This is a genomic window from Citrobacter sp. Cs237 (assembly GCF_030332325.1).
Taxonomy (GTDB): domain Bacteria; phylum Pseudomonadota; class Gammaproteobacteria; order Enterobacterales; family Enterobacteriaceae; genus Citrobacter_A; species Citrobacter_A sedlakii.
In genome coordinates this window covers 228,353-343,292 of sequence record NZ_JAOWIB010000106.1, presented here as the reverse complement: position 1 = coordinate 343,292, position 114,940 = coordinate 228,353, and the positions used below count along the sequence as shown (strand labels likewise).

Annotated in this window: 112 protein-coding genes, 1 tRNA gene and 1 pseudogene (2 of these 114 cut by a window edge); 44 read left to right on the top strand and 70 right to left on the bottom strand. The window is 55.4% G+C overall.

What is annotated here, in order from left to right; all coding sequences use genetic code 11:
* A protein-coding gene (locus tag OGY07_RS15030; protein WP_286601465.1) for a YjgN family protein crosses the window boundary here: on the bottom strand, positions 1-158 show its 5' end (the start). The gene continues 1,042 nt to the left of window position 1, outside the view; the window shows 158 of its 1,200 coding nt (coding positions 1-158); it begins with the start codon at positions 156-158; its stop codon lies off the left edge, out of view.
* 186 nt (positions 159-344) lie between these two features.
* Between OGY07_RS15030 and OGY07_RS15025 the strand changes: the two genes are divergently transcribed.
* Complete coding sequence (locus OGY07_RS15025) at positions 345-845, top strand: GNAT family N-acetyltransferase (protein ID WP_042289390.1); 501 nt, start codon at positions 345-347, stop codon at positions 843-845.
* Between the two features lie 6 nt (positions 846-851).
* Here the strand turns inward: OGY07_RS15025 and OGY07_RS15020 are convergent, their stop codons facing one another.
* The 3 genes from OGY07_RS15020 to rraB all read right to left on the bottom strand — a co-directional run bounded on the left by OGY07_RS15020 (position 852) and on the right by rraB (position 3,031).
* Positions 852-1,682 (bottom strand): topoisomerase II, encoded by an 831-nt coding sequence (locus OGY07_RS15020; RefSeq protein ID WP_286601463.1) that lies wholly within the window; start codon positions 1,680-1,682, stop codon positions 852-854.
* Positions 1,683-1,783: 101 nt separating this feature from the next.
* The gene (gene miaE, locus OGY07_RS15015; RefSeq protein ID WP_269677462.1) at positions 1,784-2,596 is read right to left on the bottom strand and encodes a tRNA isopentenyl-2-thiomethyl-A-37 hydroxylase MiaE; all 813 of its coding nucleotides are present in this window, start codon (positions 2,594-2,596) and stop codon (positions 1,784-1,786) included.
* A 12-nt stretch (positions 2,597-2,608) separates the two neighbouring features.
* On the bottom strand, positions 2,609-3,031 hold the full coding sequence (gene rraB, locus OGY07_RS15010; RefSeq protein ID WP_199957023.1) for a ribonuclease E inhibitor RraB: 423 nt from the start codon (positions 3,029-3,031) through the stop codon (positions 2,609-2,611).
* A 163-nt stretch (positions 3,032-3,194) separates the two neighbouring features.
* Here rraB and argF (OGY07_RS15005) point away from each other — a divergent pair, with 163 nt between their 5' ends.
* Complete coding sequence (gene argF, locus OGY07_RS15005) at positions 3,195-4,199, top strand: ornithine carbamoyltransferase (protein WP_286601460.1); 1,005 nt, start codon at positions 3,195-3,197, stop codon at positions 4,197-4,199.
* 47 nt (positions 4,200-4,246) lie between these two features.
* Here argF (OGY07_RS15005) and OGY07_RS15000 read toward each other — a convergent pair whose 3' ends face one another.
* Positions 4,247-4,699 (bottom strand): YhcH/YjgK/YiaL family protein, encoded by a 453-nt coding sequence (locus OGY07_RS15000; RefSeq protein WP_042289403.1) that lies wholly within the window; start codon positions 4,697-4,699, stop codon positions 4,247-4,249.
* Positions 4,700-5,376: 677 nt separating this feature from the next.
* On the opposite strand from OGY07_RS15000, the gene arcA reads away from it, so the two are divergent.
* From arcA to OGY07_RS14975, 5 genes are all read left to right on the top strand, one after another.
* Complete coding sequence (gene arcA / locus OGY07_RS14995) at positions 5,377-6,597, top strand: arginine deiminase (RefSeq protein ID WP_060570902.1); 1,221 nt, start codon at positions 5,377-5,379, stop codon at positions 6,595-6,597.
* 10 nt (positions 6,598-6,607) lie between these two features.
* On the top strand, positions 6,608-7,534 hold the full coding sequence (gene arcC, locus OGY07_RS14990; RefSeq protein WP_211934875.1) for a carbamate kinase: 927 nt from the start codon (positions 6,608-6,610) through the stop codon (positions 7,532-7,534).
* 123 nt (positions 7,535-7,657) lie between these two features.
* Complete coding sequence (gene argF / locus OGY07_RS14985) at positions 7,658-8,662, top strand: ornithine carbamoyltransferase (RefSeq protein WP_286601457.1); 1,005 nt, start codon at positions 7,658-7,660, stop codon at positions 8,660-8,662.
* A 58-nt stretch (positions 8,663-8,720) separates the two neighbouring features.
* Positions 8,721-10,124: a YfcC family protein gene (locus OGY07_RS14980; RefSeq protein WP_042289414.1), complete on the top strand. Its 1,404-nt coding sequence runs from the start codon at positions 8,721-8,723 to the stop codon at positions 10,122-10,124.
* Between the two features lie 29 nt (positions 10,125-10,153).
* Entirely contained in the window at positions 10,154-10,633 is a 480-nt protein-coding gene (locus OGY07_RS14975) for an arginine repressor (protein WP_042289416.1), read from the top strand.
* 42 nt (positions 10,634-10,675) lie between these two features.
* On the opposite strand, the pseudogene OGY07_RS23485 reads toward OGY07_RS14975, so the two are convergent.
* Positions 10,676-10,753, bottom strand: a pseudogene (locus tag OGY07_RS23485) (hypothetical protein); the annotation flags it as partial.
* On the opposite strand from OGY07_RS23485, the gene pyrL reads away from it, so the two are divergent.
* The 5 genes from pyrL (at position 10,733) to gbpA (ending at position 14,362) form a co-directional block, all read left to right on the top strand.
* Positions 10,733-10,834 carry a pyr operon leader peptide gene (gene pyrL, locus OGY07_RS14970; protein ID WP_042321688.1) on the top strand — a complete coding sequence of 34 codons (102 nt, stop codon included), beginning with the start codon at positions 10,733-10,735 and terminating at the stop codon, positions 10,832-10,834. The pseudogene OGY07_RS23485 and the gene pyrL overlap by 21 nt on opposite strands.
* Before the next feature lie 35 nt (positions 10,835-10,869).
* Positions 10,870-11,805, top strand: a complete 936-nt coding sequence (gene pyrB, locus OGY07_RS14965) for an aspartate carbamoyltransferase (RefSeq protein ID WP_042289420.1) — start codon at positions 10,870-10,872, stop codon at positions 11,803-11,805.
* A 13-nt stretch (positions 11,806-11,818) separates the two neighbouring features.
* Entirely contained in the window at positions 11,819-12,280 is a 462-nt protein-coding gene (pyrI, locus tag OGY07_RS14960; RefSeq protein WP_012907399.1) for an aspartate carbamoyltransferase regulatory subunit, read from the top strand.
* Positions 12,281-12,355: 75 nt separating this feature from the next.
* Positions 12,356-12,742: a 2-iminobutanoate/2-iminopropanoate deaminase gene (gene ridA / locus OGY07_RS14955; RefSeq protein WP_000047541.1), complete on the top strand. Its 387-nt coding sequence runs from the start codon at positions 12,356-12,358 to the stop codon at positions 12,740-12,742.
* A 168-nt stretch (positions 12,743-12,910) separates the two neighbouring features.
* Positions 12,911-14,362, top strand: a complete 1,452-nt coding sequence (gbpA, locus tag OGY07_RS14950; protein WP_042289422.1) for an N-acetylglucosamine-binding protein GbpA — start codon at positions 12,911-12,913, stop codon at positions 14,360-14,362.
* Positions 14,363-14,462: 100 nt separating this feature from the next.
* Here gbpA and mgtA read toward each other — a convergent pair whose 3' ends face one another.
* Together mgtA and mgtL are read right to left on the bottom strand one after the other, a co-directional pair.
* Positions 14,463-17,171, bottom strand: coding sequence for a magnesium-translocating P-type ATPase (mgtA, locus tag OGY07_RS14945; protein ID WP_286601450.1), 2,709 nt, complete (start codon positions 17,169-17,171; stop codon positions 14,463-14,465).
* A 146-nt stretch (positions 17,172-17,317) separates the two neighbouring features.
* Positions 17,318-17,371, bottom strand: a complete 54-nt coding sequence (gene mgtL / locus OGY07_RS23380) for a mgtA regulatory leader peptide MgtL (protein WP_350396681.1) — start codon at positions 17,369-17,371, stop codon at positions 17,318-17,320.
* Between the two features lie 189 nt (positions 17,372-17,560).
* Here mgtL and treR point away from each other — a divergent pair, with 189 nt between their 5' ends.
* From treR to nrdG, 5 genes are all read left to right on the top strand, one after another.
* Complete coding sequence (gene treR, locus OGY07_RS14940) at positions 17,561-18,508, top strand: trehalose operon repressor TreR (protein ID WP_042289426.1); 948 nt, start codon at positions 17,561-17,563, stop codon at positions 18,506-18,508.
* A gap of 145 nt (positions 18,509-18,653) precedes the next feature.
* Positions 18,654-20,072 carry a PTS trehalose transporter subunit IIBC gene (gene treB / locus OGY07_RS14935; protein ID WP_286601883.1) on the top strand — a complete coding sequence of 473 codons (1,419 nt, stop codon included), beginning with the start codon at positions 18,654-18,656 and terminating at the stop codon, positions 20,070-20,072.
* Between the two features lie 48 nt (positions 20,073-20,120).
* Positions 20,121-21,776: an alpha,alpha-phosphotrehalase gene (gene treC, locus OGY07_RS14930; RefSeq protein WP_286601448.1), complete on the top strand. Its 1,656-nt coding sequence runs from the start codon at positions 20,121-20,123 to the stop codon at positions 21,774-21,776.
* Positions 21,777-22,179: 403 nt separating this feature from the next.
* Positions 22,180-24,318: an anaerobic ribonucleoside-triphosphate reductase gene (nrdD, locus tag OGY07_RS14925; RefSeq protein WP_042289430.1), complete on the top strand. Its 2,139-nt coding sequence runs from the start codon at positions 22,180-22,182 to the stop codon at positions 24,316-24,318.
* A 158-nt stretch (positions 24,319-24,476) separates the two neighbouring features.
* Positions 24,477-24,941, top strand: coding sequence for an anaerobic ribonucleoside-triphosphate reductase-activating protein (gene nrdG / locus OGY07_RS14920; RefSeq protein WP_042289432.1), 465 nt, complete (start codon positions 24,477-24,479; stop codon positions 24,939-24,941).
* Between the two features lie 48 nt (positions 24,942-24,989).
* Here the strand turns inward: nrdG and OGY07_RS14915 are convergent, their stop codons facing one another.
* The 10 genes from OGY07_RS14915 to pmbA all read right to left on the bottom strand — a co-directional run bounded on the left by OGY07_RS14915 (position 24,990) and on the right by pmbA (position 34,133).
* Positions 24,990-26,900 carry a BglG family transcription antiterminator gene (locus OGY07_RS14915; protein ID WP_060570908.1) on the bottom strand — a complete coding sequence of 637 codons (1,911 nt, stop codon included), beginning with the start codon at positions 26,898-26,900 and terminating at the stop codon, positions 24,990-24,992.
* A gap of 18 nt (positions 26,901-26,918) precedes the next feature.
* Positions 26,919-27,659 carry a 2-dehydro-3-deoxy-phosphogluconate aldolase gene (dagF, locus tag OGY07_RS14910; protein ID WP_042289437.1) on the bottom strand — a complete coding sequence of 247 codons (741 nt, stop codon included), beginning with the start codon at positions 27,657-27,659 and terminating at the stop codon, positions 26,919-26,921.
* On the bottom strand, positions 27,656-28,774 hold the full coding sequence (locus tag OGY07_RS14905; protein WP_042289439.1) for a DgaE family pyridoxal phosphate-dependent ammonia lyase: 1,119 nt from the start codon (positions 28,772-28,774) through the stop codon (positions 27,656-27,658). The genes dagF and OGY07_RS14905 overlap by 4 nt, the downstream gene beginning before the upstream one ends.
* Complete coding sequence (locus OGY07_RS14900; protein ID WP_286601444.1) at positions 28,758-29,891, bottom strand: amidohydrolase/deacetylase family metallohydrolase; 1,134 nt, start codon at positions 29,889-29,891, stop codon at positions 28,758-28,760. The genes OGY07_RS14905 and OGY07_RS14900 overlap by 17 nt, the downstream gene beginning before the upstream one ends.
* Before the next feature lie 92 nt (positions 29,892-29,983).
* Positions 29,984-30,628: a DUF4310 family protein gene (locus OGY07_RS14895; RefSeq protein WP_042289444.1), complete on the bottom strand. Its 645-nt coding sequence runs from the start codon at positions 30,626-30,628 to the stop codon at positions 29,984-29,986.
* A gap of 11 nt (positions 30,629-30,639) precedes the next feature.
* On the bottom strand, positions 30,640-31,416 hold the full coding sequence (locus OGY07_RS14890; protein ID WP_042289446.1) for a DUF4311 domain-containing protein: 777 nt from the start codon (positions 31,414-31,416) through the stop codon (positions 30,640-30,642).
* 22 nt (positions 31,417-31,438) lie between these two features.
* Positions 31,439-31,738 (bottom strand): DUF4312 family protein, encoded by a 300-nt coding sequence (locus OGY07_RS14885; protein WP_042289449.1) that lies wholly within the window; start codon positions 31,736-31,738, stop codon positions 31,439-31,441.
* Positions 31,739-31,740: 2 nt separating this feature from the next.
* A complete protein-coding gene (locus OGY07_RS14880) occupies positions 31,741-32,103 on the bottom strand; it encodes an SFCGS family glycine-rich protein (RefSeq protein WP_000435389.1) in 363 nt (120 codons plus the stop codon).
* A gap of 10 nt (positions 32,104-32,113) precedes the next feature.
* Positions 32,114-32,452, bottom strand: coding sequence for a glycine dehydrogenase (locus OGY07_RS14875; protein WP_060570912.1), 339 nt, complete (start codon positions 32,450-32,452; stop codon positions 32,114-32,116).
* 328 nt (positions 32,453-32,780) lie between these two features.
* Positions 32,781-34,133: a metalloprotease PmbA gene (gene pmbA / locus OGY07_RS14870; protein ID WP_042289456.1), complete on the bottom strand. Its 1,353-nt coding sequence runs from the start codon at positions 34,131-34,133 to the stop codon at positions 32,781-32,783.
* A gap of 95 nt (positions 34,134-34,228) precedes the next feature.
* On the opposite strand from pmbA, the gene yjgA reads away from it, so the two are divergent.
* Entirely contained in the window at positions 34,229-34,780 is a 552-nt protein-coding gene (gene yjgA, locus OGY07_RS14865) for a ribosome biogenesis factor YjgA (protein ID WP_060570913.1), read from the top strand.
* Positions 34,781-34,883: 103 nt separating this feature from the next.
* On the opposite strand, the gene mpl is transcribed toward yjgA, so the two are convergent.
* Positions 34,884-36,257 (bottom strand): UDP-N-acetylmuramate:L-alanyl-gamma-D-glutamyl-meso-diaminopimelate ligase, encoded by a 1,374-nt coding sequence (gene mpl / locus OGY07_RS14860; protein ID WP_286601435.1) that lies wholly within the window; start codon positions 36,255-36,257, stop codon positions 34,884-34,886.
* Between the two features lie 175 nt (positions 36,258-36,432).
* On the opposite strand from mpl, the gene fbp reads away from it, so the two are divergent.
* Positions 36,433-37,431 carry a class 1 fructose-bisphosphatase gene (gene fbp, locus OGY07_RS14855; RefSeq protein ID WP_042289463.1) on the top strand — a complete coding sequence of 333 codons (999 nt, stop codon included), beginning with the start codon at positions 36,433-36,435 and terminating at the stop codon, positions 37,429-37,431.
* Between the two features lie 63 nt (positions 37,432-37,494).
* On the opposite strand, the gene OGY07_RS14850 is transcribed toward fbp, so the two are convergent.
* The 5 genes from OGY07_RS14850 to ytfQ all read right to left on the bottom strand — a co-directional run bounded on the left by OGY07_RS14850 (position 37,495) and on the right by ytfQ (position 43,247).
* Positions 37,495-38,607, bottom strand: a complete 1,113-nt coding sequence (locus tag OGY07_RS14850; protein ID WP_200035696.1) for a methyl-accepting chemotaxis protein — start codon at positions 38,605-38,607, stop codon at positions 37,495-37,497.
* A gap of 81 nt (positions 38,608-38,688) precedes the next feature.
* Positions 38,689-39,690 carry a galactofuranose ABC transporter, permease protein YjfF gene (gene yjfF, locus OGY07_RS14845; protein ID WP_042289465.1) on the bottom strand — a complete coding sequence of 334 codons (1,002 nt, stop codon included), beginning with the start codon at positions 39,688-39,690 and terminating at the stop codon, positions 38,689-38,691.
* Positions 39,677-40,699: a galactofuranose ABC transporter, ATP-binding protein YtfT gene (ytfT, locus tag OGY07_RS14840; RefSeq protein WP_042289468.1), complete on the bottom strand. Its 1,023-nt coding sequence runs from the start codon at positions 40,697-40,699 to the stop codon at positions 39,677-39,679. Before ytfT ends, yjfF begins: the two co-directional genes overlap by 14 nt.
* Positions 40,700-40,712: 13 nt before the next feature.
* Positions 40,713-42,215, bottom strand: coding sequence for a galactofuranose ABC transporter, ATP-binding protein YtfR (gene ytfR / locus OGY07_RS14835; RefSeq protein ID WP_060570959.1), 1,503 nt, complete (start codon positions 42,213-42,215; stop codon positions 40,713-40,715).
* Positions 42,216-42,290: 75 nt separating this feature from the next.
* Entirely contained in the window at positions 42,291-43,247 is a 957-nt protein-coding gene (ytfQ, locus tag OGY07_RS14830; protein ID WP_042289469.1) for a galactofuranose ABC transporter substrate-binding protein YtfQ, read from the bottom strand.
* 308 nt (positions 43,248-43,555) lie between these two features.
* Here ytfQ and ppa point away from each other — a divergent pair, with 308 nt between their 5' ends.
* The gene (gene ppa / locus OGY07_RS14825) at positions 43,556-44,086 is read left to right on the top strand and encodes an inorganic diphosphatase (protein ID WP_042289473.1); all 531 of its coding nucleotides are present in this window, start codon (positions 43,556-43,558) and stop codon (positions 44,084-44,086) included.
* A gap of 339 nt (positions 44,087-44,425) precedes the next feature.
* Here ppa and OGY07_RS14820 read toward each other — a convergent pair whose 3' ends face one another.
* The 3 genes from OGY07_RS14820 to tamA are packed head-to-tail and all read right to left on the bottom strand — an operon-like array spanning position 44,426 to position 50,282.
* Complete coding sequence (locus OGY07_RS14820; protein WP_042289476.1) at positions 44,426-44,770, bottom strand: gamma-glutamylcyclotransferase family protein; 345 nt, start codon at positions 44,768-44,770, stop codon at positions 44,426-44,428.
* 2 nt (positions 44,771-44,772) lie between these two features.
* Positions 44,773-48,552, bottom strand: coding sequence for an autotransporter assembly complex protein TamB (gene tamB, locus OGY07_RS14815; protein WP_286601429.1), 3,780 nt, complete (start codon positions 48,550-48,552; stop codon positions 44,773-44,775).
* Complete coding sequence (gene tamA, locus OGY07_RS14810; protein WP_060570916.1) at positions 48,549-50,282, bottom strand: autotransporter assembly complex protein TamA; 1,734 nt, start codon at positions 50,280-50,282, stop codon at positions 48,549-48,551. The genes tamB and tamA overlap by 4 nt, the downstream gene beginning before the upstream one ends.
* Positions 50,283-50,497: 215 nt before the next feature.
* Between tamA and msrA the strand changes: the two genes are divergently transcribed.
* Positions 50,498-51,136 carry a peptide-methionine (S)-S-oxide reductase MsrA gene (gene msrA, locus OGY07_RS14805; protein WP_181822111.1) on the top strand — a complete coding sequence of 213 codons (639 nt, stop codon included), beginning with the start codon at positions 50,498-50,500 and terminating at the stop codon, positions 51,134-51,136.
* Position 51,137: 1 nt separating this feature from the next.
* On the opposite strand, the gene OGY07_RS14800 is transcribed toward msrA, so the two are convergent.
* Positions 51,138-52,193 carry a LacI family DNA-binding transcriptional regulator gene (locus OGY07_RS14800; RefSeq protein ID WP_181822112.1) on the bottom strand — a complete coding sequence of 352 codons (1,056 nt, stop codon included), beginning with the start codon at positions 52,191-52,193 and terminating at the stop codon, positions 51,138-51,140.
* Positions 52,194-52,383: 190 nt separating this feature from the next.
* Between OGY07_RS14800 and OGY07_RS14795 the strand changes: the two genes are divergently transcribed.
* The 6 genes from OGY07_RS14795 to paeA all read left to right on the top strand — a co-directional run bounded on the left by OGY07_RS14795 (position 52,384) and on the right by paeA (position 59,936).
* Positions 52,384-53,538, top strand: coding sequence for a Gfo/Idh/MocA family protein (locus OGY07_RS14795; protein ID WP_060570919.1), 1,155 nt, complete (start codon positions 52,384-52,386; stop codon positions 53,536-53,538).
* A 15-nt stretch (positions 53,539-53,553) separates the two neighbouring features.
* Positions 53,554-54,738 carry a Gfo/Idh/MocA family protein gene (locus OGY07_RS14790; protein ID WP_286601424.1) on the top strand — a complete coding sequence of 395 codons (1,185 nt, stop codon included), beginning with the start codon at positions 53,554-53,556 and terminating at the stop codon, positions 54,736-54,738.
* The gene (locus tag OGY07_RS14785) at positions 54,735-55,802 is read left to right on the top strand and encodes a Gfo/Idh/MocA family protein (protein ID WP_205612721.1); all 1,068 of its coding nucleotides are present in this window, start codon (positions 54,735-54,737) and stop codon (positions 55,800-55,802) included. Before OGY07_RS14790 ends, OGY07_RS14785 begins: the two co-directional genes overlap by 4 nt.
* Positions 55,803-55,812: 10 nt before the next feature.
* Positions 55,813-56,835, top strand: a complete 1,023-nt coding sequence (locus OGY07_RS14780) for a Gfo/Idh/MocA family protein (RefSeq protein WP_286601422.1) — start codon at positions 55,813-55,815, stop codon at positions 56,833-56,835.
* 79 nt (positions 56,836-56,914) lie between these two features.
* The gene (locus OGY07_RS14775; RefSeq protein WP_286601421.1) at positions 56,915-58,453 is read left to right on the top strand and encodes an MFS transporter; all 1,539 of its coding nucleotides are present in this window, start codon (positions 56,915-56,917) and stop codon (positions 58,451-58,453) included.
* Between the two features lie 142 nt (positions 58,454-58,595).
* Positions 58,596-59,936, top strand: a complete 1,341-nt coding sequence (gene paeA / locus OGY07_RS14770; protein ID WP_042289497.1) for a polyamine export protein PaeA — start codon at positions 58,596-58,598, stop codon at positions 59,934-59,936.
* Between the two features lie 71 nt (positions 59,937-60,007).
* Here paeA and OGY07_RS14765 read toward each other — a convergent pair whose 3' ends face one another.
* Positions 60,008-60,214 carry a DUF1107 domain-containing protein gene (locus OGY07_RS14765; protein ID WP_004857160.1) on the bottom strand — a complete coding sequence of 69 codons (207 nt, stop codon included), beginning with the start codon at positions 60,212-60,214 and terminating at the stop codon, positions 60,008-60,010.
* 325 nt (positions 60,215-60,539) lie between these two features.
* On the opposite strand from OGY07_RS14765, the gene OGY07_RS14760 reads away from it, so the two are divergent.
* Entirely contained in the window at positions 60,540-61,097 is a 558-nt protein-coding gene (locus OGY07_RS14760; RefSeq protein WP_181822115.1) for a YtfJ family protein, read from the top strand.
* On the opposite strand, the gene cysQ is transcribed toward OGY07_RS14760, so the two are convergent.
* Positions 61,087-61,827, bottom strand: coding sequence for a 3'(2'),5'-bisphosphate nucleotidase CysQ (gene cysQ / locus OGY07_RS14755; RefSeq protein ID WP_042289503.1), 741 nt, complete (start codon positions 61,825-61,827; stop codon positions 61,087-61,089). The genes OGY07_RS14760 and cysQ overlap by 11 nt on opposite strands.
* Before the next feature lie 190 nt (positions 61,828-62,017).
* Here cysQ and OGY07_RS14750 point away from each other — a divergent pair, with 190 nt between their 5' ends.
* Complete coding sequence (locus tag OGY07_RS14750; protein ID WP_286601419.1) at positions 62,018-63,961, top strand: bifunctional 2',3'-cyclic-nucleotide 2'-phosphodiesterase/3'-nucleotidase; 1,944 nt, start codon at positions 62,018-62,020, stop codon at positions 63,959-63,961.
* A gap of 52 nt (positions 63,962-64,013) precedes the next feature.
* Here the strand turns inward: OGY07_RS14750 and OGY07_RS14745 are convergent, their stop codons facing one another.
* The gene (locus OGY07_RS14745; RefSeq protein WP_286601416.1) at positions 64,014-64,394 is read right to left on the bottom strand and encodes a winged helix-turn-helix transcriptional regulator; all 381 of its coding nucleotides are present in this window, start codon (positions 64,392-64,394) and stop codon (positions 64,014-64,016) included.
* A gap of 88 nt (positions 64,395-64,482) precedes the next feature.
* Here OGY07_RS14745 and OGY07_RS14740 point away from each other — a divergent pair, with 88 nt between their 5' ends.
* From OGY07_RS14740 to OGY07_RS14730, 3 genes are all read left to right on the top strand, one after another.
* Positions 64,483-65,349: an SDR family oxidoreductase gene (locus tag OGY07_RS14740; protein ID WP_286601414.1), complete on the top strand. Its 867-nt coding sequence runs from the start codon at positions 64,483-64,485 to the stop codon at positions 65,347-65,349.
* Positions 65,350-65,412: 63 nt separating this feature from the next.
* Positions 65,413-66,237 carry an AraC family transcriptional regulator gene (locus OGY07_RS14735; protein ID WP_286601411.1) on the top strand — a complete coding sequence of 275 codons (825 nt, stop codon included), beginning with the start codon at positions 65,413-65,415 and terminating at the stop codon, positions 66,235-66,237.
* 76 nt (positions 66,238-66,313) lie between these two features.
* The gene (locus OGY07_RS14730; protein ID WP_181822120.1) at positions 66,314-67,279 is read left to right on the top strand and encodes a DMT family transporter; all 966 of its coding nucleotides are present in this window, start codon (positions 66,314-66,316) and stop codon (positions 67,277-67,279) included.
* A 49-nt stretch (positions 67,280-67,328) separates the two neighbouring features.
* Here OGY07_RS14730 and OGY07_RS14725 read toward each other — a convergent pair whose 3' ends face one another.
* Positions 67,329-68,882, bottom strand: coding sequence for a methyl-accepting chemotaxis protein (locus OGY07_RS14725; protein WP_286601408.1), 1,554 nt, complete (start codon positions 68,880-68,882; stop codon positions 67,329-67,331).
* A gap of 245 nt (positions 68,883-69,127) precedes the next feature.
* Between OGY07_RS14725 and ytfE the strand changes: the two genes are divergently transcribed.
* A complete protein-coding gene (ytfE, locus tag OGY07_RS14720; RefSeq protein ID WP_042289519.1) occupies positions 69,128-69,790 on the top strand; it encodes an iron-sulfur cluster repair protein YtfE in 663 nt (220 codons plus the stop codon).
* A 93-nt stretch (positions 69,791-69,883) separates the two neighbouring features.
* On the opposite strand, the gene cycA is transcribed toward ytfE, so the two are convergent.
* Entirely contained in the window at positions 69,884-71,293 is a 1,410-nt protein-coding gene (cycA, locus tag OGY07_RS14715; protein ID WP_042289521.1) for a D-serine/D-alanine/glycine transporter, read from the bottom strand.
* A 322-nt stretch (positions 71,294-71,615) separates the two neighbouring features.
* Entirely contained in the window at positions 71,616-72,236 is a 621-nt protein-coding gene (gene bamJ, locus OGY07_RS14710) for a BamJ family beta-barrel-assembly machinery protein (RefSeq protein WP_042289524.1), read from the bottom strand.
* A 218-nt stretch (positions 72,237-72,454) separates the two neighbouring features.
* On the opposite strand from bamJ, the gene OGY07_RS14705 reads away from it, so the two are divergent.
* Complete coding sequence (locus OGY07_RS14705; protein ID WP_286601403.1) at positions 72,455-73,105, top strand: OapA family protein; 651 nt, start codon at positions 72,455-72,457, stop codon at positions 73,103-73,105.
* A gap of 38 nt (positions 73,106-73,143) precedes the next feature.
* On the opposite strand, the gene OGY07_RS14700 is transcribed toward OGY07_RS14705, so the two are convergent.
* The 5 genes from OGY07_RS14700 to rpsF all read right to left on the bottom strand — a co-directional run bounded on the left by OGY07_RS14700 (position 73,144) and on the right by rpsF (position 75,657).
* Complete coding sequence (locus OGY07_RS14700) at positions 73,144-74,073, bottom strand: DMT family transporter (RefSeq protein WP_286601401.1); 930 nt, start codon at positions 74,071-74,073, stop codon at positions 73,144-73,146.
* Between the two features lie 144 nt (positions 74,074-74,217).
* On the bottom strand, positions 74,218-74,667 hold the full coding sequence (gene rplI / locus OGY07_RS14695; protein ID WP_012907347.1) for a 50S ribosomal protein L9: 450 nt from the start codon (positions 74,665-74,667) through the stop codon (positions 74,218-74,220).
* A 41-nt stretch (positions 74,668-74,708) separates the two neighbouring features.
* Positions 74,709-74,936, bottom strand: a complete 228-nt coding sequence (gene rpsR, locus OGY07_RS14690; protein ID WP_000135199.1) for a 30S ribosomal protein S18 — start codon at positions 74,934-74,936, stop codon at positions 74,709-74,711.
* Positions 74,937-74,940: 4 nt separating this feature from the next.
* Complete coding sequence (gene priB / locus OGY07_RS14685) at positions 74,941-75,255, bottom strand: primosomal replication protein N (RefSeq protein ID WP_042289531.1); 315 nt, start codon at positions 75,253-75,255, stop codon at positions 74,941-74,943.
* A 6-nt stretch (positions 75,256-75,261) separates the two neighbouring features.
* Positions 75,262-75,657: a 30S ribosomal protein S6 gene (rpsF, locus tag OGY07_RS14680; protein WP_001216673.1), complete on the bottom strand. Its 396-nt coding sequence runs from the start codon at positions 75,655-75,657 to the stop codon at positions 75,262-75,264.
* Between the two features lie 280 nt (positions 75,658-75,937).
* Here rpsF and OGY07_RS14675 point away from each other — a divergent pair, with 280 nt between their 5' ends.
* Both OGY07_RS14675 and yjfY read left to right on the top strand, forming a co-directional pair.
* Positions 75,938-78,061 carry a hypothetical protein gene (locus tag OGY07_RS14675; protein WP_286601395.1) on the top strand — a complete coding sequence of 708 codons (2,124 nt, stop codon included), beginning with the start codon at positions 75,938-75,940 and terminating at the stop codon, positions 78,059-78,061.
* Positions 78,062-78,208: 147 nt separating this feature from the next.
* On the top strand, positions 78,209-78,484 hold the full coding sequence (yjfY, locus tag OGY07_RS14670; protein WP_286601393.1) for a DUF1471 family protein YjfY: 276 nt from the start codon (positions 78,209-78,211) through the stop codon (positions 78,482-78,484).
* Between the two features lie 149 nt (positions 78,485-78,633).
* Here the strand turns inward: yjfY and OGY07_RS14665 are convergent, their stop codons facing one another.
* The 6 genes from OGY07_RS14665 to ulaA are packed head-to-tail and all read right to left on the bottom strand — an operon-like array spanning position 78,634 to position 83,045.
* Entirely contained in the window at positions 78,634-79,320 is a 687-nt protein-coding gene (locus OGY07_RS14665) for an L-ribulose-5-phosphate 4-epimerase (RefSeq protein ID WP_211935827.1), read from the bottom strand.
* Complete coding sequence (locus OGY07_RS14660) at positions 79,320-80,174, bottom strand: L-ribulose-5-phosphate 3-epimerase (protein ID WP_181822123.1); 855 nt, start codon at positions 80,172-80,174, stop codon at positions 79,320-79,322. Before OGY07_RS14660 ends, OGY07_RS14665 begins: the two co-directional genes overlap by 1 nt.
* Positions 80,175-80,183: 9 nt before the next feature.
* Complete coding sequence (gene ulaD / locus OGY07_RS14655; protein WP_120714914.1) at positions 80,184-80,837, bottom strand: 3-keto-L-gulonate-6-phosphate decarboxylase UlaD; 654 nt, start codon at positions 80,835-80,837, stop codon at positions 80,184-80,186.
* Between the two features lie 12 nt (positions 80,838-80,849).
* Positions 80,850-81,317, bottom strand: a complete 468-nt coding sequence (gene ulaC, locus OGY07_RS14650; protein WP_286601388.1) for a PTS ascorbate transporter subunit IIA — start codon at positions 81,315-81,317, stop codon at positions 80,850-80,852.
* A gap of 9 nt (positions 81,318-81,326) precedes the next feature.
* Positions 81,327-81,632 carry a PTS ascorbate transporter subunit IIB gene (gene ulaB / locus OGY07_RS14645; RefSeq protein ID WP_042289546.1) on the bottom strand — a complete coding sequence of 102 codons (306 nt, stop codon included), beginning with the start codon at positions 81,630-81,632 and terminating at the stop codon, positions 81,327-81,329.
* A 15-nt stretch (positions 81,633-81,647) separates the two neighbouring features.
* Positions 81,648-83,045, bottom strand: coding sequence for a PTS ascorbate transporter subunit IIC (ulaA, locus tag OGY07_RS14640; RefSeq protein WP_060570933.1), 1,398 nt, complete (start codon positions 83,043-83,045; stop codon positions 81,648-81,650).
* A gap of 359 nt (positions 83,046-83,404) precedes the next feature.
* On the opposite strand from ulaA, the gene ulaG reads away from it, so the two are divergent.
* Positions 83,405-84,469 (top strand): L-ascorbate 6-phosphate lactonase, encoded by a 1,065-nt coding sequence (gene ulaG, locus OGY07_RS14635; RefSeq protein ID WP_286601384.1) that lies wholly within the window; start codon positions 83,405-83,407, stop codon positions 84,467-84,469.
* A 105-nt stretch (positions 84,470-84,574) separates the two neighbouring features.
* Complete coding sequence (gene ulaR, locus OGY07_RS14630) at positions 84,575-85,330, top strand: HTH-type transcriptional regulator UlaR (protein ID WP_042289553.1); 756 nt, start codon at positions 84,575-84,577, stop codon at positions 85,328-85,330.
* Here ulaR and yjfP read toward each other — a convergent pair.
* A complete protein-coding gene (gene yjfP, locus OGY07_RS14625; RefSeq protein WP_286601382.1) occupies positions 85,327-86,076 on the bottom strand; it encodes an esterase in 750 nt (249 codons plus the stop codon). The two genes, ulaR and yjfP, sit on opposite strands and share 4 nt — an antisense overlap.
* Positions 86,077-86,258: 182 nt before the next feature.
* Here yjfP and bsmA point away from each other — a divergent pair, with 182 nt between their 5' ends.
* Together bsmA and yjfN are read left to right on the top strand one after the other, a co-directional pair.
* Positions 86,259-86,588, top strand: coding sequence for a biofilm peroxide resistance protein BsmA (gene bsmA, locus OGY07_RS14620; RefSeq protein WP_042289558.1), 330 nt, complete (start codon positions 86,259-86,261; stop codon positions 86,586-86,588).
* 147 nt (positions 86,589-86,735) lie between these two features.
* Positions 86,736-87,011, top strand: coding sequence for a DUF1471 family protease activator YjfN (gene yjfN, locus OGY07_RS14615; protein ID WP_072197155.1), 276 nt, complete (start codon positions 86,736-86,738; stop codon positions 87,009-87,011).
* 48 nt (positions 87,012-87,059) lie between these two features.
* Here the strand turns inward: yjfN and OGY07_RS14610 are convergent, their stop codons facing one another.
* The 22 genes from OGY07_RS14610 to nnr all read right to left on the bottom strand — a co-directional run bounded on the left by OGY07_RS14610 (position 87,060) and on the right by nnr (position 109,808).
* On the bottom strand, positions 87,060-88,682 hold the full coding sequence (locus tag OGY07_RS14610) for an isovaleryl-CoA dehydrogenase (protein WP_286601380.1): 1,623 nt from the start codon (positions 88,680-88,682) through the stop codon (positions 87,060-87,062).
* 84 nt (positions 88,683-88,766) lie between these two features.
* A complete protein-coding gene (locus OGY07_RS14605) occupies positions 88,767-89,930 on the bottom strand; it encodes a glutathionylspermidine synthase family protein (RefSeq protein WP_286601378.1) in 1,164 nt (387 codons plus the stop codon).
* Between the two features lie 2 nt (positions 89,931-89,932).
* Entirely contained in the window at positions 89,933-90,574 is a 642-nt protein-coding gene (locus OGY07_RS14600) for a DUF1190 domain-containing protein (RefSeq protein ID WP_060570938.1), read from the bottom strand.
* A 9-nt stretch (positions 90,575-90,583) separates the two neighbouring features.
* Positions 90,584-90,982 (bottom strand): DUF350 domain-containing protein, encoded by a 399-nt coding sequence (locus OGY07_RS14595; RefSeq protein WP_042289568.1) that lies wholly within the window; start codon positions 90,980-90,982, stop codon positions 90,584-90,586.
* 17 nt (positions 90,983-90,999) lie between these two features.
* Positions 91,000-91,683 (bottom strand): YjfK family protein, encoded by a 684-nt coding sequence (locus OGY07_RS14590; protein ID WP_286601880.1) that lies wholly within the window; start codon positions 91,681-91,683, stop codon positions 91,000-91,002.
* Positions 91,656-92,726, bottom strand: a complete 1,071-nt coding sequence (locus OGY07_RS14585; protein ID WP_269677427.1) for a potassium channel family protein — start codon at positions 92,724-92,726, stop codon at positions 91,656-91,658. Before OGY07_RS14585 ends, OGY07_RS14590 begins: the two co-directional genes overlap by 28 nt.
* Complete coding sequence (locus tag OGY07_RS14580; protein WP_181823298.1) at positions 92,726-93,424, bottom strand: PspA/IM30 family protein; 699 nt, start codon at positions 93,422-93,424, stop codon at positions 92,726-92,728. The genes OGY07_RS14585 and OGY07_RS14580 overlap by 1 nt, the downstream gene beginning before the upstream one ends.
* Before the next feature lie 17 nt (positions 93,425-93,441).
* Positions 93,442-93,843, bottom strand: coding sequence for a YjfI family protein (locus tag OGY07_RS14575; RefSeq protein WP_286601374.1), 402 nt, complete (start codon positions 93,841-93,843; stop codon positions 93,442-93,444).
* Positions 93,844-93,947: 104 nt separating this feature from the next.
* A complete protein-coding gene (rlmB, locus tag OGY07_RS14570) occupies positions 93,948-94,679 on the bottom strand; it encodes a 23S rRNA (guanosine(2251)-2'-O)-methyltransferase RlmB (protein ID WP_042289578.1) in 732 nt (243 codons plus the stop codon).
* A 64-nt stretch (positions 94,680-94,743) separates the two neighbouring features.
* A complete protein-coding gene (gene rnr / locus OGY07_RS14565) occupies positions 94,744-97,191 on the bottom strand; it encodes a ribonuclease R (RefSeq protein ID WP_248316242.1) in 2,448 nt (815 codons plus the stop codon).
* Between the two features lie 38 nt (positions 97,192-97,229).
* Positions 97,230-97,655, bottom strand: a complete 426-nt coding sequence (nsrR, locus tag OGY07_RS14560) for a nitric oxide-sensing transcriptional repressor NsrR (RefSeq protein ID WP_042289582.1) — start codon at positions 97,653-97,655, stop codon at positions 97,230-97,232.
* Positions 97,656-97,857: 202 nt separating this feature from the next.
* On the bottom strand, positions 97,858-99,156 hold the full coding sequence (purA, locus tag OGY07_RS14555; RefSeq protein ID WP_042289586.1) for an adenylosuccinate synthase: 1,299 nt from the start codon (positions 99,154-99,156) through the stop codon (positions 97,858-97,860).
* A gap of 103 nt (positions 99,157-99,259) precedes the next feature.
* A complete protein-coding gene (locus tag OGY07_RS14550) occupies positions 99,260-99,457 on the bottom strand; it encodes a DUF2065 domain-containing protein (protein WP_042289588.1) in 198 nt (65 codons plus the stop codon).
* Positions 99,458-99,528: 71 nt separating this feature from the next.
* Positions 99,529-100,533 carry a protease modulator HflC gene (gene hflC / locus OGY07_RS14545; protein WP_042289590.1) on the bottom strand — a complete coding sequence of 335 codons (1,005 nt, stop codon included), beginning with the start codon at positions 100,531-100,533 and terminating at the stop codon, positions 99,529-99,531.
* Positions 100,534-100,535: 2 nt separating this feature from the next.
* A complete protein-coding gene (gene hflK / locus OGY07_RS14540) occupies positions 100,536-101,792 on the bottom strand; it encodes an FtsH protease activity modulator HflK (protein WP_042289593.1) in 1,257 nt (418 codons plus the stop codon).
* 136 nt (positions 101,793-101,928) lie between these two features.
* On the bottom strand, positions 101,929-103,209 hold the full coding sequence (hflX, locus tag OGY07_RS14535) for a ribosome rescue GTPase HflX (protein ID WP_042289596.1): 1,281 nt from the start codon (positions 103,207-103,209) through the stop codon (positions 101,929-101,931).
* A gap of 74 nt (positions 103,210-103,283) precedes the next feature.
* Positions 103,284-103,592, bottom strand: coding sequence for an RNA chaperone Hfq (gene hfq, locus OGY07_RS14530; protein WP_042289598.1), 309 nt, complete (start codon positions 103,590-103,592; stop codon positions 103,284-103,286).
* A gap of 81 nt (positions 103,593-103,673) precedes the next feature.
* Positions 103,674-104,624, bottom strand: a complete 951-nt coding sequence (gene miaA, locus OGY07_RS14525; RefSeq protein ID WP_286601368.1) for a tRNA (adenosine(37)-N6)-dimethylallyltransferase MiaA — start codon at positions 104,622-104,624, stop codon at positions 103,674-103,676.
* Positions 104,617-106,485, bottom strand: a complete 1,869-nt coding sequence (gene mutL / locus OGY07_RS14520) for a DNA mismatch repair endonuclease MutL (RefSeq protein WP_286601366.1) — start codon at positions 106,483-106,485, stop codon at positions 104,617-104,619. The genes miaA and mutL overlap by 8 nt, the downstream gene beginning before the upstream one ends.
* A 9-nt stretch (positions 106,486-106,494) precedes the next feature.
* A complete protein-coding gene (amiB, locus tag OGY07_RS14515; RefSeq protein WP_042289605.1) occupies positions 106,495-107,811 on the bottom strand; it encodes an N-acetylmuramoyl-L-alanine amidase AmiB in 1,317 nt (438 codons plus the stop codon).
* Between the two features lie 16 nt (positions 107,812-107,827).
* Positions 107,828-108,289: a tRNA (adenosine(37)-N6)-threonylcarbamoyltransferase complex ATPase subunit type 1 TsaE gene (tsaE, locus tag OGY07_RS14510; protein ID WP_042289607.1), complete on the bottom strand. Its 462-nt coding sequence runs from the start codon at positions 108,287-108,289 to the stop codon at positions 107,828-107,830.
* Positions 108,261-109,808 (bottom strand): bifunctional ADP-dependent NAD(P)H-hydrate dehydratase/NAD(P)H-hydrate epimerase, encoded by a 1,548-nt coding sequence (nnr, locus tag OGY07_RS14505; RefSeq protein WP_286601363.1) that lies wholly within the window; start codon positions 109,806-109,808, stop codon positions 108,261-108,263. The genes tsaE and nnr overlap by 29 nt, the downstream gene beginning before the upstream one ends.
* On the opposite strand from nnr, the gene queG reads away from it, so the two are divergent.
* Complete coding sequence (queG, locus tag OGY07_RS14500) at positions 109,807-110,946, top strand: tRNA epoxyqueuosine(34) reductase QueG (protein ID WP_286601361.1); 1,140 nt, start codon at positions 109,807-109,809, stop codon at positions 110,944-110,946. The two genes, nnr and queG, sit on opposite strands and share 2 nt — an antisense overlap.
* A gap of 267 nt (positions 110,947-111,213) precedes the next feature.
* Here the strand turns inward: queG and OGY07_RS14495 are convergent.
* Both OGY07_RS14495 and orn read right to left on the bottom strand, forming a co-directional pair.
* Positions 111,214-111,289: transfer RNA gene (locus OGY07_RS14495), tRNA-Gly, on the bottom strand.
* A 273-nt stretch (positions 111,290-111,562) separates the two neighbouring features.
* Positions 111,563-112,108, bottom strand: a complete 546-nt coding sequence (gene orn, locus OGY07_RS14490; protein WP_042289614.1) for an oligoribonuclease — start codon at positions 112,106-112,108, stop codon at positions 111,563-111,565.
* A 107-nt stretch (positions 112,109-112,215) separates the two neighbouring features.
* Between orn and rsgA the strand changes: the two genes are divergently transcribed.
* The 3 genes from rsgA to mscM all read left to right on the top strand — a co-directional run.
* Complete coding sequence (gene rsgA, locus OGY07_RS14485; protein ID WP_174435351.1) at positions 112,216-113,268, top strand: small ribosomal subunit biogenesis GTPase RsgA; 1,053 nt, start codon at positions 112,216-112,218, stop codon at positions 113,266-113,268.
* A 91-nt stretch (positions 113,269-113,359) separates the two neighbouring features.
* The gene (asd, locus tag OGY07_RS14480) at positions 113,360-114,331 is read left to right on the top strand and encodes an archaetidylserine decarboxylase (RefSeq protein ID WP_286601358.1); all 972 of its coding nucleotides are present in this window, start codon (positions 113,360-113,362) and stop codon (positions 114,329-114,331) included.
* A gap of 67 nt (positions 114,332-114,398) precedes the next feature.
* A protein-coding gene (gene mscM, locus OGY07_RS14475) for a miniconductance mechanosensitive channel MscM (protein ID WP_199956983.1) crosses the window boundary here: on the top strand, positions 114,399-114,940 show its 5' portion. 2,785 nt of this gene lie beyond the right edge of the window; the window shows 542 of its 3,327 coding nt (coding positions 1-542); it begins with the start codon at positions 114,399-114,401; its stop codon lies off the right edge, out of view.

Genomic DNA, 114,940 nt, shown 5'->3' with positions numbered 1-114,940 from the left:
TAACGGCGGCATTTCATTAGCGCCCAGGGCAAATAAATACCCAGCGTAATTAAAACCAGTAATGAATTGACAAGACAAATAAGAAAATAGCTACCGCCATCGCCGCGAAAATGAAAACGATGAGACGGAGGCTCACTCTTTATAAGATTTTCCTGCATATTAGATCCCTGAAAAATTGTTCCTTAAAAATGCACATAATTAGCAGGCAATAGTTTACCTGTAAAAGAATAATACCTTATTCATGTTTTGATTTACATAATTCCTCCGCGCGATAAGGCGCTTGCATCACTTAGCGGAGGGTGCTATTAGTGCGGATTATTTGCGTAATTTATCCGGATTGTACAATGAATGCTGTCGACTCTTCCCCCACCTTACGTCGCCTGACGGCTAACGATAATCAGGCGATTGCCGCCGTTATCCGCCAGGTTTCCGCCGAATATGGCCTTACTGCTGACAAAGGCTACACCGTTGCCGATCCGAATCTGGATGCGTTATATCAGCTGTATTGCCAGCCGGGTCACGCCTACTGGGTGGTGGAGTGTCAGGGTGAAGTGGTGGGCGGCGGCGGGATTGCGCCGTTGACCTGTAGCGAACCGGACATTTGCGAGCTGCAAAAAATGTACTTTCTGCCGACCATTCGAGGGAAGGGGCTCGCTAAGAAACTGGCGCTGATGGCGCTGGACCACGCCCGTGAGCAGGGATTCAAACGCTGTTATCTCGAGACCACGGCTTTTCTGCGCGAAGCCATCGGCCTGTACGAACATCTAGGGTTTGAGCATATCAGCGAGCCGCTGGGCTGTACCGGGCACGTCGACTGCGAAGTGCGGATGCTCAAACCCCTGTAAGCGCCGCTACTGCATTTCAGGAGATACCGAAAGTCGAATGACGCCAGCGGCGTTGGCTGCTGGTAACGTCAGAACTTCCGTCCACATGTCCTGCACCAGATTGCAGGCAATTTTCTCTTTGCCTATCCCTTTCTGCGGTTCCGCCATAATTTGCAAATCATCGCCATAGCGTTGCGCCAGCGTCGGCACCACGTTGCGCAGGTCCTGCAACGCCTGTTGCTTTTCGGCATCCGTCACCGTGTGTTTATTCGGCCCATAGGCTGCGCGCATCATCGCCACGTCACTGTCCATCCGGCGTTTGATGATCTCGGGTGAGATCATCCGCATCGGATTAATGCCGCCCTTCACCGCCGGAAAGAGGAAACGAAAACACGCGTCATCCCCCTTTTTCTGCACAGCGGCAATCTGCTCCAGATTGATTTTCATGTAGTTAATGACATTATCATCCGGCGCGTTTTGCAGGCGCGCCATCTGGATCTGCAATATCTGCGGTTGCACAGCATCAATTAATTGCTGCTCAGATTTTCCTTCTTTACGCATCTGAACAGCCTGATCGCGGATACGATTCCAGAGTTCAGGCTCCTGCTCTTTCAAAACCTGCATGGTCGGCAGCGTGGTCATCGCCTCATTAAACTGCTGTTCTTCGCTCTGCCCCGTCGCCGCTTTTTCGCGTGGGATCAGATAGTGAACGTCGAATAAATTCCACGCCACGATCGCCACAATAAAAATTACCGCGCCGGAGACTTTCCCGACCCACCCCTTTTTACGAAACAGGCCAATGACGATAGCGAGAATCGCGCCAACGTAGCCTGCGAGTATGACATGTGTCCAGTTCATCGGTATTCCTTGCCTGCGCGTGAGGGATCCGCGCGTAAAAGAGAGCCATTTTTCACGTCTTTCGTTGTGATGTCACCTTACGCCAGACAGAACTACCGAAATTAAGAGGCGACGGGAACACCGCTATGGAAGCGAAACACGCTGTCCGGCGAAGCGATCAACGCCGCCTCCACTTCTCCGAAATAGCGCACGCGGGGCGAAATGTCCTCTTGTGACACCTGTTGCGCCAGCGCCAGATAGTCCTGATAGTGCCGCGCTTCGGAACGCAAAAGCGAAAGATAGAACGTCTGCAGAGCGTCGTCCAGGTATGGAGCCAGCGCAGCGAAACGTTCGCAGGAGCGTGCCTCAATATAAGCGCCGCAAATGAGCTTATCGATAAGCGTAAGCGGTTCATGCGTGCGCACTTCTTTCAGCATCCCTTTGGCGTAACGGCTGGCGGTGATTTTCAAATAGGGAATATTGCGCGCCTGCATCGCTTCCCGCACCTGCCAGAAATGATGCAGCTCTTCTTTTATCAGCAGCACCATGCTGTCGATCAACCGCTGTCCCCACGGATCGTCGGTTTTCGGCATCACGCTTTTACCAATGTGTTTATGCAGCGCGACGAAATCCGGTTCCGGCCCGTCACGGAAGGCAAACGCTTCATAAGGCTGAAGCCAGGCGAGCAGCGCTTGCGCCCCCTGTTTATCCGCGACGTACTTACGCACCAGCAGCATCGCCGTTTGCGCTGCTTTCAGCTCGCAGAGCAGATGGTCGGTCAGTAACAGAGGAAGATGTTGCGGGAGGCGCGCCTGGTCAATCCACGCCTGAGGCGTTGGGCAGTGCAGGAAGCGCAGAATCGGAGCGAGTATTTGCGGGTAATCCATGTGTAACCTGTCAAAACAGTGCGGCAACCAGCGTTGCCGCACGTTCAGCGCATTGTGCGATTAGTGACGCACGCCGTCGTCATCTTCATCGACGAAATCGTCGTCGTCGCCTTCACCTTCTTCGCCGTTCGGATCTTCAAAGTAGGTGCCCCAGCCGTCGTATTCAACATCATATTTTTCCGCCAGGGTCATCAGTTGTTCAACCTGCGCATCAATCAGTTCGGCATTCAGCGCGCATTCACTGAGGATATCGCAGCAGATCACCGTGTCACCTTCTTCCACTTCCAGTTCTTCCGGCTCAGTCACTTCATAGCCGAGTTTAAACGCTTCTACCGCCGCTTTTTCCAGGGTTTCAAAGTCGTCTGCGGAAAGGTGATGCTCGATGGTGTACAGCGCGTCCGGGTCGCTGCCATCTTCCAGTAATTCTTCAATAATCAGGCGCGTCTCTTCACGCTGTTCTTCCAGTAGTTCCGGGTTTGCCATAGCTCGTTCCTCATAATGTCCTGCCGATACTCTTATTGTCACACACCGCCGTCATTGCCTCCACCTTTCCAGGAAAGATTTGTTAAACGGGGTTGCAATTGCATAATCATCCATATAAATTGAATTTTAATTCAATAAGTGGCTTATGCCTCAGGAGGGATCTATGTCAGGTTTTTATCAGAAGCATTTTTTGAAGTTACTCGATTTCACCTCTGCTGAACTTACCGCGCTGCTGCAACTCGCAGTCTCCCTGAAAGCTGCCAGGAAAAACGGCACAGAAGAACAGAAACTGACGGGCAAAAATATCGCGCTCATCTTCGAAAAAGACTCGACCCGTACACGATGCTCTTTCGAAGTTGCCGCATATGACCAGGGCGCGCGCGTGACCTATCTCGGCCCCAGCGGCAGTCAAATTGGCCACAAAGAGTCGATGAAAGACACCGCCCGCGTGCTCGGGCGAATGTATGACGGCATTCAGTACCGCGGCTACGGCCAGGAACTGGTCGAAACGCTGGCGGCCTACGCTGGCGTTCCGGTGTGGAATGGCCTGACTGATGAATTTCATCCGACCCAATTGCTGGCTGACCTGCTGACCATGCAGGAGCATCTGCCGGGCAAAGCGTTTAACGAAATGACGCTGGCGTATGCGGGCGATGCGCGCAACAACATGGGCAACTCGATGCTTGAAGCCGCCGCCTTAACCGGGCTGGATCTGCGTCTGGTCGCGCCTGAGTCCTGCTGGCCGGAGGCTGCGCTGGTGGCAGAATGCCAGGCGATGGCGAAGAAAAACGGCGGGAATATCACTCTTACCGCAGACGTTGCCGCAGGCGTCAAGGGCGCGGACTTTATCTATACCGACGTCTGGGTATCGATGGGCGAACCAAAAGAAAAATGGGCGGAGCGTATCTCGCTGTTGCGCGGCTATAAGGTCAACAGCCAGATGATGGCGCTTACGGGCAATCCGCAGGTGAAGTTTCTGCACTGCCTGCCCGCGTTCCACGACGACCAGACCACGCTGGGCAAGAAAATGGCCGCAGAGTACGGGCTGCATGGCGGCATGGAAGTAACCGACGAGGTGTTTGAGTCTCCGGCCAGCATTGTGTTCGATCAGGCCGAAAACCGGATGCACACCATCAAAGCGGTAATGGTCGCGACGTTATCGCAATAATCCGTTGCCGGAGGCCGGGCGCGCATTCGCCGCCCGGCTCTGGCGTATTACGCTACCAGCAGCTTAACCACCGCTTTACGCACCTGCGCCGGTGCGCCGACGGCGCACAGCGGCTTGTGGACTTCTCCCGGATAAAAGACGACAAAGTCGCCTTCGTTGAGGATCACTGTCTTTTCCTGCTCACCTTCCGGTAAGAAGGCGATATCTTTTTCCGCCAGCCAGTCCGTTTCCGGCGTTCCGGCTGGCAACGTGCTGAAGGTCATCCCTTCCTGCCCTTTTAAAACGATCTGGATGTCCAGATAGCGCGCATGATACTCCGCCCGACGCTTTTCAAACGGCTCGGTCATGTCTTCCGAAATCAAGTAAAACAGTCGGTTACCGTCAATATCGTGCTTACCCTTTTCTGTTGTTTCAGAGACATGGGCTTTTATGTGCTCAATGGCTTCGCGCAACTCCTGAGGAAGCCAGGATTGCAGATGGTGAATATTGCCGACGATCATCTCATACCTCACAATTAAAACAGCGTTTCATTTTAAATTGTTATACGAGAATTTTTAGCGGAGCACCACCCCCGTCTGACGAAGTTTTGCGTCAGCGCATGTTTATCGGCGGACTTGTTGATGGACTGTTAACAGCTAATTGTAATTTATGCGCTTTTTCTGCATAACTGGTAAACCAGCGTTTCCTTAACGCTGCCTAACCTGCTGTTATTAAATTCTTTACAGGAAAAATCAGCAGCCGATCACACTTCATTTTCCCTGCATTAACGAGCAACATTCTCATAATTATCGCATGATTTAATTTTGGTCCTAAATAATATAATTAGCATTACGCATACTTATGCAGTAAATTGTTAGCAACCCTTACAAATCAATCGGTTAGCGGAGATAATTTATATATCGCCCCCAACAAATAATTAACACTGCCGCATAAGCCGCCGCATAATTGCGTAGTAATTCATTTTAGATCTTATTATTTTTGTTATTTCTCAGACCCCCGTCATATATTAATTAAGAAAATACACATATCCCACCTGATGTGAATCCCATCACACAATCCCTCTGAAATTAATTTAATGATGCTTTACGAAAATTATCTGCACTGTCCTGACTGCGAATAACCTGATTATTTGCAGCCACCACCTTTTTATTCCTGAAACAGAGTGGAAGGTATCGTAATGGAAAAACATTATGTCGGTTCTGAAATCGGTCAACTGCGCAGCGTAATGCTGCATCGCCCAAATCTCAGCCTGAAACGCCTCACGCCATCTAACTGTCAGGCGCTGTTATTTGATGACGTGCTGTCGGTTGAACGTGCGGGTGAGGAGCATGACATTTTTGCCAACACCCTGCGTCAACAGGGCATCGAAGTGTTGTTACTGACTGATTTATTAACACAAACCCTGGATATCGCTGACGCCAGACGCTGGCTACTGGAGACGCAAATTTCCGATTACCGACTCGGCCCAACCTTTGCCGCCGACATTCGCGCGTGGCTGGCGGATATGCCGCACCGGGAACTGGCGCGGCATTTAAGCGGCGGACTCACGTACGGTGAAATTCCGGCATCCATTAAAAATATCGTGGTGGATACTCACGATATTAATGACTTTATTATGAAGCCATTACCTAACCACTTATTTACCCGCGACACTTCATGCTGGATATATAACGGCGTTTCGATTAATCCGATGGCGAAACCCGCCCGCCAGCGTGAAACCAATAATTTGCGTGCGATATATCGCTGGCATCCACAATTTGCCGACGGCGAATTTATTAAATATTTCGGCGACGAAAACATTAATTACGACCACGCGACGCTTGAAGGCGGAGATGTACTGGTGATTGGACGCGGCGCGGTATTAATCGGCATGTCCGAACGCACCACGCCGCAGGGCATTGAATTTCTGGCTCAGGCGCTGTTTACCCATCGTCAGGCCGAACGGGTGATTGCCGTTGAGCTGCCCAAACACCGCTCCTGTATGCATCTCGACACGGTGATGACCCATATCGATATCGACACGTTTTCCGTGTACCCGGAAGTGGTGCGTCAGGACGTCAAGTGCTGGACCCTCACCCCGGACGGGCGCGGCGGGCTGAAGCGTACCGAGGAGCGCACGCTGGTGAACGCCATTGAAAAAGCGCTCGGCATCGATCAGGTCCGCTTAATCACCACCGGCGGCGACGCCTTTGAGGCCGAGCGCGAACAGTGGAATGACGCCAATAACGTCCTCACCCTGCGCCCCGGCGTTGTGGTGGGCTACGAGCGCAATATCTGGACCAACGAGAAATACGACAAAGCGGGGATCACCGTACTGCCTATCCCCGGCGACGAACTGGGACGCGGGCGCGGCGGCGCACGCTGCATGAGCTGCCCACTGGAACGCGACGGCATTTAAGGAATCGACCATGACACAGAAACCGACTCTGGTTGTCGCGCTGGGCGGCAACGCGCTGCTTAAGCGCGGCGAACCGCTGGAAGCGGATATTCAGCGCAAAAACATCGAACTGGCGGCCAGTACCATCGCGCAGCTCACCCGGCAGTGGCGGGTGGTGCTGGTGCATGGCAACGGCCCGCAGGTTGGTCTGCTGGCGTTACAGAACAGCGCCTATGACCGCGTTACCCCCTATCCTCTCGACATCCTCGGCGCCGAAAGCCAGGGGATGATCGGCTACATGCTGCAACAGGCGCTGAAAAATCAGTTACCACAGCGGGAAATCAGCGTCCTGCTGACCCAGGTGGAAGTGGACGAGCACGATCCGGCGTTTCGCAAGCCGACTAAATACATCGGTCCGGTGTATGACGCGGCGCAGGCTGATGCGCTGGAGGCGGAAAAAGGCTGGGTATTCAAAGCCGACGGCAACGCGTTCCGCCGCGTGGTGCCTTCACCACAGCCCAGACGCATTGTGGAAAGCGATGCGATTCAGGCGCTGATTGCCCGCGATCATCTGGTGATCTGCAACGGCGGCGGCGGCGTGCCGGTCATTGAAAAAGTGGACGGTTACCACGGCATTGAAGCGGTGATCGACAAAGATCTCTCCGCCGCCCTGCTCGCCAGCCAGATCCGCGCCGACGCGCTGCTGATCCTGACCGACGCCGACGCCGTGTATCTCGACTGGGGTAAACCCACGCAGCGTCCGCTGGCGCAGGTGACCCCGGAATTGCTTAGCGAGATGCAGTTTGACGCGGGGTCGATGGGGCCGAAAGTCACCGCCTGCGCAGAGTTTGTCAGCCGCTGCCATGGCATTGCCGGGATTGGTTCGCTGACCGATGGCCCGGCGATCCTCGCTGGCGATAAAGGCACGTTAATCCGACGCGAAACTGCCGACGCGTAATCCCTTTTATTTCATTCATCTCTTTGTCGACCGGATAACGCAACGCCGTCATCCGGCAACGAAACGCTGACATCGTCTGACGGCGCGGCGCTTGTCAGGCCTACACGATTTAAGGACAGATACATGGCTATTTCACTGAAAAAACGTAACTTTCTGAAACTTCTGGACTTTACTCCGGCGGAAATTCAGTCGCTAATCGATCTGGCAATCGAACTGAAAGCGGCCAAAAAAGCCGGGCGTGAGTTGCAAAAACTGAGCGGTAAAAACATCGCGCTGATTTTTGAAAAAACCTCCACCCGCACCCGCTGTGCCTTTGAGGTTGCAGCCTTCGACCAGGGCGCGCAGGTGACCTATCTCGGTCCGAGCGGATCGCAAATTGGTCATAAAGAGTCGATGAAAGACACCGCCCGGGTGCTGGGACGGATGTATGACGGCATTGAATATCGCGGCTTCGGTCAGCAAATCGTCGAGGAGTTAGGGCAATACGCCGGTGTACCGGTATGGAACGGCCTGACCGACGAGTTTCATCCCACACAGATCCTCGCGGATCTGATGACCATGCTGGAGCATGCGCCAGGAAAAACGCTGCCGGAACTGCGCTTTGCCTATCTGGGCGATGCGCGCAACAACATGGGCAATTCGCTGATGGTCGGCGCGGCGAAAATGGGTATGGACATCCGGCTGGTGGCGCCGAAATCATTCTGGCCCGACGAGGCGCTGGTCGCCGAATGCCGCGCTATCGCCAGCACCACCGGCGCGCGCATCACCCTGACAGAGGATGTGGAAGCAGGCGTCTATGACGTCGATTTCCTCTATACCGACGTCTGGGTGTCAATGGGCGAACCAAAAGAAGCGTGGGCGGAACGCGTCAGTCTGATGACCCCTTACCAGGTGAATCAGCAGGTGATTAACGCGACCGGCAACCCAAACGTCAAGTTCATGCACTGCCTGCCCGCCTTTCATAACGAGCACACCAAAGTAGGACGCGAAATCGAAGCGGCTTACGGTCTGAAGGGGCTGGAAGTGACCGACGAGGTGTTTGAGTCCGACCACGCCATCGTGTTCGACGAAGCGGAAAACCGCATGCACACCATCAAAGCGGTGATGGTAGCGACCCTCGGCGACTAACCCTTGCGGGCAGCGGTCGCTACGACGGCGGCTGCCCGTGATATCCGGAGAGAAAATCATGGGTAAATTCAAGTTTCCCACCGCGTACACCATCCTGTTTATTCTTATCGCGCTGGTCGCCGTCATGACCTGGATTGTCCCGGCGGGCAAATACCAGATGGCGATGAACGCCACGCTTGGCAAAGAGGTTCCGGTGGCGGGAACCTATGCTCCCACCGAGGCGCATCCGCAGGGCATTACCGCTGTGCTGCTGGCGCCCATTGACGGTTTATACAATCACGAAACCTACACCGCAGGCGCAATTGACGTGGCGCTGTTTGTTCTGATCATCGGCGGCTTCCTCGGCGTGGTGAACAAAACCGGCGCTATCGACGCGGGCATTGAGCGGGTGACGGTCAGACTTAACGGCAAAGAGGAATGGATGATCCCCATCCTGATGGCGCTGTTTGCCGCGGGAGGCACGATTTACGGGATGGCGGAAGAGTCGCTCCCTTTCTACACGCTGCTGGTACCGGTGATGATGGCGGCGCGTTTTGATCCGCTGGTTGCCGCCGCCACCGTGTTGCTCGGCGCAGGCATCGGCACGTTGGGCTCGACCATTAACCCGTTCGCCACGGTCATTGCCGCCAACGCCGCCGGGATCCCGTTCACCCAGGGAATGCTGCTGCGCGTCATTCTGCTGCTCGTCGGCTATCTCATCTGCGTGGTCTGGGTTATGCGTTACGCGCGTAAGGTACGCAGCAACCCTGAACTGTCGATCGTGGCGGATAAAATGGCGGAAAACCGCGCCCACTTCCTCGGCAACCGTTCCGATACCCTGCTGGCCTTCACCGCCACCCGCAAATGGATTCTGCTGATCTTCGCCGCCTCTTTCGCCATTATGATCTACGGCGTGGCGGTTCGCGGCTGGTGGATGGCCGAAATCTCTGGCGTCTTTCTGGCGGCGGCGATCGTGGTGGGCGTAATCGCCCGCATGGGAGAAGAAGCGTTTACCAGCACCTTTATCGACGGCGCGCGCGATCTGCTCGGCGTGGCGTTGATTATCGGCATCGCGCGCGGCATTGTGGTCGTCATGGATAACGGCATGATTACTCATACCATTTTGCACAGCGCCGAGAATCTGGTCTCCGGTCTATCCACCACGATTTTCATCAACGTCACCTACTGGCTGGAAGTTCTGCTCTCCTTCCTGGTCCCTTCATCATCCGGACTGGCGGTACTGACGATGCCGATCATGGCTCCGCTGGCCGATTTTGCCCATGTGCAGCGGGATCTGGTTGTTACGGCGTACCAGTCGGCGTCGGGGATCGTCAACCTGATCACCCCGACCTCGGCAGTGGTGATGGGCGGCCTGGCGATCGCCCGCGTTCCCTACGTGCGGTATCTGAAATGGGTTGCGCCGCTGTTGCTGATCCTGACAGTGCTCAACATGGCCGTACTGAGCGTGGGCGCCATGCTGTAGCGTTCGAATAATAAAGATAAGGTGCATTTATGAAGGATTACGATGATTACTCCGCCAAAGAGCAGCAGCAACTGGCGGTCTGTCAGCGCCTGATTACCGAAAAAAGTTACCTGTCGCAGGAGGAAATACGCCGCGACCTGCAGGACCACGGGTTTGAAAGCATCAGTCAGTCGACGGTGTCGCGCCTGCTGAAAATGCTTGGCGTCATAAAAATACGAAATACAAAGGGTCAAAAAATTTATTCCGTGAATCCGCAACTGCGCCCTGCGCCGGATGCCGCCCGTTCGATTGCTGAAATGGTGGTCAGCGTGGAGCACAACAGCGAATTTATCCTTATCCATACCGTTGCCGGATATGGCCGCGCGGTCGCCAGAATCCTCGATTACCACGCCCTGCCGGAGATCCTCGGGGTTATCGCTGGCAGCAGTATTGTCTGGGTGGCCCCCCGGGTCGTGCAGCGCACCGGCCTTGTCCACAAGCAGATTAATTACTTACTCAAAATGAATTAGTATTCATTAAAACCGTTTACTTTGAATAAAATGAGCTTTTTTTTGCTTGATCCGTAAACGGAGCTGAGTATAATCGCGGACAATTTGCCGGGAGGAAGCATGGTTCAGTGTGTACGACATTCTGTCTTACCGCGTCTGAAAACAGACGCTGGCCTGCCGTTTTTCTTTCCGTTGCTCACCTATTCACAGCCCCTCAAATGAGGGGCTTTTTTTTGCCCAGGCGTCAGGAGATAAACATGGCTAATCCGTTGTATCAAAAACACATCATTTCCATAAACGACCTCAGCCGCGATGACCTCAATCTGGTGCTGGCGACGGCAGCAAAATTAAAAGCGAATCCACAGCCGGAGCTGCTAAAGCATAAGGTCATCGCCAGCTGTTTCTTCGAGGCTTCCACGCGTACCCGCCTGTCGTTTGAAACGTCGATGCACCGCCTAGGCGCAAGTGTGGTGGGCTTTTCCGACAGCGCGAACACGTCGCTGGGTAAGAAAGGCGAGACGCTGGCAGACACCATTTCGGTGATCAGCACCTATGTGGACGCTATCGTGATGCGCCATCCGCAGGAAGGCGCCGCGCGTCTGGCGACCGAGTTTTCCGGCCAGGTGCCGGTCCTGAACGCTGGCGACGGTTCAAACCAACATCCGACCCAAACGCTGCTGGATCTGTTTACCATCCAGGAAACCCAGGGTCGTCTGGATAACCTACACGTCGCGATGGTCGGCGACCTGAAATATGGCCGTACCGTCCACTCGCTGACCCAGGCGCTGGCGAAGTTCGACGGCAACCGTTTCTACTTTATCGCCCCGGACGCGCTGGCGATGCCGCAGTACATTCTCGATATGCTCGACGAAAAGGGCATCGCCTGGAGCCTGCACGCCTCGATTGAGGAAGTCATGGCGGAGGTGGACATTCTGTACATGACCCGCGTACAGAAAGAGCGTCTCGACCCGTCGGAATACGCCAACGTAAAAGCGCAGTTTGTTCTGCGCGCCAGCGATCTGGCGGGCGCGCGTGAAAACATGAAGGTGCTGCATCCGCTGCCGCGCATTGATGAAATCGCCACCGACGTCGATAAAACCCCGCATGCCTGGTACTTCCAGCAGGCGGGTAACGGTATTTTTGCCCGCCAGGCGTTACTGGCATTGGTTCTGACCCGCGATCTGGCACTGTAAGGGAGAATAAACGATGACACACGACAATAAATTACAGGTTGAAGCGATCAAATGCGGCACCGTGATCGATCATATTCCCGCCCAGGTAGGCTTTAAGCTGCTGACCCTGTTCAAGCTGACCGAAACCGACCAGCGCATCACCATCGGCCTCAACCTCCCTTCCGGCGAAATGGGCCGCAAAGATCTGATCAAAATTGAGAACACCTTCCTGACCGCTGAGCAGGTTAACCAGCTGTCACTGTATGCGCCGCAGGCCACCGTGAACCGGATCGACAATTACGAGGTAGTAGGAAAATCGCGTCCAAGCCTGCCGGATCGCATTGAAAGCGTTCTGGTTTGCCCGAACAGCAACTGCATCAGCCATGCGGAGCCGGTTTCCTCCAGCTTTGCAGTGAAAAAGCGCGCGGATGACATTGCGCTCAAATGCAAATACTGCGAAAAAGAGTTTTCTCATTATGTGGTGCTGGCCAACTAATTGGGGTTGGTTATAAATTCCCGGCTCCTTATAATTGTCGGGAACTTTCTTTTACCGCTGTATTCAGGAGAAATCATGAGCAAAACTATCGCGACGGAAAATGCACCTGCGGCTATCGGTCCTTATGTTCAGGGCGTAGATCTGGGCAGCATGATCATCACTTCCGGTCAGATCCCGGTTGATCCAAAAACCGGCAGCGTACCGGAAGACGTGTCCGCTCAGGCGCGTCAGTCGCTGGAAAACGTTAAAGCCATCGTCGAAGCGGCTGGCCTGAAAGTGGGCGACATCGTGAAAACCACCGTGTTTGTCAAAGATCTGAACGACTTCGCGACCGTGAACGCCACTTACGAAGCGTTCTTCACCGAGCACAACGCCACCTTCCCGGCGCGCTCCTGCGTGGAAGTGGCGCGTCTGCCGAAAGACGTAAAAATCGAAATCGAAGCGATTGCCGTTCGTCGCTAATTATTCCGGTTATCTCTTTTTAAGGCAGCACACGCTGCCTTATGTTTTTAAAAATAAAATAGGTTTTTATTTTGACCTTTTTTATCCTCGCTATTTCATGACATCACCGTCGGTCCATTAATACACTTCCTGCCGCACTCGTTGTTTTAATACACTAATGGACTAATAATGAAACTTTCCAAAATCGCGCTGGCGGTAGCAACATTGACCGTTGCTTCTTCAGCGTTAGCACACGGTTATATTGAATCCCCTGCCAGCCGCGCATATATGTGCAAGCTGGGGCAAAACGTCGATTGTGGTTCCGTTCAATACGAACCGCAGAGCGTAGAAAAAACCTCCGGCTTCCCGACTGGCGCGATGCCGCCAGACGGACAGCTCGCCAGCGCCGGTATTTCTCAGTATTCTCAACTGGATCGCCAGAGCCTGAACGCCTGGACCAAAAGCCCAATGACAGCAGGTCCACACCAGTTTGTATGGCACCATACTGCGCCGCATAAAACCACGAACTGGCGTTATTACATCACCAAACAAAACTGGGATCCAAATAAGCCGCTGACCCGCGATCAATTTGATTTAACGCCGTTCTGTACCATTAATGGAAATGGCCAGGCGCCGGCGGTCACGCAGTCAATGAACTGTAATGTTCCTGAACGTACCGGTTATCAGGTTATTTACGGCGTTTGGGAAATTGCAGATACGACAAATAGCTTCTATCAGGCCATTGACGTGGATTTCGGTAATAGCGGCAACGTGACTCCGGATGAAACCCCGGGCGTGGTTTCCGAATGGAGCAAAACCCTCAGCGGTCAGATTGCCGGTAATAACCTGAACGCAGGCGATAAAGTCATTGCCCGCTTCTTTGACGCCAATGGTGAAGTAACCTCAATGCGCACTGAAATGACCATTGCCTCCGCTGCTCAGGGCGATGCGAACCAGTGGGCCTTCGATATGGCGCAATTGATCAACAGCACCCACAGCGATGTGCGCGTAGGCGTGAAAGACGAAGGGGGTGAGATCGGCCCGGTACATGGCGCGAATAGCGTGTTCGTAAGAGAAGGCAGCGCGCTGCAGTCTGTCGCCATCTCTTATGAAGAGCAAAAAGCGCAAGTGAACGAAACCATCGCCGTTACCGATCTGCAGTACAGCAAGATTGCGCACGGCAATGCCACCGTGACTTTCCACGTGAATACGCACGGCGATGTGAATTTTGAAGCCCACGTGATGAATCATCACGGCGCGGAAAAAGGCTATCTGAAGCAGGACATGAACAACGCCAACCAGGACGTCACCATGACCCTGACTGACGTGACTGCTGGTCACCATATGCTGAAATACTATGCGACCAACAAAGACGGTACGCTGTTTGCTCAGGACGTGTTGAACCTGATGCTGGAAAGCGACGCGGCGACCGACAACGCCGGTCACCACGACTTTACCTTCCCGGACAGTATCGCGTCTTACAAAGCCGGTACCGTGGTGCTGCAACCGAAAGACGGTAAGACCTACGAATGTAAGCCTTTCCCGTACAGCGGCTACTGCGTCCAGTACGCTCCAGGCGCTAACCAGTTTGAGCCAGGCGTTGGCGCACACTGGAAAGAAGCGTGGGTGCTGAAGCACTAAGCCGACTGCCGGACGGGGTCATGCTCGTCCGGCTTTTTACCGCAGACACCGGAGGGCGGTTTCGCTTTGTCCGACCGGCTCATAAGCGACCCACTGCGCATTACTGCCAACCGTAGCGGCGACTATAGAAGCCTTTCACCAACTGCGTTAACGTCATATAGCCTACCAGAATACCGACCAGCCACGGGAAGTAGCTCAGCGGCAGCGCCTGCAATTGCAGATACCCGGCCAGCGGCGAGAACGGCAGCGCAATGCCCACCATCATCACCACCAGCGTCATCAACAGCAGCGGCCACGCGGCGCGACTCTGAATGAACGGCACGCGGCGGGTACGAATCATATGCACAATCAGCGTTTGCGACAGTAGCCCCACTACAAACCAGCCGGACTGGAACAAGGTTTGCGCCTCCGGCACGTTCGCGTGGAAGACCCACCACATCACGCAGAACGTGATAATGTCGAAGATCGAGCTAATCGGACCAAAGAAGATCATAAAACGCCCCAGATCTGTCGGATTCCAGCGCTGCGGCTTCTGGATCTGCTCATCGTCCACGTTATCAAACGGGATCGCCACCTGCGATACATCGTACAGCAGATTCTGAATCAGTAAGTGTAGCGGCAGCATGGGCAGGAACGGTAAAAAGGCGCTCGCCACCAGCACGCTGAAGACGTTACCGAAGTTGGAGCTGGCGGTCATCTTAATGTACTTCAGCATATTCGAGAAAGTGCGACGACCTTCGATCACCCCTTCTTCCAGCACCATCAGGCTCTTTTCCAGCAGGATAATGTCGGCGGCTTCCCGGGCAATGTCCACGGCGCCATCGACGGAAATACCGATATCCGCCGCACGCAACGCCGGGGCGTCATTAATACCGTCGCCCATAAAGCCCACGACATGCCCTTCGCGCTTAAGCAGTGTGACAATGCGTTCTTTATGCATCGGCGTCAGACGGGCAAACAGCGTGGTACGCTGCGCCAGCGTCGCCAGCTCGTCGTCGCTCAGGCTTTCGATATCGCTGCCAACAACCACTTCACCCGCGTCCAGTCCGACGTCATGGCACACTTTTGCCGCGACCAACTCGCTGTCGCCGGTCAGAATTTTCACCGTGATACCGCTGGCCTTCAGCGCCTTTAACGCAGGCGCCGTCGTCTCTTTCGGCGGATCGAGGAAGGCGATGTACCCTTCAAGGATCAGATCGGATTCGTCGATACGCTGGTAATCGCCTTCTCGCGCAGGCAGATAGCGGGTAGCCACCGCCACCACGCGCAGCCCCTGACGATTCAGGGTATCGGTGACGCGCTTCACGCGGCGCAGCATGTTGTCATCCAGCGGCACGATTTCTCCGTTATGGCGCACATGCGTGCTGACGTTGAGGATTTCCTGCAGCGCGCCTTTGCACACCAGCTGATGCACCTCCGCATGTTCAGCGACCACCACCGACATGCGGCGACGTTCGAAATCAAACGGGATCTCATCAATTTTCTGCCAGCGGGTCGCAAGTTCGCGCGCGGAGGCTTCATCCACGCCCTCCAGCACGGCGGTATCAAGCAGATTTTTCAACCCCGTCTGATAATGGCTGTTCAGCCATGCCGCGTGCAGAACGCGATCGCTGGGTTTGCCGGAAATGTCAGTGTGGTTTTCCAGAACAATTTTGTCCTGGGTCAGCGTACCGGTTTTGTCGGTGCAAAGAATATCCATCGCGCCAAAGTTCTGAATGGCGTCGAGATGCTTCACAATCACCTTTTGCTTCGACAGTTTCACCGCGCCGCGCGCCAGTGTGGAAGTGACGATCATCGGCAGCATTTCCGGCGTCAGTCCGACGGCCACCGAGAGCGCGAACAGCGCCGCTTCCCACCAGTCGCCTTTGGTATAGCCGTTGATCACCAGCACGATGGGCGCCATCACCAGCATAAAGCGAATCAACAACATACTGACGCGGCTGATGCCTTTCTGAAAGGCATTCTGTTCGCTTTCCTGTTCGCTGACGCGGCCTGCCAGTTGCCCAAACCAGGTGTTGGCTCCCGTGGCAATCACAAGGGCCTGCGCCGTACCGCTCACGACGTTGGTCCCCATAAAGCACAGGGTATCGCACTCAAGCGGGTTGTTATGAGCCGGCTCGCGGGTGTTAGCCACTTTTTCCACCGGCAGCGACTCGCCGGTTAACGACGCCTGGGCGACAAACAGATCGCGCGCCTGAAGCACCCGCAGATCAGCCGGGATCATGTCTCCCGCCGCCAGTTTTACGATATCGCCAGGCACCAGTTGATCAATCGGGACGTCGATCCAGCCGTTCTCGCCTTTTTCATTGATCACCCGCAACACCGTCGCGGTATTACTGACCATCGCTTTTAGCGCATCCGCCGCTTTGGTCGAGCGTGCTTCCTGAACGAAATTCAGCAGTGTGGAGATCGCCACCATCAGCGCGATCACTCCCGCCGCAAACAGATCCTCCGTGGCGTAAGAGATGGCCCCCAGAATGGTTAACAGAATATTAAATGGATTGCGGTAGCAGACCCACAGATGTACCCACCACGGCGATGGCTGCTGGGCGGGTAACTGGTTGTCGCCGTGCTTTTCACGCGCCGCATCCACTTCCGTCGGCGTCAACCCTTCCGGGTGGGCGCCGAAAGATTTCCACAACGTCGCGTCATCCATGACGGCCACTTTCAGGCACTGTTCGCTGAGTGATGACGGGATCGGCGTACTGGCAAGCGTCTGCGCGTTCGGTAACGGATCGCGATGCACCAGGCGATCGGGCAAATGGCGGCTGAGCCGGGCAAAAAGCTGGCGAGTGATATTTTTAAACATAGGCAGTCCCTCCGCGCCAAAAGCAGAAAGGCGCAGAAAAAGTGTTCAGGCGTGGCAAAGCCTTACCTGACAGGCAATTTATTTTCTTAACAGGGACGTTAACGCGTCACTGTCTTACGTCGCCGGTAAGACAGCGAAAGGCAGGCTTACCGGAAAAAAGTGTTTCTCCATCGCGGGAGAGGGGTGGGATCGGGATCCATAAAGCCTCCGGTAAGTGAATAATTTAAGACGCAGATTATAAGCCGCAGATCATACTCTTTGTGGCTATTATGGCGATATAATAACACCCTGTGATTAAACCAATGATAAACCAGACTTTGCTCATTGCGGTTCAAATGCGTAAAGTTATCCTCTTTACCTCTTCTTGATGCCTGCTATGGGAAAACGGGATGCAAAATCGGCTGACTATCAAAGACATCGCCCGTCTGAGCGGCGTGGGAAAATCCACGGTTTCGCGCGTACTCAATAACGAAAGCGGCGTGAGCGAGCGCACCCGCGAACGCGTGGAAGCGGTAATGAATCAGCACGGTTTCTCCCCCTCCCGCTCTGCGCGCGCCATGCGCGGTCAGAGTGACAAAGTGGTTGCCATTATGGTCACCCGCCTTGACTCGCTGTCCGAGAATCTTGCCGTTCAGACCATGCTGCCCGTGTTTTATGAACAGGGCTACGATCCCATTATGATGGAAAGCCAGTTCTCCACAGCGAAAGTAGAAGAACACCTCGGCATGCTGAAGCGCCGCAATATTGACGGCGTCGTGTTATTTGGCTTTACCGGCATTACCGACGCGATGATTGCGCCGTGGCAGGCTTCGCTGGTGCTGCTGGCGCGCGACGCGCAGGGCTTTGCTTCCGTCTGTTATGACGACGAAGGGGCGATAAAAATGTTGATGCAGCGCCTGTACGATCAGGGTCACCGCAACATCAGTTTTCTCGGCGTCCCCCACAGCGACGTCACCACCGGTAAGCGCCGCCATGAGGCGTACCTGGCGTTTTGCAAACAGCGCAAGCTGCATCCCGTCGCCGCGCTGCCGGGTCTGGCAATGAAGCAAGGCTACGATCATGCCGCCAGCGTGATCACGCCAGAAACCACGGCGCTGGTCTGCGCCACTGACACCCTCGCCCTCGGGGCCAGCAAGTATTTGCAGGAACAGCGGATCGACGCGCTGCAACTGGCGAGCGTTGGCAATACGCCGTTGATGAAATTCCTCCATCCCGAGATCGTCACCGTCGATCCGGGCTACGCCGAAGCCGGACGCCAGGCGGCTTCCCAACTGATCGATCAGATCACCGGGCGCGGCGAACTGCGCCAGATCGTCATTCCTTCCATGCTTTCCTGATCCGCAACTGACCGCTTTCTGTACGCGAATTTGTGATCTTCGCTGCGTTTCGGGAACGTTCCCATTTTTAAATATTCATCGCGGATATATTCTGTCGCCAGTCCAGCAACACCCATTTTCACAGTCATCGCCATGAGGCTTCATGATGAGTAAAATCAAACAAACGGATATCGACCAGCTTATTGCGCTGGTTGGCGGGCGGGAAAACATCGCGACGGTGAGCCACTGCCTGACACGTCTGCGCTTTGTACTGAATCAACCAGCCATTGCCCGTCCGAAAGAGATCGAACAACTGCCGATGGTCAAAGGCTGCTTCACCAACGCCGGACAATTTCAGGTAGTGATTGGCACTAATGTCGGTGATTACTATAAGGCGCTGCTGGCCACCACCGGCCAGGCCCACGCCGACAAAGAGCAGGCGAAAAAAGCCGCGCGCCAGAATATGAAATGGCATGAGCAGTTGATCTCCCATTTCGCCGAAATCTTCTTCCCGCTACTGCCGGCGCTGATCAGCGGCGGCTTAATCCTTGGCTTTCGCAACGTGATTGGCGATGTGCCGATGAGCAACGGCCAGACGCTGGCGCAGATGTATCCGGCACTGAAAACCGTCTATGACTTTTTATGGCTGATTGGCGAAGCGATTTTCTTCTACCTGCCGGTCGGGATCTGCTGGTCGGCGGTCAAAAAAATGGGCGGCACGCCGATCCTGGGTATTGTGTTGGGCGTCACGCTGGTTTCACCGCAGCTAATGAACGCGTATCTCCTCGGGCAACAATTGCCGGAAGTCTGGGACTTTGGCCTGTTCAGCATCGCTAAAGTTGGTTACCAGGCGCAGGTGATCCCGGCACTGCTGGCGGGTCTGACGCTCGGTTTTATTGAAACGCACCTGAAGCGCATCGTGCCGGACTACCTGTACCTGGTGATCGTACCGGTTTGTTCGTTAATCCTCGCGGTCTTCCTCGCCCACGCGCTGATCGGTCCGTTTGGTCGGATGATCGGCGACGGCGTCGCGTTCGCGGTGCGCCATCTGATGACCGGCAGCTTCGCCCCCATTGGCGCCGCCCTGTTTGGCTTCCTGTACGCCCCGCTGGTGATCACCGGAGTACACCAGACAACGCTCGCCATCGATATGCAGATGATCCAGAGCATGAACGGCACGCCAGTCTGGCCGCTTATCGCGCTGTCTAACATCGCCCAGGCGTCCGCCGTGGTAGGAATTATTATTTCCAGCCGTAAACATAACGAACGCGAAATCTCCGTGCCCGCCGCCATTTCCGCCTACCTGGGCGTTACGGAACCGGCGATGTACGGCATCAACCTGAAATACCGCTTCCCGATGCTCTGCGCAATGATTGGCTCCGGGATTGCCGGTCTGCTGTGCGGCCTGAACGGCGTGATGGCAAACGGGATTGGCGTCGGCGGCCTGCCGGGCATTCTCTCGATTCAGCCCACCTACTGGCAGGTGTACGCCGCCGCTATGGCGATCGCGATTGTTATTCCGATGGTGCTGACTTCGTTTGTGTATCAGCGTAAACACCGTCAGGGCACCTTACAGATTGTCTGACTTCATTTGGGGCGCAGTTGCGCCCCCTCGCATAACCAGGAATTTGCTATGACTACCCTTCCCCATTGGTGGCAAAACGGCGTGATCTACCAGATCTATCCAAAGAGTTTTCAGGATACCACCGGAAGCGGCACCGGCGATTTGCGCGGCGTGACCCGACGTCTCGACTACCTGCAAAAGCTGGGCGTGGATGCCCTCTGGCTGACGCCGTTCTATATCTCCCCACAGGTAGATAATGGCTACGACGTTGCCAACTATACCGCCATCGATCCGGCCTATGGCACGCTTGACGATTTCGACGAACTGGTGGCCCAGGCCAAAGCGCGCGGCATCCGTATCATCCTCGATATGGTGTTTAACCATACTTCCACCCAGCACCCGTGGTTTAACGCCGCACAGGACAAAAACAGTCCGTATCGCGAATTTTATCTCTGGTGCGACGGCTCGCCTGACGCGCCTCCGAATAACTGGCGCTCCAAATTTGGCGGCAACGCCTGGCGCTGGCACGCGCAAAGTGAACAGTATTACCTGCACCTGTTCGCGCCGGAACAGGCGGACCTGAACTGGGAGAACCCGGCGGTGCGCGCCGAACTGAAAAAGGTGTGCGAGTTCTGGGCGGATCGCGGCGTAGACGGCCTGCGTCTGGACGTCGTTAACCTGATCTCCAAAGACCCGCGCTTTCCTGACGACCTGGACGGAGACGGTCGACGTTTCTACACTGACGGTCCGCGCGCCCATGAATTTCTGCATGAGATGAACCGCGACGTGTTCACCCCGCGCGGTCTGATGACCGTCGGCGAGATGTCCTCCACCACCCTGGAACACTGCCAGCGCTACGCGTCACTCAGCGGCAGCGAACTGTCGATGACCTTTAACTTTCATCATCTGAAGGTGGATTATCCCGGCGGCGAAAAATGGACGCTGGCGAAGCCGGACATGGTGGCGCTAAAAGCCCTGTTCCGCCACTGGCAGCAGGGAATGCACAACGTGGCATGGAACGCGCTGTTCTGGTGTAACCACGATCAGCCGCGCATCGTTTCGCGTTTTGGCGATGAAGGCGAATACCGCGTTCCGGCGGCGAAAATGCTCGCGATGGTACTGCACGGCATGCAGGGCACGCCGTACATTTACCAGGGCGAGGAGATAGGCATGACCAATCCGCACTTCTCGCAGATCATCGACTACCGCGATGTGGAAAGTCACAATATGTTTGCAGCGCTGCGCGCGCAAGGGCGCGAAGCGGATGAGTTATTGGCGATCCTGGCGAGTAAATCCCGCGACAACAGCCGCACGCCGATGCAGTGGGACGATAGCCCAAATGCCGGGTTTACCACCGGCGAACCGTGGATTGCGCCCTGCGATAATTACGCCGACATCAACGTGGCGGCGGCAGTGGGCGATCCGAATTCTGTGTTCTACACCTACCAGCGGCTGATCGCGCTGCGTAAAGCAGAGCCAGTATTGACCTGGGGCGACTATCAGGATCTGCTGCCCGACAGCCCGCATCTCTGGTGCTATCGTCGTGAATGGCAGGGCCAGACGCTGTTGGCGATCGCCAACCTGAGCGGTGAATGCCAGCCCTGGCAGCCAGAACGCTGGCACGGTAAGTGGCAATGCCTGATGCATAACTACGAGGAAGTCTCGCCGCAGCCGACAACCATGACGCTACGCCCGTTTGAAGCAGTCTGGTGGTTGCGGAAGTAAATCCATACCTCTGTCCTGCCCGGCGAAAGGATTCCCGGGCTGAATGTGCCTCCCGCCTTACCTTCCTGTTTTCGTTGAATAATTAATCAGATTTTTCTCGCAATAATTTACAAACCGCGTAGTGCCCGTCATCTGTACGCTCTGGTTTTTACTTTGCGCTACATCAAGAAAAGTTCAAACACTTTTGATGCAAATCACTACATATAGAATTTAAAATGCACGCCGACCCAATATGTTGTATTAATCGACTACAATTGCTACAACGACAAAACACCGCCTGAGGGCAAAATTGTGGATAACATGGGTCTGGATTGCGGGAAGTCATTGGATAAAGAGATGAATAAGCCCAACACGGCTTCCCCAGCCTCTGTGGATAACCTGTTCTTATAAATATGGAGTGATCATGACACCGCATGTGATGAAACGAGATGGCTGTAAAGTGCCGTTTAAATCAGAGCGCATCAAAGAAGCCATTCTACGTGCAGCTAAAGCAGCGGGAGTCGATGACGCAGATTACTGCGCCACCGTCGCAGAAGTCGTTAGCAGCCAGATGAATGGACGTAGCCAGGTCGATATCAATGAGATCCAGACTGCGGTTGAAAACCAGCTGATGTCCGGTCCGTATAAGCAGCTGGCGCGCGCCTACATTGAGTATCGCCACGATCGCGATATCCAGCGCGAGAAGCGCGGCCGCCTGAACCAGGAAATTCGTGGCCTGGTGGAGCAAACCAACTCCGCGCTGCTTAACGAAAACGCCAACAAAGACAGCAAAGTGATCCCGACCCAGCGCGATCTGCTGGCCGGTATCGTGGCGAAACACTACGCCCGTCAGCACCTGCTGCCGCGAGATGTCGTACAGGCGCACGAGCGGGGTGATATCCACTACCACGATCTGGACTACTCGCCGTTCTTCCCGATGTTCAACTGTATGCTGATCGACCTGAAAGGCATGCTGACTCAGGGCTTCAAAATGGGGAACGCGGAGATCGAACCGCCGAAGTCCATCTCCACCGCCACGGCGGTGACCGCGCAAATTATCGCTCAGGTCGCCAGCCATATTTACGGCGGCACGACCATTAACCGTATTGATGAAGTGCTGGCGCCGTTTGTCACCGCCAGCTTCAATAAGCACCGTAAAACTGCCGATGAGTGGCAGATCCCGGATGCCGACGGCTACGCGCATTCGCGTACCGAAAAAGAGTGCTACGACGCATTCCAGTCTCTGGAATACGAAGTAAATACGCTGCACACCGCTAACGGTCAGACGCCGTTCGTGACCTTTGGCTTTGGGCTGGGCACCAGTTGGGAGTCGCGACTGATTCAGCAGTCGATTCTGCGCAACCGCATCGCGGGTCTCGGCAAAAACCGCAAGACTGCCGTGTTCCCGAAACTGGTGTTTGCCATTCGCGACGGCCTGAACCACAAGTTTGGCGATCCGAACTACGACATTAAGCAGTTGGCGCTGGAGTGCGCGAGTAAGCGCATGTACCCGGATATCCTGAATTACGACCAGGTCGTGAAAGTGACCGGTTCGTTCAAAACGCCGATGGGCTGCCGCAGCTTCCTCGGCGTCTGGGAAAACGAGAACGGCGAACAGGTACACGATGGGCGCAACAACCTGGGCGTAATCAGCCTGAACCTGCCGCGCATCGCGCTGGAAGCGAAAGGCGACGAAGCGACGTTCTGGAAACTGCTGGATGACCGTCTGGTGCTGGCGCGTAAAGCGCTGATGACCCGTATCGCCCGTCTGGAAGGCGTGAAAGCGCGCGTGGCGCCCATTCTGTATATGGAAGGCGCCTGTGGTGTGCGTCTGAAAGCCGACGACGATGTCGCAGAGATCTTCAAAAACGGTCGCGCGTCGATTTCGCTGGGGTATATCGGTATTCATGAAACCATCAACGCCCTGTTCGGCAGCGAGCACATGTACGACAACGACACACTGCGCGCCAAAGGCATCGCGATTGTCGAACGTCTGCGCCAGGCGGTGGATCAGTGGAAAGACGAAACCGGCTACGGCTTCAGCCTGTACAGCACGCCGAGTGAAAACCTCTGCGACCGCTTCTGCCGTCTGGATACCGCCGAGTTTGGCGTGGTGCCGGGCGTAACCGATAAAGGCTATTACACCAACAGCTTCCACCTCGACGTGGAGAAGAAGGTGAACCCGTACGACAAGATCGACTTCGAAGCGCCTTACCCGCCGCTGGCGAGCGGTGGCTTCATTTGCTATGGCGAGTACCCGAACATTCAGCACAACCTGAAAGCGCTGGAAGACGTGTGGGATTACAGCTATCAGCACGTGCCGTACTACGGTACCAACACGCCGATCGACGAGTGCTATGAATGCGGCTTTACCGGTGAGTTCGAGTGTACCAGCAAAGGCTTTACCTGCCCGAAATGCGGTAACCACGACGCCGCCCGCGTCTCCGTCACCCGCCGCGTCTGCGGCTACCTGGGCAGTCCGGACGCACGTCCGTTTAACGCCGGTAAGCAGGAAGAAGTGAAGCGCCGCGTTAAGCATTTAGGTAACGGGCAGATCGGTTAAGCAGGCAGTATTATTGCCCGGCAGAGCGACGCTTTTCGCAAAGCAACTGGCGCCAGGACAAGGCGGAAAGTCAGTGAATCCCGGGGAGCTTACAGTCGTAAGTGACCCGGGTGAGCGAGCGCGGCCAACGCAGTAATGGCGTCAATTGAGAAGTGAAGATGAATTATCACCAGTACTACCCTGTCGACATCGTCAACGGCCCCGGTACCCGTTGCACATTGTTTGTTTCAGGTTGTGTGCACGAGTGCCCCGGCTGCTACAACAAAAGCACCTGGCGGCTGAATTCCGGTAAACCGTTTACCAAAGAGATGGAAGACCAGATCGTTAACGATCTGAACGACACGCGTATTCACCGTCAGGGAATTTCGCTTTCCGGCGGCGATCCGCTGCATCCTCAAAACGTACCGGATATCCTGAAACTAGTGCAGCGCATTCGTGCTGAATGTCCGGGAAAAGATATCTGGGTGTGGACCGGCTACAAGCTCGATGAGCTCAACGCCGCGCAAATGCAGGTAGTGGATCTGATCAACGTGCTGGTTGATGGCAAATTTGTGCAGGATCTGAAAGACCCGGCGCTTATCTGGCGCGGCAGCAGCAATCAGGTTGTGCATCACCTGCGTTAACAGGCTTGTTTCTTTCCGCAACATACTGAAACAGCGGACAAACGGCTCTCAAAAACGGCTCACGCACTCCATCGCCACCGCTTTAAAGTCGGCGAAATTCTGGCAGGCGCACAGGCGCGTCATGGCGCGTTCGCGCAGGAAGGTCACGAAAATATCGTAGATCGCCATCGCTTCTTCATATTCACTTTTGCTGATGGCGAGTAAAAAGATGACGTGCGCGGTTTCATCTCCCCAGGCAATACCCTGCGGCGCCAACACCGTATAGACCACCGTTTTTTTCGCCAGCAATCCGAGGGCGTGGGGCAGCGCGATGCTGTCGCCGAGCATAGTACTGACAATGGCTTCACGCTCGACCACCGAATCAAGAAATTCGGCATCGACAAAGCCTTCACGGTGCAACTGATCGCACAGCGTTTTAAACAGCGTCTGCCTTTCCATCTCACCGTCAATAATGCGGAAATGGGCGGCGTCGAAGTATTTGTTCAACATCCACGGACGGGTACGGTCGACCAACACCAGCTTGCCGATCTGCTCCAGTTGATAGTCGGTGGGAAACGGTGCAATCTGCACGACCGGTTTGTCTTTTTCACCGACCCGCGCAGTGGCAATCACAAAATCCTCGGCGATGCTTTCGCGCTGCTCGTAGTCGCGCAGCGTCAGCGTACGAACAATTTCAATCTGCGGATACTTGCGCGCCAGTACCGCTTCAATCATCCGCACCATCGCGTTACCCGCATCGCAGACCAGCAGAACCTTCGGCTGCCGCTGGTAACCAATGTTGTAACTACGTTCAAGCCCTACGCCAATATGCAGCACCAAAAAACCGATCTCATTTTCGCTGATGCTATAGGGCGTGTATTTCCCCCAACTGGAGACGGCCGCCAGCGTCATGTCCCACGCCATTGGATAATGCTGTTTGATGTTTTCCAGCAGCGGATTCGGCAGCATGATCTGGTAGCGCACCCGGGTGATCATCGTTTTGATATGGGTCAGCAGATCGGCATGTAATTGCTTGTCATTCAACAAGTTGTAGTTGTACTGGCTATTGATAAAACGCAGGATGTAATTCACCAGCGCTTCTTCGTCGTCGGCGTTGATCGCGCTCGGCGCAATCTCCTGCACCTGGCGGGCGGCAATATGCACCTTTAGCCAGTTTTCTTCCGACACCGAAAGCGGGTGATTCGCCAGATGCTGGATCACACCGGCAATCTCACGCGCCGCCAGGCAGACATTTTCTTCCACTTCTTCGGTGGCAAATTCCGACAGCGGATAGCCTTCGCTGATGCGGCGCACCGCCACCGCACAGTAAAGGCGTAGAAACAGCTCGCCTTCGTCGGTCAGGCGAATGTGAAAACGGTTAAAAATATCCTCAAGGACAGGCTGCAACTGCGACGGCACGCCTGCGTACAGCGCCTCTTCCATCACCAGCGGATTCGCCGGATCCTGCTGTACCAGCGTCCATAACAGATCGGTCAGACAGGCGCGGATCGCCATCTCGCTGCCAAACAGCTTCATGCCATGACGCGGGCGGGTTTCCAGCGTCAAATGGTAACGCTGCAGCCATTCGCGCACGTCCGCCATGTCGTTTTGCAAGGTCGCCCGACTGACAAACCATTCATCAGCTAAATCTTCCAGCTTGATGGAAAAGGCGGAAGTCAGAAAGCGCACCATCAGATGATGCACGCGTTCCTGGCTGGTGCGCGGAATGCGTAGCGCGCTGGACTGCTGCGCCTGTAAGGTCTGAAAACTGGCCGGGTCATCGATCCTGAGCTGATAACCGTTTCCCCGGCTGAGGATAAACTGCGCGCCGTGCTGGGTCAGCAGAGCGTTAAGCGCCGTGATATCGGCACGAACAGTACGCGTGGAGACCGACAACCGCTGCGCCAGCTCATCCTGCGGCAGCGTCTCGTTTTGCAACATCGCAAACAGTTGCGCTAAACGTTGGTTGGGGAATCGCACGTCACTCTCCTCGTTTTTTTAGCCTAAGCACGTCCGGGTGAGCGCCAGCAGCTGGCGCACATCGTCCGGACGGGTATTACCGCTCACCTTATCAATAATTGAACTATAAATGTGAGGAATGATTTTGCTCACACCCGCGTCCAGCGCAATCTGCAAAATCTCGGCATAGTTATCGAGATCAATACCACCCGTCGGCTCCAGCCAGAAGTCATAACGCGCGCAGGCTTCCGCGACCGCTTTAAATTCATCGCGGCATTTCAGGCCGCCCATCGGGAAGTATTTGATGGAACTGCCGCCCATATCCTTGAGCAGGGCAATGGCCGTTTCGACCGGAACTATGCCGTCAGCGGCGCGGCTGCTTAGCGGCCCGGTAGAAATCTTCACCTTTCCCGGCGTGCCGGTAGGCGACACCAGTCCATTCACCACCGTTTCGCCCTGCCCCAGCAGCGCGCGGCTGGTCCCCACGCCGGTGAAAACCTGATTGACATGCTGCGGCTGCACCTGACGCGAGATCTCACTCACCATCGCCGACTGGTTCGGGTCGCCCGCGCCAAGCCCTACCGACAGCGCGTTATCGATCAGTTGGGCATACTCGCGCATATCAGCCACGGCGCTGTCGACATCCGGGTAATGTTTAGAGAGCACGCCGACCAGCACATGTCCTTCCGCCGCCGCGTAGATCTCACGGGCGTTATCCTTCGAGCCTGCCAACACGTTCAGGCAAACGCGATCGCGGTAAAAATTAGGGGTCAGTTTCATGCTGTTTTCTCCTGGTTAATCACCTCGCCAATACGGCGCGCCACAATCTCCAGTTGCGCGCGGTCTACGCTGCGCACATCTGCTTCAATAATCCCTTCGTTGGCTTTGTACCCGCGGAAATAAATGGCGTATTCGCCCTGTTTGAGCGCCTCTACCAGTTCGCCGGTCGCGATGCCGGTCACCGCTTCATCGAATTTAATCTCAGCGCGCGCGATGTCGCGTCCGGCGCTGTCCCACACCACGCGGGCGCTTACGCCGTTCAGGGTGTTCAGCGTGTCGATAAACGGCGTCATTTTTTCCACCATTTCCGCCCCGCTCTCTTTTTGCGCGTTCAGGTAAAGCTCAATGGCGCAGGTCAGGCCGAGGATGCCCTCTTTACCGACCTTCATCGCCCGGCCAATGCCCGCCGTCTGACGTTTCACCCATTCCACATACTGGGTTTTGCCTATCACCAGACCGCTGGTCGGACCCTCAATGGCCTTCGCGCCGCTATAGATCACCAGAGAAGCGCCGGCGCGGTAGTAGCACTGCAAATCTTCTTCCGCTGCGGCATCGACGATCAGCGGCAGATTGTGTTTGCGCGCCACCACCACCGCCTGCTCGACGCTGAGCATACTTTTCTGTACGCAGTGGTGGGACTTGATATAGAGGATGGCCGCAGTACGCGGCGTAATCGCCGCCGCCAGTTGGGCTGCGGAGCATTCGTTGGCGTAGCCAGCCTCCACCAGCTTACCGCCGCCGAGGGCCACCATTGTGCCGACCGGCGCGCCGAAATTGACGTTATGGCCTTTCGGCAGCACGATTTCGTTCTTTTCTATGGGCGTAACGTGGAGGTTTTCCAGCAACCAGTCGCTGTCCTGCACCAGAACAGCAGCCACCGACTGGGCAATGCCCGCTGACGCGCAGGAGACCACCGTCGCGCCTTCCACCTCCAGCAGTTTCGCAATGTACTCGCCGGTTTTATTCACCAGATCCTTCATTTCAAAGTACTGATTCATCCCGGCCATCGCCGCGTCTACAACTTCCGGGCGCGGCGTGGAAACGCCCAGCGCCGTCATGCGGCCCGAAGTATTAATGACTTGTTTTAGATTGTATTTCTCAAAAATTGAAGGCATGTTCCGCGCTCCCTTGTTCGGTCATATAGCCCTTGCCCGCGCGAATCGCGGCAAGCGGCACTAACAGCATGTCAGCCTGTAAGCTGTCGTTTTCAGCATCCACCAGCACGGTGGGCTGGCGTTGAAGCGTAAAGAGGGTGAGATCGGCGTCCAGGCCCGGCAGGAGGCGACCTTTATTTTTCAGATGCAGCCCTTCGGCGGCGTTAACGGTCACACAGTCGATGACCTGCGGCAGCGACATGCCGATAGCAAGAAATTTCGACATCACGTTGGCAAGTGAATGCACCGGACCGCTGATGCGGTTGCGGCAATAAATGTCCGAACTGATGGTGTGCGGCAGAATGCCTAAGCTGATGGCGCGCTTCGCCACCGCAAAGCTCAGGCTGGCGGTACCGTGACCGACATCAAGCCGCACGCCGCGCTGAATCGCCCGGGTGACCGAGGCGCGCAACGCCCCTTCCGGCGTCAGAATGCGGTTAGGTTTGCCGTTGTAGCAATGGGTGATGATGTCGCCGGCACTCAGTAGCCCGGCAATGTCATCCAGATTCGGGGGGTTATTGCCGATATGCACCATCAGCGGCAGTTCGCCGTTCTCTTTCTGAATGGCTTTTGCGCGCGCCAGCGGGGTGATGCCGTTTTCACCGACCACACTGCTGCTCATGCGCGCTTTCAGGCCGACGATAAAGTCCGGGTGACGCTTCACCGCCTGCTTTACCGCATCGGCGTCAATATTCGCCATGTTCGCCAGTTCATTTTGCGCAATCAGCCCGACGCGGGAGATATTAAGCAGCGCATACACCTCCGTCGCCGCGTCGCGGGTAAGGGTGTAGAAATCATCAATATCGTCAGCACCGGTACTGCCTGCATCCACGACGGTGGTCACGCCGGTTGCAATGCCGACGCTGTCTGGCTCGTCATAATAAATGGGGGATTTCGGATAGCAGTGAACGTGAGAGTCAATCCACCCGGCGCTGGCGTAGCATTCGCCGCGTAAGTCGACGGTTTTCACCGCCGGATCGTTTATCTCGCCCAGCGCGGCAATTTTGCCGTCCTTTATCGCGATATCGCATACCGTGTCGTCGACCAGACGTGCACGGCGCAGGAGTAAATCAAACATGTCACTCTCCTGTTTGCGCGGGCGATTCTACGCCCGCCGGGATGATGTGCCGGATAGCGGCGTCACTGCCTTATCCGGCCTGGAGGCGGTCATCAGCTGATCGCGATCGGGAAGATGGAGCCTAAAATCATGGCGCCGAGGATCGCGCCGCCGGTGATCGGTTTTTGCCAGATATAGAACAACAGCGCGCCCAGCAGCGACCCCACGCCAATCGGAATAGAGGCGGTCATCGCGCTCAGAATAATCAACGGTCCCAGGAAACGGCCAGAGGCGTTACCGGCCCCCATCATGACGTCCGCCCCGTAGGTCGAATCGCTCTGGTTGATGGTGAATTTACGCGCCAGAATGATGACGTAACCAATCGCCAGGCCAATCGCCAGACCGGTAACCAGAGAGGCGATAAAGTTCTCGACCGGGAAAATAATGCCAGCGCCGAGCAGCAGCGCCGGAACGCCCAGGCCAACGCCAGTCTGAATGGCCCCGCCGATATCCAGAATCCCCACCAGCGAACCTTCAATAATGCGGGCGAACAGGAAGCTGGCGCCAAACGCCGCAACCGCGCCGTAGGAGCCGGTATCCATCCCCGCCTTCAGCATCGCCACAAAAGCCACTTCGTTAAACGCGCCGATACCGTACAGGTAGTACATGTGCGTCCCGGCAAACACGCCGGAAGAGAGCAGGCCAACGAAGATCGGAAACGACCAGTCGGCAAACCAAAAACCTTTATTCTGTTCCATTGTGGCCTCCGTTATTTGCCGCTAAGCGAGTTGTGGATCAGTTCGAGCCAGTTCGGCACGGTCATGTGGAAGGATTCGATCAGCTTCATATCGAAGCCGCGGAAGAAGCCGCTCAGGACAAACAGCAGCACAATGGCGGCCATCATGACTTTGGTGACGTGGTTCCAGCCGCTCTCTTCGACGCCCTTGCCGATCAGAATACCAAGCACCAGCCCCGGAACGGCGTTGCCCATAATCAGCTGCGCCGCGCCGCCGAAAACGGTCGCCCAGAAACCGGATTTCTTACCGGCGTCGATCGCCGCCAACCAGAAGATCACCGGCATCACGGTGTTGACCAGCAGGTTTGCCGCAGGCACCAGCACTTTCACAGCGGTGACCTGCAAGGCTTCCGGCACCGAGGAGGCGGTAAGGTTCAGGAAGGTCACCACGATCATGCCGATGATGCCGCAGGCAATCGCCATCTTTTTCGGATCGTGCAGCGTTTCACCCACGTTGCGGTTTTTGAGCATCAACGCCGCCGCGCCCCAGTTCGGTATGATGCGGTGATCGACGTCCTGAGTGAATGCCCCCGCCGCCACGGAGGACGCCCAGGCGTTGAAGAAGAAGCCCAGGCCGAAGGAGAAGTGAGAAGCCGGATCCCCTTCGCAGGAGTTCAGTTCCCCCAACGTACGAAATGCGCCCATCCCCTGTGTGGTAGGCGCATGAAACATGCGTGCAGCCCCGGCACCCACACCTACGCCGACCAGGCCGCCGATGATGAGCGATTTTATTAAAATTATCAGGAACATAGTTATGCCTTTTTAACAAGAATCAGCGTTGCGAGACAAAATCCACCTTGTCCAGATTGATGGCTGTCACGTTGACGGTCACGTCCAGCTCCACGCTGTACGTCCGCCTTTCGCGGCGCAAAAAGAAGAACAGAAACGCTTCTTTTCGTACCGATTCACGCGCCTGAACAACCTGCACATCCTGTGGCTCAATACGCAGTAAAATATGCGGCGATGCCTTCATGACCGCAGCCTGAACGTGGTTCAGGGCATCGGCAAAGGCGCGCGCTTTGGCTTCGCCTTTCCCGGAGACTCTCACCGTGGTGGTGAATTGTTCTTTCATACTCAGGCGCCGTACTTTTTCTGCCAGGCCTGCACCAGACGTTCGCCAAGCTCTTCTTTATCCATAAAGCCGAAACCCAGCACGTTGCAGCCTTCGTTAATCGCCGTTACGCCTTCATCCACTGAGCGCATCCCGTATTTGGCTTTATAGCCATGTTTGTTTTGCGCGGTGATCGCACCTGCGCCGCCGCTGCCGCAGAAAGAGATGCCGAAGGTGGCATTTTCCGCTTTCATAACGTCCCCCAGCTTCATATCCGCCGCCACGCCCGGCACCACTACCGCACGGCCGCCCGCTTTCTCGACGCCTGCCGCCACTTTCTGGCCTTTTCCCAGACGATCGCCAATCACAACGGTAATTTGTTCCATTATTTGCTCCTTAAAGATTGTCTTTCGCGACTTCGAAGTGGACCGACAGCAGCCAGGCTTCTTCCTCGGGAAGATTGCCAAACGCCGCCACCACGTCGCGGGCAAGCGCCATTGATTCGGCGGATATTTCATCAAATAAACTGGCTTCCACTTCCGGCAAAGGCTCGCCGGTCACTGACCGGTGCGCCATGGCGCGAACATGAGACGTCAGCATTTGTTCCTGTACGGCGTTGGGAATGATGTGATGTTCACGCAGTAATGCGTACACCTGCGCCAGCATGCGATCGGCCAGTGCCGCCGTCTGCGCCACCTGTTCCCCCATGTCGTTCATTACTGCTCCGTTATTCACTCGTCTTACCCCGTTAATGGCTCTGGGTTAAAACTAACGGCGGAGGTAAAAAGTTTGTAGCGAGTTGTTTTCCACTTCGAAGTGGAAAGGCGAGTGGCGATAGTGATCTGTTCCACAGAAAAGGCGGTTTTGCTGATTTATCGCTGGAAAAGTGTGATTTGTATCGAGAAATGAAGCGGAAACGAAAGGAGGAAAACGAACAATGCTATTGATGGAATAAGTTGAGAAGTGTGATGGGTATTACGTTTACTTATGGGTGCGAAGCAATGCCGGATGACGCCGCAAAGCGTCTTATCCGGCCTGTCGCGCGTTTGCCGCCTGAGGCGGATTATTGTCCGGCAATCTTCATTTCCGGCAGCAGGACGGAGCCGCACTGAATATTGCTGCGGGTTTCGATATCGTTACCGACAGTCACGATATTGCGCCACATCTCTTTTAAATTCCCGGCGATGGTGATTTCACTTACCGGATACTGGATTTCGCCGTTCTCCACCCAGAAGCCGGCCGCGCCGCGCGAGTAATCACCGGTGATGCCGCTTACCCCCTGGCCCATCAGTTCTGTCACCACCAACCCGGTGCCCATCTCTTTCAGCATCTGCTCAAAGCTCAGCCCTTGTCCGGCAATACGCCAGTTGTGAATGCCGCCCGCATGGCCGGTGCTTTTCAGTCCCAGCTTGCGCGCGGAATAGTTGGTCAACAGCCATTGGGTCAGAATGCCGTCTTTGACGATGTCACGGCGTTCCGTACGCACGCCTTCGCTGTCGAACGGTGACGACGCCAACCCTTTACGCAGGTGCGGATGTTCTTCAATTGTCAGCCAGTCGGGAAGAATTTGTTTACCCAGCGAATCCAACAGGAAGGTGGATTTACGGTACACCGAGCCGCCGGCAATCGCGCCAACCAGGTGGCCGAACAGTCCGGTCGCCACTTCATTAGCGAAAATCACCGGCGCTTTCATGGTCGAAAGTTTACGCGGCGCCAGGCGGGACAGCGTACGACGCGCGCACTCGGCCCCAACCCACTCTGGCGTTTGCAGGTCGCCCAACGCGCGGCCAATCGTGTAGGCGTAGTCACGCTCCATATCGCCGTTCTCTTCGGCGATCACGCAACTGGACAGCGAATGACGGGTAGAGCAATAGCCCTGCAGCATACCGTGGCTGTTCCCGAACACTTTAATGCCATAGTGGCTGTTAAAGCTGCCGCCCTCGGTGTTGGTGATGCGCTTGTCCGCCTGTAAGGACGCCTGCTCGGCGCGCGCTGCCATCTCAATAGCTTCGTCCGGGGACACGTCCGCCGGATGGAACAGATCGAGATCCGGCGCATCGAAGGCCAGCAGTTCTTTATCCGCCACGCCTGCGCACGGATCCGGCGAGGTGTAGCGCGCAATGTCCAGCGCCGCCTGTACGGTACGGGCAATCGCCTGCGGACTGAGGTCGGTGGATGACGCGCTGCCTTTACGGTTCTGGTGATAAACGGTAATCCCCAACGCGCCATCGCTGTTGAATTCAACATTCTCCACTTCACCGTAACGTGTGCTCACGCTAATGCCGGTGGTTTTGCTGACGGCGACTTCCGCGCCGTCGGATTTGCCTGACGCTAACGACAGCGCTGTCGAGACCGCTTCTTCCAGAATCTTACGCTGCGCTTCAACTTGTGAGATTACTTTCATCGCAAATGCCATACTGTAGAGAGAGTTTCTCTGAAGTCTAACAGAGAACCGTTTTTCAGTGCGCATCTTAACTGGTAACATTAGCCTCTTTTTTTAAGGAGCCTGAGATGACAAAGCAGCCCGAAGACTGGCTCGACGACGTTCCCGGTGATGACATCGAAGACGAAGACGATGAAATTATCTGGGTCAGCAAAAGTGAAATTAAACGCGATGCCGAGGAGTTAAAACGCCTGGGCGCAGAAATTGTGGATCTGGGGAAAAACGCGCTGGATAAGATCCCGCTGGATGCGGATCTGCGGGCCGCCATTGAGCTGGCTCAGCGTATCAAGATGGAAGGCCGTCGCCGCCAGTTGCAGTTGATTGGTAAAATGCTGCGAAGCCGTGACGTGGAGCCAATTCGTCAGGCGCTGGACAAGCTGAAAAACCGCCACAACCAGCAGGTGGTGCTGTTCCACAAGCTCGAAAACCTGCGCGATCGTTTGATCGTCGAAGGGGATGACGCGGTCGCGGAAGTCCTGAACCTGTGGCCCAATGCCGACCGTCAGCAATTACGATCGCTGATCCGCAACGCGAAGAAAGAGAAAGAAGGAAATAAACCGCCGAAATCCGCGCGCCAAATCTTCCAGTATCTGCGCGAACTGGCGGAAAACGACGCGTAATAGCGTATGGCAATCTGCCGGATAGCGGCGCGTGCGCCTTGTCCGGCTATCGAGATTGCGCATTGTCCAGGCCCGGTAGGCGCCAGCGCCACCGGGTACTGTTTTACTCTGCGGCTGCCGCTTTCTTCGCCAGCCCATCCAGCAACTTCTGGTGGATACCGCCAAACCCGCCGTTGCTCATCACCAGAACGTGATCGCCCGGCTGCGCGGTTTTCACGACCATCTCCGCCAGCGCGTCAACGTCTCCGCTCCAGTGCGCAGGCTGTACGCAGGCCTCCGCCACTTCAGCCACCTGCCACGGAATATGCGGCGGCTGTAGCAGATACACTTCATCGGCGCGGCCTAATGACGGCGCCAGATCGTCCTTACACAGTCCCATTTTCATGGTATTGGAACGCGGTTCCAGCACGGCGATAATGCGCGCGGTGCCGCCCACTTTGCCGCGCAGCGCGGCAAGGGTCGCCAGGATCGCGGTCGGGTGATGGGCAAAATCATCATAGACGGTCACGCCGTTCGCTTCGCCACGCAGTTCCAGACGACGGCGGGCGTTAATAAACGACCCCAGCGCCGTTGCGGCATCCGCAGGCTGAACGCCGACATGACGCGCAGCGGCAATCGCCATCAGGCCGTTGTGCATGTTGTGCTCGCCCACCAGCGACCACTTCACTTCGCCCACTTTTTCACCATCCAGCCACACTTCCCACTCAGAGGCATCGACGTTCAGCTTCTTCGCCTGCCAGTGGCCCTGCTCGCCCACCAGCTCCTGCTCGCTCCAGCAGCCCATCGCCAGCGTCTGCTTGAGGTTAATATCGTGTTCCGGCCAGATAATCCGTCCCTGGCCTGGTACGATGCGCACCAGGTGGTGGAACTGTTTCTGGATCGCTTTCAGATCGTCAAAAATATCCGCGTGATCGAACTCGAGGTTATTGAGGATTAACGTGCGCGGGCAGTAATGAACAAACTTGGAGCGCTTGTCGAAAAAGGCGCAGTCGTATTCGTCGGCTTCAATCACGAAGAAATCGCTTTCGCCCAGACGCGCTGAAACCTCGAAGTTGCCCGGAACGCCGCCGATCACAAAGCCAGGCTTGTAGCCACAGGCTTCCAGGATCCAGGTCGCCATGCCAGCAGTGGTGGTTTTACCGTGGGTGCCCGCCACGGCCAGCACCCAGCGGTCGCGCAGGACAAAATCATGCAGCCACTGCGGGCCGGACATGTACGGGATGTTTTTTTCCAGCACCGCTTCAACGCACGGGTTCCCACGCGTCATGGCGTTGCCAATGATCACCAGATCAGGCTGTGGGTCGAGCTGACTGGCGTCATAACCCTGAATCAGATCAATACCTTGATTTTCAAGTAACGTGCTCATCGGCGGATACACATTGGCGTCCGAACCTGTTACTTCATGACCGAGTGAGCGCGCCAGCATCGCCAGGCCGCCCATGAAGGTGCCACAAATTCCCAAAATATGAATGCGCATACGTCACTATCCTTTTTTAATCTGCGGGCCATTTTACGCATATGTCAGGCAAGTGAGAAACGCATTTCAGGATAATCCGTACTTTGCTGGCGCGATTCACCTGAGCGCAGCCCCTGAAATATTTGTTAAGATTGTTACGGTCGCTTTACTCCATATCAATTGCAGGGAAAGTGTTATGAAAACGTTAGGTGAATTTATTGTCGAAAAGCAGCACGAGTTCTCTCATGCTACCGGTGAGCTCACTGCTTTGCTGTCGGCAATAAAGCTGGGCGCCAAGATCATCCACCGCGATATCAACAAGGCCGGTCTGGTCGATATCCTGGGTGCCAGCGGTGCTGAGAACGTGCAGGGCGAGGTTCAGCAGAAACTCGATCTGTTCGCGAACGAGAAACTGAAAGCTGCACTCAAGGCGCGCGATATCGTCGCGGGCATCGCCTCTGAAGAAGAAGACGAAATCGTCGTTTTTGAAGGCTGTGAACACGCGAAGTATGTCGTACTGATGGACCCTCTGGATGGCTCGTCCAACATCGATGTTAACGTCTCTGTCGGAACCATTTTCTCTATTTATCGTCGCGTGACCCCGGTTGGTACGCCGGTGACGGAAGAAGACTTCCTGCAGCCAGGCAACAAGCAGGTTGCCGCGGGCTACGTGGTGTACGGTTCTTCCACCATGCTGGTGTACACCACCGGCTGCGGCGTACATGCCTTTACTTACGATCCGTCGCTGGGCGTGTTCTGTCTGAGCCAGGAACGCATGCGCTTCCCGCAGAAAGGCAAAACCTACTCCATCAACGAAGGCAATTACATCAAGTTTCCGAATGGTGTTAAGAAGTACATCAAATTCTGTCAGGAAGAAGATAAGCCGACCAATCGTCCTTACACTTCGCGCTACATTGGCTCACTGGTGGCGGACTTCCACCGCAACCTGCTGAAAGGCGGGATCTACCTCTACCCAAGCACCGCCAGCCATCCGGAAGGGAAGTTGCGCCTGCTGTATGAGTGCAACCCGATGGCGTTCCTCGCCGAGCAGGCGGGCGGTAAAGCCAGCGACGGGAAAGAGCGTATTCTGGATATCATTCCGGAAAGCCTGCACCAGCGTCGTTCGTTCTTCGTCGGTAACGATCATATGGTTGACGACGTTGAGCGCTTTATTCGTGAGTACCCGGACGCATAAAGATGACAGACGGCTTGCGCAGGCCGGATAAGGCGAAACCGCTATCCGACCTGCGTTTTGCCGTTACGCCGTCTGCAGTTTAAAGGTCGCCATCGCGTCGATTAAGGCATGAGACTGCGCTTCCAGCGAGCGGGTGGCCGCAGAGGACTGCTGCACCAACGCCGCGTTTTGCTGCGCGGTTTCATCCATCTGGCTAACCGCGATATTAACCTGCTCAATGCCGCGGCTCTGCTCCTGTGACGCGCTGGCGATTTCCCGCATGAGCGACGTCATGCGCATCACTTCGCTGGCGATCTCATCCATCGTTTCGCCCGCCTGCATGGCCAGATCGCTGCCTTCGTTCACCTGCGCCTGAGAATCGCCGATAAGCATACGGATCTCTTTCGCCGCCTCGGCGCTGCGGCTCGCCAGGTTACGCACCTCGCCTGCCACCACGGCAAAACCGCGCCCCTGCTCCCCGGCCCGCGCCGCTTCCACGGAGGCGTTCAACGCCAGGATATTGGTCTGGAAAGCAATGCCGTCGATCACGCCAAGAATATCGGCGATCCGGTGTGAACTGCCGGAAATATCGCGCATTTTCTCAATGACATAACAGACCATTTCGCTACCGCGGTCGGCGGTGTCAGAAACAGACTTTGCCAGCCGGTGCGCCTGGTCGGCGTTTTCCGCATTCTGCTTCACCGTCGCGGTAAGCTCTTCCATGCTGGCGGCAGTTTGCTCCAGCGATGTCGCCGTCGATTCCGTACGCGAAGCGAGATGCAGATTGCCGGCGGTCAGCTCACGACTGCCGGTGTCAATTTGCGCGCTGGCGTCACGGACGCGCCTGACGGATTCACTCAGCGCCACGCGCATCCCGGCAAGCGCCGACTGTAGACGATTGAACTCGGCGCTGGCATAACGACTTTCAACAGACGATAAATCCCCCGTTGCCAGACGCTCCAGTTGCTCAACCGCGTTATCAAGCGGCTTCAGGAGCTGGTTACGCAGCAGCAACCAGACCACCATCAGCAGCGCAATGGCAGTCAGCGTCGCGCCGGTCATGATCCCATAGTAGAACCAGGAAGTGATGATGCGGGTGGAGGCGTACATCCCCATACTGCCCGTCAGCAGCAACAGCAGGGTAATCAGCGACAATAAAACCAGCAGGGAAAGTCGTAGGGAGAGGGATTTTGGCATCGTTATTTTCCGGTTGAAGTCTGTACAGAAACTATCGACAACAACCGGAAAAAGTTTAGGTGATTACGCGATGCCTGCGTTTCACTTTGGTAAGACCGAGGGGGATATTCTGCGTACCGGCGCGTTTTGCCGGTTCTCCCACAGCACCGTCAGGCCGCGCTGTAACGCGATAAAGATAAATAACAGGATCCCGATGGCGATTTTCGTCCACCACGAACTGAGCGTGCCGTCGAAATTAATATAGGTCTGAATCAGCCCCTGAATAGCCACGCCAAACAGCGTACCGAGCACTGTGCCGACGCCGCCGCTCAGCAGCGTGCCGCCAATGACCACCGAAGCGATCGCGTCCAGCTCCACGCCAACGCCCGCCAGCGCGTAACCGGCCTGGGTATAGACAGAAAAAACGATTCCGGCGAGCGTCGCCAACCCGGTGGACAGCATATAAATGCGAATGGTGGTACTGCGCGTTGAAATGCCCATCAGGTTTGCCGAGGTCGCGTTGCCGCCAATGGCGTACACCTGATTCCCAAACCGCGTGCGGTGAGCCAGAAAAATGCCTGTCACCACCACCGCCAACATCAGCAGACCCATTGCGCTCAAACGCCCGCCGCCGGGGATCTTCCACGCCAGGCTGGAAAGGGTATCGTAAACAGGATGGTCAATTGGAATCGACTCTTCAGACACCAGATAGCTGACTCCGCGCAGAAAGAACATCCCGGCAAGGGTGATGATAAACGCCGGGATCTTCAGCGCGTCAATCAGTAATCCCATAAACGCGCCGAAGGCGCAGCCCATCGCCAGCACCAGTGGAAACGCCAGCAACGGCGACACGCCCCAATAACCAATGGCTTTCGCCAGAAATACGCCAGTGAAGGCGATCACCGAACCGACAGAAAGATCGATACCGCCGGAGAGGATCACAAAGGTCATCCCTACGGCGATGATGCCGAGAAAGGCGTTGTCAGTGAGAATATTGCAGATCACCCGCGTGGAGGCGAAGCCGGGAAACTGGGTCAGGCAGTACAAATAGCCCAGCACAAAAACCCCGAGGGTGATCATCAGCGGTAGGTTACGTTTTATCACGACCACGCACTCCTTTTAGCAAACTGATAAAGCGCTGCGACTGGACAATCAGCACGCACAGCACCACGACGGCTTTGACGACCTGATTCATTTCCGGCGGGAATCCGGACAGTAAAATGCCGGTGTTCATGCCCTGAATGATCAGCGCCCCCACCACCGACAAAAACAGGTTGAAGCGTCCGCCCATCAGCGAGCCGCCGCCGATAACCACCGCCAGAATGGCGTCCAGCTCCAGCCATAGCCCGGCGTTGTTGGCGTCGGCGCCGCGTATATCCGCCGCAACGATGATCCCGGCAATCGCCGCGCACAGCCCGCTGAGCACATAGGTGAGCATGACGATGATCCGTGTATTCACGCCGGCGTTTTTGGCCGCGCGAATGTTAATGCCTACCGCTTCAATAAACATACCGAGTGCGGTTTTACGGGTCAGCAACCAGAACAGCAGCAGAGTGATCAACGCCACGATCACCGGCGTCGGAAACAGCAGCAGGGATCCGCTGCCAAACCAGGAGAGCGCAGGCGAGCTAAAGGTGACGATCTGCCCGGAGGTGATCAACTGCGCGACGCCGCGCCCGGCCACCATCAGGATCAGGGTGGCGACAAACGGCTGGATTTTCAGGATCGCCACCAGGACACCATTCCATAATCCGGCGAGGATCCCCGAGCCAAGCGCGGCGAGCAACACCACCGGCAGGCTGTGTCCGGCGACGGTCATGGCCGCGGTGGTGGCCCCCGCAATGGCCATCACCGCGCCGACAGAGAGATCGATGCCGCCGGTAGCGATCACCAGCGTCATACCGATCGCCAGCAGCGCCACAGGCGCGGCGCGATTGAGAATATCGACAGGGCTACCGAACAGACGGCCATCCTGCAGGACAATCTGGTAAAAATGCGGCGCAACCAGACTGTCCACCAGCAGCACCAGCAGGAGCGCTATCAGCTGTGGCGTCCCGGTCGGCCAGCGAAAGCGTCGCTTTGGCGAGGTGCTTTGCGGGAGAGATTGAGGCATCACAAAAGTCTCCTTACGCCGCGATGGCGTTCATGATCGCCGGAACAGAGAGTTCAGCCAGGGGGATCTCCGCCACCTGTTTTCGGTCGCGCATAATGATGACCCGATCCGCATAACCGACCAGTTCCTCCAGCTCCGAAGAAATCACCAGCAGCGCCAGACCGTCGGCGCAAAGGGTTTCGATCAGCCGGATGATCTCGGCATGCGCGCCGACGTCAATCCCGCGGGTGGGTTCGTCGAGGATCAGGAACTGCGGTTTGGTCAGCAGCCAGCGCGACAGCAGCACCTTCTGCTGATTGCCGCCGGAAAGAAACTCAATCGGCTGTTCCGCGCTGGGCGTGCGTATACCAAGCTGGCGAATAAAACGCGCCGCAATGTCGTTTTGCTCCTTGCGCGGGATCGGCCTCAGCCAGCCGCGCTGAGCCTGGAGCGCCAGAATGATATTTTCCCGTACCGATGCGGCGGCAATGATACCGTCGGTTTTCCGATCCTCCGGACAAAACCCGATCCCCAGGCAGGATGCCTGATGCGGCGATCGCAGAGCGTGCGGTTTGCCTTTGATCTGCGCGCTGCCGCTGTCTGCCGGCTTGATGCCAAAGATCACTTCCGCGGTTTCCGTCCGCCCGGAGCCTAACAGCCCCGCCAGACCGACGATCTCACCGGGGCGCACTTCCAGATCGAACGGGGCGATCGTCCCTTTCCTTCCATACCCTTTGAACGCAGCGATCGGTTTGTCGCTCAGCAAGGTGCGCCCCGCGCGCTGGAGCGCGTTGGTTTCCAGCTCGCGTCCCAGCATCATTTTCACCAGTTCGATTTGCGGCAGCTCGCGCGTTTCACGACAGCCAACAACGCTACCGTTACGTAAGACGGTGATCCTGTCGCTCACGTCGTAGACCTGATCGAGGAAATGGGTCACGAAGATCAGGCTGACGCCGTTGTCGCGCAAGCGGCGCATCAGACCAAACAACATCTCCACTTCCTGGGTGTCAAGGCTGGCGGTCGGCTCGTCGAGGATCAGCACTTTTGCAGAGAGATCGATAGCCCGGCAAATGGCGACGATCTGCTGCATTGCCACTGAAAAGCGGTTTAGCGGCTCGCGCACGTCGAGCGAGAAGCCGTAAGACGCCATTAGCGCCGAGGCGCGTGTTTCCATCTCCTTGCGCCGCAACAGGCCAAAACGCCGGGGCTCACGGCCAATAAACAGATTATCCGCCACCGACATGTTTGGCAGCAGGTTAACTTCCTGATACACCGTACCAATGCCCAATTGCTGTGCATGGGCGGTATTCCGGGGTGAGATCGCACGGCCTTCCAGAAATATCGTACCGCGATCGGCGTGATATACCCCGGTCAGCGCTTTGATCAGCGTCGATTTCCCCGCGCCGTTTTCCCCCAGCAGCGCCATGATTTCGCCGCGCCGTAGCGTGAAGTCGACGTTATCCAGCGCTTTGACGCCCGGGAAGAATTTACTCAAGCCCTCGGTACGGAGGATCGCCTGGTGTTGAGCAGTGGTCATGGTTCCTCCGGTACATTCTGAACCCGCTTTACCGTAGGCCGGGTCAGCGTCGCGCCACCCGGCCTTGTCAAACAATCAGTAGCCCATATTTTTCTTCTTCTCTAACTCTTCTTTCGCGGTGTCCGGCAGATAAAGCGTCGATTTGGTGATGGTCACTTTTTCCGGCATCGTGCCGTCTTTCTTGAACTTCTCGAGCGCGTCGAAAGCCGGACCCGCCATGTTTGGCGTCAGTTCAACGCTGGCGTTGGCATCACCGTCAATCATCGCTTTGAAGATGTCGGGCACGCCGTCGATGGAACCGGTGAGAATGTCTTTCCCTGGCTTCAGTCCCGCCTCTTTTATCGCCTGAATGGCGCCAATCGCCATATCATCGTTGTGGGCGTAAACCATGCAGATGTTCTTGCCGTTGTTTTCCGCTTTGATAAAGCTTTCCATCACCTCTTTGCCTTTACTGCGGGTAAAGTCGCCAGACTGGGAACGGATAATTTTGATGTTTGGCGCATTGGCGATGGCTTCTGCAAAGCCTTTCTTACGGTCGATAGCCACGCTGGCGCCGACTGTTCCCTGCAACTCAACCACGTTACACGGCTTACCGTTCACCTCTTTGATCAGCCAGTCGCCTATCAGTTTGCCTTCAAGGACGTTGTCGGCGGTCACCGTCGTCATATAGAGAGATTTGTCTTTGACATCGATGGAGCGGTCGAGCAGAAAGACCGGAATTTCCGCGTCCTTCGCTTCCTTCAGCACCGGTTCCCACCCTGTCGCAACCACCGGCGCAATGAAGATAGCGTCAACCCCTTGCGCCACGAACGAGCGCACTGCTTTAATCTGGTTTTCCTGCTTCTGCTGGCCGTCGGCGATCTTCAGCGTAATCCCCCGCTTTTCGGCCTCGCTTTTCGCCACGTTGGTCTCGGCGGCGCGCCAGCCGGACTCTGAGCCGACCTGCGAAAATCCTACGGTTAAGGGGGCGGCCATCGCCATAGACGACATGGCTGCCGAAACTGCTGTGACTAAAAGTAAGCGCTTCCACATAACTGTGTCCTCGTAGGGTGAGTTTTTGTTGGTTAAGAAACAGTCGCGAAAAAACTATAGACAATCGAATATGTAACGAATTGCGTTACATCACACTTCAAAAAAGTAAATATAACGTTAATCACAAGTTTGTAATCGCTTTCATTTACCTATGAAAAAAGCGGCTGAAGATATGGATTTTCCTGTCATGCGAGCGCGCTAAAAAGGCCATGCGGGAGGGAGGTAAAAACAAAATCAGGCGAAGACATTCGGCGCGAGATAGCTATAATACTTGCCACTTGTTTACGACACAGTTAAAGGAAACAGACATGAGCTTACTCAACGTACCTGCGGGTAAAGAGCTGCCGGAAGATATCTATGTAGTGATTGAGATCCCGGCTAACGCAGATCCGATCAAATACGAAGTCGACAAAGAGAGCGGCGCGCTGTTCGTTGACCGCTTCATGTCCACCGCGATGTTCTATCCGTGCAACTACGGCTACATCAACCACACCCTGTCTCTGGACGGTGACCCGGTTGACGTACTGGTCCCAACGCCGTACCCGCTGCAGCCGGGCTCTGTGATCCGCTGCCGTCCGGTTGGCGTGCTGAAAATGACCGACGAATCCGGTGAAGATGCGAAACTGGTTGCCGTGCCGCACACCAAGCTGAGCAAAGAGTACGATCACATTAAAGACGTGAACGACCTGCCGGAACTGCTGAAAGCGCAGATCACTCACTTCTTCGAGCACTACAAAGACCTCGAAAAAGGCAAATGGGTGAAAGTTGACGGCTGGGACAACGCCGAAGCCGCTAAAGCGGAAATCGTTGCTTCCTTCGAGCGCGCCGCGAAGAAATAAGTTCGTTACGCGATAAAAACCCTGAACGTCGGGCATCGGCGGATCAGGGTTTTTTTATGCCTGATGAAGCGCCTTAACCGGCCTAACTTCCCCTCTTTCACGATAGCCTGCGTCTTAATAACGCAACGTCGACCACCTCATCCCCAGCCATGCCTGTGCGACGGAGCTGTCTGGCGCAGAGAGCCCGCGTCCGTAAATGGTTGTTCAGTATCCTCCCTGGATTTCTCCCTCTGCACAGTGAAGCGGAACGGAGAGAAAAGAAATGGCGTGATGAGATGACAAATAATGATGCGTAGCGCCTCGCAAAAAACAACGCCACCCGAAGGTGGCGTGCTCAATTCAGTACTGGTCTCTGTCTAACCAGTTACCGCTTTCGATCAGCGTTAATCCCGTCACCGGACGTTGGTACACATACATCCATGCACTTCCGTACGGCGTCTGGATCAACTGGCGTGCGTATTCGCCGCCCCGGGTGCGCAGGGCATCCAGTTCGGCCAGCGTGGCGTTATCAATACGATAAACTTCACCCTGTACTGTTCCGTTCCCGGGAACTGCGCCTGGATAGTGGCCCAGACTGTACAACTGGTAGTTATCAATACTGTATTCGCCCAGCAACTGGGCGTTGGTCATCCAGTGGCTGTTGCCTTGTTTGGTTCGTAAACTGCCGTAGACAAATATTCGCATTGCTAAAACTCAAACTGATAGAGCAAATCCAGTGCCTGATCTACGCCAGACACGGCTTCCAGATATAGCTTAGGCATCAGGCGATAACGTAGCGTGAGCGTGGCTAAAGAGTCAAATATGCCCACACCGTATTTCACCTGTAGACCAGGCAATACATATCCGCTGACCACCACCTGGGATGAGTCCCCTACCCCCTGGGTGTCCAGCGCCAAATTGCTTACGCCAAATGTCTCCCCGATTTTACCCACAACCTGACCACTTTGTGCAACCCCCAGGCCAATGAGCATGGAGGTCATCGCTGCGCTGTCGCTTTGATCGCTGTCCAGTCCCTGTCCGCGCAGCAGATAAGAGAGCGCCATTTGCTGTGACATGGCCGGATCAGAGAAGATCTCCGCCTTCGGTTCGTCCGCCGATCCGGTGACGCGAACGCCAGCGATCACATCATCTTCGGTCGCTTCCGGGTTACGAATCGCTTCGATATTGAGTAAAGGCTGATCCGGCGGGCCAGAGAAGAGCAGTTCGCCCTTACGCACTATCAGATCCTGCCCGTAGGCGTGGAAGCGGCCTTCCGGAATATTAATCTGTCCGTTAAGCCCCAGCCCCTGTTTATCCTGCGCCACTTTCAAATCGCCCGTCAGACGGGCTTTCAGGCCAAACGCGTCCATCCGCACGTTGTTGCCGACGTGAACGATCAGGTTGCTGTTGATCGGGATCCCGGCGGTCTGCGGTTCTTCAGGCTGTAACTGATCGTTGAGCATGACTTCGTCGCTGGAGACGCCCACTGCGCTTTCCGGCAGCTCATGCACCACAATGCGCGCCCACGGCACGTCGACACGACCGTCGAGGGTGAACAAGCTCGGCGTCGCTTCAAACACCACGTCCGGCGAGACGTCCAGCCGTACCATTGGCGGTACGGTAATGCGCACCCGGCTGCCTTTCGCCGCAACCCGCGCGCGCCAGTTGTCGATCTGGCTCCAGTCTGCGTCACCGCTGAGGTTTATCTGCCCCTGCTGAGTACGTACTTCCCCGGTCAGGGTCGAGCGCGTACCGTTAAAATTCATCGCCAGCTGACTTGGCTGCATGTCAAACGGCATAAAGTTGCCGTCGATATCCAGACCGCTTAGCTGGAGCTGACCAAACATCTGCGGCCCCTGGACATCGCCGCCGAGACGCAGGTTCGCGTTCAGCATCCCCGCCGCTTTTTCACCGCGGGCAAAGATCGGGTTCACCATCGCCAGATTGAGGTTGCGGATGTTCACATTGCCGCCGAGATTACGTCGCCCCTGCGGATCGGTCACCTGCACCTGACCGTCAAGCTGTCCGTTATTGGTCAGGCGAATCAGCCAGCCCAGTTCCGCGCGATTGTTATGCAGATCGGCGCTGACGTTCAGCGTGTCAAACGCCAGCGGCAGCGGCCCGTCGTTAACCGTCTGCGTCACCTTCACGTTACGTCCGGAAAGCGTCACGTTGCCCTGCGGCAGCCCCTCTTTGGTGGTGTCCCACGCCACGTCAGCCTTCCCGGTAAAAACGCCGCTGGCCTGAGTGGTCTCTGGCATAAACGGCTTCAGCATCGCCAGATCGAAGCGGTTGAGATTCACCACCGCCCGGCCTTCCGCTCCGGCGTCAATGGTTTGCGGCACACACAGTTCAGCGTTCGGGTTCGTCCAGCAATGTGGCCCAATGCTGATTTTCTGCTCCTGGTTGCGGTAATCCAGTGCGATGGCGCGGGTCAGCGACCACGGCCCCACCGGCGTCTGGAAGCGGGTATTGCTGAGGGTACCTTTCCAGCGCATCTCTTTTCGGTCAAAGCTACCGGCCAGATCGAGCTGTCCGGAAACCGGCTCGCCCTGAACCCGCAGCTGCAACTGGTGCTGCTTCTCGCTGCCTTTCGCGTTCAGCGTGACAAGATTGATATTCACATCCGGCTGCGAGATTCGTTCAACCCTGACATCAAGCTGTCCGGCAATCTGGCCGGTGGATTTGATATCCCCTTCTACCCGCACCTGGGCCACGGAGAGTTCCTGCCAGCGCAGGCCGCGGGCGGTGATATCCGCCAGCAGTTGCGGCGCATCGACCGTGCCGCGCACCTTTAACAGGCCTTTCGCCGTACCGCCTAATCCCGGCAGTGCGTTATCCAGCCCCGGCGCGTCAATGGTGGCGTCCAGATTCAGCTCTTTGACGCCCAGCTCGCCTTTCACATCCGCGCTGTTCGCCCCCAGTTCCAGATGCAGTCCCGGAATGATCCACTGCATGTAACTGTTGCCCTTCAGCGAGCCGTTAACGTTAACCTTGTTCTGCTTAACGTTGCCTGTCAGCTTCAGCTCCGGCACCTCCATCTGCCACGTGCCGCCATACAGGCTGCCGCGGGTTTTGACCAGACCATTGAGCCTCGAGGGCCAGTCCGGCACCTCTTTGGCGGTGTTAATGCCATCCAGCGTCAGTTCACCGCGCCAGCTGATCGCCTGCTGCCAGTCCACCAGCGCTTTCAGCTCGGTTTTCCCTTCCAGCGCGGCGACGGTCAGCTTGTCGAGGTTAATCTGCTGTTCGTTGCCTTTCGCATCCAGAGTGATGGTCGCCGGGGGAATATCCTGACCTTTCACCGCCGTGCGCATCGACAGCGTGTAGTCGGTCATTTTGCCGGTGAGTTTGAGCCGGATATCATCGGCCTGGAACTGCTTATCGCCGGTAAACGGCCAGTAAACCTGCTTACTGACCACGTCCAGATTGAGCGGCAACCCGGCCTCCGCCAGCCGCGTCTGCGCCCGCAGATCCACATCCACCGGGCCGGAGAGATTCACGCCGACTTCCAGCTGTTCGCGCAGCGCGCCGCCCACCTTTAGCGTGATCTTCTCGCCCTTCAGCGGCTCCACGTTCAGCGTGCTGTTGAGGGTCATATCCACTGGCCAGTTATGGCTTAACTGTGCCGTACCAGTCGCCTTTATCGTCCCCTGACTGGAATCGATATCCAGCGCGTCCAGCTTCATATTGCCGTCAATGCTACTGACCTTAAGCAACAGGCTAAAGACCGTCAGATCGGTATCGCCCGTAAGACGCAACTGCTCGCCTTTAAACGCTTCGATATTAAGATTCAGCGGCAGGTGAACGTCGGTCATTTCCGGCAGCACCGGCCTGGAGAACAGATCCTTGAGCGTTTCGCCGAGCGGTTTTTCGTCCGGCTGCGGATTCTGGATCTTCGGTTCCACGACCTCTTCTTGCGCCACGTCCGCCACTTTAGGCAGCGCGATCAACAGCCCCTGTAATGAGGTGGGCTTCAGGGTCAGATTTTTTTCCTGCCAGTTCAGGCCTGAGGTGAAATCCATTACCGAAACGGTGGTGTCGTCAATTTTAATATTGACGTTTTCCAGCGCGACGCGAGAAAGGGTGATGGGATAGGGCGTGGAGAGATTCAGCGGGCCGCTGTCTTCCTCTTCCTCTACCTGTTCCGCGGGCGGCATCTTTTTGCTGTCAATGACGACGTTGATGTCCTTGAGCGACAAATCGTTGACGCACAGACTGCTGTTCCACAGGCAGTCCAGCCCCACAGCCAGATGCACTTCGCCGGCATTCACCGCCACGCCCGGCTGGTCGTAACGGATATTTTTCAATGACAGGTCACGCCAGCCGCCGGTCACCTGGCCGATTTCCAGCCCCGGCACCCAGCGGTTCGCCGCGTTGAACACCAGATGCAGACCGGTGGTGGTGCCCACCAGAAACCCGACGGTTGCCAGCAGCAGCAGGATAAAAATCAGTACTCCGAGGCTTATCTTCTTCCATAAACTCATAATTCAGGCCCCAGACCGATGTAAAACTGTAAACCATGCTCGTCTTTGTCGCCGATCGGCGCGGCGATATCGAGCTTGATCGGCCCGACCGGCGACTGCCAGCGCACGCCAACCCCGGCGCCGGTTTTGAAGTCGCTTCTGCGGATATCGCTGACCGCTTCGCCGCTGTCGACAAACATCGCGCCCCACCATTTTCCGCTGACGTTATACTGATATTCCAGCGAGCCAGTTGCCAGCTTCGACGCCCCTTTCAGGTCGCCATTGCTGTCTTTCGGCGAGATTGATTTATATTTGTAGCCGCGAATACTGCGATCGCCCCCGGCGAAGAAGCGGAGATCCGGCGGCACTTTGTCAAAGTCGCCGGTCTCAATCCAGCCGAGATTGCCGCGCATCACGAAACGGTGGCGATCGTACAAGGTGCGGATCCAGACGTTTTGCGCCTGGATCACCGAGAAATCGACATCTGATCCCCAGGCGGTGTTGGAGTAGTCAATCGAATAGCGCTGCGAGTCGCCCCACGTCGGCATCAGGCCGCCGCGCGAGCGGGTACGGCTTATCATCACCCCCGGATACAGCAGCATGGTGGTATTGGTCACTTCGCCCTGGGTAAAGTGGTCGAGACTCCAGCGCAGGTTTATCGCTCGCTGCCAGCCGCTGGAAAGATCCCAGTAGCGCGAAAGCGCAAGCGTGGTGGAATCCTGTTCGGTATCGTTGAGATCGGTACGCTTAAAGCCGCCCTGCACCAGGTAATACTGCTCCAGCGGATTCTTTAAGAGCGGGATTTTGTAGCTGAAATCCAGCACCTGTTCGGGGGCGGAGATGCTGGCGCTGGTGGTCAGGCTGTGCCCGTACGAGTTCATCCACGGTTTTTTCCACGTCGCCTTTACCCGCGGGCCGACGTCAGTGGAATAGCCCACCCCGGTTTCGATGGTGTTTTCGGTGCGCGGCGAAACCACGCCCTTTAGCGGCAGCACTTTGGTCTGGCGCGCTTTGTCGAATTCCGGCGCGACGACCACCGAGTTGAACCATCCGGTCGCCGAGAGACGACGGTTTAACTCGCCGAGATCTTTTGATTCATACTGGTCCCCCTCTTTAAACGGCACCAGATTTTGCAGATACTCATCGCGGATCTGCGAACCTTCGAAAGTGACATGACCAAAGCGGTAGCGCTCGCCGCTGTTGTAGTCGATATCCCAGAAAGCCTGATGGCGGTCAAGCGCGACGCCCAACTGGCTCTTATTAAATTCGCTGTCGAAATACCCTTTACGTAGCGCCACGCTGGTGAGGGACTTTTTAAAACTGTCGTAATCCCCGTGATTCAGCACCGTCCCGACTGCCGGACGCGTTTTCAGCAGATCCAGATAATCTCTGTCGGTACGCGCGCCGCCGCGTAAAATGACTTCGGTCCCGCCAATGCGCACCGGTTCACCCGGCGTGACCCTGGCGATCAGCACCTGACGCCCCTTTGCCGGCGGCGGACGCAGGTCAAAGTCGATCGTCGGCTCGTAGTAACCGAGCGCCTTTAGCCCCTCACGGATAGCATCATCCACGCGCGCGCGAAAACGCCGGTCCGGCGTCACTTCGTCGCTTTGAATTGTGGAGAGCTGCGCACGGACGTTTTTCTCCAGTTCTCCTGATAGCCCCTCGACCTGTAATCGGACGTTCGCGGCCCAGGCGGAACTGCTTAAGCACAGCAGGCTCACCCAGCATAACTGACGGATATGTGGCACTTTTTCTCCTGAATATCCCTTATTTCCACCCCTGGAAAACAACCATAATGCCGATCCACGGCTTAACAAAAACCCAACAACTGGGATTGAAAAACAGACGACAACCCAAATATTTCTTATGTTTAAGATAGACGTATTCGTAATGGATATTGTGTGCAAATACGCGTCTTGTTACAACCTTAACCCCAATTACTGATTATCGGGAGAACGGCACCATGAGTTTATTCGACAAAAAGCATCTGATTTCACCGTCAGAGGCGCTACCTGGACGCAATACCCCGATGCCGGTGGCGACGCTTCACGCCGTCAATGAACATTCAATGACGAACGTGCCCGAGGGGATGGAAGTCGCCTTTTTCGCCATGGGCTGTTTCTGGGGCGTTGAGCGCCTGTTCTGGCAGCTCCCTGGCGTTTACAGCACCGCGGCGGGGTATACCGGCGGCTATACGCCTAACCCGACCTACCGGGAAGTGTGTTCCGGCGAGACCGGCCACGCCGAAGCGGTACGCGTGGTGTATGACCCGAACGTTATCAGCTACGAGCAGCTGTTACAGGTGTTCTGGGAAAACCACGATCCGGCGCAAGGTATGCGTCAGGGCAACGACCACGGCACCCAGTACCGTTCGGCCATTTATCCGCTGACGCCGGAGCAGGACGCCGCCGCGCGCGCCAGCCTTGCGCGTTTTCAGTCGGCGATGACCGCCTCCGGCGACGATCGCCACATCACAACGGAAATCAGCAACGCCACGCCGTTTTACTACGCCGAGGACGATCACCAGCAGTATCTGCACAAAAATCCGTACGGATACTGCGGCATCGGCGGGATTGGCATTTGTCTGCCGCCACAAGGGTAATCTATCGTGACACGGCCACGCGGGCGGCGTGGCGCGTGGCGCTAACCACCGTGCCCTTATCCAACACCTTGCCTTTCAGGCATAAATTGAATACCGGCGCGGATGGCCGGTTGAGCCGGTTTTGCAATAAATGCACGGCTTCCACCCCCAGCGCCCGACAGGGGATGGTGATGCAACTCACCGTTGCAATAACCTCCGCGTCCAGTCCCTCCACGCCGGTGGTCATGAGCGAGATCCCCTCCGGCATGCGAACGCCCGCTTTTTCCAGCACGCGCTGAATGCCCACCGACATCGGCGCACCCGCGCAAAAAATCACTTCCGGCCACGCCTCGCGCGGCGTAATGCGCAGCCAGTCGTCTATCGCCTGTTCCGCCTCCCCGGCGGTAAACCCTTCGGTGACCAACAGATCCCGCTGTGAATCAAACGGGATCTGATACTGGCGATAGACCTCTTTAATGCCTTCCAGCCGCCAGTACATGGTTTCGCGCCGCAGGCTGGTGATGTGAAGTATGCGGCGGTGCCCCTGATCGAACAGATACTGCGCCGCAAGGTTGCCAATCGCCCGGTGATCCGGTGATACCGCGTCGAGTAGCCCCTCCCGATCCTGCGAATTCACCAGCACGCAGGGTTTATCCAGCGACTGCGCCAGTTTGTGGATGGTTGGATCGTCAATGCCGATCAGAATGATGGCGTTGATATTCTTATTGTTGGCTTTTTCCAGAAAGATTTTGATATCGGCGCGTTGCTCGTCCAGCCCACACCAGGTGAGATACACATCGTGCGGCGCAACCGCGTCAGCGATGCCCCGCGTCACCTCCAGGTAAAAAGCGTCGCCCTGGGCGGTGAACGTTCGCTGGGGGGCAAAAACCACGATCCCGTTAATCAGCAGGCGACCGCTGGCGAGGGAGTCGAGCACGCCCAACTGGCGCGCGCAGTTCACTATCGCTTCACGCGCCTTGTTGCTGGTGTAAGACTTTCCGCTGAGTACCCGGGAAACGGTACTGACCGAGAAGCCGGTCAAGGCCGCAATTTCGTCCATTTTTAGCTTGCCTGACATTCTGTGACCCCGCTCGCAATGTATCTTTGCAAATTTTTGCAGATGTACACCATTGATTCTAAAACGCCTTTTTGCTTCGCGGGCTAACTTCTTTTGCATCCTGCAAGCCCTCTCACAAAATCCCGTTGTCGACGTTTCAGCCGTTTTCTATGTTCCGCTTATCCCCCCATCGCACTGAGTAAGGCCTGACATGAAAAAAGTACGTTTTGGCATTATTGGCGTCGGCAATATCGGCACCGTCCACGCCCGTTATCTGCTGGCAGGTAAGGTTGAAGAAGCCTGCCTGACCGCCGTTTGCGATAACAATCCCGACAAACATGCCGCCATCCGCCGTCTGACGGGCGAGTCGGTCGCTCTGTTCAGCGACGCGCGCGAGATGCTGGAAAGCGGTCTGATCGACGCGGTGATTGTCGCCACGCCGCATTACGATCATCCGGCGCTATCGATAATGGCAATGCGCCGGGGCATACACACCCTCTGCGAAAAGCCCGCTGGCGTCTACACCGCGCAGGTTGAGGAAATGAACGCCTGCGCCCGCGAATGCGACGTGGTGTTTAGCATGATGTATAACCAGCGTCCCAATCCGCTGTACCAGAAAGTGAAAGATCTCATCGACAGCGGCGAACTGGGCGAACTGCGCCGCTCCAACTGGATCATCACCAACTGGTATCGCTCGCAGAGCTATTACAACTCCGGCGGCTGGCGCGCCACCTGGAAAGGCGAAGGCGGCGGCGTGCTGCTCAACCAGGATCCTCATCAGCTCGATCTCTGGCAGTGGCTGGTGGGAATGCCGGTGCGGATGCGCGCCTTTTGCCAGTTTGGTAAGCATCGCCAGATTGAGGTCGAAAACGAGGTCACCGCGTATGCAGAATACGCCAACGGCGCAACGGGGGTGTTTATTACCACCACCGCAGAAGCGCCGGGGACCAACCGGCTGGAGATCGCAGGCGATCGCGGCAAAGTGGTGGTGGAAGAAGGCCGCCTGCGCTTCTGGCGTTTGCGCGAATCAGAAACCGAGTTCAATGCCCGCTGGCAAAACGGCTTCGGCGAGCCGGAGTGCTGGGAAGTGACGATTCCCACCGCGGCGGAATGCAGCGAGCATGATGTGATTACCCGTAATTTCACCGCCGCTATCCTGCACGGCGAGCCGCTGATCGCCCCCGGTCTGGAGGGGATTCGCGGTCTCACGCTTTCTAACGCCATGCACCTGTCCACCTGGATCGACGACTGGGTCGCGTTTCCCTTTGACGAGCAGCGCTACTACCAGTTGTTGCAAGAACGCATTGCGTCATCGGTAGAAAAACATGTCGCCAGCCGCACGCTGGACGCTTCCGGCACCTGGTAACGACGAGGAGGAAGGATGCTGAACGTTGCGATTGTTGGAACGGGGAATATTTCCCATAACCATATTCAGGGCTATCTGGCCTTTCCTGAACGCTGCCGGATTGTCGCGCTGGTGGATATCTATCCGGAGAAAGCCGAAGAGAAGAAAACCCGCTACGGGCTGGCTGAAGCGCAGGTGTTCGCCAGCCACGCCGCGCTGCTGGCGGCGGATCTGCATGTCGATCTGGTGGACGTCTGTACGCCGCCTTACGTCCACGCGGAAATCGCCATTGATGCGCTGAATAACGGAAAGCATGTGCTGTGCGAAAAACCAATGGCGGCGTCGCTGGAGGAGTGCGACGCGATGATCGCCGCCCAACGGGCCAGCGGGAAAACCCTGTCGGTGATTGCGCAAAACCGCTTTACTGACGCGTTCTGGCGCTTAAAGGCGGCGGTGGACTCCGGCCTGGCAGGCAATATTTGCCACGCGCAGGTGGACTCCTTCTGGTGGCGCGGGCACTGCTATTACGACCTCTGGTGGCGCGGCACCTGGGAAAAAGAGGGCGGCGGCTGCACGCTGAATCACGCGGTGCACCACATCGACGCCATCCAGTGGCTGCTCGGCTTTCCCAGCGAGGTGGTGGCGATGATGACCAACGTCGCCCACGATAACGCCGAAGTCGAAGATCTCAGCGCGGCGATTTTCAGATACCCCGGCGGCGCGCTGACGCAGTTGACCGCCTCGGTCGTCCATCACGGCGAAGATCAGAAGATTGTCATCCAGGGCGAAAAGGCGCGGATCTCCGCGCCGTGGAAAGTGTTCGCCAGCCAGTCCGCCGACAACGGCTTTCCGCAGCCGGAAAACAATCTTGCGCTGGAAGCGCGCCTGACCGCGCTGTTTCACGCCACACCCGCCCTCACATGGACCCTGCATACCGGGCAAATCGAAAACGTGTTAACCGCCATTGAACAACAAACCGCGCCGCTGGTGGACGGTGAGCAGGGGAAACGCTCACTGGAACTGATCGCCGCGATTTACAAATCGGCCATCACCCGTTCCGTGGTCACGCTGCCGGTTGCCCGCGACGATGCGTTTTATCGCACCGGCGGCCTGCTGGAGAAAGCCCCGCATTTTTATAAGAAATCCGCTTCCGTGAGCAATTTTGCCGAAGTGGGCGCAATCCCTCTGGGTAAAGACTTAGATTCAGGAGTAGAAGCATGAGCTTAAACGATGGAATGAACTATGCCCCGACCGGCAAACCGCAGCCGGTGGTCCAGCCTGGCGAGTTTAAGATTGCCGCCGCCGCGCTCGATCACGGCCATATCTATGGCATGTGCAACGGGTTGATTGAGGCTGGCGCGACGCTGAAATGGGTATATGACCCCGACCCGCAGAAGGTGGCGGCGTTCGTGAAGCAGTACCCTCAGGCGCAGGTGGCTGACTCGCTGGACACGCTGCTCAATGACCCGGACATACAGCTGATCGCTGGCGCGGCGGTGCCCTCAGAGCGCTGTCCGCTGGGGCTGAAGGTGATGGCGGCCGGAAAAGATTACTTCACGGACAAGGCGCCGCTGACGACGCTCGGGCAACTGGAAGACGCCAAAGCGATGGTAGCCAAAACCGGACGAAAATACGCGGTGTACTACAGCGAACGCCTGCACGTCGAAAGCGCGGTCTTCGCCGGCGAGTTAGTGAAAAAAGGGGCGATAGGCCGGGTGGTGCAAACGCTCGGTACCGGCCCGCATCGCGAGGGCAGCGGGCGTCCGGACTGGTTCTACGACCGTCGCTATTTCGGCGGCATTCTCTGCGATATTGGCAGCCATCAGATCGAGCAGTTTCTGTTTTACACCGGCAACAGTAACGCTCAGGTTGTCGCCAGTCAGGTGCGTAACGTGAATCACCCACAGTATCCGTTGTTTGAAGATTTCGGCGACGCGATGCTGGCGGGCGATAACGGCGCCACAGGCTACTTTCGCTGCGACTGGTTCACCCCGGACGGCCTCTCTTCCTGGGGCGACGGACGCTTAACCCTGCTCGGTACTGAGGGCTATATCGAAATCCGTAAATATGTCGATATCACTCGCGGCGAGCAGGATGTGGTCTATCTGGTCAACAAAGAGGGCGAGTTCCGCTATCCCGTGGCGGGGAAAGTCGGCTTCCCCTACTTTGGCGAACTGATCCTCGACTGTCTGCATCGCAGCGAAAACGCCATGACCCAGGCGCACGCCTTTAAGGCCGCCGAGTTGTGCGTTAAAGCACAGATGCTGGCAAATGCGCGTGGATGACGGAGCGCCCATGAAAACACTGAACGCCGCCATCATTGGCTGTGGAGCCATCCACACCACCCACGTAGAGGCACTGCGTCAGTTGCCCGCCGTGACGCTACGGGCCATTGCGGAATGCAATATCAACCGGGGGCGACAACTGGCCGCAGAATATGACTGCCAGCTCTACCATGACTATCGTGAAATGCTGTGGGATGACGCCATCGACGTGGTGCATATTTGTACGCCGCATTATCTGCATAAGCCGATGATCCTCGCCGCGCTGGCGGCGGGGAAACAGGTCTTTTGCGAAAAACCTGCGGTGATAAACGCGCTGGACGTGGCGGAAATCGACGCCGCCCTTCTGCACGCCAAAGGAACGCTGGGCATTTGTTATCAGAACCGGCTTAACCCCACCAGCATCGCTATTCAGCAGCAACTGCAGGACGGGACAATCGGCAAAATGCTCGCCATTAAAGCTGTGCTGACCTGGTCGCGCGGCGGCGGTTATTACACCGACAGTCCCTGGCGTGGGAAACATGCCACCGAAGGCGGCTGTCTGCTGATCAACCAGGCGATTCACACCCTTGATTTGATGCAATGGTTTGGCAAGGGCGTCACCCGCGTGAAGGGCGTGGTCGACAGCAGTTGGCTGGCTGACATTATTGACGGCGAGGATAGCGCGATGGCTACCTTCGCCTTTGCTAACGGCGCGCGCGGGCTGTTCTACGCCAGCAACTGTTACACCACCAACTCACCCCTGCAAATGGAAATTCACGGTGAACATGGCTTGCTGCAGCTTGAGGGCAGTGAGCTGTGGTTACTGCGTGACGGCGCGCGGCAAAAGCTGGCGAGTGATTCCGCCCCGGAGGGCAGCGGCAAAAGCTACTGGGGCGTCGGCCACCGGGAAGCGATTCGCCAGTTCTACAATGCGGTGCGCAATCCCGCCGCCGCAAACGTGTGCGGCATTGATGAAGCCGCGAAATCCTTGCAGATCGTCGATGCCATTTATCGTTCGTCGCAATTACGGCACTGGATAACCCTGGAGAAATAAACCCGCAATGCGTTAAACCCAGGCCGGAGCTGGCGACGCCGCCCTCCGGCAATAAAAAGTCCCCTACAGGAATAATGATATGGCGAAACCTACTGAACGGAGAGTGGGTTACGGCGTAGCGATAGGCTATGGCGTAACCGATTTATTTGGAGGCGGTGCATTCGCGGTTATTGGCACCTGGCTTTTATTTTTTTATACCACCTATTGTGGATTATCGGTGCTGGAAGCGGGCTCGATATTTGCAATCGCCCGAATTATTGACGCCATTTTAAGTCCGGTGATGGGCTATATTACCGATAATTTCGGTAATACCTGGCTTGGCCGGAAATTTGGCCGACGACGTTTCTTTTTGTTAATCAGCGCCCCGCTCATGTTTCTCTACGCGCTGGTGTGGGTCACCGACATGAGCTACTGGTATTATCTGGGCACCTATCTGTCTATTGAGCTGCTGTCAGCGATGGTGCTGGTGCCATGGGAGACGCTGGCCGCAGAGATGACTAACCGCTTTAGCGAACGTACGCGTCTGGCTGGCGTCCGTATGATGTGCTCGTCGCTGGGCGGATTTTTAGCGGTGTCGGTGCCGGGTATTATCATGCAGTTCACTGGTAAAGATAATTCTTTTACCTATACGCTAACCGGGATTGTTTTTGCGATCATTTATTTTGTCGCGGTGTTTACCACCTGGGCGACAACGTGGGAAGCGAAAGACGTACGCGAAGAATATGAATTCACGCCGGAAACGCAGCGCAGCAGTGGGTTATTCAACCATCTTAAGTATCTGGTTATTGATCTCTTTTCATCCTTTAAAATACGTATTTTCCGTCAACATATTCTTATTTATATTTGCTCGTTTACCGCCATGGATGTGTTTGGCTCGGTATTTACCTATTACGTGGTTTACGGCTTAAAGCAGGATGCGGCGACGGTGTCTGGATTACTCAGTATCGCGGCGTTTGTTTCTATTCCGGGTACGTTTGGCTTTATGATGCTGATGAACAAGCTAAATATGACGCCATCCAGCGCGCTACGGCTTTCTTACGGCTGTATTTTTATCGTTCTCGCCAGCCTGCTGGCGATTTACGTCGTCGACGTACCGATCCCCGCCCTGCTCTTTTCCGCCCTTTTTGTGCTGTTCGGTCTGGCAAAAGCGGGGTTGTATTACATTCCGTGGAACATCTATAGCTTTATTCCGGATGTCGATGAGATTGTCACCCGCCAGCGTCGGGAAGGGATTTTTGCCGGGGTGATGGTATTAACCCGTAAAAGCACCGTCGCACTGGCGATTATGCTGATAGGCGTGGTACTGGAAGAGAGCGGCTTTGTCAAAGGCGGCGGTGCGCAACCCATCAGCGCCCTGTACGCCATTATCGGTCTGATGATCTTCGCCACCGCGGCGTTGCTGGCCGTCAGCTTCTATACCACATTCAGGTTTAAGTTGACCCAGAAGACGCACAAGATCCTGATTAAAGAGGTGGCGCGGCGCAAGCTGGGCGGCAACTGCGCCGACTGTGACGAAGAGACCCGCCAGGTCATTAAAGCCCTGACCGGCTATGAATATGACGAGGTCTGGGATGCGAAGCCTGGCGCGAAAAACCCTGCCGTTATTGCTGAAAATTAACCCTCTGGCGACTTTACAGTCGCTTACGCTATACTAGCCCCTGAACTTACCGGCTCACCGCTACGAGCCGGTTTTCAATTTCTGTATCGCACGAATTATAAACTTCCCTTCCGAGGATCTGACCTGAACGGTCGGATAAGATATGTTAAACAGTATTTTTATCATTCTTTGCCTGATCGCTGTGAGTGCGTTCTTCTCGATATCCGAGATCTCGCTTGCCGCCTCACGTAAAATCAAACTGAAGCTGCTGGCCGATGAAGGCAATCTTAATGCGCAGCGCGTTCTGAAGATGCAGGAAAATCCCGGCATGTTCTTTACCGTGGTGCAAATTGGCCTGAACGCAGTCGCCATTTTGGGCGGTATCGTCGGCGACGCCGCCTTTTCTCCGGCATTTCACTCGCTGTTTTCCCGGTACATGTCAGCGGAGCTCTCCGAGCAGTTGAGCTTTATTCTCTCTTTCTCGCTGGTAACCGGCATGTTTATTCTCTTCGCGGACTTAACCCCGAAACGCATCGGTATGATTGCGCCAGAAGCTGTGGCTTTGCGTATCATCAACCCGATGCGCTTCTGTCTGTTTGTGTTCACCCCGCTGGTGTGGTTCTTCAACGGGCTGGCGAACGTGATCTTCCGCATCTTCAAACTGCCGATGGTGCGCAAAGATGACATCACCTCTGACGATATCTACGCCGTGGTGGAAGCCGGGGCGCTCGCGGGAGTGCTGCGTAAGCAGGAACATGAGCTGATTGAAAATGTCTTTGAGCTGGAGTCGCGTACCGTGCCGTCTTCCATGACCTCACGTGAAAACGTAATCTGGTTTGATCTGCACGAAGATGAGCAAAGCCTGAAAACCAAAGTCGCGGAGCATCCGCACTCTAAGTTTCTGGTATGTAATGAAGATATCGACCATATCATTGGCTACGTGGACTCAAAAGATCTGCTGAACCGGGTGCTGGCGAATCAAAGCATGGCGCTGAACAGCGGCGTGCAGATCCGCAATACGCTCATTGTTCCCGATACTCTGACCCTCTCCGAAGCGCTGGAAAGTTTCAAAACTGCCGGGGAAGACTTCGCGGTGATCATGAACGAATACGCGCTGGTGGTGGGTATTATCACTCTGAATGACGTGATGACCACGTTGATGGGCGATCTGGTCGGCCAGGGGCTGGAAGAGCAGATTGTAGCGCGCGACGAGAACTCATGGTTGATCGACGGCGGTACGCCAATCGACGACGTGATGCGCGTGCTGGATATTGACGAGTTCCCGCAGTCGGGCAACTACGAGACCATCGGCGGCTTTATGATGTTTATGCTGCGGAAGATCCCAAAACGTACCGACTCGGTGAAGTTTTCCGGCTACAAATTCGAAGTGGTGGATATCGACAACTACCGTATCGACCAGTTGCTGGTGACCCGTCTGGACAGCAAACCCAACGTTCTGACGCCGAAACTGCCCGATGCGAAGGACGAGACCCACGCCTCCTGATCCCACAAACATCAACGGCTCCCATCGGGAGCCGTTCATTTACTACGTAACACAACTGCATAGCACTTTGGTTAAGCCATCTCAGTTTGCAGACGCAGAACCTGACGGTTAACTTCGGACATCACAGAAAGATGCTGTTTGTCCTTCACTTTTGGGATAAGAATCTTACCCTTATCGAACTCAAAAGCGCCAACGTCCTTGATATATAACCGTCCGCGGAACAGGATCTTCACGTACTTCGCCACCTGCAGTGGGTTGTACCGTTGGAAAATTTTCATTGTTGTCTCCTGCGTAAGTCTTACGCCCTTGCGGTGCCACAATCGGCCCAACAGTTCTAAGGCGCAAATTTTAATGCCATTTGACTATAGACTATCTGTACGATGTTTCCAGCGTGTATAAGTTTATTTACCTTTTTATTACAGTTAATCAGAATCATCTTTGATTGTTGCCGATGCCTTCAGTATAAGACGTCGTTTTTCGCAGGATTTGTGCGCCCGTCCGCAAACTGACGCCGCGTTTACGGGAAAAAGCATCATTCGCACATATGATTAAACAGCGGCCCCAAGTGGTCGGATCACCTGCAAACAAGAAAAAGGAAACACCATGACCCTACGTAAGATTCTGGCGCTGGCATGCCTGTTAGCGCCGATGATGGCTTCCGCCCATAGCTTCGAAATCAACCAACGCGTACCGGCGGTGGGAATAGCCGATCGCGGCGAGCTGGTGCTGGAAAACGATACGTTCAGCTACAAAAAGTGGAACAGCGCGCAACTGCCGGGCAAAGTGCGCATCCTCCAGCACATCGCGGGACGCACCTCGGCTAAAGAGAAGAACGCCACGCTGATAGAAGCGATTAAATCGGCAAAACTGCCCCACGATACCTATCAGACCACCACTATCGTGAACACCGACGACGCCATTCCCGGTTCCGGCATGTTTGTGCGTAGCAGCCTGGAGAGCAATAAGAAGCTCTACCCGTGGTCGCAATTTATTGTCGACAGCAACGGCGTAGCGCGTAAGGCCTGGCAACTGGAGGAAGAAAGCTCCGCCATTGTGGTGCTGGATAAAGAGGGTCGTGTGCAGTGGGCCAAAGACGGCGCGTTAAGCCAACAAGATGTGCAGCAGGTGATCGCCCTGCTGCATAAATTACTCAGTAAATAGACACCCGAAAGCCGGGGTTGAGGAACGATTCACGCGGGGTGTAGTCCAGCGGTTTGCCCTGCCAGTCGTGAACGTGCGCCCCGGCGGCGGCGGCAACCGCATGGCCAGCGGCGGTATCCCAGATGCAGGTCGGTCCGAAGCGCGGATACAACTGCGCCTGTCCTTCTGCCACCAGACAGAATTTTAACGACGAACCGATCGACGTGGTCTGGTGTTCGCCCAACTGCTGAAGATACTCTTTCAGTTCGTTATCCGTGTGCGAGCGGCTAATGACTACCAGCGGCGGACGCGCATCGCGTACCTGGATCGGTTTGCGTACGCTGCATTCCTCTTTCCAGGCCTTGCCCTCAGCGGCGCTATACATTACCTTCATCACCGGCGCATAAACCACGCCCAGCACCGGTTTACCGTTATCGATCAGCGCGATGTTAACGGTGAACTCGCCATTGCGTTTGATAAACTCTTTGGTGCCGTCCAGCGGGTCCACCAGCCAGTAGCGCTGCCAGTGCTGACGCACTTCCCAGGCGGGGGGATCTTCTTCCGACAGAACCGGGATGTCCGGCGTTAACGTCTTTAACCCTTCAACGATGACGGCGTGCGCGGCGATGTCCGCTGCGGTGACGGGAGAATCGTCCTGCTTGCTAACGATCTCCATCGGTTTGATTCCATCATAAACCTGCATAATGGCATCGCCCGCGTTCCGTGCAAGCTGACAGACTTGTTCTAACATTCTCCACCTCGTTTTCGTACAGTGGTGTTAACTCATTGTTTTACTTATACCCCATTGCAGGAGGATCCGCCAACTGTGATAGCGTCTGCGTTTTTGCCGCCGCTTTTCATGTCATGATTCACAGTTCTGTAAGAAAGAAAATTTATATACATTTTCTTTTGTGGCCTCGATCTAAAAAAGGATGCCCCTGATGATTAAGTTTAGTGTAACGCTTTTGGCCACGCTGATCGCGGCCAGCGTGAACGCCGCGACGGTCGATCTGCGAATAATGGAAACCACCGATTTGCATAGCAATATGATGGATTTCGATTATTACAAGGATACGCCAACCGAAAAATTCGGACTGGTACGCACCGCAAGCCTGATCAACGCAGCGCGTGGCGAAGTGCAAAACAGCGTACTGGTCGACAACGGCGATCTGATTCAGGGAAGTCCCTTAGGTGACTACATGGCGGCGAAGGGGCTAAAGGACGGCGATATTCACCCGGTCTATAAAGCGATGAACACGCTGGACTACGCGGTCGGTAATCTCGGCAACCACGAGTTTAACTACGGGCTGGATTATCTGCACAAGGCGCTGGCTGGCGCGACATTCCCCTACGTCAACGCCAATATCATCGACGTGAAAACACAAAAGCCGCTGTTTACGCCGTATCTGATTAAAGAAACGGACGTGGTGGATAACGAAGGCCATACGCAAACCCTGAAAATTGGCTATATCGGCTTTGTGCCGCCGCAAATCATGACCTGGGATAAAGCCAACCTGAGCGGCAAAGTGACGGTGAATGATATTACCGAAACCGCGCGGAAATACGTGCCGGAAATGCGCGAGAAAGGGGCGGATATCGTCGTGGCGATTGCTCACTCCGGCCTTTCCGCCGACCCGTACCAGAGCATGGCGGAAAACTCCGTTTATTATCTCAGCGACGTGCCAGGCATTAACGCCATTATGTTTGGTCACGCGCACGCGGTCTTTCCGGGCAAAGACTTTGCCGGTATCAAAGGCGCAGATATCGCTAAGGGCACGCTAAACGGCATACCAGCGGTGATGCCGGGCATGTGGGGCGATCATCTTGGGGTTGTGGATCTGGTGCTTAACAATGACAGCGGAAAGTGGCAGGTAACCGGAGCGAAAGCTGAAGCGCGCCCGATTTACGACCCCGCGGCGAAAAAGTCGCTGGCCGCCGAAGATGAAAAGCTGGTGCGGATTCTGAAAAACGATCATGACGCCACCCGCGATTTCGTCAGCAAACCGATCGGCAAATCCGCCGACAACATGTACAGCTTTCTGGCGCTGGTGCAGGACGATCCGACCGTACAAGTAGTGAACAACGCGCAGAAAGCCTATGTGGAACACTTTATTCAGGGCGATCCGGATCTGGCGAAACTGCCGGTATTGTCTGCCGCCGCGCCGTTTAAAGTGGGCGGGCGTAAGAACGATCCGGCCAGCTTTGTCGAAGTCGAAAAAGGTCAGCTTACCTTCCGTAATGCCGCGGATCTGTACCTGTATCCGAACACCCTGGTGGTGGTGAAAGCCAGCGGTAAAGAGGTGAAAGAGTGGCTGGAGTGCGCCGCCGGGCAGTTTAATCAGATTGATATCAACAGCAGCAAACCGCAGTCGCTGATCAACTGGGACGGTTTCCGCACGTATAACTTCGACGTGATCGATGGCGTGAACTATCAGATTGACGTATCCCAACCCGCCCGTTACGACGGCGAATGCCAGACGGTAAATCCAAAAGCCGAGCGCATCAAAAACCTGACCTTTAACGGCAAGCCGATCGACCCGAATGCGCTTTTCCTGGTCGCCACCAATAACTATCGCGCATACGGCGGTAAGTTCGCCGGAACCGGCGACAGCCATATCGCGTTTGCCTCACCGGATGAAAACCGTTCTGTGCTGGCGGCGTGGATCGGCGCGGAGTCGAAGCGTACAGGCGAGATCCACCCGGCAGCAGATAATAACTGGCGTCTGGCGCCGATTCACAGCGACCGCAAACTGGATATTCGCTTTGAAACCTCACCCACCGCGAAAGCGGCGGCATTTATTAAAGAGAAAGGGCAGTATCCGATGCAAAAAGTCGCCACCGATGACGTTGGGTTTGCGATTTATCAGGTGGATTTGAGCAAGTAAACGTTGTGCGGCGTGCCGGATGGCGCTGTTCATGCGCTTATCCGGCAAGACGTCACGCCGCACGCGTTTCCCGCAGCGCCAGCACCTGCGGTAAATTCAGCTCAATCCAGTCCGCCAGCGCGGCGACCTTTTCACTTACCTGCTCGCCAAGCGGCGTCAGGCTATACTCGACATGCGGCGGTACCACCGGATAGGACACCCGGTTGATAAACCCATCCCGTTCCAGCGCCTGCAATGACTGCGCCAGCATCTTTTCACTCACGCCCCCCATTTTGCGCCGCAGATCGCTAAACCGATGCGTGCCGTCACGCAGCGCAACCAGAATTAACACGCCCCAACGGCTGGTGACATGCTTAAGCACGTCGCGGGAAGGGCACTGCTCGGCGAACAGGTTGCCGTCGCGAAGCTGCTGAGAAAGAGTGGATTTACCCATTTACACTTACCTTTTTGTACGTACTTACTAAAAGTAAGTTTAGGTGATAGCGTAATGGAACACAACAGACACGTAAAGGAGTCACCCCATGATTGCCATCACCGGCGCTACCGGCCAACTCGGCCACCATGTTATCGAAAGCCTGCTAAAAACTGTTCCCGCCAGCCAGGTTGTGGCGATTGTGCGTCACCCGGCGAAGGCCGCGACGCTAAGCCGGCGGGGAATCACCGTCCGCCAGGCAGACTATAGCGATGAGGCCGCCTTCACTACCGCGCTACAGGGCGTCGAAAAGCTGTTGTTGATCTCGTCAAGCGAGGTCGGGCAGCGCGCCGTGCAACACCGTAATGTGATTAACGCGGCGAAAGCGGCAGGCGTAAAATTTATCGCTTACACCAGTCTGCTTCATGCAGACCGTTCCCCGCTCGGCCTGCACCTTGAGCATGTCGAGACTGAGAAGATGCTGGCGGGATCCGGCATCCCGTATACGCTGCTGCGCAACGGCTGGTATAGCGAAAACTACCTGGCGAGCGCGCCCGCCGCGCTGGAGCACGGCGTGTTTATCGGCGCCGCTGGCGAGGGCAAAATCGCCTCTGCGACGCGTGCTGACTATGCCGCCGCCGCTGCGCGCGTCCTCAGCACCGACGGCCATGCCGGAAAAGTGTATGAACTGGCGGGGGACGACGCCTGGACGCTGAGCCAACTGGCTGACGAACTGAGTCAACAGAGCGGCAAACACATTGTCTATCAGAACCTGAGTAAAGCGGACTTCGCCGCGGCGCTGCAGGGGGCAGGTCTGCCCGCTGGCCTGGCTGATATGCTGGCGGATTCGGATATTGGCGCTTCTGAAGGCGGTCTGTTCGATAACAGCCGTACATTGAGCCAACTGATTGGTCGTCCCACCACCACGCTTGCCGACAGCGTTCGCGCCATGCTGCAGGTGTTAAAACTTAGTTAAATTAGGTGGCATCCTCACGCATCCTCTTTGATAATGGCAGGATGATGCGTGGGGAGAGATGACATGCAAGGTGTACCTGAGCAATTCAGCGATGAGAAAGACAGCGCCCGTTTTCGCCATCTGGCGGAAGTGCCGGGCGTGGAACTGTATCATGCGCATATTTCTCGCTACGCCTTCGAACCCCACACCCACGAAGCCTTCGGCATTGGGGCTATTGAGGCGGGAGCCGAGCGCTTTCGCTATCGCGGCGCCCAGTATCTGGCGCCCGCCCATTCCGTTATCACCATGAATCCGGACGAACTGCACACCGGCGAAGCTGAAACCGCCGATGGCTGGCGCTACCGGATGATCTATCTTGACCCCACCCTGCTGGAAGAGATAACGGGGATCCGCCACTGGGGGTTTCGCGAAGTGACAAGACACGATCCCTTGCGTTCACGCCAGATTTGCTCGCTGATCCACGGTTTGTGGCACACCGACGATCCGCTGGCGCAGAAAGGACTGTTGCTGGATTTAATCGATACCTTCCGGCCGCTGGCGCAGCCGATGCGGGCGCCGCGTGAAGGCGCGCACCGCTTTACGCGGGTGCGCGATTATCTCCACGACAACTACATGCGTCCGGTCACCTTAGACGAACTGGCCGCTGTCGCGGCGCTCAGTCCCTGGCATTTTCAGCGCCAGTTCAAAGCGCATTTTCACGTCACGCCGCATCAGATGCTGATGGCGATCCGCCTGTGGAGGGCGAAAGCCTTTCTCACTCTCGGGATGCCCGCCGCCGAAGTGGCCGCCGCCGCTGGCCTTACCGACCAGTCGCATCTGACTCGCGCCTTTACCCATCGCTACGGCATCACTCCCGTGCGCTACCAGAGACAGGTTTTCCCCCGCTAATGCGCAATCTCATACAATACGCGCGCGTTTTCCCTGCCTACACTCGTCGCTGGGTTAAAGCAGAGGGAGAAACATAATGATTAGCGGCGTGATATATGCCCTGCTGGCAGGGTTAATGTGGGGACTGATTTTTGTCGGGCCGTTGATCGTACCGGAATACCCGGCGATGCTGCAGTCGATGGGGCGTTACCTGGCGCTGGGCCTGATCGCTCTGCCGCTCGCCTGGCTTGGTCGCGCCCGTCTTCGCCAATTGACCTCAAAGGACTGGTTCACCGCGCTGGCGCTGACCATGATGGGCAACCTGATTTACTATCTCTGCCTCGCCAGCGCCATTCAGCGCACCGGCGCGCCGGTATCGACGATGATTATCGGCACGCTGCCGGTCGTCATTCCGGTATTTGCTAACCTGCTGTACAGTCATCGCGACGGCAGACTCGCCTGGCGACGCCTTGCCCCTTCACTGGCGTTGACAGGCATCGGACTACTGTGTGTGAATATCGCGGAGCTGGGTCAGGGGCTGCCGAATTTCAGCGGCTGGCGCTATGGCTCTGGCATCGCGCTGGCGGTGGTTTCGGTGGCCTGCTGGGCGTGGTATGCGCTGCGTAATGCGCGCTGGCTGCGCGAAAATCCGGACAAGCATCCAATGATGTGGGCGACAGCGCAGGCGCTGGTCACCCTACCCGTCTCTTTCGCAGGCTACATCGCCGCCTGCTTGTGGCTACACAACCAAACCCCAGGCTTTGCGCTCCCCTTTGGTCCGCGACCTGCGGTCTTTATCGGCCTGATGGTGGCAATTGCGGTGCTGTGCTCGTGGGTAGGGGCTCTGTGCTGGAATATCGCCAGCCAACGGTTGCCGACGGTGATCCTTGGGCCATTAATTGTTTTTGAGACGCTGGCGGGCCTGCTGTACACCTTTATTCTGCGTCAGGACATTCCCCCGCTGCTGACATTAAGCGGCATAGCGCTGCTCGTTGTCGGCGTGGTGCTCGCCGTAAAAGCCAAACCGGAAAAACCCGGCGTGGCGCCCGTCCCGGAGATGTAAATGGGCCGGACAGCGCTGCGCGTGTCCGGCCTGCAGTTAATGCTGCTGCTTATACTTTAAATACCGCTACCGTCTGATTCAGACGCGCAGCCTGTTCTTCCAGCGCGGCGGCGGCAGACGCTGACTCCTCCACCAGCGAGGCGTTCTGCTGAGTCACGCGATCCATCTCCGCCACCGCCTGTCCCACCTGATCGATTCCCCGGCTCTGCTCATCCGACGCAGAGGCGATTTCGCCCATGATGTCGGTCACACGGGTGACCGCGCTGACAATCTCATTCATCGTTTCACCGGCTTCATGCACCAGCGCGGAACCGGCATTCACCCGATCGCCAGAGTCTTCAATCAGCGCCTTGATCTCTTTCGCGGCCTGGGCGCTGCGGCTCGCCAGCGTACGAACTTCACCAGCGACCACGGCGAATCCGCGCCCCTGCTCGCCTGCGCGCGCCGCTTCCACCGCGGCGTTAAGCGCCAGGATGTTCGTCTGGAAGGCAATGCCGTCAATCACGCTGGTGATCTGGGCTATCTTGCTGGAACTGGTGGCGATCTCATCCATGGTGCGCACGACGCCTTCCACGACCTCGCCGCCCTTTTTCGCCGTACCCGAGGCGTTCTTCGCCAGTTGCGTCGCCTGGCGGGCGTTGTCCGCATTCTGCCGGACGGTGGCGGTCAACTGCTCCATGCTGGCTGCGGTTTCTTCCAGCGAAGCGGCCTGCTGTTCAGTACGTGAGGAGAGATCGTTACTGCCCGCCGTAATCTCACCGGCGCCGGTGTAGATCGTATCGGCGCCATCGCGCACCACGCGGACGGTATTCGCCAGCGACTGCTGCATATCGCGTACGTTACGCGCCAGTAGCGCCATTTCGTTGTTGCCTTCCGCGTCAATGCTGTGCGTGAGATCGCCGGACGCGATATGGCGGATATGGGACATCACTTCATGCAGCGGCTTCAGCAGCACACGCTGCATCGCTATCCAACTGATCAGAATGACGACCACGACCGCCAGCAGGATAAAGGACAGAATCCACAGAATGCGTTGATAGTCGTTTTCGTTATCCTTGATCCCCGCGCTGGTGAGCTTCGCCTGCGCGGTGCGCCATTCGTGATAGACGCTCTGCATTGCCGTTTGTTTCTGTTCGGCGTTCTGCTTAAACATCTCTTCCAGTTTGCCTTGCGCCAGCAAGGCGTTCATTTTTGCCAGCGTCGCTGAGTAAATGCCGTACTGTTCTTCCAGCCTGTCCGCCAGGCGCTCGTCCATCCCTGGCGTTTCCGGTAGCGCATAATAGGTGTCGTAATGTTTTTTCGCGTTCGCCAGCAGAGCATCTGCGGTTTTCACCAGTTCGCTGAGCTGGCCGCCGTTGATCTGCCCTGCCATGCTGCTTTGCAAACGCAGCATCCCCCGGTTCAGCGTTACCCGTGCCTGATTAAGGCTGATCCACGCATCGGTAAATTCCGCCACGTTCTGGCTTGCAAGTTGCGACACCGTGAAATTTTGTTTGTCATTTTTCAGCGCGTTAATAAACACGCCAGCCGAAAGAAGCTGCATCGCCCCGAGCGCGAGTAGCACCACGATCAATAAAGTGATCACGTTGATTCGTTTAAACATCTTTTGCCTTTTATGTTGCAGGTGTTGTCTGAGGACTTGGTATCGGCAGCGATCGCGGGTTGTTTAATTCGCCAGGACTCCGTTTATGGGAGAATGGCGCGCTTTCTGATAAGTATCAGTACGTTAAAAACGAAAGAATTTTTCGTGACAGACATCACAAAATCTTCTGACCCGAAAGGGTTATAGCGCCCACATAAAGATGTATTTAAAATACATCTTGTATTATTCAAAATGAGGTAACGGCTATGGCTTATCGCGATCAACCTTTAGGTGAACTGGCGCTTTCTATTCCTCGCGCGTCGGCGCTGTTTCGTAAGTATGATATGGACTACTGCTGCGGCGGTAAGCAGACGCTGGCGCGGGCGGCCGCACGCAAAGAGCTGGACGTTGACGCCATTGAGGCGCAGCTTGCCCAACTGGCTGAACAGCCCATTGAAAAAGACTGGCGTACCGCGCCGTTAGCCGAAATCATCAACCACATCATCGTGCGCTACCACGACAGACACCGTGAGCAATTGCCGGAACTGATCCTACAGGCGACCAAAGTTGAACGCGTGCATGCTGATAAGCCAAACGTGCCGAAAGGTCTGGCGAAGTACCTGACTATGCTGCATCAGGAGCTGTCGAGCCACATGATGAAAGAAGAGCAGATCCTGTTTCCAATGATCAAACAGGGAATGGGCAGCCAGGCGATGGGGCCAATCAGCGTGATGGAAAGCGAGCATGATGAGGCGGGTGAACTGCTGGAAGTGATTAAGCATACCACGCAGAATGTGACCATTCCGCCGGAAGCCTGCACCACCTGGAAAGCGATGTACAACGGGATTAACGAGATGATTGATGACCTGATGGAACACATCAGTCTGGAGAATAATGTCCTGTTCCCGCGTGCCTTAGCCGGGGAATAAGCGATTTGCCGGATGGGGGATACGCCTAATCCGGCCTACAACCTGTACCAGTAAGCGAACCCGGTAAGCGTTGCCGCCACCGGGCGATACGATTTAACGCATTCCTGCCATACGTCTCTTACCGATAAACAGCCAGCCCAGTCCCAGGGCGATAAACCACAGCGGCGTGACGAGCAGCGCCTGACGGGTATCGTCTTCCAGGGTCAGCAGCACGATCACAAACACGAAGAACGCCATGCACACCCAGCACATCAGCTTGCCAAGCGGCATTTTATAGATCGATTTCTCATGCAGGTGCGGACGCTGTTTGCGATACACCAGGTATGAACACAGGATAATGGTCCACACGAACATAAACAGGATTGCCGACACCGTGGTGATCATGGTGAACGCGCCAATCACGCTCGGGTTGACGTACAACATCACCACGCCGCCCAGCAGACAGATGCAAGAGAAGGTCAGCCCTTTGGCCGGCACCGCGCGTTTAGACAGCTTCGCGAACGCTTTCGGCGCCACCCCTTCCTGCGCCAGGCCGAACAGCATGCGGCTGGTCGAGAACACACCGCTGTTTGCCGAAGAGGCCGCAGAGGTCAGCACCACGAAGTTGATCACGCTTGCCGCGGCAGGCAGACCAACCAGTACAAACAGCTCTACGAACGGGCTCTTATCCGGTACCACGGAGCTCCACGGCGTGACGGACATAATGACGATCAGCGCGAACACGTAGAACATAATGATACGAACAGGAATGGAGTTGATGGCGCGCGGCAGGGATTTTTCGGGATCTTTCGTTTCAGCCGCCGTTGTCCCCACCAGTTCGATACCAACAAACGCAAACACTGCAATCTGGAAGCCAGCAAAGAAGCCGCTGATGCCTTTCGGGAACCAGCCGCCATCATTCCACAGGTGCGCAAAAGACGCTTCGACGCCGGTCGGTGATGTAAAGTGCATGGCGATCATCACCAGCCCCACGATAATCAGCGCGACGATGGCGACGATTTTAATCATCGCGAACCAGAACTCCATCTCACCGAACATTTTCACGGTGGCGAGGTTAAGGCTCAGCAGCAAGACCACGACAGCCAGCGAGGCCACCCAGTCGGAAAGCCCCGGGAACCAGAACTGGGCATAAGCGGTAATCGCCACGACGTCCGCCATCCCGGTCACCACCCAGCAGAACCAGTAGGTCCAGCCGGTGAAATAGCCTGCCCACGGTCCCAGCAGATCCGAAGCAAAGTCACTAAAAGATTTATATTCCAGATTTGAGAGCAGCAGCTCGCCCATCGCCCGCATGACGAAGAAGAGCATAAAGCCGATGATCATATAAACAAAAATGATCGACGGTCCGGCGAGGCTGATGGTTTTGCCGGACCCCATAAACAGGCCCGTACCGATCGCCCCGCCAATGGCGATAAGCTGAATATGTCGGTTTGTGAGATTGCGCCGTAGCGACTGTTCAGCCGGTGCCTGTTCATCGGCGGCGACTTTTACCTGATCTACCATGTTTTATTCTTCCTGTACCTGTCTGTGTTGTGCAGGCTCTGCGGCCTTTAATGCGTCTGTTGTGCTTCTGTATGATACGACGATCCTGTTGTCAGGACTCATCGATATTAGGTAAGAATCGGCGGGATGAATACTAAGATTTAAATATTATGTTAACTATATGTTTAAAGTGAGTGTCATATCACTCTGATAACGCGAATTAGCTCACAAAAATACACGCAACGGAACCATTTGCAAGATAAAATGCCGATGTTCGGCGAATACGCGGTTTTATTGCATATTTTCTGTTCCCCTCTTTTCCGAAGGGAACAGAAGACTCTGCTTACAGGATTTCCAGCAGCTCGACGTCAAACACCAGCGTGCTGAACGGCGGAATGGAGGCACCCGCGCCGCGTTCACCGTAGGCGAGTTCATGAGGAATAGTCAGTTCCCACTTCGAGCCGACCGGCATTAAGGTCAGCGCTTCAATCCAGCCGGCGATCACGCCATTAACCGGGAATTCAGCCGGTTCGCCGCGCGCTACGGAGCTGTCGAATACGGTGCCGTCAATCAGCTTGCCGGTATAATGCACGCGAACGCGGTCAGTACGGGCCGGAATCGGACCTTCACCCTGGGTCAGTACGCGGAATTGCAGACCGGATTCGGTGCTGCTCACACCCTCTTTCTCACGGTTTTCTTCCAGATACTTCACGCCTTCCGCGGCCATCGCCTGGAAACGTTCGCGACGTACGGCATCAGCACGCTCATGAATTTCACGCAGCGCGCGGTGCACCACGTCAACCGGAACAGCCGGTTGTTTACCTTCCAGCGCATCGGCAATACCTGCAACCAGCGCTTCAGGCAACAGCCCCTGCAGGCCGGATTCGCTCAGTTGCTGTCCTACCTGCAAACCAATGCCGTAGCTTGCTTGCGCTTCGATAGTGTCAAAAGTCGGGGTTGCCATCGTATTTCCTTTCATCGGATTTAAAGTAGCGGGCAGCATAACAGCCGCGCCCTCTGCGGTAAAATGTTGTCATGGGGTGGATGACAAATCCTGGGGAAAAAGAAACAATAGGGGTATCCCGTATGAATATATCAAAAGCGGGTAATATCACGAACATCATAGCGTTAGCTGTCTATACTCTATGATTGAGGAACGAGACGCGGAGCAGGAGGAAAGCCATGCCCGGGCGCTTTGAACTAAAACCTACCCTGGCGAAAATCTGGCATGCACCGGACAATTTTCGCCTTATGGACCCGCTTCCGCCGATGCACCGCCGCGGCATTATTATTGCGGCAGTGGTGCTGGTCATCGGTTTCCTGCTTCCCTCCGACGACAATAGCGTTGCGCCTACGGTAACCCGTGACGCGCAGCTGGATATTCAGTCACCGTCTCAGCCACCGACCGAAGCACAGCTGCAGGCGCAGCTCGTCACGCCGCAAAACGATCCCGGACAGGTCGCACCGGTGGCGCCGGAACCCATTCAGGAAGGCCAGCCGGAAACGCAGCCGCAGGCACAACAGTCGCAGCCGCAAACGCAGCCTTTCCAGCCGGACAGCGGGATCGATCAGCAATGGCGTTCTTACCGCGTTGGTTCTGGTAAAACGATGGCGCAGTTGTTCCGCGACCACGGGCTGCCGCCGACAGACGTGTATGCCATGGCAAAAGTGGAAGGCGCAGGCAAGCCGTTGAGTACCCTTAAAGAAGGGCAGTTAGTGCAGATTCGCCAGAATGCGAACGGCGTGGTGACAGGCTTAACCATCGATACCGGCAATGACCAGCAGGTACTGTTCACCCGTCAGCCGGACGGCAGTTTCCTGCGGGCGCGATAATCACCTATGCCCGGCGACAGTATGCCACCGGGCCTGATTTACGCTTTACGCACCTTATTGACCCACCAGATCCCCGAACACACCAGCACCAGCGCAATCGCGTATTTCCATTCAAGAATATTCTCGCCAAGAAACACTGCCGACAGCACCGCTCCGGAAACGGGAATCAAGAAGTTAAACGGTGCAATCATTCCCACCCGGTTGTATTTGAGCAAAATGCTCCACAGTGCAAACGCTACCGACGAGAGCAATGTCAGATAACCGAGAATCGCGACAGATGAAAACCCGTGGACGGTGAGCGTGCCGCCAAACGCGTAACCGCCACCGATCAGCGCCAGGCCGCCAATCCCCAACTGGTAACCGGTCATTACCGTAGGGTCAACCGTCTGCGAGATGCGCTTGCCGTAAAGCGTGGCGGCGGAAAGGATAAATGCCGCCAGGACGACAGACCCGTCGCCCAGCAGGCTAAAACTGAAGTCCAGCCCGCTGCTGAAATTCACCACCATCACTCCCGCGAAGCCGAGGATACAACCCAGTGTTTTGTTATAGCTCAGCTTGTCATTCTGGTAGATGAAGTGCGCCAGCAGTACGCTAAAGAAGGTGCCTGTCGCATTCATGATCGAGCCTTTCACCCCGGTGGTGAAAGCCAGACCAATATAAAAGAAGATGTACTGTAAAGAGGTCTGCGTCAGCCCCAGTAACGTGAGCTGGCCGAACTGGCGAGAACGTAATCTGCCGATGGGCTTACGCTGCGCCATGGCCAGCAGCAGAAGCAGCAGACCGGCAAACAGGAAGCGGTAACCGGCAAAAACAATTTTTGAAGGGATATCATCGGTTGCGATCTGGAAGATCTCATAGCCGCTTTTAATCGCCGGGTAGGCGCTCCCCCATAACAGGCAGCAAAACGCGGCGCTCAGGTAGACAATATTTTTACGCGCAAACAGAGATTGCGGGTGCGGGGTATCCATTCTTCACCACATTGAAATTATGTTTTATTTTTGATGATTATCCCGAAAAGGGCAAAGAATAGCCAGTGTGAAAAAGCGCAGAGGAAGAAAAGCAAAACGCCGACACAAGGTCGGCGTTTTTCACGAAGCTGTCAGAATAAAAACTTATTCTGCAACAACGTTAATGGTCAGCTTAGCGAAGACTTCGCTGTGAACCTGGAAGTTCACTTCGTGCTCACCAGTGGTACGCAGAACGCCGTTCGGCAGACGAACTTCGCTCTTAGCCACTTCAACGCCAGCTGCAGTAACAGCGTCAGCGATGTCGCGAGTACCGATGGAACCGAACAGTTTACCTTCGTCGCCTGCTTTAGACGCGATAGTAACGGTTTCCAGTGCGTTGATTTTCTCTGCGCGTGCATTTGCAGCAGCCAGAACGTCAGCCAGTTTAGCTTCCAGTTCAGCGCGACGTGCTTCGAAGTATTCAACGTTTTTCTTGGTAGCAGGAACAGCTTTACCCTGTGGTACCAGGAAGTTACGAGCGTAGCCCGCTTTAACGTTAACCTGATCACCCAGGCTACCCAGGTTTGCTACTTTATCAAGCAGAATAACTTGCATTACCTTATCCTCTCAAAGTCGTATTAATGGACCGTGACCGATTACTGATGGCGATCAGTGTACGGCAGCAGGGACAGGTAGCGAGCGCGTTTGATAGCGCGAGCCAGCTGACGCTGGTATTTTGCACGGGTACCGGTGATACGGCTTGGGACAATCTTACCGCTTTCGGTGATGTAGTTTTTCAGCGTAGCGATATCTTTATAGTCGATCTCTTGAACGCCTTCCGCGGTGAAACGGCAGAACTTGCGACGACGGAAATAACGTGCCATATGGCTAGTCTCCAGAATCTATCAATTCAATCTGCTCGGCATGCAGAACCATTTTGCTCAGGCCGTTCTTTGCTTTGTGGCAAGAGATAAATCCCTGAATGGTTATGCGACTACCGACCGTTATACTGTGAGTAATGGCCTGGTTTTCATGTCCGCTAACAATAACGGGCATTTGGCACCACGCCTGCCGGTGAAACCCGGCTTCCTCTTGCACAGAACGATGCTCAAGCACGAACTGGCAATGCGGAATTCCTGATGGACTGACCTTTCGAAGGGGAGCCCTGCACACGGTGCCGGACAACACCAGACGGTTGGTCATCAGAAATTACTCTTCAGAATCCCCAGCTTCAGCATCATCTGCGGTTTCGTTTGCGAAATCATCGCGACGCTCACGGCGCTCGTCTTTCGCTTTAACCATCGGAGATGCTTCGGTAACAGCGTGCTTGGTACGCATTACCATGCTACGGATAACGGCATCGTTGAAGCGGAAGGTTGTTTCCAGCTCATCGATCACTTCCTGCGGCGCTTCAACGTTCATCAGAACGTAGTGCGCTTTGTGCAGTTTGTTGATCGGGTAAGCCAGCTGACGGCGGCCCCAGTCTTCCAGACGGTGGATCTTGCCTTCTGCGCCAGTGATGGCAGCAGAGTAACGCTCGATCATGCCCGGAACCTGTTCGCTCTGGTCAGGATGGACCATAAAAACGATTTCGTAATGACGCATCGAATTGCTCCTTACGGATTATTCAGCCTCCTGTCTGGGTCAGCCGAGGCCCGGGGAGGCAAGGAACGTGTTAAAGGTCGGCTGAAAAATGACGCGTCATAATACTGGGGTCAGACGGGAAACTCAAGGCGATTTGCAAACAATCGCCTGCTCGCTGTCGCTGCTCATCCCCCGGCGAGAAGAGAGAAGTTCATCTTGTGGTTGTTATTAGATGGTTTTTGCCGGGATGACCACTTAGTATGCAGGGAGATAAAATGGAATATTTGACCTGGAGCAAAGGATGCTTAGCAAAAAATGTGGGCTGGCGTTTATTTTCACAGGCCTGATGGCCTGGTATGTCATTCAGACGGGCACAGAGAGCCCGCCGCACCCTGAAAGCTGTTTACCATCACCCTATGCTGACTATAATCCTGCGCCGGTTTTTACCCGGTGGCAGTGGGAATCGCCCGCAGAGCGGGGCCTGGCAAATTCGCCGAGAGCGCCCCTGGACGATACCAACATTCTGGTCTGGCTGGATGGCAAAAAACGTATTGCGGCGGATAAAATGACGCTGGCGATCGCCGCCGACTGGAATACGCTGGCGCCGAAGCTGTCGGACTTACTTAAACAAGAAAATTTTAGCCTTCAGTCAGCGTCAATGCCTGTCGCTTACCTGGAAGAGGACTGGGGGCAGACCCTGCTATCACACAGACCGGAAGTGGCCACCAGCCTGGCTGAAAAATTTATCACGCCGAAATTATGGCAAGCACAGCAGGCAGGCTATATCACGGCCAAAGAAGTTGAACACAAAACAAATCTGGCGATTTCACAGCATTGGTTATGGCGGGCGCCGCAGGAATTAATTAAACAGCCTGAACTACAAGAAGAAATATCGTTTACAGAGGCACGAAAAACCTACTCTGTAGGTGACACTAAACGAACCACTTATCTGAAAATAATGGACGCCAGCGCTGTTTTTGGCGAGCCAAAAGTTGCGTTGATCCTAACGACATGTGTTGTATCGCCTAATCCTCATTATTCGTATCTAAAGGCAATAGCGAACAGAATCGACTACTGGAAAAACTTCACTCTCCTCGGGCCGGGCCTCAGGCCATTACAGAGCTATCTCTCTGACAAGCTCGTACTGGAAGAGAGTATCAAACCCATTACCACCTACCTGAAGAAAAATAATCTGCAAAGCGAACTGGCTTCAGAGGTCACGGCATGGGTTAAAAAAGTACCGTTAGCGGAAACTGCGCCTGAACGTCAGTCTGGTGAAACAACGTCATCCGACGCCATGAGCATGGTAACAATCACACTCAAAGATCTCCTTTCTGATACGGATGACTCCCGGGAAATTAAGGAATACAAGGAACTTCCTGACGGTAATTCATTATTCGCCACGAAACGCTACGATCGCCAACAGCAAAATTACGTTTCGGAACTCTATATCACCGAGCCCGGACATCCGCAGCATGCCACCCAACTTTGGCAAGGGGAAAGCCTGTCCGGTTTAACGTTGGTCCATAAAGGACAGAAGGCCTGGTTCAAAACGTCTTCAGGCCAGTGGTTTGAACTGAATATCCCCACCAGAGAAATAGCTACGCTGGCTTTAAATGAAGAAACTGGCGTGACATCATGGTTCAGTGATGCGAACGGGAATCCCATTACCTTTTCGAGCGACTATAGCGACGAGGGGAAAGGATGTTTAATTTTTCGCCGTATCGATTCGCGTATATCTCCGCCAGAAAATAGCCTGTTCAAAACTTGTCGTAACCATTTCGCCAGCGGAAACTCCATTCAACCGGTCCTGATTTCAACCCCTGGCTATTTTTGGCTTGAAGACAGCAATGGATTAGTCAAACTTAATTCAGAAACCGGAAGAGCTGAACTCTCGTATACGGTTCCTTTCCGATCGCCAGCCGATATCAGAAGCCGCCGCATCGATTTATCTGCCGATGACATCACCCGACATACGCCATATCCGCTGGGCTCCAGTGAGGCCCACTGGATAGCGCTGCATTATCAACATCAATCACCGCTTCAACATCACATGAATGCCTGGCGAATGGGGACCTATTTTATTGATAGTCTCAGCGGCAAATGGCGCTTTAGCGCAGAGCTTAAAAATGCTGACAGTATCACTGCAACCGCCCGTTCCGCTCATGGACGCTTTTTTGCTCAGGCAGGTTGTGAAAAACCGGCGGGTTCAGGAATAACCGCTGATATCTGGGATGTCGCCAGCGCGACAAAAATTGCATCATTGCACCGGCTTCGCTACTGCGGGTTAAAAAACATGGCTTTTAACTGGCAGGGAAATACGCTGATCCTGGTTTTTCATGACAGGTTGATACGCGTCAGACTGCCTGATAACAGACAAGATGCCGCCACTGCAGAGGCGATTCCCACTGAGTCGAAGAATTAATTCTGCTATGCCTGATGCGGTAATTTTTTGAACAACTGCATCAGAAAAGGTCGCCATCGACATTGCGGGTAGCGATTAAAATAAGATCAACAGGGGTTACCCTAAAAACGGTCTCGCTCATCCGAGTTAGCAGTCGAGGAGGTAGGTATGCGAACCCGTATGATAGCCCTTCTGGCTGGGCTTTTGCTGGGCACCAATGCGCTTGCCGCCATTGAGATTGATAACCAGCAGGCCAGAAATATGGATGATGTTCAGAGCTTAGGCGTCATTTACATCAACCATAACGTCGCCACGGAAAGCGACGCTAAAGATGCGCTAAACGACGAAGCCGATGCGCAAGGCGCGACGTATTCCCATGTTATTTTGATCCGCGAACCCGGCAGCAATGGCAACATCCACCCCAGCGCAGAGATTTATCGCTAGCACCAGGTAAACCAACGAAAAATAATGCCATACTCTGATTCGCCCCCTTTGCAGGGGGCTTTTTTTGCAAAAACCGCCAGAACCTGACCGATTACCTCCCCGCCAGGGAGTGAGTTCCGGCGCTATTTACTTCTTCACTTCTTGCAGCTTCACTTCTGCCCATAGTAAGCGTTCGGACCGTGTTTACGCATGAAGTGTTTGTTCATCAGATAATCGTCGATGGGGCTGAGGTCTGGGTTAATCCCCCGCGCAATCCATGCCATCCGCGCTACCTCCTCCATGACCACGGCATTATGCACCGCATCGTGAGCATCTTTGCCCCACGCAAATGGGCCGTGCTGATACACCACAACTCCCGGCGTATGCAGCGGTTCAATGTCGCCCAGCGTTTCGATGATTACCGTGCCCGTATTGCGCTCGTACTCACCCTGCACTTCTGCTTCGCTCAGCGCCCGGGTACAAGGGATGTCGCCAAAAAAGTAATCCGCGTGGGTGGTGCCGAGCGCCGGTATCGCCAGCCCCGCCTGCGCCCAGGCGGTGGCATGGGTGGAGTGGGTATGCACGACGCCCCCGAGTGACGGATAATGGCGGTACAGCGCAAGATGCGTAGCGGTATCGGATGAAGGACGATACCGCCCCTCCACGACATGACCGTCCATGTCGACCACCACCATGTCATCAACCGTCATGGTCTCGTAAGGGACCCCGCTCGGTTTTATCACGACCAGGCCGCGTTCCCGGTCGATGGCGCTGACGTTGCCCCAGGTAAAGGTCACCAGGCCATAGCGAGGAAGATCCATGTTGGCGTTAAACACCTGCTGCTTTAACATCTGCATCATGCTGCCTCCACCAGACCTGCGCTGACCATGCGCGCTTTCACCCAGTCGCGCGCTTTCGCCACCTCACGCGCCGGATCGTCCGCCGTTTCGCTCCACATCTCAATCAGGTATGGCCCGCAATACCCACTCTGCTTGAGCGTCGCAAAACAACGTTCAAAATCGACAACGCCTTCGCCAAACGGCACGTTCTTGAATACGCCCGGCTTCGTGTCTTTTACATGAACCGCCACGATATGACCTATCCCGGCCTGCAGCTCCATCTGAACATCGTTATCCCATGCCGACAGGTTGCCGATATCGGGATACAACTGGAACCACGGGTTATTCAGATAGTGCGCGTAGCCTAACGCCTTACTGATGGAGTTCATCAGAGGGTAATCCATGATCTCCATCGCCAGCGTCACCTGCGCCCGGCTAGCCATCTCTACGCTCTCTTTCAGACCGTCACGAAAACGACGGCGCGTCTCGTTATTGGCTTCCTGATAATAGACGTCGTAGCCGGCTAACTGGATCACGCGGATCCCGATATCCTGCGCCAACTGAATCGCCTTGCGCATGATCTCCAGGCCCTGAGCGCGCACCGCGTCATCTTCGCTTCCTAACGGAAAACGACGATGGGCGCTCAGACACATGGATGGAATACGCACGCCAGTCTCCGCAATGGCGCTCACCAGCGTCAGTCGCTGTTCGCGGCTCCAGTCGAGTCGCGCAAGGCGCGCATCGGTCTCATCCACCGACATTTCAACGAAGTCAAAACCCAGCGTGTTCGCCATCCGCAGGCGCTCCAGCCAGCACTCCCCGGCAGGGAGCGCTTTTTCATAGATGCCTAACGGGTTCTGTTTCGACAGCATATCCGCTCCTTATCCCCACAGTTGGGCGATGGAACGTTTAAACTGGCGCGCCGCTTCAACCGGAGAGTCGGCATCGCGAATGCTACGCCCGGCAATAAAGACGTGAACAGGAATCCCTTTGAACAGCGGCAGATCTTCCAGCGCCAGGCCACCGGTCACGGTCACTTTAAAGCCCATATCGGCAAGGCGCTTGATGGCGCTGATATCCGCCTCGCCCCATGCAACACCCGCCGCCTGCGCGTCACGGCTACGGTGATAAACCACCTGCTGGATGCCCGCATCACGCCACTGCTGCGCCTGCTCCCAGGTCCAGTATCCGGTCAGCTCAATCTGTACGTCGCCGTTAAACTCTTTCGCCACATCCAGCGCGCCTTTCGCGGTGTTGATATCTGCGCAACAGATGACGGTCACCCAGTCGGCGTTGGCTTCAAAGCACATCCGGGACAGGATCTTGCCCGCGTCGGCGATTTTGGCGTCCGCCAGTACGATTTTGTGTGGATAGAGCGCTTTCAGGTCACGCACCGCGCGTACCCCTTCCCCAACGCAGAGAATGGTGCCCACCTCAATAATGTCTACTTCTTCCGCAATCAGGCGGGTGGTCTCGTAGGCGTGAGACAGCGTTTGATTATCCAGCGCAACCTGTAACATGGGTAACTGAGACATATGAAATTCCTCTTAAACAGCCGCCGCGGTGGCGTTATCTATTAAATCAAGCACATCCTGCTCGGTACGGCAGGCGCGTAAACGGTCAAAATTGGCCTCGTCTTCAAACAGATTCACGATCTGCATGATGCCCACTTCCTGATGGGTATTCGCATCAACGGCGGCCATGGTGATCAGGATATCGACCGGATCGTTATCTTCGTGGTTAAACGCCAGCGGCGTCTTCAACGTTACCAACGAGAAACCGGTTTTCTTAACGCCCTCTTCCGGTCGGCCATGCGGCATCGCCAGCCCAGGGGCAATCACGAAGTACGGGCCAAACTGCGCTACGCCATCAAGAATGGCCTGGTAGTAGCGCGGCTCGACGACCTCAGCGGCCACCAGCAGGTCAACGCCAATCTTCACGGCGTCTTGCCAGGTGCTGGCTTCAGCCTGCAAACGGACAGAATGGTTTTGCGCCAGCGAATCACGTAGTTTCATGACGTCCCCTTACTTCACATCCTGCGGAAAATGTTGTTTGATCACTTCCAGCAGCTTTGGGCCAAAGTCAGCGGGCGATAACATATTGCGAACGCCCACCACATATTTGTTACCTGTCACGCTAATCTCACCGGCGATATGGGTTGAGGCGATGATGATGTCGGCGCCGCCCAGCTCGCTTTTGTACTCGCCGACAGCACAGCTGTTTACCGTGTGGTCGATATTGGATTGGGTTAAAAACTGATCCACTTTCATTTTCATGATCATGGAACTCCCTTGCCCGTTGCCACATACAGCCAGAATACGTACGGTCATAATCCACACTCCTCATTAAGCAGAATGTTCTGCCAGTTGTTTTTCTGCGTCTTCTTCCGCACGTAGCGCGCGTCCGGCGAAGACCATATAAACCAATGCGATAATCAGAATGACGGCCATAAACGCGATGCCGAGGGAGAAGAAGCCCTGCATCATCGGCGGCGCCAGAATCGACCAGTCGGCCATCCCCATCCAGGCGCTCATACCCGTGAGTTTCACGGCCCAGACGCAACCAAAGATTTCGATCATCCCCATCACCAGACAGATCTTCAGCGCCGCGCGCCAGCCGCCAAAGTGGTTGGCAAAGACGCCAATGGTGGCGTTGGAAAAGAACATCGGGATGAAGCCCGGAATGATCAGAATGGACGAACCGCAACCCACCAGAATACCGACCGCGATCAGTTGGCCGATGGTGCCCCACATAAAGCCCCAGACCACCGCGTTAGGCGCAAAGCTGTAAATCGCGGCGCAGTCGATAGCCAGCACGGCGCCGGGAATCAGGCGTTGAGAAATACCGTTGAACGCTTCGGACAGTTCGGCGACAAACATACGCACGCCCTGGGTGATGATGAAAATCGCCACGGCAAATGAGAAGCCGGTTTGCAGGATATACACCGTCCAGTGTGTTTTACCCGCCATCGCCTGCACCGTGTCGATGCCGAAGGAAAGGAGGATCGCGCCAAAGAAAATCGTCATCACGATGGCCGTTGAAACGATGTTGTCGTGGAAGATATTCAGCCAGCCCGGTAGCTTGAGATCTTCAACGCTTTCTTCTTTTTTACCCAGATATGGCGCGACCTTATAAGCGATCCAGGAGGCGAACTGCTGCTGGTGACCGATGGAGAAACCGCAGCCGTCAGTCACTTCCTGAGTCGGCTTGTACATCATGTTGGACGTAATGCCCCAGTACAGGGAGACCAGGATGGCGGTGCAGATAATAGTGGTCCACATCGAATAGCCGAAGATGTAGAGCGACACCGCGATCAGCCCCGCCTGTTGGAACATGATGTGTCCGGTCAGCATGATGGTGCGGATGCCGGTAATACGTCGGAGCAGGACGTAACAAATATTCAGCGCCAGCGCCAGAAGCACGGCATACCCTACCCAACTGTATGCATCGCCCATCCGGTCAATGGTTGCCATCATCGAGGCGTAGGTATCGGAGATCGCGCCGTTGATGCCGTACACCTCAGACATTTTGGCAACAACCGGCTTAAAGGTGCTGGTCAAAATGCCAGACCCCGCCTGCAACAGCATAAAACCAATAATGGTTTTAATGGTGCCTTTAATAATCACGCTGACGCTTTTACGCAGCAGGATATAACCGAGGCACGTCACGATGCCGAGCAGAAGCGGCGCGTTTGTCATTACCTGATTAAAGAAAACGGTAAAGACGTCGTAGAGGATCTCCATAACTCTCTCCAGTAAAAAGGAACACGAGGGGTAATCCCGGTGTGGTTGGTGCCATCACTCTAGTAATCACAAATAATCACCACAAGATTAAATTTGATTATTTGTGACGCATCACGCAAATTATTTCCCCTCTTTTCATAATGGATTTCATGATATAACCAGAAAACAGAATTACTCTTTATTTTTCATGGAATTAATTAAATATACACGCTCAATTACCGGCATAATCCGGTATTGACCGTGTGATCAATAAGGTAAAACCCCACGTTCCCCCCATTGCAAACCGCTCAAAATGGTGACAACATGAATCACATCAAATCATAAAATGATTACTTTTGATTGAACCCAGGAGTCAAACAATGAGTAAAGTGAATACCATCACCCGTGAATCATGGATCCTGAACACTTTTCCGGAATGGGGAAGCTGGCTGAACGAAGAGATTGAACAAGAACGCGTGGCGCCAGGCACATTTGCAATGTGGTGGCTGGGGTGTACCGGCATCTGGCTGAAATCCGAAGGCGGCACCAATGTGTGCGTGGATTTCTGGTGCGGTACCGGAAAACAAAGCCACGGTAACCCGCTGATGAAGACCGGCCACCAGATGCAGCGTATGGCGGGCGTAAAAAAATTGCAGCCAAACCTGCGCACCACGCCATTTGTGCTGGATCCTTTCGCGATTCGCCAGATCGACGCGGTGCTGGCAACACACGATCATAACGATCATATTGATGTCAATGTGGCGGCAGCGGTGATGCAAAACTGCGCGGACGATGTGCCGTTCATTGGGCCGCAGACCTGCATGGACCTTTGGATAGGTTGGGGTGTGCCGAAATCGCGCTGCATCGTGGTAAAACCAGGCGATGTGGTTAAAGTAAAAGATATTGAAATACATGCCCTTGACGCGTTTGACCGCACCGCGCTGATCACCCTCCCGGCGGACCAGAAAGCCGCAGGCGTTCTGCCTGACGGCATGGATGCGCGCGCCGTTAACTATCTGTTCAAAACGCCGGGGGGGACGCTGTACCACAGCGGAGATTCCCACTACTCCAACTACTATGCGAAGCACGGCAACGAGCATCAGATCGACGTGGCGCTGGGCTCCTATGGCGAAAACCCACGCGGAATCACCGATAAAATGACCAGTGCAGACATTCTGCGCATGGCGGAATCCCTGAACACGAAAGTCGTGATCCCGTTCCACCATGATATCTGGTCAAATTTCCAGGCCGATCCGCAGGAAATCCGCGTCTTGTGGGAAATGAAAAAAGATCGCCTTAAATACGGTTTTAAGCCGTTCATCTGGCAGGTTGGCGGGAAATTCACCTGGCCTTTGGATAAGGATAACCTTGAATATCACTATCCGCGCGGCTTTGACGACTGCTTCACTATTGAGCCCGATCTGCCGTTTAAATCGTTCCTGTAATCGCGATAATGCCGGGTTTTCCCGGCATTTTTTTCATATTTACTTTAGTATTTTCAGGCTATTTCAAATATCATCTTTTAAAATCATTTTGTATCGGAATAGCTCATGACTGAAGCGCAAAGACATCAAATTTTGCTGGATATGCTGGCACAACTGGGCTTTGTCACCGTGGAAAATGTCGTTGAACGTTTGGGTATCTCCCCTGCAACGGCACGCCGGGATATCAATAAACTTGATGAGAGCGGCAAGCTAAAAAAAGTGCGAAACGGAGCCGAAGCCATCGCCCAGCAGCGCCCACGCTGGACGCCAATGAACCTGCATCAGGCCCAAAACCACGATGAAAAAGTTCGTATCGCGAAAGCCGCCTCCCAGTTGGTCAATCCGGGGGAAAGCGTTGTGATTAACTGCGGCTCCACTGCCTTTTTGTTGGGGCGCGAGATGTGTGGTAAACCTGTGCAGATCATCACCAACTATCTTCCGCTGGCCAATTACCTGATCGATCAGGAGCATGACAGCGTGATCATCATGGGCGGCCAGTATAATAAAACCCAGTCGATCACCCTGAGCCCCCAGGGCAGTGAAAACAGTCTCTATGCCGGACACTGGATGTTCACCAGCGGTAAAGGGCTGACCACGGATGGCCTGTACAAAACGGACATGCTCACCGCTATGGCCGAGCAAAAAATGCTGAGTGTGGTCGGCAAGCTGGTCGTATTGGTCGACAGCAGCAAAGTGGGCGAACGGGCGGGGATGCTGTTCAGTCGCGCAGATCAGATCGATATGCTTATCACCGGCAAACATGCTAACCCTGAAATCCTGAAACAGCTTGAGGCGCAGGGCGTAAGCATTATACGCGTTTAAAGGTGCTGACGAAAAAAAGAGACCGTCGCCGCCAGGGCTTCGGGCGTGATGCGATGGCGCACGCCCGTCTGCCACTCACAGGTCAGATTCCGGTCTCGTCCAGCCTGCGCCAGCGCCCGCTGCAAGCGAAACGACTCTTCTGCTGGCACGACATCATCCTCCACTCCATGCCATAACAGCAGCGGCCTGTCGGACACCTGTTCCAGCTGTTGCGAGACATCCCACTTCGCCAGTGGCGCGATAACGCTGTCGAACGTCGCCTGCTGCGCTGGCGTATCCAACGTCGAAGGGGGAAACAGCGTTTTTGCCAGACGGGTGAAGTAACCCGAGCCCATCAGGCTGGCCACGCAGCTGACTTCAGGATGCTGCGTCATGATCCCGAGTGCGGTCATACCGCCCATTGACGCTCCCGCCACGGCAAGCCTGTCATCCTGCAGCCAGTTCTCCTGGAGAATAGCCGCACGTAACGCAGTAAATTCCTGCATGTTTTGCTGCAAAATCTGCCAGAAGCGCGTCATTCGCAACGGTGCGTTACCGCTGAAACGCGCGCCGTGTTCTGCGGCGTCTGGCATAATGACCCTAAAACCGGCCTGAGCCAGCGCGACGGCAAAGTAGCTGTAAACCAGCGCTGACGACGTGAACCCGTGATAGAAAATGATACTCGGTAAAGGTGTACTGATTTTACCGGTTGGGAAAGCGTGCAGCAGGTGATGCTCCGCCAACTGACATGTTTCTATTTCAATCATTTGCGGGTCCTTTTTTGTCCGGTACGCCACAGGGCGATCCATTAAGCAGTGTTAAGTGTTCAACAACGATTCATAATGTTGAGAACTGGATTACGCTTTCACGACATTTTCATTCGAAAATCGCGCGGAAGTTAACATTTCGGGAACATTCCCCCAAAGGGAAATTAAATAGGCACTACACTATGACTATCAGTAAACGAGATAGAGTTATGCGTCGGCTTGTCCCTTTGATGCTGGTTATGTTGTTAACGGGATGCAGCGTACTTGAAGGTAAGCCGCAGCCAGCGCCACCCGTCGCCGATCATCCGCAGGAAATACGCCGCAATCAAACGCAAGGGTTGCAGCGAATGGGCACCGTCACCTCAATGGTGAGGGGGTCTCCGGATGACGCAATTGATGAGGTTAAAGCCAAAGCCGCCGCCGCGAAAGCCGATTATTACGTTATCGTCATGGTCGATGAGACGATCGTGACGGGTCAGTGGTATTCACAGGCCATTTTATATCGTAAATAAAAGATGCTGAAATTTAAGTCAGTTTCACGTTGCTTTACGCCTCTATACGTTTATCTGTGCACAATAAACCGACAGCAGGAAGCTCGAGGTTTATTACGGCGATGGAATGCCCTGCGTCTTGCGGGGAAACGTAAAATGGAGCTGACGATGAACCAATCTCTTGCCTTATCCTCACTGCTGCTTACTGCCGGGCTGATAAGCACGACGGCGCAATCTGCCGAATTTGCCAGCGCGGACTGCGTGACGGGCCTCAATGAAATTGGCCTGATTTCAGTCAGTAATATTTCAGGAAATCCACAGGACGTGGAGCGTATCGTGGCGCTTAAAGCCGATGAACAAGGCGCTTCGTGGTATCGCATTGTGCAGATGTATGAAGAACAGCAGCCTGATAACTGGCGCGTCCAGGCCATCCTTTACGCCTGATTCTGCCCTTCCTGAGCCGGGTCAGCGTTGCGCCACCCGGCTAAGAGATTACCGTACTCCTCCCGTCGCCCTCAGCAGTACTTCATCCTGAACCTGTTCCGATAAGCGTCTTCCTCCACGCGTATCCAGCATCATCTGACACCATGCCTGCGCAACCGGCGGCGACGCGTATCGCAGCATTTGCGAACCGCAGCCGAGCAGATAAATCAGTTGGGTGATGTCACGCCCCTGCGCTTCCACAGGTTTACGTAGCCGCTGTTGCAGTTGGCGAACCGCACGATCAAAATGGCGGTCCTGCCCCCTCATATCAGAAAAGGTTTCGCTCAGTATTTCATCCGCGCCGGTTTGTTTACTGACGACCCGCAGAACGTCGAGACACATTACGTTTCCTGAACCTTCCCAGATGCTGTTAACCGGCATTTCGCGGTATAGCCGCGGCAGTTCGCTATCTTCGCAATACCCCACGCCACCGAGGACTTCCATCGCTTCGGCCACAAACGGGATACCGCTTTTACAAACCGCGAATTTAGCGGCAGGGGTAAACAGACGGGCCAGCAGTTGCTCTTTTGCTTCGCTCCGGCGTTCCCACGCGCGAGCCAGACGGAACAACAGCGCGGTTTGCCCCTCAAGCTGTAGCGCCATCCGGCTGAGTACCTGACGCATCATAGGCTGTTCAATTAGCGGCTTGCCAAAAACCTGACGCTGGTGCGCGTGGTAAATCGCCACTGAGAAAGCGCGGCGCATCAACCCATGGCTACCGAGCGCGCAATCAAAGCGCGTCATGCCGCCCATCTTCAGGATATGGCGAACGCCTTCGCCCTCTTCACCCAGCAGCCAGCCAAGGGCATCCTGAAACTCCACTTCGCAACTGGCATTGGAGCGATTACCCAGTTTGTCTTTGAGACGTTCGAGCCGCACAGCGTTGCGCTTTCCGTCGGGCAAAAAACGCGGTACGAAGAAACAGGATAGCCCCCCATCCGTCTGGGCCAGCACCAGATGGGCATCGCTTTGCGGGACGGAGAAAAACCATTTGTGCCCCACCAGCCGGTACGATCCGTCTTCCAGTCGCTCCGCGCGGGTGGTATTGCTCAGCACATCGCTCCCGCCCTGTTTCTCCGTCATCCCCATACCAATGAGCAGGCCGCGTTTTTGCCCGCCAGGCAAAAGATGTGAGTCGTAGCGATCGCTCACTAACGGTGTCAACCAGTCAGAAAAGGGGGGCGGGAGCATCTGCTGTAAAAGTGGCGTGGCGGCAAAGGTCATGGTTATCGGGCATAGCGTCCCGGCTTCCACCTGCGCATGCAGGACAAAGCGCGCAGCGCGGGCGACAAACGATCCGGCGCGCGCCTCCTCCTCCCAGGGTAGGTTGTGCACGCGGTTGGTACATAGCCCCTGCATAAGCAGATGCCAGGCGGGATGAAAACGCACATCGTCCAGACGCTGCCCCTGCGGGTCATAGCGCAATAATTCCGGCGGCCAGCTGTTCGCCAGCCGTCCCAGCTCCAGAGACTCGGCGGTGCCAAGCTGTTGTCCGATGCTGGCGAGCAGTTCACCGTCCCAGCCAGCCCCTTCCCGGACAACCGCTTCGCACAGCGCGCCGTCAGACAAGAAAAGATTGCTGTTATTCAACGGTATCGGTTGGTTAAAAACGGTATGCGTTTGCCAGTGCATTGTGTCTCCCTCCTTCAATGGCCGCGACAGTAAGTATGGTCGCTGCCGGTTGAATGACGACGGAGAGAGATCACAAAAGTGGGATCACCCCGAGATGTAGTGAGGTATGAATCGTGACGTATCTTTGGTGATCAGGGTGTTATCTTCACGGATCCCCATACCGCAGGCTTCATCATCTACGATCCAACTGCCGACCAGCGTATAGCTGTCGCCGAAGCGTGGTAGCGGCTGAAACGCCTGATAGATCATGGGTTCGTCGGCATAATCACCATCGGCATGCTCCATTACCTGCTGATGGCCGTCAAAGATCGTCACGTTACCCCCCTCACGGGAGAAAATCGGCTTGCGCACACAGCTTGCCCCCGCCTGGATACAGGGCCTTTCCCCGTCAAACCAGGCCGGAAGCAAATTGGGATGCCGCGGGAAGACGCGCCACAGCAGTGGCATTAACCCCTTGTTGCTGAGGATACTTTTCCATAAAGGTTCAATCCATTGTTCTCGTCGCTTGCGTAACAATGGCCCGTTATCGTCCCGCATCATCCATTCCAGCGGATAGAGCTTAAAGGCGCGCTGAATCACGTTATCGTTGAGATCGGTTAACACGCCGCCAACACCAAGCCCCAGCTCTTCGAGATAAAGAAACCGCGTCTCCTGGCCCGCCTGCTCCGCACAGTCCTGTAAATAAAGCACCGTGGTGCGATCTTCATCGCTGTCTTCACAGCAGCAAAAATAAAATGGTTCCGGACGATAAAGCTCCGCAAACCGCGAAATCAGGCGCTCCTGTATCGCATTGTACTGATCGGCATCACGGGGAATCGCGCCGCTTCGGCGGGCATCCTCCAGCCACAGCCACTGGAAATACGCCGCCTCGTATAATGACGTTGGGGTGTCTGCGTTGTATTCAAGCAGCTTAACCGGCGCATTACCGCACCAGACAAAATCCATACGTCCGTACAGCGTAGGATCCTTGCTGCGCCAGCTTTCAGCAATCGCATCCCAGTAAAGCGGCGGGATCGCCAGTTGCTCAAGAATATGCTCATCTTTTATCGCACGATCGACGATTTCCAGGCACATCTGATGCAATTCTGCCGTCGGCTTTTCGATCTGTTCTTCAATTTGCCGAAGCGTGAAGCGGTAAGCCCGGCTTTCATCCCAGTAGATTTCGTTATCAATGATATGAAAATCGAAACCGTGATCGCAGGCGATCTGATTCAGATCCCGGCGAACCGGCACATCATGTCGCAGCATGGTTAGCCCCCCCAGCTGCCACGGGCGCTGGACGAGCGTCCGTAACCTCCACGAGACACCGTTGATACCTTTTTCGTGCTGTAGCTATGGCTGGTCGCAGAGTCTGTTTTTCGCGAGCCAGTACGCCAGGCGTAGTCGCCAGACGTCGTACGCCAGACGGGACGAGAAACGTAGGATGACCCATTGCTGCTATAAACATACGCCTCATCACGATCTTTACGGAGCGCACGGCTGAGCAAAAAGCCAGAAATGACAGGCACCCAGCTCTGGTCGATAATATCCTGATAACAGTTGCCGAACTGGGTTTCGCAGTCGCTCTTGCTCATCCTTTTTGGCAAGGTGTTATAAAATTCGGTTTTCGCGTTATTCCAGGCATCAACGCAAACGCTAATATTATTGCCGTCATCAATGCAGTTCTGCACCGTTTCGTAAAAAACGCCGTCACCATCGTTGTCGACATCGTCACTGTCACTGCACCCTTTCAAGGCGAAAAAAGCCGCGCCGCCCATGATCGCCAGCGTCAGCACTTTGCCACTGTACCGGCTGCGTTTAGGCTCGAAAGGGTTTACCGGACGGTCGATCCGGGTAATCGCTGCATGACCTAAGCCTGTTTTACGTTTTTTGTTTCCTGTTTTTTTAGCCATGATCGTCCATTACCACGTCATGCAAGCCGCATTGAAAATACCGCCCGCCAGTGCGGAGGTGCCCATAAATAGTCCCGCCGCCGTATTATGCTGAATAATTTTCTCGCTCAGCGTCGGCATATACAGCCTGACGCTAGCGTAGATGATGAGCTGAATGACCAGCGCAATGCCTCCCCAGGCAAAATAATCCGGAATGCTAACGGCGTTTATTGCCGCGCTGGATAACGGAATAACATATCCCAGCAGCGTACCGCTGAAGGCCAGCGAGGCTGCGGTGTTATTAGTTTTTATCAATCGCCATTCATTGTGCGGCGTAATTTTGGAGTAGATAAAAAGGAAAAGGATAACCATCGCCGCGCCAATAAAAAAATAGGCGCAGAAGGCCAATAATGAATCCAGAATGTGCATCACATGCTTCCCTGTAATTAACCGATAATATTCAATGAAGTCAGGGGAATATCAACGCCCAGCGCGCGTGAAAAGACCCACTCGGGCTCTCCGCGCTCGTCAAATGTCTCCTCCCCGTTCAGCAGCAAGTATTCCCAGGTGTCGTCAGTGATCTGACGCTGGTAGCCCATCGAGAAATTGTGGATATCCCATTTTGCCTGCTGTTGATTCTCCACTTTTTCCAGCATAAAGATCGGCGCGATGTTTCCCGGCTCCTCGCGGTTAAAAAATCGCTGCCAGCGCTGCGCCTGCCAGGTCAACGTCGGCGTACCAATGGCCACTGGACTGATGGCCGCACGCCAGTGCGCTTCCTGGCTTATGCCGTCACAGGTCTGGTAAACGAACAGTTTGATGTCGTCGATATCCTCGACGCCCATGCCTCCGGTGGTGTTTATCTGTAAAAACTCATCGCCGGAGGTGTAATAACGGAAAATTTGACTGCCTCCCCCCAGATCGATATGGCTGACAGCCGCAACGGTATATTCTTCACCGGGCAGTTCCACCAAAAGCGACGCCTCCAGTAGGCGGAACGCCAGCGTATCCAGCGTAAACCCGGCATTGAGGTGCAGTCCTAACGGTCCACGAACCGGCGCCTGTGGGGCTGACCTTCTCCACAGCCGTTGAAAGAACGACGTCATCTCGCTTCTCCTATCTCTTGCCAGGCGACATCGTCCGCCAGGATGCGGCTGTTGCCGACCAGGTGTAACCACATGCCACCGCGGACTTCGGTTGAAATCACCGGGTTTAGCTCCATGCCGCGACCGTTCTTGCAATGGCTGATACCGAGCACCGTCGCGTCATGATGAAGTTTCATATAGCGCATCAGCGCGCCATAGCGGAAAGGCGTAACCGCTTGCGGCACAGGCAGGGCAAAGCCGGTGTCGCCGAGCATGGGATTCATAATGGAAGCCACCGACTGTGAGGAACCGGGATCCTGGATCGAACGGGACAGCTGCTCCGCGGAGAGATTGCGCACAATTTCTATTTGCGGACAGTGTGTTTCAAGCAGTCCGGCGTAACGTTCATCTTCCAGATACACCACGATATGGCTGTTCGGCGGAACAAAGCCCGCCAGCGATAGCGCAGCGGTAAAGGTCTGCTCGTCTGTTCTGGCATAAATGATTACGCTCTGGCAGTGGCTCAGCCCCATCCGCTGATGTTCCTGTGGGTCGTTAATATTACTGACGCGCAGGAAATCCACCCAGCGGTTGCCTGACAGCGGGTGTTGCATCTCGTCCCACTCACACAGCAAAACCCGTTCAAAGGCGCGTCGGGTATCGTAAAGCAGAAGCGAGATCATCTTCTCCGTCTGATGGCCCCGCCAACCAATCACCAGCATATGTTTACGCAGATGTCGAAAATCGCCCATCCCGGTTAATCCTTTCGCTAACGTTCCTTGTACCTGCGCAATGACCTTTCCCATCAGCGCACCAAATAAGCCAACGCTTACCGGGATTTGCCAGAGGCCGGTAAACAAACGTCCTCCGGCGGTCTGCGGGCTTAAGTCACCAAAACCCAGCGTAGACCCCACCACCGAACAGTAGTAGATGAAGTCGCTCAGGCGACCGACCAGCGCCGTTTCACCCAGCAGGGTCAGAACCAGATAACAAATCAGGTACTGACTGATAAACAAACCCAATAACGCAGGCCAGGTCACCCGGGAAAGGTGCCGCTGGCAGGCCCTGACAAGCCAGGTGAACAGCATTACTCACCTTTTTGCTGTTGCAGGCGCGCTAACACATCCTGAGCTGAACTTTTATTGCTGCCGCCGATGCCCACTTCAGCCAGCCGCTCGTCCAGATCGCGCCCATCCGCCACTTTTTCCAACTGCGCCGCCGCGTCCAGCCGTGCCTGACGTTCTGCCTGGCGCGTCTGGATGCGCTTGAGTGATTCTGCCGCTGTAGAGACGTTGGAGGAGGCGCCTACGGTAGAGGTGGTGACCGCCTGCTGCGCGCGCTGCATCGCCTCCGTCGCCTTTACGACTTCCAACTGCTGCTCAAATTGTGAAATGCGCTGACCGGTGGCTGTTACGGCTCTCTCTACGCCGTCCCGCGACGCTTCAAGGTTAGCAAGTACTTGCTCTTCTGCCGTAATGAGGTTTTCCAGGCGCGCTATTTCTTCTGCGACCTCATTGATTAACGCGGCGTCAACCTTTTTATTCAGCGCTTCCAGCGCCCGCTTCTCGAGGCTGGCTTTACGCTCGCGCAAATCATAAAGTTTGTCGTTGCTGAGTTTCACCCGGGCGAGCAGTTCGACACGCGACTGATTCGCTTTATTAAGTTCAGTTTTAGCGTCGCGAATATGCTGCTCCAGCATTCTTACGCCCTGCGCTTCTTCAATTGAAGCTTCCGCCTGGGAGATCATTGATTTACCCAGCGTAAATAAACTTTTTAAAATACCCATCATTTTCTCCCTGATGATTACTGCGCGTACTCTTCCGTGACTTCTGCGAGATCTAACGCATTTTCGACCAGCGTGGTAATTTCAAGAACAACATCGTTCAACGAGGAATATAGCGATAGCGCGCCAAACACCACGTAGTACTCTTCATTTTGAATGCCCGAAATGCCAACCGATGAGAGCGGCAACATTTTCTGGTGACGGAGCAGGAAAAGATTAAATTCAGGCTGATTATGAATCGCCGTCACCGGACACACACGTGTTTCAATAATTATCTGTCGTGAGGTAAATAACACCGAGAGCAGCAGGTCGCCATAATCATTCATTTTAATGATTAAGGCTTTTTCATTATTTGTGATTTCTATATTTAAAGCGACATTATTCTGTAGCGCATCAGCAAGCGCCAGCGGAGTCCATGGCATATAACATTTCCCATTGAGTCATAATCCATTTTAGTCGGTTATAGTAATCGCAATAAATAAAAAAAAGCCATCCGAAAACGGATGGCTTTTACTTAAAAAGAGATTTAGCTGCGCTGACGCACCGCTTCGAAAAGGCAAATCCCAGTCGCCACGGAGACGTTCAGCGATGACACGCTGCCTGCCATTGGAATGCTGATAAGTTCGTCGCAGTGCTCACGGGTCAGACGGCGCATACCTTCACCTTCCGCGCCCATCACCAACGCCATGCGGCCGGTCATTTTGCTCTGGTAAAGCGTATGGTCGGCCTCACCTGCCGTTCCCACAATCCAGATGTTCTCTTCCTGCAACATACGCATGGTACGCGCCAGGTTAGTGACGCGGATTAACGGAACGCTTTCGGCAGCGCCACAGGCGACTTTTTTCGCCGTCGCGTTCAGTTGCGCCGAGCGATCCTTCGGCACAATCACCGCATGTACGCCAGCGGCGTCTGCGCTACGCAGACAGGCGCCGAGGTTGTGCGGATCGGTGACGCCGTCAAGGATCAGCAGGAACGGTTGATCGTGTGAAGCGATCAAATCCGGCAGATCGTTCTCCTGATACTGACGCCCCGGCTTCACCCGGGCGATAATCCCCTGATGTACCGCACCCTCGCTTTTTTCATCCAGAAACTGGCGGTTCGCCACCTGGATGACCACGCCCTGCGCTTCCAGCGCGTGGATCAGCGGCAACAGACGCTTATCTTCACGACCTTTAAGAATAAAGACATCCTGAAAACGCTCAGGAGCACGCTCAAGCAGGGCCTGCACCGCATGGATGCCGTAAATCATTTCACTCATGAAAGTACTCATTAAGGTTGTTTTCGCCGGGTCAGGTTAGCGGCCCGGCGGCAGTTTTTCGCAATTATTCGGCGGCGTTTTTCTTCGCCGCGCGTTTAGCTTTAGTGGCGGCGGCGATTTTCAGCGTTTTTGCCGAAGGCTTTTTCGCTTTTTTATCGCCTTTTTTCGTCGTTGACGGCCTGGCCTTCGTCTTCTTCTCACCGCGGAATGCGCTGTCTGGCTCAAAGTTCACTTTTTTGCCGACCTGCCGACGACGGCTGGTTTTTTTCCCGGCATCGCCTTTCTTCGCTTTCTCACGCGCTGTCTTGCCAACGTTGCGCGGCGCGCGTTCGCTGGAGATCAGGCTAAAGTCGATCTTACGCTCATCCATATTGACCGCTTCGACGCGCACTTCCACGCGATCGCCCAGACGGTAAGTCTGGCCGCTGGATTCGCCGGTCAGACGCTGCCCGACCTGATCGTAACGATAGTAGTCGTTTTCCAGCGAGGAGACGTGTACCAGACCATCAATAAACAGTTCATCCAGACGCACAAAGAAGCCAAAGCCAGTGACGCTGGCAATCACGCCTTTAAAGACGTTACCCACCTGATCGAGCATAAAGTCGCACTTCAGCCAGTCGGCCACGTCGCGCGTCGCTTCGTCGGCGCGGCGTTCAGCCATCGAACAATGCTGGCCCAACTGGAGCATCTCTTCCATCGAATAATGGTAGCCGCCGGTTTCAGTGGTGTTACCTTTATGCCCCTGCTCTTTCGCCAACAGATATTTGATGGCGCGGTGCAGCGAGAGATCCGGATAACGGCGGATCGGCGAAGTAAAGTGGGCATAAGATTGCAGCGCCAGACCAAAGTGACCACGGTTTTCCGGATCGTAGATTGCCTGTTTCATTGAACGCAGCAGCATGGTTTGCAGCATTTCCGCGTCCGGACGATCGGCAACGGATTCCAGCAGTTCCGCATAGTCGCGCGGTTCAGGTTTGTTTCCGCCCGGCAGTTCGAGTCCCAACTCCGCCAACACGGAACGGAAAGAGGTGATCGCCTCTGTGGTTGGCTTGTCGTGGATGCGGAACAGCGCAGGCTCTTTGGCTTTCTCAACGAACCGCGCCGCAGAGATGTTCGCCAGAATCATGCACTCTTCAATCAGCTTATGGGCGTCGTTACGCTGGGTTTGCTCGATTCGTTCAATACGACGTTCAGCGTTAAAAATAAACTTCGCTTCTTCGCTTTCAAACGAGATACCGCCACGTTCTTCACGCGCTTTCTCCAGCACCTTGTACAGATTGTGCAGTTCTTCGATATGCTTCACCAACGGTGCGTACTGCTCGCGCAGGTCCTGATCGCCTTGCAGCATATGCCAGACCTTGGTGTAGGTCAGACGCGCATGAGAGCTCATCACCGCTTCGTAGAATTTGTAACCGGTCAGACGGCCTTTATTCGAGATGGTCATTTCGCAGACCATGCACAGGCGGTCCACCTGCGGGTTCAAAGAACACAGGCCGTTGGAAAGCACTTCCGGCAGCATTGGCACAACCTGCGACGGGAAGTAAACGGAGGTGCCGCGGTTGCGCGCTTCCTGGTCGAGCGGCGTTGGCGGACGCACGTAATAGCTCACGTCGGCAATCGCCACCCACAAACGCCAGCCGCCGCCGCGCTTCTTCTCGCAATAAACCGCATCATCAAAATCGCGGGCATCTTCGCCATCAATGGTCACCAGCGGCAGAGAACGCAGGTCAACGCGCCCTGCTTTCGCCGCTTCCGGAACCTCTTCTTTCAGCCCGGCAACCTGCTTTTCGACTGCCTGTGGCCAGATATAGGGGATTTCATGGGTGCGCAGCGCCATATCAACCGCCATGCCGGTGCCCATGTTGTCGCCCAGCACTTCGACGATTTTACCCACCGCTTTGGTGCGACGCGTCGGACGCTGAGTGAGTTCAACCACCACCACAAAGCCCATGCGCGCGCCCATGATCTCTTCCGGCGGAATAAGGATGTCAAAACTCAGGCGGCTGTCGTCAGGGACGACAAAACCCACGCCCGCTTCGGTAAAGTAGCGGCCCACAATTTGGCTGGTTTTCGGCACCAGCACGCGCACGATACGCGCTTCACGGCGGCCTTTACGATCCGCGCCCAGCGGCTGCGCCAGCACCTGATCGCCATGAATGCAGGTTTTCATCTGCTCGCTGGAGAGGTACAGATCGTCTTTACGCCCTTCGACGCGCAGAAAGCCGTAACCATCACGGTGGCCGATAACGGTACCTTTCAACAGGTCAAGACGTTCCGGCAGCGCATAGCACTGGCGGCGGGTGAAGACCAACTGGCCGTCACGCTCCATTGCGCGAAGGCGACGACGCAGGGCTTCCTGCTGCTCTTCGCCTTCAATATTCAGTTCTGCGGCCAGCTCGTCACGGTTGGCCGGTTTTTCACGTTTTGTTAAGTGTTCGAGGATAAATTCCCGGCTCGGGATAGGGTTCGCGTACTTTTCAGCTTCGCGTTCCTGGAAAGGATCTTGTGACATTGAGGTTCCTCCATTGTCAGCTCCGGTGGAGATTTTCGTCACTCCACCAGCAATAATTTATAAAGCGGTTGATTTTCTTCAACCAAATCGGCAAGCGTGTAGTTGTCCAGTTCCGTCAGAAAACATTGCACGGCCTTAGAAAGCGCCTGTTTGAGTCGACAGGCAGGGGTGATATGGCAAAACTCGCTGCTACAGTTCACCAGCGACAACGGTTCGAGTTCACGCACGACGTCGCCGATACGGATAGTATTCGCGGCTTTGCCCAGGCGTATCCCGCCGTTTTTTCCCCGGATAGCAGTAATGAAGCCCGCCCGGCTAAGTTGATTGATTATTTTGACCATATGATTACGGGACACGCCGTAGACTTCTGTCACCTCAGAAATACTGGTCATGCGTCCTTCCGGTAGCGACGCCATATAGATTAGCGCACGTAATCCGTAATCGGTGAAACTCGTTAACTGCACATCAACCTCAAGGAAAAGGGGAAAACGGGATACAACTCATTTATTGATGATAAACCAGCCACTCGCCAGGTCGCTAATTTATTTCAGTTTGGGAAGGAAAAAAGCGAGGATATTGCATTGTACATAGCCGGATGGCGGCGAAAATGCCTTATCCGGCTTACAAGGCCCGGTCAGCAAAGCGCTACCGGGCATTATACCTTAATTATGCGTCGTACGGGTCACGCAGAATCATGGTCTCAGTACGGTCCGGGCCGGTAGAGATGATATCAATCGGCACACCGGTCAGTTCTTCAATACGCTTAATGTAATTGAGCGCCGCCTGCGGCAGACCGCTACGTTCTTTCACGCCAAAGGTGGATTCAGACCAACCCGGCATGGTTTCGTAGATCGGCTCGATACCTTCCCAGTCGTCAGCCGCCAGCGGCGTCGTCGTCACTTCACGGCCATCCGGCATACGGTAAGCAACGCAGATTTTCACTTCTTTCAAACCGTCCAGTACGTCCAGTTTGGTCAGGCAGAAGCCGGACAGTGAGTTGATCTGCACCGCACGGCGCACGGCGACGGAGTCCAGCCAGCCGGTACGACGGCGACGTCCGGTGGTGGCGCCATATTCGTTACCCTGCTTGCAGAGGAACTCGCCGGTTTCATCAAACAGCTCAGTCGGGAACGGACCCGCCCCCACGCGCGTGGAGTAAGCTTTGATGATACCCAGAACGTAATCCACATAACGTGGGCCCAGGCCAGAGCCGGTCGCCACGCCACCCGCGGTGGTGTTAGAGGACGTTACGTACGGATAAGTACCGTGGTCGATATCCAGCAGCGTACCCTGCGCGCCTTCGAACATGACGAAATCGCCACGCTTGCGCGCCTGGTCCAGCAGATCGGAAACATCGACAACCATAGAGGTCAGGATGTCGGCAATCGCCATCACATCATCCAGCACTTTCTGGTAGTCAACGGCTTCGACTTTGTAGAAGTTCACCAGCTGGAAGTTGTGATATTCCATCACTTCTTTCAGTTTTTCAGCGAAGGTAGCTTTGTCGAACAGGTCGCCGACGCGCAGACCGCGACGAGCCACTTTGTCTTCATAAGCCGGTCCGATACCACGACCGGTCGTCCCGATCGCTTTCGCGCCACGCGCTTTCTCACGCGCATTATCCAGCGCTACGTGGTAATCGAGGATCAGCGGACACGCTTCAGACAGGAGCAGACGCTCACGGACAGGGATGCCACGGTCTTCCAGACCTTTCATCTCTTTCATCAGCGCAGCAGGAGACAGAACAACACCGTTACCGATGATGCTGGTTACGTTCTCACGAAGAATGCCTGATGGAATAAGATGGAGGACGGTTTTTTCACCGTTGATTACGAGAGTATGGCCTGCGTTGTGTCCACCCTGGTAGCGCACAACATATTTAGCCCGTTCAGTCAGAAGATCGACGATCTTTCCTTTACCTTCGTCACCCCATTGGGTGCCCAGTACGACGACGTTGTTACCCATTTTTCAAAATCACCGTTTGCTTAAAAATGGATTCTACCATCGCTTTTTCAGATATACAGCACTTTTTGCATGCAAAAATCAGCTAAATTCGCCGCTTTTTTGATCAGCCAATCGTTTTCCTCAACATGTAGTAGACCACAACGCCCGCAACCACAAGTCCGCCGCCAAAACGACGTAACGTATTTTCCGGCAGTTGCGTCATTGCGGAAATCATCTTCTTCCACGCGCGCGGATAGAGCATCGGGCCTAAACCTTCCAGCACCAACACCAGGGCAAGCGCCAGCCAGATTGTTTCGTTCATTTCTGCTCCTTATAAAAGAAAACCACCGCTTCCGGAGAGAGCGGTGGTTTGAAAACTCAAACGCGTTGAGTTTATCGCGTTGCGGTATTCGGTGTCTTCATGTAGCGGAAGAAATCGCTGTCCGGGCTCATGACCATGACGTCCTGATTTCCTTCGAAGCTCTTCTCGTAAGCGCGCAGGCTACGAATAAAGGCATAGAAGTCAGGATCCTGGCTGAACGCGTCGGCAAACAGTTTCGCCGCTTCGGCGTCGCCTTCACCGCGCAGGATACGCCCCTGACGCTCAGCTTCCGCCAGCGTTTTGGTCACTTCGTAGTCGGCAGCCGCGCGCAATTTTTCCGCTTCTTCCTGACCCTGTGAACGATGACGACGGGCGACCGCTTCACGCTCAGCGCGCATACGGTTGTAGATCGCTTCGGACACTTCGGTCGGCAGGTTGATCTGCTTGATACGCACGTCCACCACTTCGATACCTAACGCAGCCATACTGTTCGGGTTGATCACCGGCACATTGCCGTTGGTTTCAGCCTGAACGCGCTCTGCGGCTTCAGCAATGGCGTTATCCGCCGCTGGCGTCGCCACTTCGTCTTCCGTTCCCGCAGAACCGGAGTTCAGCGCGTCACGGACTTCCAGAGTCAGACGACCACGGGAATCGGTCACGATGTCTTTCACATCCAGACGACCAATCTCAGAACGCAGACGGTCAGAGAACTTACGTTTCAACAGCACTTCCGCCTGCGACACATCGCCGCCGCCCGTTGCCAGGAAGTAACGGCTGAAGTCGCTGATACGCCATTTGATGTATGAGTCGACGATCAGGTCTTTCTTCTCTTTCGTGACGAAACGATCGGCCTGGTTATCCATCGTCTGGATACGCGCATCCAGCATTTTCACCGACTGAATAAACGGCACCTTGAAGTGCAGCCCCGGTTCATAGATCAACGGTTTCTTATCGTCATCACGCACGACGCTGCTGAACTGGAACTTAATGCCACGCTCGCCTTCTTTCACTACAAAGACTGAGGTATAGAGCACTACCAGCACGATGATGACAATCGCAATAACTGACTTACGCATCGTTATTCCCCCTGACGCTGGTAGTCGTTACGCTGCGCGTTAGCGCGGCGTTGGTCCATAATATCGCCCTGACTGGTGGACGAGGTGTTGCTTGCTCCGCTACTGCTGGAAGATGACGTAGTCGGCAAGCGCAGCAGGTCGGAACCGCTGTCGCGTTTAGTTGCCGGCGCGTTGCCGCCTTTCAGCATCTGATCCAACGGCAGAACCATCAGGTTACCGCCCTTGTCGTTGACCAGCACTTTACGGGTATGGCTCAACACTTTTTCCATCGTCTCGATATACAGACGCTCGCGAGTGATCTCAGGGGCGGCTTTATATTCCGGCAGGATTTTCGCGAAGCGCGCCACTTCACCCTGGGCTTCCAGAATGGTTTGCGTTTTGTAAGCGCGCGCTTCTTCAAGAATACGCTGTGCCTGACCGTTCGCACGCGGCTGAACTTCGTTGGTGTACGCTTCCGCTTCACGGATGTATTGCTGTTCGTTTTCACGTGCGGCAATGGCGTCATCAAACGCGGCTTTCACCTCTTCCGGCGGACGAGCAGCCTGGAAGTTGACGTCCAGCAGGGTAATCCCCATGTTGTACGGACGGATCGTCTCTTCCAGTTCACGCTGGGTGTCGCTACGAATAACGGTACGCCCTTCGGTCAGAATACGGTCCATGGTGTATTTACCGATAACGCCGCGCAGGGCGCTGTCGGTCGCCTGACGCAGACTGTCGTCGGCGCTGGTCACGCTAAACAGGTATTTTTGCGGATCGGTGATGCGGTACTGAACGTTCATCTCGACGCGCACGACGTTTTCGTCAGAGGTCAGCATCACACCGGACGCCGCCAGTTCGCGAACCGCTTCCACGTTCACCGGCGTCACCTCATCGATAAACGTCGGCTTCCAGTTCAGACCCGGCTCAACCAGATGACTGAATTTACCGAAGCGCGTAACAACGCCGCGTTCAGCTTCTTTAATGGTGTAGAAACCGCTTGCCGCCCAGATAATGACGATAGCTGCCGCCGCGATGGTGACGACACGTCCGCCCAGATGCGGGCGCGGGCCTTGCGATGAGCTTCCGCCGCCGGAGCCGGTACCTTTACCGCCACCCAGTCCACCGAGCTTTTTGCTCAGCTTACGGAAGATATCATCAAGATCAGGTGGCCCCTGCTCGCGACCACCTTTGTTTCCATTTCCCTCAGAGTTGCCGCCTGGTTTGCTGCTTCCCCACGGGTCGCGGTCTTGTCCGTTATTACCGGGCTGATTCCACGCCATGTTTGTGCTCCATATTTGTTATGCGGTGATATACCCACTGTGTTCCAGGTGATGACAACGTCGCACCAGGTGGCTTGTCGTATAACCCGAAATGCTCAGAGTATTGGGCAAAAATCCTCAGGCCCTTTCCTCCCGGTCAGACAACGTAGTCGGCCAGGGAAGGTTCTTGTTTACAGAGGCGACGCCAGTCCACGATCGGCAGGCGAACCTGCAAGCTCATGCTGCCGTCATCCTCCATCCACTCTTTTTCTATTGCCTGAAGCTGATAAAAACGACTTCTCAGACGCCCTTCCTGCGGCGGCAAACGCAGCGTATGTTGCGCTACCTCGCCGGAAAGCCGTTCCGTCAAAGCCTGAAAAAGCTGTGGTATTCCGATCCCTGTCTGCGCGGAAAGCCAGACACGAATCGGTTTGTTCTCTTCGTCCCTGTCGATACGCGGCTCGAAGTCGTCCAGCATATCGATTTTATTCATCACCATCAGGGTTGGGATCTCGTGAGCATCGATCTCCTCGAGAACCGTATCCACTGCGTCGATGTTCTCCTGCACACGCACATCAGCAGCATCTACAACGTGCAGCAACAGCGTGGCCTGACGCGTTTCCTGGAGGGTGGCTTTGAACGCCGCCACCAGGTCATGCGGAAGATGGCGGATAAACCCTACGGTATCCGCCAGCACGGTTTCACCTACGTCCGCGACGTCAATACGGCGCAACGTGGGGTCCAGGGTTGCGAACAGTTGGTCTGCCGCATAGACCCGGGCTTCTGTAATTTGGTTGAAAAGGGTAGATTTTCCGGCGTTGGTATATCCCACCAGCGAGACGGTCGGGACATCCGCTTTAATGCGCGACTGTCGCCCCTGCTCACGTTGCTTTTCAACTTTTTCCAGGCGCGACTGGATCTGCAAAATACGATTACGCAATAAACGGCGGTCGGTTTCGAGCTGGGTTTCACCCGGACCGCGCAAACCAATCCCGCCTTTCTGTCTTTCAAGGTGGGTCCAGCCACGGACAAGGCGCGTAGCCAGATGGCGCAGCTGCGCCAGCTCAACCTGCAGTTTCCCCTCATGGGTACGCGCACGTTGAGCGAAAATATCCAAGATAAGACCGGTACGGTCGATAACACGACACTCGCACAAACGTTCCAGGTTACGCTCCTGGGCCGGGCTTAATGCATGGTCAAATAGCACGACGGCAGCGCCAGTCGCTTTTACGGCTTCCGCAATCTCAACAGCCTTACCTTCACCTACAAAGTACTTCGGGTGCGGTGCTTTACGGCTACCGGTAATCACCTGCATTGCTTCGACACCGGCGGAAGACACCAGAGATTCAAACTCCTGGAGGTCTTCCATATCTTTGTCTTGCGAAAAATAGATGTGTACCAGTACCGCCTGCTCACCGGCGTCATAACGGTCAAACAAGCGTCAACCCCTCGATATAAATCAGCGGGGAACGCAGATAACCTGGCTCCCCGTGTGTAAAACAGCCAGAAACGTTATTCAGTTTCTTCGCTGTCCTGCGGCGCAGAAGAACCCTGCGCGTTGCTACCGTGATGATAGTTGCTGCTGGTACCGCCACCGGTATTGTTGCTGTGATGAGAAACCGGACGAGACGGGACAACAGTAGAAATCGCGTGCTTATAAACCATCTGGCTGACCGTGTTTTTCAACAGGATCACGAATTGATCAAAAGACTCGATTTGACCTTGCAGTTTAATACCATTCACCAAATAAATAGAAACTGGAACACGTTCCCGACGCAGTGCGTTCAGGAACGGATCTTGTAAAGATTGCCCCTTAGCCATTCTCTCTTTTCCTTATATGCTTTGTACTTTGAACCTTTTGGTTCTGAAAAATTGCGCACGATACGTCTCAATTGTACACATTCAGTTCGCGATAGCACCAACAACCTGTAATACTTCGTTGAGCGCCTGTTCAGGTTTTTCGCTGTCAAGCCAGCGCACCCCATCCCAGCCGCGCAACCAGGTCATTTGACGCTTCGCCAACTGTCTCGTGGCGCAAACACCTCTATAAACCATTTCATCGTATGAAATTTCGCCTTCAAGGTACGACCACATCTGGCGATATCCCACACAACGAATGGAAGGCAAATCCGTATGCAAATCTCCACGGGCAAATAGCGCCCGGACTTCTGCTTCAAAACCTGAAGCCAACATCTGATGAAAACGCTGCTCGATGCGTTGATGCAGCAATTCACGACTCGCCGGGGCGATGGCGAACTGATACACCTGGTACGGTAAAGCATCACCTGACGTTTGCGTCAGTTCCGTTAAAGTTTTACCCGAAATGAAAAAAACTTCCAGTGCCCGGGAAAGCCTTTGCGGATCATTCGGATGAATACGCGCAGCGGCGACAGGGTCAATCGCCTGAAGCTGCTGATGCAACGCATCCCATCCCTGCTCTACCGCCTGCTGCTCTATTCTGGCCCTGACCTCCGGGTCCGCCGACGGCAGCGGCGAAAGCCCTTCCAGCAACGCCTTGAAATACAGCATTGTTCCGCCCACCAGCAGCGGAATTCGTCCGGCTGCGGTGATATCTGCCATCTCCGCCAGCGCATCGTGGCGGAAATCTGCGGCTGAATATGCCTGCAACGGATCGAGAATGTCTAACAATCGGTGCGGCGCCGCCTGTAACTCTTTCGCGTCCGGCTTCGCCGTACCGATATCCATCCCCTTGTAGATAAGGGCGGAGTCAACGCTAATCAACTCTATTGGCAAAACTTTACGCAGTTCAATCGCTAACGCCGTTTTGCCCGAGGCCGTCGGCCCCATCAAAAAAATTGCCTTTGGCAGGCTCGCCTTAGGGGTATCACTCATGTTTCAGGGCATTCATCGCCGTATGTAAATCAACAGGTTGTAACAGACCACCCGGCGGCGCCTTCACAAGCTGCGGACAAAGCCGCTCCACGTCAGCCAGCAGCGTAATGGCCTGGGCCATGGTCCACTGCGCGTGTTCGCTCATTAAATTGCGTGCAATCCACTGCGCCATATTGTCAGGTTCGAGCGCTGACTGCTGCGTCAGGTAGCCTATCAGTTCAGGAATCAAGATTTGTAAATTTTGTTGGCGTAAGGGTAAAGGCACCGCCCGAACGGTCACATGCTGGGCATCTGACTGAAATTCGATCCCCAATTTCGCCAGCGCGTTTTGCGCGTTTGTCAGCGCCGCTTTTTCTTCAGCGGTCACCTTCAGGCGCAGCGGGATGAGCAGCGGCTGCGCGCAAACCTCTCCCTCGCCCGGCGTCAGCTGCGCCTGACGTAGCCAACGCTCCGCCACCGGCAGCGCCAGCAGGTGAATTTGCCCATCACGCTCAAGCAACGCGCAGTCGTGACCAACGATTGTCAACACGCGTCCAAAGCTCTGGCTGTGTCCGGATAACGCGGAAACCGCCGTTTCCGGCGCGCGCGTTTTGCCTGCGGGAACCGGCTCAGGCGTCTTTAGGAGCTGGCGATAGACCTCTCCTTGTTGCCTCTGGTAGCCCGGCTGAGCATGGGGCCAGCCGGCCTGCGTCGGACGCGCGCCGCCGTTCGCAGGCGAAACAGGAGAAGAATAACGCGGCGCTGTCGTTTCGCGCGCCTGCGCAGGCTCGGCAAAATGGTTACGCCCTGCCGCCACGCGGTTTTCCGGCACGTGTCTTGGCGCAGGAGCATCATCCCCCTCCAGCGGCAGCGGCGACTCAAGCTGCTGTTGCAGCACGCTCAGCACGCCCTGGTAGATAAAATCATGTACCAGGCGCGACTGATGAAAACGGACTTCATGCTTGGCTGGATGCACGTTCACATCGACCTGGTGCGGGTCTATTTCCAGATAAAGCACGAAAGCCGGCTGCTGATCGGCGCCAAGCTTATCTTCACAAGCCTGACGAATAGCGTGATTTATCAGCCGGTCACGCATCATACGACCATTCACGTAACAGTACTGAATTTCTGCCAGCGCCGTGGTGGTGTGATGGGGATCGGCAACCCAGCCGCGCAGGGTGAGATCGCCATGCTGCCACTCGATAGTCAACGCCTGTTCAAGGAATGGCGCGCCGCAAATCGCGCCAAGACGGCGCTCTTGCGGCCCGTCTTTCGCCACCGCGCGATACTGGCGCACCATTTTACCGTTGTGCGACAAATTGATGGTCACGTCAAAACGCGCCAACGCAATACGGCGAATGATCTCATCAATATGATTAAACTCGGTTTTTTCGGTGCGCATAAACTTGCGACGGGCGGGCGTGTTATAGAACAGGTCCAGCACTTCCAGCGTGGTGCCTACGGGATGCGCGGCGGGTTTCACCGTCACATCCATATCACGCCCTTCAGCATAGGCTTGCCAGGCTTCCTGCTGATCGGCGGTGCGGGACGTCAGCGTCAGGCGGGAGACTGAGCTGATGCTGGCCAGCGCTTCGCCACGAAAACCGAGGCTGATAATCGCTTCCAGATCGTCGAGCGAGGCGATTTTACTGGTGGCGTGACGGGCCAGCGCCAGCGCCAGCTCGTCTTTCCTGATGCCGCAGCCGTTGTCGCGAATACGGATAAGCTTCGCGCCGCCGCGTTCGATATCAATATCGATACGCGTTGCGCCCGCGTCAAGGCTGTTTTCCACCAGTTCTTTGACCACCGACGCAGGTCTTTCCACCACCTCACCTGCGGCAATCTGGTTCGCCAGTTGTGGCGGTAGCACCTGAATCGGCATGACAATTCCTTAGTTAATCAACGACTCGCCAGGCGTAACGGCGCTCGCGGTTTGTGTCCCTTGTGGACCTGACTGCAGGGGATGCGCCTGGAAGTAGCTCCGCAGTCCTTTGTAAATCGCTTCGGCCAGTTGCTGTTGGTACGCATCGCTGGCGAGCAGCCGTTCTTCGCTGTGGTTACTGATAAATCCGGTTTCAACCAGCACCGACGGAATATCAGGCGATCGTAGCACCCCCAGGCTGGCATGCTCCGGACGCCGCTTATGCAATGACCCGATACGTTCGAGCTGGCCTAACATATTGGTTGCCACATCATACCCTACGCGCTGGGAATGGCCGAACTGCAAATCCAGAACCGCCTGGCTTAAGTAAGGGTCGGACTGACTGTTCGCCAGTACGTCGCCCGCGCCGCCGAGCAGCTCGGATTGTTTTTCATGCTCTTCCAGCCAGTTCGCCATTTCGCTATTGGCGCGACGGTTAGACAGCACCCACACCGACGCGCCGGTGGCGTTACGGTTTGGCGCGGCATCGGCGTGAATCGACACCAGGAAATTGGCGTTCTGCTTACGCGCCACATCGGAGCGGCCCATTACCGAGATGAAATAGTCGCCGTCGCGGGTGAGAACGCCTTTAAACATAGGATCGTTATTCAGTAGCGTGCGCAGCTTGCGGGCCACCGCGATGGTCACGTTTTTCTCCCGCGTGCCGCCGGGGCCAATCGCCCCTGGATCCTGCCCACCGTGCCCGGCGTCGATGGCAATGACCACCTTGTCGCCGTTACTGGTCGTCGTACGCGCGGCGGGGCGCGTGATGGTATGACTGCTGGTGACGGCCGTAGTACGCTCATTGCTGGATTTAAACGGGTTTCGCGCCGGTTCGCTCGGGCGTGGCGTCACCACGGGCGGTTCAACCCGCTTTGCGACCACTGGCGGAGGCGGCGGCGCATCGGCGTTGATCGTAAAGACGACGGTGTAATTGCCGCCATTCTGCCGTTTTACCGCTTCAGTCTTGCCGTTTTCCGTGAGATCGACCACCAGCCGCAGCGACTGCGGATCCTGCGGCGTGCCGGAACGTATCGTTTTCACCAGGTTGTTGCCGCTAAACTGCAGCGGCAGCCCTTGAATCACGCCGGTTTGCTTAATATCCAGCGCGACGGTACGTTTACCCTGCTGCGAAAAGGCGTAATCCGGATCGCCGATAAAGCTCAGCGTAATCCGCGCCTGCTGTTCACCGTTTGAAACCTGAATATCGGACAAACTGGCCGCGCCAGCCTGCGCGCACAGTAACACCAGCGTTGCCGCCAGCCACTTTCTGATGCGATACATCATCCCGCCACCTTTAAGGTTAACCGGCTAAACGCGCAATCAGCGCTTCCCCGGAGGAGGAAACGGCGCTGATTCGCGCCTCACGGCCTTGCGCCTTATACTCTAAATGGATTTCAATATCCGGGTCCGGCAATACACCTTTCCCCTGCTGCGGCCACTCCACCAGACAAATGGCGTCGTTGGCAAAATAATCCCGGATCCCCATAAATTCCAGTTCTTCCGGATCGGCGAGGCGATACAGATCGAAGTGATAAACCATCAGGTTATCGAGCGCATAGGGTTCGACCAGCGTATACGTTGGGCTTTTTACATTACCGGCATGGCCTAACGCCTGCAGGAACCCGCGGCTAAAGGTGGTTTTACCCGCGCCTAAATCCCCGAACAAATAGATAACGGTCGCGCCGTCGCAGGCGTGGGCGACCCGCAGCCCCAGGTCTAACGTGGCCTGTTCGTCAGGTAGCGGAATTACTCGATTCATCATGATAAACGTCAATCACATCTGGGTTAACAATACGCTGTAGCGTGGAAAAAAGATCGGTTGCCAGCATGCCGCGCATGCCAAAACGTGCTGCCAGAACATCTGCCGCCGCGCCGTGGGCAACACAGCCCGCACAGGCTGCATCATACGGGGTAAGCTTCTGTCCAAGCAATGCGGCAATGATCCCGGAGAGCACATCCCCCATACCGCCGCTGGCCATTCCTGCATTTCCGGCATCAATTATTCCCAACGCATTCGGCTCCGCGGCAACCACCGTTCCCGCGCCTTTCAACACCGCAACGCCTCCATAACGTTTTACCAGACGCTGCGCAGAAAGTAAGCGATCGCTTTCAATTTCTGCGACAGAACAACCCAGTAACCGCGCGGCTTCTCCCGGATGCGGCGTGATGACGCGATTGTGACGTTTATCGGGGTTGATTGCCAGCAGGTTCAGCGCATCGGCATCCCAGAGCATTGGTTTGCGAAAATTCTCGACCTTCTGCAGCGCTTTTTTGCCCCATTCCGCCTGACCGAGCCCAGGGCCAATCACCACGACATCCGCCCATTCGAGGCTCTCATCCAGCGTCTGCGGCGTGAGCTCATAAACCATTAATTCCGGGCGAGCCGTCAACAACGGCGCGATATTCTCCCTGCGGGTCAGCACCCGCACTAGACCAGCGCCGGTACGCAACGCCGCTTCTCCGGCCATGCGAATGGCGCCCGCAGTGCCATGATCGCCGCCAACGATCGCCAGGCGACCATGATCGCCCTTATGAGAGGTAGGACGACGCGGCGCCAGCCATTGCGCGAGCAGCGAAGCGTCAACGCGCCGGATCGGCGACGCCTGACCTGCTAACCACTCTTCCAGACCCAGCGCGTTAAAATGCAGTTCGCCCACCACATCGCGGGCCTTTCCGGTCAACAAGCCCGGCTTCAGCGCGATAAAGGTGACGGTGCGATCGGCATCGATTACCGCGCCCGGCGTTGCGCCCGTTTGCGCCAGCAGCCCGGACGGGATATCAACCGCCAGAACCGGCGCGGGATGGGCGTTGGCCTGTGCAATGAGTGTGGCGATCGGTTCACGGGGCGCCTGGGTTAACCCGGTGCCGAGCAAAGCATCAACAATGAGGTCCACTTTTTCCGGCCAGATAATCTCCGGCGCATGAATAATTCCCCCCGCGTTCAGCCAGGCTTCCCGCGCCTGTTCGGCCTCTTCCGGCAGCGGCTTTTCGCTCTCCTGAGCCAGCAACGTGACGTTAATGCCCACCGCTTTCGCCAGCCTCGCCACCACATACCCGTCGCCGCCGTTATTCCCGTGACCGCACAGCACCAACCAGTGGCGGGCATAAGGCCAGCTTTCACGCGCGACGTCAAACGCCGCTTCTCCGGCACGCAACATCAGTTCAAACAACGTCAACCCAAGCGTATCAGCAGCCTCTTGCTCCAGTCCTCTGATGTCGTCGGCGGGCCAGAGGGAGTGTGGTATACTTACGGGGTTTTTCTTTATGGTATGGTCCGTCATGTCAGAGCCCCTCGATCTCAATCAGTTAGCGCAAAAAATTAAGCAGTGGGGGCTGGAACTGGGCTTTCAGCAGGTAGGTATTACCGATACTGACCTCAGCGAAGCCGAACTCAAACTGCAGGCATGGCTGGACAAACAGTACCACGGCGAGATGGACTGGATGGCGCGCCACGGCATGATGCGCGCGCGCCCTCATGAGCTGTTGCTTGGTACGCTGCGCGTTATTAGCGTGCGTATGAACTATCTTCCCGCCAGGGCTGCATTTGCCAGCACGCTGAAAAATCCTGACCTGGGTTACGTTAGCCGCTACGCGCTGGGGCGCGACTACCATAAGCTATTGCGTAACCGACTAAAAAAACTGGGTGAGAGGATTCAGCAGCATTGTGTCTCGCTGAATTTTAGACCTTTTGTTGACTCTGCGCCCATTCTGGAGCGACCGTTGGCGGAAAAAGCGGGTCTGGGGTGGACAGGTAAGCACTCACTTATCCTCAACCGGGAAGCGGGGTCGTTTTTCTTTCTGGGTGAATTGTTAATCGATCTCCCGCTGCCCGTGGACCACGTCGTTGAAGACGGATGCGGAAAGTGCGTCGCCTGCATGACGACCTGTCCAACTGGCGCGATTGTCGCCCCTTATACGGTAGATGCCCGCCGCTGTATTTCTTACCTTACAATTGAACTCGAAGGCGCCATTCCCGAAGACTTGCGTCCCTTAATGGGCAACCGGATTTACGGCTGCGACGACTGTCAGCTCATCTGTCCGTGGAACCGATATTCACACTTAACGGACGAAGCGGATTTCAGCCCACGCCAACAACTGCACGCGCCGGCGCTAATTGAACTCTTCAGTTGGGACGAAGCTCGCTTTTTGAAAATCACCGAAGGTTCAGCTATCCGGCGCATTGGTCACCTGCGCTGGTTACGGAATATCGCGGTCGCCCTTGGCAACGCGCCCTGGCGTGAAGACGTGCTCTGTGCGCTGGAAAACCGCCGGGGTGAGCACCCACTTCTCGATGAACACATCCAGTGGGCGATCGCGCAGCAGATCGCAAAGCGAAATGCCAGTGCAGTCGAGGTGCAACTCCCGCAGCAGAAACGTCTGGTCAGAGCCATTGAAAAAGGGCTTCCACGGGACGCATAAGTCGTCCACAGCCTGTGCATAAAATTAAAAACACATTGCTATTCAAGCACGAAAAAATCGTCAAGCGATCCGCTTAACAATTTAAGATGTTATTTATTTCTTATATTTCAGCGGGATATAAAAATATCATTCACTCTGCGAAGCGTTTTAAACGCAGAAGACAAATACGCAGTCTGTGGATAACTCTGTTTACAAGAATATATCAGGAACGAAAAGAGACGCACCACGAGCAGCCGTTCACTGTGGATAGGTGTAGAGATAAGAATTTGGAGCGGGAAACGAGACTCGAACTCGCGACCCCGACCTTGGCAAGGTCGTGCTCTACCAACTGAGCTATTCCCGCTTAATCTTCGTCTTCCGAAAAATCGAAATCCTGCGATTAATTTACTGCCGTTTGTTGCTGTCGTAATTCGCATTTCTGCGTCGTTACGGGAGGCGCATTATACGAGAAATCCTTTCTCCTGCAACCCCTTCAAACGCAATTTTTTATGAAATTCGTTTGAATGCTGATTTTATCAGCAAAGCGTATAATTTAGCGGCAATCATCCCACTGTGCAAGTGAGACGACCAGCGATCAGGCCGGGCGCGGCGTCGCCACACCCGGCACAGCAGGCGGTTAAAGCTGAATAAAATGCTCGCGATAGTAAGCCAGTTCCGCCACCGACTCGCGGATATCGTCCATCGCCTGATGCGTGCCCTGCTTGGTAAAACCCTCAAGAATTTCCGGCTTCCAGCGACGCGCCAGCTCTTTAAGCGTGCTCACGTCGAGATAACGGTAGTGGAAATACGCTTCCAGCTCCGGCATATACTTAAACAAAAACCGGCGGTCTTGTCCGATACTGTTCCCGCAGATTGGCGATTTGCCCTGTGGAACCCACTCTTTCAGAAATTCAAGGGTCGCCAGTTCCGCTTCGCGATCGCCCATCGTGCTCGCCTTCACCCGCTCCACCAACCCACTGGCGGTATGTGTGCGCACGTTCCAGTCGTCCATCAGCGCCAGTTGTTCATCAGACTGATGCACCGCGATGGTCGGCCCTTCGGCCAGAATCGTAAGATTTGCGTCAGTGACCAGCGTGGCGATTTCAATTATGCGATCGCGCTCGGGATCCAGACCGGTCATCTCAAGATCAATCCAAATCAGGTTGTTTTCATTGGCACTCATGCTATTTTCCACCCTTCAGTGGTCACGTTTTCGTGTGACTATATTCATTTAGAATTGCGTGTATCATAAATGTTTTGCCCATCATGGGCGACCAGGAGTCAGTACGATTGAGTAAAAATAAACTCTCCAAAGGCCAGCAGCGCCGTGTGAACGCTAATCACCAGCGTCGTCTCAAAACGTCTAAGGAGAAGCCAGACTACGATGACAACCTGTTCGGCGAGACCGCTGAAGGTATTGTCATTAGCCGCTTCGGCATGCATGCCGACGTCGAATCCGCCGACGGTGAAATTCACCGCTGCAATATTCGCCGTACAATCCGCTCGCTGGTCACTGGCGACCGCGTGGTCTGGCGTCCGGGTAAAGCCGCCGCCGAAGGCGTCAATGTGAAAGGTATCGTGGAAGCGGTACATGAACGCACCTCGGTGCTCACGCGCCCGGATTTTTACGATGGCGTCAAACCGATTGCCGCCAACATTGACCAAATCGTCATTGTCTCAGCCATATTACCGGAGCTGTCGCTGAATATTATCGACCGTTATCTCGTGGCGTGCGAGACGCTTCAGGTTGAACCCATTATCGTGCTCAATAAGATCGATCTGCTGGATGACGACGGCATGGCGTTTGTGAACGAGCAGATGGATATCTATCGCAACATCGGTTATCGCGTACTGATGGTTTCCAGTCATACTCAGGATGGCCTGAAGCCGTTGGAGGATGCGCTGACCGGGCGAGTCAGTATATTTGCCGGGCAGTCCGGCGTCGGTAAATCCAGTCTTCTGAATGCGCTGCTGGGCCTGCAGGAAGAGATCCTCACGAACGATGTTTCCGACAACTCGGGGCTTGGGCAGCACACCACCACGGCGGCGCGCCTGTATCACTTCCCACACGGCGGCGATGTCATTGACTCCCCTGGCGTACGGGAATTTGGTTTGTGGCATCTGGAGCCGGAACAAATTTTCAACGGTTTTGTCGAATTTCACGACTTTCTGGGATTATGCAAATACCGCGACTGTAAGCATGATAGCGACCCCGGTTGCGCCATCCGTGAAGCAGTAGAGGACGGTAAGATTGCGGAAACCCGTTTCGAGAACTATCACCGCATTCTTGAAAGCATGGCGCAGGTAAAAACGCGTAAAAACTTTTCTGATACGGACGACTGACAGATACCCTAAGCGTCGTTAGAATCGTCCCCTTTTTTCAGGATACTGGCGTGAATGCCGGTTCAGGTAAAACAATAGCCTGGAGGCTACCTTGCTAAACTCATTTAAACTTTCGCTACAATACATTCTGCCGAAACTATGGCTCACTCGCCTGGCGGGCTGGGGCGCGAGCAAACGAGCGGGATGGCTGACGAAGCTGGCTATCGATCTGGTCGTAAAGGTCTACAAGGTCGATATGAAAGAGGCGCAGAAGCCGGATACCGCAAGCTATCGCACTTTTAATGATTTCTTCGTGCGTCCGCTGCGGGACGAGGTGCGTCCGCTGAATACTGACCCGAACGTGCTGGTCATGCCAGCAGACGGGGTGATCAGCCAGTTAGGCAAGATTGAAGAAGATAAAATCCTGCAGGCCAAAGGCCATAACTACAGCCTGGAAGCCTTACTGGCGGGCAACTATCTGATGGCGGATCTGTTCCGCAACGGTTCGTTTGTCACCACCTACCTGTCGCCGCGCGATTACCACCGTGTGCACATGCCCTGTAACGGGATCCTGCGCGAGATGATCTACGTGCCGGGCGATCTGTTCTCGGTAAATCACCTGACCGCGCAAAACGTGCCGAATCTGTTCGCCCGAAATGAACGTGTTATCTGCCTGTTCGACACCGAATTTGGTCCAATGGCGCAAATTCTGGTGGGGGCTACGATCGTCGGCAGCATCGAAACCGTCTGGGCCGGAACGATCACTCCGCCGCGTGAAGGCGTGATTAAACGCTGGACCTGGCCTGCCGGAGAGAGCGAAGGTTCCGTGGCATTGCTGAAAGGCCAGGAGATGGGCCGCTTCAAGCTCGGCTCCACCGTCATCAACCTGTTTTCGCCAGGTAAAGTGAATCTGGTTGAATCGCTGGAAAGCCTGTCAGTGACTAAAATTGGTCAGCCGCTGGCAATCTCAACCGAGACGTTCGTGGCGCCCGTGGATGCTGAACCTGCCCCACTGCCGGAAGAAGAAATCAAAGCCGAACATGATGCCAGCCCGCTGGTAGACGACAAAAAAGACGAAACCTGAAACAGACACCCCATCATTCAGGAGCATTGACGCAACCTGAATGATGGCGTGGAGAGGAAACGCTGCTGTGCGCCTGATAATCACATTTCTGATGGCCTGGTGCCTCAGCCTGGGGGCATACGCCGCGACAGCCCCCGACGCCAAACACATTGCCCAGGAACTGGAGCAGGCGAAAGCGGCAAAACCCGCCCAACCGGAAGCCGTTGAGGCGCTGCAGGCGGCGTTGAATGCGCTTGAGGAGCGTAAAGGCTCCCTCGAGCGCGCTCAGCAGTATCAACAAGTCATTGATAATTTCCCCAAAATGTCCGCCTCGCTGCGGGCACAACTCACCAACCTGCGCGATGAACCCCGCACCGTTCCGCCTGGCTTGTCCACCGATGCGCTAAACCAGGAGATCCTCCAGGTCAGCAGCCAGTTGCTGGAGAAAAGCCGCCAGGCCCAGCAGGAACAGGAACGCGCGCGCGAAATCGCTGACTCATTGAGCCAGCTTCCGCAGCAGCAAACCGATGCCCGCCGCCAGCTTAACGAGATCGAACGCCGCATTGGCACGGCAACGGGTAATACGCCCGTCAGCCAGGCGCAAAATTACAGTATGCAGGCCGACTCAGC

Coding starts and splice junctions, on each gene's coding strand:
- bsmA (WP_042289558.1), top strand. CDS start 86,259: ATGACTATCAGTAAACGAGATAGAGTTATGCGTCGGCTTGTCCCTTTG.
- fbp (WP_042289463.1), top strand. CDS start 36,433: ATGAAAACGTTAGGTGAATTTATTGTCGAAAAGCAGCACGAGTTCTCT.
- OGY07_RS14595 (WP_042289568.1), bottom strand. CDS start 90,982: ATGCACATTCTGGATTCATTATTGGCCTTCTGCGCCTATTTTTTTATT.
- OGY07_RS14705 (WP_286601403.1), top strand. CDS start 72,455: ATGCCCGGGCGCTTTGAACTAAAACCTACCCTGGCGAAAATCTGGCAT.
- tsaE (WP_042289607.1), bottom strand. CDS start 108,289: ATGATGAATCGAGTAATTCCGCTACCTGACGAACAGGCCACGTTAGAC.
- treB (WP_286601883.1), top strand. CDS start 18,654: ATGAGTAAAATCAAACAAACGGATATCGACCAGCTTATTGCGCTGGTT.
- OGY07_RS14575 (WP_286601374.1), bottom strand. CDS start 93,843: ATGCCATGGACTCCGCTGGCGCTTGCTGATGCGCTACAGAATAATGTC.
- msrA (WP_181822111.1), top strand. CDS start 50,498: ATGAGTTTATTCGACAAAAAGCATCTGATTTCACCGTCAGAGGCGCTA.
- OGY07_RS14895 (WP_042289444.1), bottom strand. CDS start 30,628: ATGGAACAGAATAAAGGTTTTTGGTTTGCCGACTGGTCGTTTCCGATC.
- OGY07_RS14585 (WP_269677427.1), bottom strand. CDS start 92,726: ATGCTGTTCACCTGGCTTGTCAGGGCCTGCCAGCGGCACCTTTCCCGG.
- OGY07_RS14735 (WP_286601411.1), top strand. CDS start 65,413: ATGCAAGGTGTACCTGAGCAATTCAGCGATGAGAAAGACAGCGCCCGT.
- OGY07_RS14775 (WP_286601421.1), top strand. CDS start 56,915: ATGGCGAAACCTACTGAACGGAGAGTGGGTTACGGCGTAGCGATAGGC.
- ulaR (WP_042289553.1), top strand. CDS start 84,575: ATGACTGAAGCGCAAAGACATCAAATTTTGCTGGATATGCTGGCACAA.
- nrdG (WP_042289432.1), top strand. CDS start 24,477: ATGAATTATCACCAGTACTACCCTGTCGACATCGTCAACGGCCCCGGT.
- rraB (WP_199957023.1), bottom strand. CDS start 3,031: ATGGCAAACCCGGAACTACTGGAAGAACAGCGTGAAGAGACGCGCCTG.
- OGY07_RS14605 (WP_286601378.1), bottom strand. CDS start 89,930: ATGCTGCGACATGATGTGCCGGTTCGCCGGGATCTGAATCAGATCGCC.
- ytfT (WP_042289468.1), bottom strand. CDS start 40,699: ATGCCTCAATCTCTCCCGCAAAGCACCTCGCCAAAGCGACGCTTTCGC.
- pyrB (WP_042289420.1), top strand. CDS start 10,870: ATGGCTAATCCGTTGTATCAAAAACACATCATTTCCATAAACGACCTC.
- ulaB (WP_042289546.1), bottom strand. CDS start 81,632: ATGACCGTACGTATTCTGGCTGTATGTGGCAACGGGCAAGGGAGTTCC.
- argF (WP_286601457.1), top strand. CDS start 7,658: ATGGCTATTTCACTGAAAAAACGTAACTTTCTGAAACTTCTGGACTTT.
- OGY07_RS14660 (WP_181822123.1), bottom strand. CDS start 80,174: ATGCTGTCGAAACAGAACCCGTTAGGCATCTATGAAAAAGCGCTCCCT.
- cycA (WP_042289521.1), bottom strand. CDS start 71,293: ATGGTAGATCAGGTAAAAGTCGCCGCCGATGAACAGGCACCGGCTGAA.
- OGY07_RS14890 (WP_042289446.1), bottom strand. CDS start 31,416: ATGTTCCTGATAATTTTAATAAAATCGCTCATCATCGGCGGCCTGGTC.
- OGY07_RS14675 (WP_286601395.1), top strand. CDS start 75,938: ATGCTTAGCAAAAAATGTGGGCTGGCGTTTATTTTCACAGGCCTGATG.
- ytfQ (WP_042289469.1), bottom strand. CDS start 43,247: ATGTGGAAGCGCTTACTTTTAGTCACAGCAGTTTCGGCAGCCATGTCG.
- yjgA (WP_060570913.1), top strand. CDS start 34,229: ATGACAAAGCAGCCCGAAGACTGGCTCGACGACGTTCCCGGTGATGAC.
- cysQ (WP_042289503.1), bottom strand. CDS start 61,827: ATGTTAGAACAAGTCTGTCAGCTTGCACGGAACGCGGGCGATGCCATT.
- OGY07_RS14800 (WP_181822112.1), bottom strand. CDS start 52,193: ATGTCAGGCAAGCTAAAAATGGACGAAATTGCGGCCTTGACCGGCTTC.
- OGY07_RS14610 (WP_286601380.1), bottom strand. CDS start 88,682: ATGCACTGGCAAACGCATACCGTTTTTAACCAACCGATACCGTTGAAT.
- treC (WP_286601448.1), top strand. CDS start 20,121: ATGACTACCCTTCCCCATTGGTGGCAAAACGGCGTGATCTACCAGATC.
- bamJ (WP_042289524.1), bottom strand. CDS start 72,236: ATGGCAACCCCGACTTTTGACACTATCGAAGCGCAAGCAAGCTACGGC.
- hflC (WP_042289590.1), bottom strand. CDS start 100,533: ATGCGTAAGTCAGTTATTGCGATTGTCATCATCGTGCTGGTAGTGCTC.
- rplI (WP_012907347.1), bottom strand. CDS start 74,667: ATGCAAGTTATTCTGCTTGATAAAGTAGCAAACCTGGGTAGCCTGGGT.
- OGY07_RS14750 (WP_286601419.1), top strand. CDS start 62,018: ATGATTAAGTTTAGTGTAACGCTTTTGGCCACGCTGATCGCGGCCAGC.
- OGY07_RS14700 (WP_286601401.1), bottom strand. CDS start 74,073: ATGGATACCCCGCACCCGCAATCTCTGTTTGCGCGTAAAAATATTGTC.
- hflK (WP_042289593.1), bottom strand. CDS start 101,792: ATGGCGTGGAATCAGCCCGGTAATAACGGACAAGACCGCGACCCGTGG.
- OGY07_RS14740 (WP_286601414.1), top strand. CDS start 64,483: ATGATTGCCATCACCGGCGCTACCGGCCAACTCGGCCACCATGTTATC.
- ytfR (WP_060570959.1), bottom strand. CDS start 42,215: ATGACCACTGCTCAACACCAGGCGATCCTCCGTACCGAGGGCTTGAGT.
- OGY07_RS14790 (WP_286601424.1), top strand. CDS start 53,554: ATGCTGAACGTTGCGATTGTTGGAACGGGGAATATTTCCCATAACCAT.
- ulaG (WP_286601384.1), top strand. CDS start 83,405: ATGAGTAAAGTGAATACCATCACCCGTGAATCATGGATCCTGAACACT.
- OGY07_RS14765 (WP_004857160.1), bottom strand. CDS start 60,214: ATGAAAATTTTCCAACGGTACAACCCACTGCAGGTGGCGAAGTACGTG.
- tamB (WP_286601429.1), bottom strand. CDS start 48,552: ATGAGTTTATGGAAGAAGATAAGCCTCGGAGTACTGATTTTTATCCTG.
- nnr (WP_286601363.1), bottom strand. CDS start 109,808: ATGACGGACCATACCATAAAGAAAAACCCCGTAAGTATACCACACTCC.
- pyrI (WP_012907399.1), top strand. CDS start 11,819: ATGACACACGACAATAAATTACAGGTTGAAGCGATCAAATGCGGCACC.
- pmbA (WP_042289456.1), bottom strand. CDS start 34,133: ATGGCATTTGCGATGAAAGTAATCTCACAAGTTGAAGCGCAGCGTAAG.
- OGY07_RS15000 (WP_042289403.1), bottom strand. CDS start 4,699: ATGATCGTCGGCAATATTCACCATCTGCAATCCTGGCTTCCTCAGGAG.
- OGY07_RS14760 (WP_181822115.1), top strand. CDS start 60,540: ATGACCCTACGTAAGATTCTGGCGCTGGCATGCCTGTTAGCGCCGATG.
- OGY07_RS14885 (WP_042289449.1), bottom strand. CDS start 31,738: ATGAAAGAACAATTCACCACCACGGTGAGAGTCTCCGGGAAAGGCGAA.
- yjfN (WP_072197155.1), top strand. CDS start 86,736: ATGAACCAATCTCTTGCCTTATCCTCACTGCTGCTTACTGCCGGGCTG.
- OGY07_RS14730 (WP_181822120.1), top strand. CDS start 66,314: ATGATTAGCGGCGTGATATATGCCCTGCTGGCAGGGTTAATGTGGGGA.
- paeA (WP_042289497.1), top strand. CDS start 58,596: ATGTTAAACAGTATTTTTATCATTCTTTGCCTGATCGCTGTGAGTGCG.
- nrdD (WP_042289430.1), top strand. CDS start 22,180: ATGACACCGCATGTGATGAAACGAGATGGCTGTAAAGTGCCGTTTAAA.
- OGY07_RS14580 (WP_181823298.1), bottom strand. CDS start 93,424: ATGGGTATTTTAAAAAGTTTATTTACGCTGGGTAAATCAATGATCTCC.
- OGY07_RS14665 (WP_211935827.1), bottom strand. CDS start 79,320: ATGCAGATGTTAAAGCAGCAGGTGTTTAACGCCAACATGGATCTTCCT.
- gbpA (WP_042289422.1), top strand. CDS start 12,911: ATGAAACTTTCCAAAATCGCGCTGGCGGTAGCAACATTGACCGTTGCT.
- dagF (WP_042289437.1), bottom strand. CDS start 27,659: ATGAAACTGACCCCTAATTTTTACCGCGATCGCGTTTGCCTGAACGTG.
- OGY07_RS14900 (WP_286601444.1), bottom strand. CDS start 29,891: ATGTTTGATTTACTCCTGCGCCGTGCACGTCTGGTCGACGACACGGTA.
- OGY07_RS14780 (WP_286601422.1), top strand. CDS start 55,813: ATGAAAACACTGAACGCCGCCATCATTGGCTGTGGAGCCATCCACACC.
- orn (WP_042289614.1), bottom strand. CDS start 112,108: ATGAGTGCCAATGAAAACAACCTGATTTGGATTGATCTTGAGATGACC.
- mpl (WP_286601435.1), bottom strand. CDS start 36,257: ATGCGCATTCATATTTTGGGAATTTGTGGCACCTTCATGGGCGGCCTG.
- OGY07_RS14850 (WP_200035696.1), bottom strand. CDS start 38,607: ATGCCAAAATCCCTCTCCCTACGACTTTCCCTGCTGGTTTTATTGTCG.
- arcA (WP_060570902.1), top strand. CDS start 5,377: ATGGAAAAACATTATGTCGGTTCTGAAATCGGTCAACTGCGCAGCGTA.
- rnr (WP_248316242.1), bottom strand. CDS start 97,191: ATGTCACAAGATCCTTTCCAGGAACGCGAAGCTGAAAAGTACGCGAAC.
- miaA (WP_286601368.1), bottom strand. CDS start 104,624: ATGAGTGATACCCCTAAGGCGAGCCTGCCAAAGGCAATTTTTTTGATG.
- ulaD (WP_120714914.1), bottom strand. CDS start 80,837: ATGTCTCAGTTACCCATGTTACAGGTTGCGCTGGATAATCAAACGCTG.
- OGY07_RS14975 (WP_042289416.1), top strand. CDS start 10,154: ATGAAGGATTACGATGATTACTCCGCCAAAGAGCAGCAGCAACTGGCG.
- OGY07_RS14880 (WP_000435389.1), bottom strand. CDS start 32,103: ATGGAACAAATTACCGTTGTGATTGGCGATCGTCTGGGAAAAGGCCAG.
- OGY07_RS15020 (WP_286601463.1), bottom strand. CDS start 1,682: ATGAACTGGACACATGTCATACTCGCAGGCTACGTTGGCGCGATTCTC.
- ulaA (WP_060570933.1), bottom strand. CDS start 83,045: ATGGAGATCCTCTACGACGTCTTTACCGTTTTCTTTAATCAGGTAATG.
- OGY07_RS14600 (WP_060570938.1), bottom strand. CDS start 90,574: ATGGCTAAAAAAACAGGAAACAAAAAACGTAAAACAGGCTTAGGTCAT.
- OGY07_RS14820 (WP_042289476.1), bottom strand. CDS start 44,770: ATGCGAATATTTGTCTACGGCAGTTTACGAACCAAACAAGGCAACAGC.
- yjfY (WP_286601393.1), top strand. CDS start 78,209: ATGCGAACCCGTATGATAGCCCTTCTGGCTGGGCTTTTGCTGGGCACC.
- amiB (WP_042289605.1), bottom strand. CDS start 107,811: ATGATGTATCGCATCAGAAAGTGGCTGGCGGCAACGCTGGTGTTACTG.
- OGY07_RS14980 (WP_042289414.1), top strand. CDS start 8,721: ATGGGTAAATTCAAGTTTCCCACCGCGTACACCATCCTGTTTATTCTT.
- OGY07_RS14550 (WP_042289588.1), bottom strand. CDS start 99,457: ATGAACGAAACAATCTGGCTGGCGCTTGCCCTGGTGTTGGTGCTGGAA.
- OGY07_RS14905 (WP_042289439.1), bottom strand. CDS start 28,774: ATGCCTTCAATTTTTGAGAAATACAATCTAAAACAAGTCATTAATACT.
- pyrL (WP_042321688.1), top strand. CDS start 10,733: ATGGTTCAGTGTGTACGACATTCTGTCTTACCGCGTCTGAAAACAGAC.
- yjfP (WP_286601382.1), bottom strand. CDS start 86,076: ATGATTGAAATAGAAACATGTCAGTTGGCGGAGCATCACCTGCTGCAC.
- rpsF (WP_001216673.1), bottom strand. CDS start 75,657: ATGCGTCATTACGAAATCGTTTTTATGGTCCATCCTGACCAGAGCGAA.
- ytfE (WP_042289519.1), top strand. CDS start 69,128: ATGGCTTATCGCGATCAACCTTTAGGTGAACTGGCGCTTTCTATTCCT.
- argF (WP_286601460.1), top strand. CDS start 3,195: ATGTCAGGTTTTTATCAGAAGCATTTTTTGAAGTTACTCGATTTCACC.
- purA (WP_042289586.1), bottom strand. CDS start 99,156: ATGGGTAACAACGTCGTCGTACTGGGCACCCAATGGGGTGACGAAGGT.
- hfq (WP_042289598.1), bottom strand. CDS start 103,592: ATGGCTAAGGGGCAATCTTTACAAGATCCGTTCCTGAACGCACTGCGT.
- OGY07_RS14785 (WP_205612721.1), top strand. CDS start 54,735: ATGAGCTTAAACGATGGAATGAACTATGCCCCGACCGGCAAACCGCAG.
- OGY07_RS14795 (WP_060570919.1), top strand. CDS start 52,384: ATGAAAAAAGTACGTTTTGGCATTATTGGCGTCGGCAATATCGGCACC.
- queG (WP_286601361.1), top strand. CDS start 109,807: ATGTCAGAGCCCCTCGATCTCAATCAGTTAGCGCAAAAAATTAAGCAG.
- arcC (WP_211934875.1), top strand. CDS start 6,608: ATGACACAGAAACCGACTCTGGTTGTCGCGCTGGGCGGCAACGCGCTG.
- rlmB (WP_042289578.1), bottom strand. CDS start 94,679: ATGAGTGAAATGATTTACGGCATCCATGCGGTGCAGGCCCTGCTTGAG.
- OGY07_RS14745 (WP_286601416.1), bottom strand. CDS start 64,394: ATGGGTAAATCCACTCTTTCTCAGCAGCTTCGCGACGGCAACCTGTTC.
- ridA (WP_000047541.1), top strand. CDS start 12,356: ATGAGCAAAACTATCGCGACGGAAAATGCACCTGCGGCTATCGGTCCT.
- mutL (WP_286601366.1), bottom strand. CDS start 106,485: ATGCCGATTCAGGTGCTACCGCCACAACTGGCGAACCAGATTGCCGCA.
- priB (WP_042289531.1), bottom strand. CDS start 75,255: ATGACCAACCGTCTGGTGTTGTCCGGCACCGTGTGCAGGGCTCCCCTT.
- mgtA (WP_286601450.1), bottom strand. CDS start 17,171: ATGTTTAAAAATATCACTCGCCAGCTTTTTGCCCGGCTCAGCCGCCAT.
- OGY07_RS14725 (WP_286601408.1), bottom strand. CDS start 68,882: ATGTTTAAACGAATCAACGTGATCACTTTATTGATCGTGGTGCTACTC.
- rpsR (WP_000135199.1), bottom strand. CDS start 74,936: ATGGCACGTTATTTCCGTCGTCGCAAGTTCTGCCGTTTCACCGCGGAA.
- ppa (WP_042289473.1), top strand. CDS start 43,556: ATGAGCTTACTCAACGTACCTGCGGGTAAAGAGCTGCCGGAAGATATC.
- ulaC (WP_286601388.1), bottom strand. CDS start 81,317: ATGAAACTACGTGATTCGCTGGCGCAAAACCATTCTGTCCGTTTGCAG.
- treR (WP_042289426.1), top strand. CDS start 17,561: ATGCAAAATCGGCTGACTATCAAAGACATCGCCCGTCTGAGCGGCGTG.
- OGY07_RS15025 (WP_042289390.1), top strand. CDS start 345: ATGAATGCTGTCGACTCTTCCCCCACCTTACGTCGCCTGACGGCTAAC.